Source organism: Kitasatospora azatica KCTC 9699 (genome assembly GCF_000744785.1).
GTDB classification, from domain to species: domain Bacteria; phylum Actinomycetota; class Actinomycetes; order Streptomycetales; family Streptomycetaceae; genus Kitasatospora; species Kitasatospora azatica.
Map to the genome: position 1 here is coordinate 3,484,588 of NZ_JQMO01000003.1, position 113,019 is coordinate 3,597,606.

Annotated in this window: 115 protein-coding genes, 1 tRNA gene and 1 pseudogene (2 of these 117 cut by a window edge); 101 read left to right on the plus strand and 16 right to left on the minus strand. The window is 71.0% G+C overall.

The genetic code is table 11. The annotated features are described in order from the left end of the window. From BR98_RS26115 to BR98_RS26150, 9 genes are all read left to right on the plus strand, one after another. On the plus strand, positions 1–3,226 hold the end of the coding sequence (locus BR98_RS26115; protein WP_035848089.1) for a type I polyketide synthase. The gene continues 4,100 nt to the left of window position 1, outside the view; 3,226 of the gene's 7,326 nt are visible here — the last part of the coding sequence; the start codon falls outside the window, past its left edge; the stop codon is at positions 3,224–3,226. A gap of 25 nt (positions 3,227–3,251) precedes the next feature. Beyond that, a complete protein-coding gene (locus BR98_RS26120; RefSeq protein WP_051970228.1) occupies positions 3,252–4,880 on the plus strand; it encodes a PfaD family polyunsaturated fatty acid/polyketide biosynthesis protein in 1,629 nt (542 codons plus the stop codon). Beyond that, entirely contained in the window at positions 4,877–6,640 is a 1,764-nt protein-coding gene (locus tag BR98_RS26125; RefSeq protein ID WP_232247576.1) for an acyl-CoA dehydrogenase family protein, read from the plus strand. The genes BR98_RS26120 and BR98_RS26125 overlap by 4 nt, the downstream gene beginning before the upstream one ends. Before the next feature lie 16 nt (positions 6,641–6,656). Then, positions 6,657–8,420, plus strand: coding sequence for an acyl-CoA dehydrogenase family protein (locus tag BR98_RS26130; protein ID WP_035848091.1), 1,764 nt, complete (start codon positions 6,657–6,659; stop codon positions 8,418–8,420). Between the two features lie 25 nt (positions 8,421–8,445). Continuing rightward, complete coding sequence (locus BR98_RS39675) at positions 8,446–8,604, plus strand: hypothetical protein (RefSeq protein ID WP_157537938.1); 159 nt, start codon at positions 8,446–8,448, stop codon at positions 8,602–8,604. Continuing rightward, positions 8,601–9,371 (plus strand): 4'-phosphopantetheinyl transferase family protein, encoded by a 771-nt coding sequence (locus BR98_RS26135; RefSeq protein ID WP_232247582.1) that lies wholly within the window; start codon positions 8,601–8,603, stop codon positions 9,369–9,371. Before BR98_RS39675 ends, BR98_RS26135 begins: the two co-directional genes overlap by 4 nt. 77 nt (positions 9,372–9,448) lie before the next feature. Next, a complete protein-coding gene (locus BR98_RS26140) occupies positions 9,449–10,744 on the plus strand; it encodes an NAD(P)/FAD-dependent oxidoreductase (protein ID WP_035848093.1) in 1,296 nt (431 codons plus the stop codon). Positions 10,745–10,792: 48 nt separating this feature from the next. After that, positions 10,793–11,212 carry a DUF3291 domain-containing protein gene (locus BR98_RS26145; protein ID WP_035848094.1) on the plus strand — a complete coding sequence of 140 codons (420 nt, stop codon included), beginning with the start codon at positions 10,793–10,795 and terminating at the stop codon, positions 11,210–11,212. A gap of 32 nt (positions 11,213–11,244) precedes the next feature. Continuing rightward, on the plus strand, positions 11,245–12,672 hold the full coding sequence (locus BR98_RS26150; RefSeq protein ID WP_051970229.1) for an MFS transporter: 1,428 nt from the start codon (positions 11,245–11,247) through the stop codon (positions 12,670–12,672). Between the two features lie 105 nt (positions 12,673–12,777). Here BR98_RS26150 and BR98_RS26155 read toward each other — a convergent pair whose 3' ends face one another. Continuing rightward, on the minus strand, positions 12,778–13,413 hold the full coding sequence (locus tag BR98_RS26155; protein WP_035848097.1) for a MerR family transcriptional regulator: 636 nt from the start codon (positions 13,411–13,413) through the stop codon (positions 12,778–12,780). Between the two features lie 60 nt (positions 13,414–13,473). On the opposite strand from BR98_RS26155, the gene BR98_RS26160 reads away from it, so the two are divergent. After that, on the plus strand, positions 13,474–14,514 hold the full coding sequence (locus tag BR98_RS26160) for a UDP-N-acetylmuramate dehydrogenase (protein ID WP_035848099.1): 1,041 nt from the start codon (positions 13,474–13,476) through the stop codon (positions 14,512–14,514). Here the strand turns inward: BR98_RS26160 and BR98_RS40540 are convergent. The 3 genes from BR98_RS40540 to BR98_RS26170 all read right to left on the minus strand — a co-directional run bounded on the left by BR98_RS40540 (position 14,495) and on the right by BR98_RS26170 (position 17,029). Continuing rightward, the gene (locus BR98_RS40540) at positions 14,495–14,650 is read right to left on the minus strand and encodes a hypothetical protein (protein ID WP_198042284.1); all 156 of its coding nucleotides are present in this window, start codon (positions 14,648–14,650) and stop codon (positions 14,495–14,497) included. The genes BR98_RS26160 and BR98_RS40540 overlap by 20 nt on opposite strands. A gap of 6 nt (positions 14,651–14,656) precedes the next feature. Continuing rightward, entirely contained in the window at positions 14,657–15,694 is a 1,038-nt protein-coding gene (locus BR98_RS26165; protein WP_035848102.1) for an adenosine deaminase, read from the minus strand. Between the two features lie 96 nt (positions 15,695–15,790). Then, on the minus strand, positions 15,791–17,029 hold the full coding sequence (locus tag BR98_RS26170) for a pyridoxal phosphate-dependent aminotransferase (RefSeq protein ID WP_035848104.1): 1,239 nt from the start codon (positions 17,027–17,029) through the stop codon (positions 15,791–15,793). 216 nt (positions 17,030–17,245) lie between these two features. Here BR98_RS26170 and BR98_RS26175 point away from each other — a divergent pair. The 12 genes from BR98_RS26175 (at position 17,246) to BR98_RS26230 (ending at position 32,671) form a co-directional block, all read left to right on the plus strand. Then, a tRNA-Trp gene (locus BR98_RS26175) sits at positions 17,246–17,318 on the plus strand. Positions 17,319–17,419: 101 nt separating this feature from the next. Beyond that, positions 17,420–17,803, plus strand: a complete 384-nt coding sequence (gene secE / locus BR98_RS42635) for a preprotein translocase subunit SecE (protein WP_051970230.1) — start codon at positions 17,420–17,422, stop codon at positions 17,801–17,803. Between the two features lie 184 nt (positions 17,804–17,987). Further along, complete coding sequence (gene nusG, locus BR98_RS26185; protein WP_083976995.1) at positions 17,988–18,884, plus strand: transcription termination/antitermination protein NusG; 897 nt, start codon at positions 17,988–17,990, stop codon at positions 18,882–18,884. Between the two features lie 194 nt (positions 18,885–19,078). After that, the gene (rplK, locus tag BR98_RS26190) at positions 19,079–19,513 is read left to right on the plus strand and encodes a 50S ribosomal protein L11 (RefSeq protein WP_035848107.1); all 435 of its coding nucleotides are present in this window, start codon (positions 19,079–19,081) and stop codon (positions 19,511–19,513) included. Between the two features lie 72 nt (positions 19,514–19,585). Continuing rightward, a complete protein-coding gene (rplA, locus tag BR98_RS26195; RefSeq protein WP_035848110.1) occupies positions 19,586–20,308 on the plus strand; it encodes a 50S ribosomal protein L1 in 723 nt (240 codons plus the stop codon). Between the two features lie 152 nt (positions 20,309–20,460). Further along, the gene (locus BR98_RS26200; protein WP_035848112.1) at positions 20,461–21,336 is read left to right on the plus strand and encodes a LolA-like protein; all 876 of its coding nucleotides are present in this window, start codon (positions 20,461–20,463) and stop codon (positions 21,334–21,336) included. A gap of 23 nt (positions 21,337–21,359) precedes the next feature. After that, entirely contained in the window at positions 21,360–22,298 is a 939-nt protein-coding gene (locus tag BR98_RS26205; protein ID WP_051970231.1) for a hypothetical protein, read from the plus strand. Between the two features lie 50 nt (positions 22,299–22,348). Next, a complete protein-coding gene (locus BR98_RS26210) occupies positions 22,349–23,203 on the plus strand; it encodes a hypothetical protein (protein ID WP_157537939.1) in 855 nt (284 codons plus the stop codon). 351 nt (positions 23,204–23,554) lie between these two features. Further along, positions 23,555–24,121, plus strand: a complete 567-nt coding sequence (gene rplJ, locus BR98_RS26215; protein ID WP_035848116.1) for a 50S ribosomal protein L10 — start codon at positions 23,555–23,557, stop codon at positions 24,119–24,121. Between the two features lie 91 nt (positions 24,122–24,212). Next, the gene (gene rplL, locus BR98_RS26220; RefSeq protein WP_035848118.1) at positions 24,213–24,596 is read left to right on the plus strand and encodes a 50S ribosomal protein L7/L12; all 384 of its coding nucleotides are present in this window, start codon (positions 24,213–24,215) and stop codon (positions 24,594–24,596) included. Between the two features lie 588 nt (positions 24,597–25,184). Then, positions 25,185–28,661, plus strand: coding sequence for a DNA-directed RNA polymerase subunit beta (gene rpoB, locus BR98_RS26225; protein ID WP_035848120.1), 3,477 nt, complete (start codon positions 25,185–25,187; stop codon positions 28,659–28,661). Positions 28,662–28,777: 116 nt separating this feature from the next. Further along, positions 28,778–32,671, plus strand: coding sequence for a DNA-directed RNA polymerase subunit beta' (locus tag BR98_RS26230; protein ID WP_035848122.1), 3,894 nt, complete (start codon positions 28,778–28,780; stop codon positions 32,669–32,671). A 66-nt stretch (positions 32,672–32,737) separates the two neighbouring features. On the opposite strand, the gene BR98_RS26235 is transcribed toward BR98_RS26230, so the two are convergent. Further along, a complete protein-coding gene (locus tag BR98_RS26235) occupies positions 32,738–33,265 on the minus strand; it encodes an SRPBCC family protein (RefSeq protein ID WP_051970232.1) in 528 nt (175 codons plus the stop codon). Continuing rightward, positions 33,262–33,768, minus strand: coding sequence for an RNA polymerase sigma factor (locus BR98_RS26240; protein ID WP_035848124.1), 507 nt, complete (start codon positions 33,766–33,768; stop codon positions 33,262–33,264). The genes BR98_RS26235 and BR98_RS26240 overlap by 4 nt, the downstream gene beginning before the upstream one ends. A 242-nt stretch (positions 33,769–34,010) precedes the next feature. Between BR98_RS26240 and BR98_RS26245 the strand changes: the two genes are divergently transcribed. The 6 genes from BR98_RS26245 to BR98_RS26270 all read left to right on the plus strand — a co-directional run bounded on the left by BR98_RS26245 (position 34,011) and on the right by BR98_RS26270 (position 39,789). After that, a complete protein-coding gene (locus tag BR98_RS26245; RefSeq protein WP_035848127.1) occupies positions 34,011–34,691 on the plus strand; it encodes a DUF4097 family beta strand repeat-containing protein in 681 nt (226 codons plus the stop codon). A 76-nt stretch (positions 34,692–34,767) separates the two neighbouring features. Beyond that, entirely contained in the window at positions 34,768–35,955 is a 1,188-nt protein-coding gene (locus tag BR98_RS26250) for a sensor histidine kinase (RefSeq protein ID WP_232247586.1), read from the plus strand. Positions 35,956–35,966: 11 nt separating this feature from the next. Continuing rightward, positions 35,967–36,650 carry a response regulator gene (locus tag BR98_RS26255; protein ID WP_035848129.1) on the plus strand — a complete coding sequence of 228 codons (684 nt, stop codon included), beginning with the start codon at positions 35,967–35,969 and terminating at the stop codon, positions 36,648–36,650. Between the two features lie 216 nt (positions 36,651–36,866). Then, positions 36,867–37,592 (plus strand): SIR2 family NAD-dependent protein deacylase, encoded by a 726-nt coding sequence (locus BR98_RS26260; RefSeq protein WP_035848132.1) that lies wholly within the window; start codon positions 36,867–36,869, stop codon positions 37,590–37,592. Continuing rightward, positions 37,589–38,794 carry a cytochrome P450 gene (locus tag BR98_RS26265; protein WP_035848134.1) on the plus strand — a complete coding sequence of 402 codons (1,206 nt, stop codon included), beginning with the start codon at positions 37,589–37,591 and terminating at the stop codon, positions 38,792–38,794. Before BR98_RS26260 ends, BR98_RS26265 begins: the two co-directional genes overlap by 4 nt. Beyond that, on the plus strand, positions 38,791–39,789 hold the full coding sequence (locus BR98_RS26270; RefSeq protein ID WP_035848137.1) for an ADP-ribosylglycohydrolase family protein: 999 nt from the start codon (positions 38,791–38,793) through the stop codon (positions 39,787–39,789). Before BR98_RS26265 ends, BR98_RS26270 begins: the two co-directional genes overlap by 4 nt. A gap of 8 nt (positions 39,790–39,797) precedes the next feature. Here the strand turns inward: BR98_RS26270 and BR98_RS26275 are convergent, their stop codons facing one another. Continuing rightward, complete coding sequence (locus tag BR98_RS26275) at positions 39,798–41,108, minus strand: DUF2786 domain-containing protein (RefSeq protein ID WP_232247588.1); 1,311 nt, start codon at positions 41,106–41,108, stop codon at positions 39,798–39,800. 115 nt (positions 41,109–41,223) lie between these two features. On the opposite strand from BR98_RS26275, the gene BR98_RS26280 reads away from it, so the two are divergent. The 41 genes from BR98_RS26280 (at position 41,224) to glmM (ending at position 69,540) form a co-directional block, all read left to right on the plus strand. After that, on the plus strand, positions 41,224–41,811 hold the full coding sequence (locus BR98_RS26280; RefSeq protein ID WP_232247590.1) for a DUF1707 and DUF4190 domain-containing protein: 588 nt from the start codon (positions 41,224–41,226) through the stop codon (positions 41,809–41,811). Between the two features lie 363 nt (positions 41,812–42,174). Continuing rightward, positions 42,175–42,546, plus strand: coding sequence for a 30S ribosomal protein S12 (rpsL, locus tag BR98_RS26285; RefSeq protein ID WP_014144289.1), 372 nt, complete (start codon positions 42,175–42,177; stop codon positions 42,544–42,546). A gap of 2 nt (positions 42,547–42,548) precedes the next feature. Further along, on the plus strand, positions 42,549–43,019 hold the full coding sequence (gene rpsG, locus BR98_RS26290; RefSeq protein WP_035848142.1) for a 30S ribosomal protein S7: 471 nt from the start codon (positions 42,549–42,551) through the stop codon (positions 43,017–43,019). Between the two features lie 39 nt (positions 43,020–43,058). Beyond that, complete coding sequence (gene fusA / locus BR98_RS26295; protein ID WP_035848147.1) at positions 43,059–45,164, plus strand: elongation factor G; 2,106 nt, start codon at positions 43,059–43,061, stop codon at positions 45,162–45,164. A 196-nt stretch (positions 45,165–45,360) separates the two neighbouring features. After that, positions 45,361–46,554 carry an elongation factor Tu gene (gene tuf / locus BR98_RS26300; protein WP_035848151.1) on the plus strand — a complete coding sequence of 398 codons (1,194 nt, stop codon included), beginning with the start codon at positions 45,361–45,363 and terminating at the stop codon, positions 46,552–46,554. 554 nt (positions 46,555–47,108) lie between these two features. Next, positions 47,109–47,417, plus strand: coding sequence for a 30S ribosomal protein S10 (gene rpsJ / locus BR98_RS26305; protein ID WP_012785157.1), 309 nt, complete (start codon positions 47,109–47,111; stop codon positions 47,415–47,417). Between the two features lie 14 nt (positions 47,418–47,431). Next, the gene (gene rplC, locus BR98_RS26310) at positions 47,432–48,076 is read left to right on the plus strand and encodes a 50S ribosomal protein L3 (protein ID WP_035848154.1); all 645 of its coding nucleotides are present in this window, start codon (positions 47,432–47,434) and stop codon (positions 48,074–48,076) included. 5 nt (positions 48,077–48,081) lie between these two features. Then, positions 48,082–48,759, plus strand: coding sequence for a 50S ribosomal protein L4 (gene rplD, locus BR98_RS26315; RefSeq protein WP_035848157.1), 678 nt, complete (start codon positions 48,082–48,084; stop codon positions 48,757–48,759). Further along, positions 48,759–49,079: a 50S ribosomal protein L23 gene (gene rplW / locus BR98_RS26320; RefSeq protein WP_035848160.1), complete on the plus strand. Its 321-nt coding sequence runs from the start codon at positions 48,759–48,761 to the stop codon at positions 49,077–49,079. Before rplD ends, rplW begins: the two co-directional genes overlap by 1 nt. Positions 49,080–49,122: 43 nt before the next feature. Beyond that, complete coding sequence (gene rplB / locus BR98_RS26325; protein WP_035848162.1) at positions 49,123–49,959, plus strand: 50S ribosomal protein L2; 837 nt, start codon at positions 49,123–49,125, stop codon at positions 49,957–49,959. Between the two features lie 11 nt (positions 49,960–49,970). Further along, the gene (rpsS, locus tag BR98_RS26330; protein WP_035848164.1) at positions 49,971–50,252 is read left to right on the plus strand and encodes a 30S ribosomal protein S19; all 282 of its coding nucleotides are present in this window, start codon (positions 49,971–49,973) and stop codon (positions 50,250–50,252) included. 55 nt (positions 50,253–50,307) lie between these two features. Beyond that, a complete protein-coding gene (rplV, locus tag BR98_RS26335; RefSeq protein ID WP_035848166.1) occupies positions 50,308–50,655 on the plus strand; it encodes a 50S ribosomal protein L22 in 348 nt (115 codons plus the stop codon). Next, positions 50,655–51,485: a 30S ribosomal protein S3 gene (rpsC, locus tag BR98_RS26340; protein WP_035848168.1), complete on the plus strand. Its 831-nt coding sequence runs from the start codon at positions 50,655–50,657 to the stop codon at positions 51,483–51,485. The genes rplV and rpsC overlap by 1 nt, the downstream gene beginning before the upstream one ends. A gap of 5 nt (positions 51,486–51,490) precedes the next feature. Further along, positions 51,491–51,910, plus strand: coding sequence for a 50S ribosomal protein L16 (gene rplP, locus BR98_RS26345; protein WP_035800849.1), 420 nt, complete (start codon positions 51,491–51,493; stop codon positions 51,908–51,910). Further along, on the plus strand, positions 51,910–52,134 hold the full coding sequence (rpmC, locus tag BR98_RS26350; RefSeq protein ID WP_035848170.1) for a 50S ribosomal protein L29: 225 nt from the start codon (positions 51,910–51,912) through the stop codon (positions 52,132–52,134). The genes rplP and rpmC overlap by 1 nt, the downstream gene beginning before the upstream one ends. Then, positions 52,134–52,406 carry a 30S ribosomal protein S17 gene (rpsQ, locus tag BR98_RS26355; RefSeq protein ID WP_030055826.1) on the plus strand — a complete coding sequence of 91 codons (273 nt, stop codon included), beginning with the start codon at positions 52,134–52,136 and terminating at the stop codon, positions 52,404–52,406. Before rpmC ends, rpsQ begins: the two co-directional genes overlap by 1 nt. 103 nt (positions 52,407–52,509) lie before the next feature. Next, positions 52,510–52,881, plus strand: a complete 372-nt coding sequence (gene rplN / locus BR98_RS26360) for a 50S ribosomal protein L14 (protein ID WP_035848171.1) — start codon at positions 52,510–52,512, stop codon at positions 52,879–52,881. Positions 52,882–52,896: 15 nt separating this feature from the next. After that, positions 52,897–53,208 (plus strand): 50S ribosomal protein L24, encoded by a 312-nt coding sequence (gene rplX / locus BR98_RS26365; RefSeq protein WP_035853973.1) that lies wholly within the window; start codon positions 52,897–52,899, stop codon positions 53,206–53,208. Next, positions 53,208–53,786 (plus strand): 50S ribosomal protein L5, encoded by a 579-nt coding sequence (gene rplE / locus BR98_RS26370; protein WP_035848173.1) that lies wholly within the window; start codon positions 53,208–53,210, stop codon positions 53,784–53,786. Before rplX ends, rplE begins: the two co-directional genes overlap by 1 nt. A 3-nt stretch (positions 53,787–53,789) precedes the next feature. Further along, positions 53,790–53,975 carry a type Z 30S ribosomal protein S14 gene (locus BR98_RS26375; RefSeq protein ID WP_030055830.1) on the plus strand — a complete coding sequence of 62 codons (186 nt, stop codon included), beginning with the start codon at positions 53,790–53,792 and terminating at the stop codon, positions 53,973–53,975. Between the two features lie 264 nt (positions 53,976–54,239). Further along, a complete protein-coding gene (rpsH, locus tag BR98_RS26380) occupies positions 54,240–54,647 on the plus strand; it encodes a 30S ribosomal protein S8 (RefSeq protein WP_035848175.1) in 408 nt (135 codons plus the stop codon). Positions 54,648–54,669: 22 nt separating this feature from the next. Further along, positions 54,670–55,209, plus strand: coding sequence for a 50S ribosomal protein L6 (rplF, locus tag BR98_RS26385; RefSeq protein ID WP_035848177.1), 540 nt, complete (start codon positions 54,670–54,672; stop codon positions 55,207–55,209). Positions 55,210–55,212: 3 nt separating this feature from the next. Further along, a complete protein-coding gene (gene rplR, locus BR98_RS26390; protein ID WP_035848180.1) occupies positions 55,213–55,596 on the plus strand; it encodes a 50S ribosomal protein L18 in 384 nt (127 codons plus the stop codon). A 48-nt stretch (positions 55,597–55,644) separates the two neighbouring features. Further along, complete coding sequence (gene rpsE / locus BR98_RS26395; RefSeq protein ID WP_035848182.1) at positions 55,645–56,283, plus strand: 30S ribosomal protein S5; 639 nt, start codon at positions 55,645–55,647, stop codon at positions 56,281–56,283. Next, complete coding sequence (gene rpmD / locus BR98_RS26400) at positions 56,283–56,465, plus strand: 50S ribosomal protein L30 (RefSeq protein ID WP_030300409.1); 183 nt, start codon at positions 56,283–56,285, stop codon at positions 56,463–56,465. The genes rpsE and rpmD overlap by 1 nt, the downstream gene beginning before the upstream one ends. A 2-nt stretch (positions 56,466–56,467) precedes the next feature. After that, complete coding sequence (gene rplO / locus BR98_RS26405; RefSeq protein ID WP_035848185.1) at positions 56,468–56,920, plus strand: 50S ribosomal protein L15; 453 nt, start codon at positions 56,468–56,470, stop codon at positions 56,918–56,920. 329 nt (positions 56,921–57,249) lie between these two features. Then, entirely contained in the window at positions 57,250–58,557 is a 1,308-nt protein-coding gene (gene secY, locus BR98_RS26410) for a preprotein translocase subunit SecY (protein WP_035848187.1), read from the plus strand. Then, on the plus strand, positions 58,557–59,210 hold the full coding sequence (locus BR98_RS26415) for an adenylate kinase (RefSeq protein WP_035848189.1): 654 nt from the start codon (positions 58,557–58,559) through the stop codon (positions 59,208–59,210). Before secY ends, BR98_RS26415 begins: the two co-directional genes overlap by 1 nt. Before the next feature lie 150 nt (positions 59,211–59,360). Beyond that, positions 59,361–60,200 (plus strand): type I methionyl aminopeptidase, encoded by an 840-nt coding sequence (gene map / locus BR98_RS26420; RefSeq protein ID WP_035848192.1) that lies wholly within the window; start codon positions 59,361–59,363, stop codon positions 60,198–60,200. Between the two features lie 55 nt (positions 60,201–60,255). Continuing rightward, on the plus strand, positions 60,256–60,681 hold the full coding sequence (gene mscL / locus BR98_RS26425) for a large conductance mechanosensitive channel protein MscL (RefSeq protein ID WP_035848196.1): 426 nt from the start codon (positions 60,256–60,258) through the stop codon (positions 60,679–60,681). A gap of 169 nt (positions 60,682–60,850) precedes the next feature. Next, complete coding sequence (gene infA, locus BR98_RS26430) at positions 60,851–61,072, plus strand: translation initiation factor IF-1 (RefSeq protein ID WP_003956442.1); 222 nt, start codon at positions 60,851–60,853, stop codon at positions 61,070–61,072. 38 nt (positions 61,073–61,110) lie between these two features. Next, entirely contained in the window at positions 61,111–61,224 is a 114-nt protein-coding gene (gene rpmJ, locus BR98_RS26435; RefSeq protein WP_003956441.1) for a 50S ribosomal protein L36, read from the plus strand. Positions 61,225–61,400: 176 nt separating this feature from the next. Further along, positions 61,401–61,781 carry a 30S ribosomal protein S13 gene (gene rpsM / locus BR98_RS26440; protein WP_035848199.1) on the plus strand — a complete coding sequence of 127 codons (381 nt, stop codon included), beginning with the start codon at positions 61,401–61,403 and terminating at the stop codon, positions 61,779–61,781. A 73-nt stretch (positions 61,782–61,854) separates the two neighbouring features. Then, positions 61,855–62,262 (plus strand): 30S ribosomal protein S11, encoded by a 408-nt coding sequence (gene rpsK, locus BR98_RS26445; RefSeq protein ID WP_030232513.1) that lies wholly within the window; start codon positions 61,855–61,857, stop codon positions 62,260–62,262. Positions 62,263–62,385: 123 nt separating this feature from the next. Next, complete coding sequence (locus BR98_RS26450; protein ID WP_035848201.1) at positions 62,386–63,408, plus strand: DNA-directed RNA polymerase subunit alpha; 1,023 nt, start codon at positions 62,386–62,388, stop codon at positions 63,406–63,408. 157 nt (positions 63,409–63,565) lie between these two features. After that, entirely contained in the window at positions 63,566–64,063 is a 498-nt protein-coding gene (gene rplQ, locus BR98_RS26455; RefSeq protein ID WP_035848203.1) for a 50S ribosomal protein L17, read from the plus strand. A gap of 100 nt (positions 64,064–64,163) precedes the next feature. Further along, a complete protein-coding gene (truA, locus tag BR98_RS26460; RefSeq protein ID WP_232247602.1) occupies positions 64,164–65,069 on the plus strand; it encodes a tRNA pseudouridine(38-40) synthase TruA in 906 nt (301 codons plus the stop codon). A 43-nt stretch (positions 65,070–65,112) separates the two neighbouring features. Further along, positions 65,113–66,777, plus strand: coding sequence for an ABC-F family ATP-binding cassette domain-containing protein (locus BR98_RS26465; protein WP_035848205.1), 1,665 nt, complete (start codon positions 65,113–65,115; stop codon positions 66,775–66,777). Between the two features lie 254 nt (positions 66,778–67,031). Further along, positions 67,032–67,475, plus strand: a complete 444-nt coding sequence (gene rplM, locus BR98_RS26470; RefSeq protein WP_035848207.1) for a 50S ribosomal protein L13 — start codon at positions 67,032–67,034, stop codon at positions 67,473–67,475. A gap of 62 nt (positions 67,476–67,537) precedes the next feature. Next, positions 67,538–68,029, plus strand: coding sequence for a 30S ribosomal protein S9 (gene rpsI / locus BR98_RS26475; RefSeq protein WP_035853977.1), 492 nt, complete (start codon positions 67,538–67,540; stop codon positions 68,027–68,029). A 143-nt stretch (positions 68,030–68,172) separates the two neighbouring features. Beyond that, positions 68,173–69,540 (plus strand): phosphoglucosamine mutase, encoded by a 1,368-nt coding sequence (gene glmM / locus BR98_RS26480; RefSeq protein ID WP_035848209.1) that lies wholly within the window; start codon positions 68,173–68,175, stop codon positions 69,538–69,540. 7 nt (positions 69,541–69,547) lie between these two features. On the opposite strand, the gene coaA is transcribed toward glmM, so the two are convergent. Further along, on the minus strand, positions 69,548–70,546 hold the full coding sequence (gene coaA / locus BR98_RS26485; RefSeq protein ID WP_035848211.1) for a type I pantothenate kinase: 999 nt from the start codon (positions 70,544–70,546) through the stop codon (positions 69,548–69,550). 100 nt (positions 70,547–70,646) lie between these two features. Between coaA and glmS the strand changes: the two genes are divergently transcribed. From glmS to BR98_RS26510, 5 genes are all read left to right on the plus strand, one after another. Then, on the plus strand, positions 70,647–72,503 hold the full coding sequence (gene glmS, locus BR98_RS26490; protein ID WP_083976999.1) for a glutamine--fructose-6-phosphate transaminase (isomerizing): 1,857 nt from the start codon (positions 70,647–70,649) through the stop codon (positions 72,501–72,503). Between the two features lie 36 nt (positions 72,504–72,539). Further along, complete coding sequence (locus BR98_RS26495; RefSeq protein WP_035848215.1) at positions 72,540–72,908, plus strand: holo-ACP synthase; 369 nt, start codon at positions 72,540–72,542, stop codon at positions 72,906–72,908. 144 nt (positions 72,909–73,052) lie between these two features. Beyond that, the gene (locus BR98_RS26500; RefSeq protein ID WP_035848218.1) at positions 73,053–74,516 is read left to right on the plus strand and encodes an NAD(P)H-hydrate dehydratase; all 1,464 of its coding nucleotides are present in this window, start codon (positions 73,053–73,055) and stop codon (positions 74,514–74,516) included. 5 nt (positions 74,517–74,521) lie between these two features. Then, positions 74,522–75,706, plus strand: coding sequence for an alanine racemase (gene alr / locus BR98_RS26505; protein WP_198042285.1), 1,185 nt, complete (start codon positions 74,522–74,524; stop codon positions 75,704–75,706). After that, positions 75,703–77,007, plus strand: a complete 1,305-nt coding sequence (locus BR98_RS26510; protein WP_035848221.1) for an alpha/beta fold hydrolase — start codon at positions 75,703–75,705, stop codon at positions 77,005–77,007. Before alr ends, BR98_RS26510 begins: the two co-directional genes overlap by 4 nt. A gap of 7 nt (positions 77,008–77,014) precedes the next feature. On the opposite strand, the gene BR98_RS26515 is transcribed toward BR98_RS26510, so the two are convergent. Next, positions 77,015–78,175, minus strand: coding sequence for a hypothetical protein (locus BR98_RS26515; protein WP_035848224.1), 1,161 nt, complete (start codon positions 78,173–78,175; stop codon positions 77,015–77,017). A 210-nt stretch (positions 78,176–78,385) separates the two neighbouring features. Between BR98_RS26515 and tsaE the strand changes: the two genes are divergently transcribed. After that, positions 78,386–78,904 (plus strand): tRNA (adenosine(37)-N6)-threonylcarbamoyltransferase complex ATPase subunit type 1 TsaE, encoded by a 519-nt coding sequence (gene tsaE / locus BR98_RS26520; RefSeq protein ID WP_035848227.1) that lies wholly within the window; start codon positions 78,386–78,388, stop codon positions 78,902–78,904. 106 nt (positions 78,905–79,010) lie between these two features. Then, positions 79,011–79,208, plus strand: a complete 198-nt coding sequence (locus tag BR98_RS26525) for a hypothetical protein (protein WP_035848230.1) — start codon at positions 79,011–79,013, stop codon at positions 79,206–79,208. Here BR98_RS26525 and BR98_RS26530 read toward each other — a convergent pair. After that, positions 79,154–79,720, minus strand: a complete 567-nt coding sequence (locus BR98_RS26530; protein ID WP_035853979.1) for a hypothetical protein — start codon at positions 79,718–79,720, stop codon at positions 79,154–79,156. The two genes, BR98_RS26525 and BR98_RS26530, sit on opposite strands and share 55 nt — an antisense overlap. A gap of 140 nt (positions 79,721–79,860) precedes the next feature. Here BR98_RS26530 and tsaB point away from each other — a divergent pair, with 140 nt between their 5' ends. The 5 genes from tsaB to BR98_RS26555 are packed head-to-tail and all read left to right on the plus strand — an operon-like array spanning position 79,861 to position 83,380. After that, positions 79,861–80,514, plus strand: a complete 654-nt coding sequence (tsaB, locus tag BR98_RS26535; RefSeq protein ID WP_035848232.1) for a tRNA (adenosine(37)-N6)-threonylcarbamoyltransferase complex dimerization subunit type 1 TsaB — start codon at positions 79,861–79,863, stop codon at positions 80,512–80,514. Continuing rightward, positions 80,511–81,002, plus strand: coding sequence for a ribosomal protein S18-alanine N-acetyltransferase (gene rimI, locus BR98_RS26540; protein WP_035848235.1), 492 nt, complete (start codon positions 80,511–80,513; stop codon positions 81,000–81,002). The genes tsaB and rimI overlap by 4 nt, the downstream gene beginning before the upstream one ends. A 22-nt stretch (positions 81,003–81,024) precedes the next feature. Further along, complete coding sequence (tsaD, locus tag BR98_RS26545; RefSeq protein ID WP_035848237.1) at positions 81,025–82,113, plus strand: tRNA (adenosine(37)-N6)-threonylcarbamoyltransferase complex transferase subunit TsaD; 1,089 nt, start codon at positions 81,025–81,027, stop codon at positions 82,111–82,113. 56 nt (positions 82,114–82,169) lie between these two features. After that, a complete protein-coding gene (locus BR98_RS26550) occupies positions 82,170–82,445 on the plus strand; it encodes a hypothetical protein (RefSeq protein WP_035853981.1) in 276 nt (91 codons plus the stop codon). A 23-nt stretch (positions 82,446–82,468) separates the two neighbouring features. Next, complete coding sequence (locus BR98_RS26555) at positions 82,469–83,380, plus strand: polysaccharide deacetylase family protein (protein ID WP_035848239.1); 912 nt, start codon at positions 82,469–82,471, stop codon at positions 83,378–83,380. A gap of 46 nt (positions 83,381–83,426) precedes the next feature. Here BR98_RS26555 and BR98_RS26560 read toward each other — a convergent pair whose 3' ends face one another. Next, positions 83,427–84,521, minus strand: a complete 1,095-nt coding sequence (locus BR98_RS26560; RefSeq protein WP_035848241.1) for a YncE family protein — start codon at positions 84,519–84,521, stop codon at positions 83,427–83,429. 80 nt (positions 84,522–84,601) lie between these two features. Continuing rightward, complete coding sequence (locus BR98_RS26565) at positions 84,602–85,780, minus strand: class I SAM-dependent methyltransferase (protein WP_035848243.1); 1,179 nt, start codon at positions 85,778–85,780, stop codon at positions 84,602–84,604. A 227-nt stretch (positions 85,781–86,007) separates the two neighbouring features. On the opposite strand from BR98_RS26565, the gene groES reads away from it, so the two are divergent. From groES to BR98_RS26580, 3 genes are all read left to right on the plus strand, one after another. Then, positions 86,008–86,313: a co-chaperone GroES gene (gene groES / locus BR98_RS26570; protein WP_014136232.1), complete on the plus strand. Its 306-nt coding sequence runs from the start codon at positions 86,008–86,010 to the stop codon at positions 86,311–86,313. A 120-nt stretch (positions 86,314–86,433) separates the two neighbouring features. After that, positions 86,434–88,062 (plus strand): chaperonin GroEL, encoded by a 1,629-nt coding sequence (gene groL, locus BR98_RS26575; protein WP_035848244.1) that lies wholly within the window; start codon positions 86,434–86,436, stop codon positions 88,060–88,062. Positions 88,063–88,169: 107 nt separating this feature from the next. Then, positions 88,170–89,165, plus strand: coding sequence for a LysR family transcriptional regulator (locus BR98_RS26580; RefSeq protein WP_035848246.1), 996 nt, complete (start codon positions 88,170–88,172; stop codon positions 89,163–89,165). 47 nt (positions 89,166–89,212) lie between these two features. Here the strand turns inward: BR98_RS26580 and BR98_RS26585 are convergent, their stop codons facing one another. Continuing rightward, complete coding sequence (locus BR98_RS26585; RefSeq protein ID WP_035848248.1) at positions 89,213–89,527, minus strand: WhiB family transcriptional regulator; 315 nt, start codon at positions 89,525–89,527, stop codon at positions 89,213–89,215. Between the two features lie 454 nt (positions 89,528–89,981). Between BR98_RS26585 and BR98_RS26590 the strand changes: the two genes are divergently transcribed. The 17 genes and pseudogenes from BR98_RS26590 (at position 89,982) to BR98_RS42645 (ending at position 111,046) form a co-directional block, all read left to right on the plus strand. Further along, a complete protein-coding gene (locus tag BR98_RS26590) occupies positions 89,982–90,593 on the plus strand; it encodes a response regulator transcription factor (RefSeq protein ID WP_014136228.1) in 612 nt (203 codons plus the stop codon). A 256-nt stretch (positions 90,594–90,849) separates the two neighbouring features. Then, the gene (shbA, locus tag BR98_RS26595; protein ID WP_083977001.1) at positions 90,850–91,536 is read left to right on the plus strand and encodes an RNA polymerase sigma factor ShbA; all 687 of its coding nucleotides are present in this window, start codon (positions 90,850–90,852) and stop codon (positions 91,534–91,536) included. Between the two features lie 257 nt (positions 91,537–91,793). Then, positions 91,794–93,296: an IMP dehydrogenase gene (guaB, locus tag BR98_RS26600; RefSeq protein WP_035848251.1), complete on the plus strand. Its 1,503-nt coding sequence runs from the start codon at positions 91,794–91,796 to the stop codon at positions 93,294–93,296. 98 nt (positions 93,297–93,394) lie between these two features. Further along, positions 93,395–94,510, plus strand: coding sequence for a GuaB3 family IMP dehydrogenase-related protein (locus BR98_RS26605; protein ID WP_035848252.1), 1,116 nt, complete (start codon positions 93,395–93,397; stop codon positions 94,508–94,510). A 193-nt stretch (positions 94,511–94,703) separates the two neighbouring features. Then, positions 94,704–96,659 carry a serine/threonine-protein kinase gene (locus BR98_RS26610; protein ID WP_035848254.1) on the plus strand — a complete coding sequence of 652 codons (1,956 nt, stop codon included), beginning with the start codon at positions 94,704–94,706 and terminating at the stop codon, positions 96,657–96,659. A 30-nt stretch (positions 96,660–96,689) separates the two neighbouring features. After that, positions 96,690–97,823: a protein kinase domain-containing protein gene (locus tag BR98_RS26615; protein ID WP_083977003.1), complete on the plus strand. Its 1,134-nt coding sequence runs from the start codon at positions 96,690–96,692 to the stop codon at positions 97,821–97,823. Between the two features lie 136 nt (positions 97,824–97,959). Further along, positions 97,960–99,684, plus strand: a complete 1,725-nt coding sequence (locus tag BR98_RS39680; protein WP_051970235.1) for a serine/threonine-protein kinase — start codon at positions 97,960–97,962, stop codon at positions 99,682–99,684. Between the two features lie 73 nt (positions 99,685–99,757). After that, entirely contained in the window at positions 99,758–101,377 is a 1,620-nt protein-coding gene (locus tag BR98_RS26625; RefSeq protein ID WP_035848256.1) for a succinic semialdehyde dehydrogenase, read from the plus strand. Positions 101,378–101,409: 32 nt separating this feature from the next. Beyond that, a complete protein-coding gene (locus BR98_RS26630; RefSeq protein WP_035848259.1) occupies positions 101,410–103,182 on the plus strand; it encodes a GMC oxidoreductase in 1,773 nt (590 codons plus the stop codon). Between the two features lie 129 nt (positions 103,183–103,311). After that, positions 103,312–103,794, plus strand: a complete 483-nt coding sequence (locus tag BR98_RS39685) for an LPXTG cell wall anchor domain-containing protein (protein ID WP_035848262.1) — start codon at positions 103,312–103,314, stop codon at positions 103,792–103,794. A 31-nt stretch (positions 103,795–103,825) separates the two neighbouring features. After that, positions 103,826–104,500 carry a class F sortase gene (locus tag BR98_RS26640; RefSeq protein WP_157537941.1) on the plus strand — a complete coding sequence of 225 codons (675 nt, stop codon included), beginning with the start codon at positions 103,826–103,828 and terminating at the stop codon, positions 104,498–104,500. Between the two features lie 53 nt (positions 104,501–104,553). Beyond that, positions 104,554–105,336, plus strand: a complete 783-nt coding sequence (locus BR98_RS26645; protein WP_035848264.1) for a hypothetical protein — start codon at positions 104,554–104,556, stop codon at positions 105,334–105,336. Beyond that, positions 105,333–106,040 (plus strand): two-component system response regulator CseB, encoded by a 708-nt coding sequence (gene cseB, locus BR98_RS26650; RefSeq protein WP_035848266.1) that lies wholly within the window; start codon positions 105,333–105,335, stop codon positions 106,038–106,040. Before BR98_RS26645 ends, cseB begins: the two co-directional genes overlap by 4 nt. Continuing rightward, on the plus strand, positions 106,037–107,269 hold the full coding sequence (locus tag BR98_RS26655; protein WP_035848268.1) for a sensor histidine kinase: 1,233 nt from the start codon (positions 106,037–106,039) through the stop codon (positions 107,267–107,269). Before cseB ends, BR98_RS26655 begins: the two co-directional genes overlap by 4 nt. A gap of 890 nt (positions 107,270–108,159) precedes the next feature. Continuing rightward, positions 108,160–109,746, plus strand: a complete 1,587-nt coding sequence (guaA, locus tag BR98_RS26660; protein WP_035848270.1) for a glutamine-hydrolyzing GMP synthase — start codon at positions 108,160–108,162, stop codon at positions 109,744–109,746. A 208-nt stretch (positions 109,747–109,954) separates the two neighbouring features. Beyond that, positions 109,955–110,515 (plus strand): annotated as a pseudogene (locus BR98_RS42640) (DoxX family protein); the annotation flags it as partial. Positions 110,516–110,563: 48 nt separating this feature from the next. Continuing rightward, a complete protein-coding gene (locus tag BR98_RS42645; protein WP_232247928.1) occupies positions 110,564–111,046 on the plus strand; it encodes a QcrA and Rieske domain-containing protein in 483 nt (160 codons plus the stop codon). Between the two features lie 49 nt (positions 111,047–111,095). Here the strand turns inward: BR98_RS42645 and BR98_RS26670 are convergent, their stop codons facing one another. The 3 genes from BR98_RS26670 to BR98_RS26680 form a co-directional block, all read right to left on the minus strand. Continuing rightward, on the minus strand, positions 111,096–111,311 hold the full coding sequence (locus BR98_RS26670; protein ID WP_035848272.1) for a hypothetical protein: 216 nt from the start codon (positions 111,309–111,311) through the stop codon (positions 111,096–111,098). Then, complete coding sequence (locus tag BR98_RS26675; RefSeq protein ID WP_035848273.1) at positions 111,308–112,864, minus strand: PspC domain-containing protein; 1,557 nt, start codon at positions 112,862–112,864, stop codon at positions 111,308–111,310. Before BR98_RS26675 ends, BR98_RS26670 begins: the two co-directional genes overlap by 4 nt. A gap of 135 nt (positions 112,865–112,999) precedes the next feature. After that, a protein-coding gene (locus tag BR98_RS26680) for an FG-GAP-like repeat-containing protein (RefSeq protein ID WP_198042286.1) crosses the window boundary here: on the minus strand, positions 113,000–113,019 show its end. It continues 1,531 nt past the right edge of the window; the window shows 20 of its 1,551 coding nt (coding positions 1,532–1,551); the start codon falls outside the window, past its right edge; its stop codon occupies positions 113,000–113,002.

Genomic DNA, 113,019 nt, shown 5'->3' on the forward strand with positions numbered 1-113,019 from the left:
GGACCGGCGCGGGGTCCCGACGGTGCGCGCGGTGGCCCAGTTGGCGGCCCGACTGGTCGCCCACGGCGTGCCGTTGGACCTGGCCGGGCTGCTCGGCGCGGAGCCGGTCGGCCGGGCCACGGGCAGCGCCCGCCGGGCCGCCCGGCTGCTGGTGCCCGTGGGTGGCGGCGCCTCGATCCCCGAGCGGATCGCCGCCACCGCCGGCGCGGTGCTGCGCGCCCGCCCGCCCGTCGCCGCGACGGCCGGTGTCGGCGCTGGTGCCGGAGCCGGAAGCGGCTCCGGACGCGAATCCGCCCGGGCCGCGCTGCCCGTCCTCGCGGGCGCCGGGCGCGGTCCCGCCGTCCCCACCCCTTACGCCGGCCCAGCCGTTCACCTTCCGCTGGAGGAGCACGCCCCGATGCCTGCCGACCCGACCGTCGCCGACCCGGAGGCCATCGCCTTCGACGGCGAGCCGATCTCCTTCCTGCCCTGGGCCGACGACCCCGCGCCGCTGCCGGCCCCGACGGCTGACGCAGCGCCAGTGAGCAAGCGCTCAGTCACGCCCGCTGCCTCGGGTGGCGGCTCCGCTCCCGCGCGCGGCGCCGCCGCTGCCACGCCGGCTGCGACCTCCGTGGACCCCGAGGCCTACCGTGCCCAGGACCTGGTCCGCGAGCTGCGCGAGCAGATGATGAGCACCCACTCGGTGGTCATGGAGACCCAGCGCGTCCTGCAGGAGAGCACCCTCGCCCGCACCGAGGCCCTGCTCCAGCAGCCCGCCGCCCCCACCCCCGAACCCCTCACCGGGGTGATCCTCCCGCCCGAGCCGGTCGCCGAGCCGCTCGCCCTCACCCCGCCCCCGCAGAACCCGGGCGTGATCTGGGACCAGGCCGACCTGCTGGAGTTCGCCACCGGCTCGCTGGCCAAGGTCTTCGGCCCGGCCTTCGCCGAGATCGACTCCTACGCCAAGCGGGTCCGGCTGCCCGCCCCGCCGTACCACTTCGTCACCCGGGTCACCGGGCTGCGCGCCGAGACCGGCGTCTACCAACCCTCCTTCATCCGCACCGAGTACGACGTCCCCGAGGACGCCTGGTACACCGTCGACGGCGGCGTCCCGCCGGCCGTGGCGATCGAGGCCGGCCAGTGCGACCTGCTGCTGATCAGCTACCTCGGCATCGACTTCCGCAACAAGGGCGAGCGGGTCTACCGCCTGCTGGACAGCACCCTGGTCTTCCACGGCGACCTGCCCAGGGCCGGTCAGACCCTGCGCTACGACATCTCGATCAACCGGTTCGTCACCCAGGGCAACACCACGCTCTTCTTCTTCAGCTACCTCTGCTACGCCGACGGCGAGTTGATCCTGGAGCTGAAGGACGCCTCGGCCGGCTTCTTCTCCCAGGCCGAGCTGGACACCCCGCTCGGCGTGGTGATCACCGAGAAGGAACGGGCCGCCCGGGCGGCCCTGACCAGGAGCTGGTTCAAGCCGCTGGCCGCCACCGAGAAGAACCACCTGACCACCACCGACCTGGAGTTGCTCGCCCAGGGCCGCCCCGGCGAGGTCTTCGGCCCCGAGCACGCCCAGGACCCCGGCCTCAACCCGGCGCTGCGGCTGCCGGACGCCCGGCTGCGGATGGTGGACGAGATCCGGATCGACCGCACCGGCGGCCCGCGCGGCCTCGGCGCGATCTCCGCGACCAAGCAACTCGACCCCGACGCCTGGTACTTCGAGTGCCACTTCCCGGACGACCCGGTGCTCGCCGGCTCCATGGTGGCCGAGGGCGCGGTGCAGGTGCTGCAGACCTACCTGCTGCACCAGGGCATGCACCTGGTGCTCCCCGACGCCCGGTTCCAGACCATCATCGGCCTGCAGACCGAGGTGCAGGTGCGCGGCCAGATCACCCCGGCCCACCGGGAGATCCGCTACGAGCTGGAGGTCATGGAGCTGACCATGCTGCCGCGCCCCTCGGTGGTCGCGGACGTACTGGTCTACCTCGGCGACAAGCCGGTGATCCGGATGCGCAACTTCGGCATCCAGATCCGGGAGAAGGACGGCACCCCGTACCGGCCCGAACTCGGCGGCGTCCCGGCCTTCCTGGGCCGGCGCAACCGCTCCGGCGAGCCCGCGATGATCAACGAGCTGCACCTGGCGCACGCCGCCAAGGGCGACCTGGGCACCGCGATGGGCCCCGAGTTCGACGTCTACGCGAACAGCCGCGCGCCCTACATCCCCAACGGGGACTTCCAGTTCGTCGACCGGATCATGTCGCTGAAGGGCACCCGCGGCGACCTGGCCCCCGGCTCCGAGATGGTCACCGAGTACGACTCGCCCGTCGACGCCTGGTACTACCAGCAGAACTCCCACCCGCACCTGCCCAACGCGGTGCTGATGGAGACCTCGCTGCAGGCCGCGATCCTGCTCGGCTACTACCTCGGCGCCACCCTCAAGCAGCCCGAGACGCAGTACGCGATCCGCAACCTGGACGGCAAGGCCACCGTGGTCGCGGATATCGACCTGCGCGGCAAGACCATCCGCCACCACTCCAAGCTGCTGATGACCAGCGCGGTCTCCGGCGCGGTGCTGCAGAACTTCAGCTACGAACTCTCCGCCGACGGCGAGGTGTTCTACGTCGGCGAGTCGCTGTTCGGCTACTTCAGCGACGCGGCGCTGGCCAACCAGGCCGGCCTGGACGCGGGCCAGTACGCGGCGCCCTGGCTCGAGCAGCACCCCGACGCGCCCGCGCGACGGATCGAACTGCCGGACGACGCACCACAGTTCACCGATCCGAAGGGCGGCCGACTGCACCTGCCGGGCGGCCACTACCACCTGGTCGACCACGTCGATCTGGTGCCCGACGGCGGCAAGCACGGCCAGGGCTACCTGCACGGCTACCGGGCCGTGCGCCCCGACGAGTGGTACTTCGACTGCCACTTCCACCGCGACCCGGTGATGCCCGGCTCGCTCGGCGTCGAGGCGGTGCTGCAGGCGCTGCGGCTCTACGTCCTCGAGCAGGGCCTCGCCGAGGGCCTGTCGGACCCGCACTTCGCGCTCGCCGTCGACATCCCGACGAGCTGGAAGTACCGGGGCCAGATCCTGCGCCACGACGGCGAGTTGCGCTTCGACGCGCACATCAAGGAGGTCCGCAGGGAGGCGGACCGGATCGTGGTCATCGCCGACGCCGACCTGTGGAAGCCGGGCCTGCGGATCTACGAGCTGACCGATGTCGCCATCGAAGTCCGCGCCACCGCCTGACCGCCACGAGGGGACGACTACCGCCATGACCAACCCGCCCACGCCACTGCACTGGCAGGGGGCCACGTATCCGAGCACCGATCCGGCCGGTGTCTACCAGGTACTGGCCGAGCTCGAACGCCCCTGCTTCATCGTCCGCACCCCGCACGGCATCGGCGCGGCCTCCGGCGGCCAGGTCCGACCGGGCGCCGGCGCCCCGGCCGGCAGCCTGCCGCTGCTCGCCGCCGCCGCGCCGCTGCCCCCGCACCGACTCGGCTCGGCCGCCTTCCTGAGCGCCCACGGGGTGCGCCAGCCGTACCTGGCCGGTGCGATGGCCGGCGGCATCGCCTCCGCCGAGCTGGTGATCGCGCTGGCCAGGGAGGGGTTCCTGGCCTCCTACGGCGCCGCCGGACTGCTGCCGGAGACCATCGAGAAGGCCTTGGAGCGGTTCGCCGCGCAGATCCCCGGCCTGCCGTTCGCGGTCAACCTGATCCACAGCCCGAGTGAGGAGCGCCTGGAGCGCGAGGCAGTCGAGCTCTTCCTCAAGCACCAGGTGCGCTGCGTGGAGGCCTCCGCCTTCATGGCGCTCAGCCCGCACATCGTCCGCTACCGGCTGGCCGGGCTGCGCCAGGGCGCCGACGGCCGGCCGGTGGCCGAGCACCGGGTGATCGCCAAGATCTCCCGGACCGAGACCGCCGAGCGCTTCATGCGCCCGGCCCCGGCAGCACTGGTCAGCGAGCTGTTGAGCAAGCGCTTGATCACCCCGGTCCAGGCCGAGCTGGCCAAGTACGTCCCGATGGCCGACGACATCACGGTGGAGGCCGACTCCGGCGGCCACACCGACCGACGGCCGCTGCCCGCCCTGCTGCCCAGCATCCTGCGGCTGCGAGACGCCGTGCAGCGCGAGCACCGCTACCCGGTGCCGATCCGGGTCGGCGCGGCCGGCGGCCTCGGCAGCCCGGTGGCGCTGGCGGCGGCCTTCGCGATGGGCGCGGCCTACGTGGTGACCGGCTCGGTCAACCAGTCCTGCGTCGAGTCCGGCGCCTCGAAGGCGACCAAGGCCCTGCTCGCCGAGGCCGGCATCGCCGACTGCGAGATGGCCCCGGCCGCCGACATGTTCGAGATGGGGGTGGAGCTGCAGGTCCTCAAGAAGGGCACGCTCTTCCCGATGCGGGCCAAGCGGCTCTACGAGCTGTACCAGGCGTACGAGTCGCTGGAGGCGATCCCGCAGGAGGACCGGGCCCGGCTGGAGGCGCAGCTCTTCCGGCGCCCGCTGGCCGAGGTCTGGCAGGAGTGCGTCGGCTACTTCCAGCGGCGCGACCCCGAGCAGCTGGCCCGCGCGGCCGACAACCCCAAGCGGCGGATGGCCCTGGTCTTCCGCTGGTACCTGGGGATGTCCTCGCGCTGGTCCACCACCGGAGACCCGGACCGCACCCTGGACTACCAGATCTGGTGCGGCCCGGCGATGGGCAGCTTCAACGACTGGGTGACGGCCAGCTACCTCAAGGCCCCGGGCAACCGCCGGGTGGCCGAGGTGGCCCACCACCTGATGCGCGGCGCGGCCTTCCACACCCGGCTGGCCGCCCTGCGCACCGCCGGCGTCCACATCCCCGCGGCCGCCGGCGACTACCGCCCGGTCCCGCTGGAGGCCGGCACCCTGGCAGGTGCGCTGTGACGGCCGCCGTATCCGTCAGCACCGAGGTGGAGGCGACCGCAGCGGAGGCCACGGCAGCGGAGGCCACGGCGGCGGACGTCACGGCAGCGGAGGTCACCGCGAAGGCCGCCGCGCTCGAACTGCTGCTCGGCGACCCGGAGGACGACGGCAACCCGTACGGCTTCGCGGCCGCCGCCCGGCGCGACGAGCGCGAGGAGTTCCCGACCGAGTACGCGGCGGTGCTGCGCGAGGCCGGGTTCCACCTGGACTACCTGCCGGCCGAGTGGGGCGGCGGCTTCGAGTCCTTCGACCGCAGCCTGCAACTGGTCCGCACGGCCGCCCGCCGGGACCTGAACGCGATGCCGGCCACCATGTTCGGCATCACCGCCGCCACCTGTCTGCGCCTGCACGGCTCACCCGAGCAGCAGGCCCGCGCCGCCGCCGTCCTGCGCCGCGGCGGCGCGGTGGGCTTCGCGCTCTCCGAGGCGGCGCACGGCAGCGACCTGCTGGCCAACGCCGTCCGGCTGGCGCCCGACGGCGACGGCTACCGGCTGGACGGCACCAAGTGGATGGTGGGCCTGGGCCACCGCTGCGAGGCGCTCTACCTGGTGGCCCGCACCGGGGAGCGCGGCCCGGGCGCCTTCTCGGCCGTCCTGATCGACACCGCCGACCTGGACCGCGGAGAGGAGGTCCGCACCAGCGGCATGCGCGGGATCGACTTCGCACACCTGGCGTTCGACCAACTGCCGGTGGCCCAGGGCGATCTGGTGGGCCGGCCGGGCGAGGCGCTGGAGGTCGCCGTCAAGGCCCAGCAGGTGGTCCGGGTGATGAGCACGGCCGGCAGTCTCGGCATCGCCGACACCGCGCTGCGGCTGACCCTCGGTTTCGCCGCCGAGCGCCGGATCGGCCGCACCGCACTGCTCGACACCCCGTACCAGCGCCGCGAACTGGCGCTGGCCTCGGCCGCCCTGCTGGCCGCCGACGCGGTCGCACTCGCGGCCGCGCGCGGCATCCACGTGGTCCCCGAGCAGTTCAGCGTCTGGGGCTGCGCGGCCAAGCACGTGGTCGCCGAGGCGGTGGACGACGTGCTCGACCGCTGCGCCGGTACCCTCGCCACCCGCTCGGTGCTGCGCGCCGAGGGCCCGGGCGGCGGCCTCTTCCAGAAGCTGCGCCGCGACGCCGACCTGGTGCGGGTGGTGGACACCAGTCCGCTGGCCAACCTGCGCTCGTTCAGCGGCCAACTGCCCTCCCTGGCCGGGGCGATCGGCGACCAGCAGGCGCTGCGCAGCGCTTTCGCGCTGGACGCGCCGCTGCCGCCCTACAACCCGTCCCGACTCGACCTCACCGCCCGTGGCCGCGAGCTGGTCACCGGCGAGCTTAAACTCACCGCCGAGCCGGCGGCCCGCGAGCTGACCGCCGCCGGTGCCCCGGCGGTGGCCGCCATGGTCGAGCAACTGCTCGCCGACATCGCCGGGTTGCCGACCACCCCGCAGGTCGGACTGCAACAGGTCGACCTGGCCGAGCGGTTCGCCTGGCTGCACGCCGCCGCGGCCTGCCTGCAGCTGTGGTGGGCCAACCGCCACCTGCCACTGTTCGGCGCCGAGCCCGCCGCCCCCGGCTGGCTCGGGGCCTGCCTGGGCTACCTGCTGGCCCGGGCCGACCAGGCCTCGCCCCGGCGCGCCGCCGGGGCCGCCGCCGAGGCGCTGGAGCTGGTCCTCGGCCTGCGCGCGGACCACCGGCTCTTCTCCGCCCTGCCCGTCCCGCTCGCCCGCCCCTGCTGACAGACCTGGAGAGGCCGTGCCGTACCAAGAACTCGCCAAACTTGCCGCGGAGTTGGAGGAACACCTCGGGCACCCGCACGACCCGGCGAGCCGGATGCCGTATCTGCGGATCCTCGACCACGACGAGCGCGAGGAGTACCCGTACCCCTTCGTCAACCTGCTCCAGCGCTGGGGCGTGCACGAGTACAACATCCCCGAGGCGCAGGGCGGCCGGGCCGGCGACGTGGAGACCGGCTTCCAGCTGCTGCGCCTGATCGCCCGCCGCGACCCGACCACCGCGACCGCGCTGATCATCACCAGCCTGGCCTTCATGCCGGCCTGGATCGCCGGCAGCACCGAGCAGAAGCAGTACCTCTCCGACGCCATGAAGCAGGGCAGCCGCTACGCCTGGGGCCTGTCCGAGCGGGAGCACGGCAGCGACGTGCTGGCCAACGAGATGTCCGCCGAGAAGGTCCCGGGGGGCTACCTGCTCAGCGGCGAGAAGTGGCTGATCGGCAACGCCCGGGTGGCCGACGGGCTGGTCCTGTTCGCCCGGACCAGGCCCGCCGGCGGACCGGCCGGCTACTCGGTCTTCCTGCTGGAGAAGCGCCGCACCCCGGCCGGCAGCGTGGACGAGCTGCCCAACGAACGGCTGCACGGACTACGGGCGTTGGACATGAGCGGGGTCCGGCTGGACCGCGTCTTCGTGCCCGACGCGGCGCTGATCGGCGCCGAGGGCGCCGGCCTGGAGATCGCCCTGCAGACCTCGCAGGTGGCCCGCACCCTGATCGGCTCGATCGCGCTGTCCGCGGTGGACACCGCGCTGCGGGTCACCCTCGACTTCACCGAGCAGCGGGTGATCTTCAATCAGAAGGTCAGCGACATCCCGTACTCCCGCCGCCAGTTGACCGAGAGCTTCGCCGACCTGATGGTGGCCGACGCGGTCAGCCTCGGCGCGGTGCGCAGCCTGCAGCTGGTGCCCGAGCAGACCAGCGTCTGGTCCTCGGTGGTGAAGTACTTCGTCCCCACCCTGCTGGAACGCACCATGTCCCAGCTGAACATCGTCCTCGGCGCCCGCTTCTACCTGCGCGACACCGAGCACTACGGCATCCACCAGAAGATGCTCCGCGACCTGCTGGTGGCCAACTTCGCCGACGGCAACACCGTGGTCAACCTGAAGAACCTCGCGCTGCAGCTGGACGGCCTGCTGAGCTCGGCGCGGGAGCCCGACGCCGACGCGGTCGCCGAGGCCGAGCAGCGGGTCCGGGTGCTCTACGGCCCGGACCAGCCGCTGCCGCTCTACCGCCCGTGGGACCAGGAGCTGTTCAGTCGCGGCCGGGACGACGCGCTGCTCGCGGCCCCCGCCGCGCTGGACGAGCTGCGCCGGCGGGCCACCGAGGCCGCCGAGCCGCAGCGCGGCTGGCTGGTCCAGTCGGCCGAACTGGCCGAGGAGTTGCTCGACCAGGTCGGCGCGGTGCGGGAACGCTGCCAGGCGCTCAAGGCGGACCTCGGCCGGGCCTACGGGCAGAGCGCCGAACTCTTCGACCTGGCCAAGGAGTACTGCCTGCTGCACGCCGTCGCCGCCTGCCTGCACGCCCACCTGCACGCCTCGCTCGGCGAGCCCTTCCCCAACGGCGCGCTGCTGCTGCTCCAGCTGGAACGGCTGCGCCGCCAGTGGCACCCGCACGAGGCGGTCACCGACAGCGCGGTGGTGGACGAGGTGATGGGGGTGCTGCGCCGGCTCCACCAGGAGGACCGGCTCTTCTCCTACGGGCAGTTCCAACTCGCCCGCCGCAGCTGACGATCCGTCATCAAGGAGTCCGGACATGGCGAAGCCGATCTGCCCCCGCTGTACCGCCGCCACCCCCGTGCTCGACCCCGACCTGCAACTCTGCCCCGACTGCTGCGAGCAGTTGCGCCACCAGCTGACCGGCTGGCTGATGCACCTGGTCGGCCTGGCCGTACTCGCCCGGGAGCCGCGATGACCGACAGCACGATGACCGACCGCGCGATGACCGACCGCGAGCCGACCGACAGCACGATCACCGACCGCGAACCGACCGACAGCCACCTGTGGCTGCTGCCCGAGCACGCCGTGGACGGCTTCGCCGCCCGGCACGGCGGCCGGCAACTGCTCAGCCAGGCCGAGCAGGCCCTGCTGGACCGCCGCCGCACCCCGGGCGCCCGCCGCCGGTACCTGGGCGCCCGGGTGCTCTCCCGCTACGCGCTGAGTGCCCGCTCGGGTCGTCCGCTCAGCGCCTGGCAGTTCCGCACCGGCGCGGACGGCCGCCCGGAACCGGCCGAGCCCGCCGACGGGCTGCGCTTCAACCTCTCGCACACCGACGGCCTGATCGCCTGCCTGGTCACCCACCGGGTGGCCTGCGGGGTGGACGTGGAGCCCTCGCCGGCCGGCCGGGACGCGGTGCGCTACCTGCCGCGCTTCCTGGCCGACGCCGAGCGGGCGGTGCTGGCTGCTGCCGAGCCGCCGGAGCTGGCCCGCACCCTGGCCGCGTACTGGGTGCTCAAGGAGGCCTACCTCAAGGCCCGGGGCACCGGACTGCGCCGGGACCTGGCCGAGTTCGCCTTCTCGGCGCCCGGCCGCGGCCCGATCCGACTGGACGACCCGGCCGACCCGCCCGCCGTCAACGCCGCCTGGAAGTTCGAACTCCTCTACCCCGAACCGGGGTTCGTGCTGGCCGCCGCCGTCGAGAACGGCCGTGGCGGGCGCCTGCACCGCACCGTCCTGAGCTGACCGCACCGAGTTGACCGCACCGTACCGAGCTGACCGCACCGAGCTGACCGCACCGCACTGAGCCAAGGAGCCAAGCTATGTCCACCGCCCCCAAGCCGCGGGTCGCCGTGATCGGCGCCGGCGTGGCCGGCATCTCCGCCGCGTACAAGCTGCGCGAGCACGCCGAAATCACCCTCTTCGAGCAGGACGACCGGCTCGGCGGCCACGCCAACACCATCGAGGTCGAGGACGCCGGCCGCACCCTGGGCATCGACACCGCCTTCGTCGTGATGAACCGCCCCAGCTACCCCAACTTCAGCCGCTTCCTGGACGAGTTGGGCGTCGCGACCAAGGAGCACGCCGGCGGCTTCAACTTCTTCGACCTGGACACCGGCCTGCAGTACGGCACCGACGAGATGAACCTGCCCGAGGAGGAGGTGGCGGCCCGTTACCCGGCCGAGTTCGGGACCATCTGGCGCGAGGCCCGCCGCTTCCACGCCGAGGGCCGCAAGGACTTCTTCCGCAAGCGCACCGACCTGCCGCTGGGGGAGTACCTGGACCGCGGCGGCTACAGCGAGGAGTTCCGCTACGGCTACGTGATCCTGCTCTGCACCGCGGTCTGGTCGGTTCCGGCCGAGCTGATCTGGGAGATGCCGGCCACCACCGTGATCGCCTTCTTCATGGCGCACGACGAGGGCGGCCTCGGCGGTCAGCGGGTGGACTGGCGTACCGTCAGCGGCGGTTCGATCTCCTACGTGCGGGCCGCGATCGCCGCGATCGACCCGAAGCTGCGGCTCTCCCAGCCGGTGATCGGGGTGCGCGAGGAGGCCGACGGGGTCAGCGTGGCCACCACCGCCGGGACCGAGCAGTTCGACTACGCGGTGCTCGCCACCCACGGCGACCAGGCCCGCGCGCTGCTCACCGACCCCAACGAGGTGCAGCGCCGCACGCTGGCCGCCATCCGCTACAACGCCTCCCTCGCGGTGCTCCACACCGACCCCGCCGCGATGCCCGGCGACCGTTCCCGCTGGGAGAGTTGGAACTACGGCAAGGTCGAGGTGGACGGCCGCACCCGCCCGTACGTGGCGTACTACATGAACAAGCTGCACGGCTTCGAGTCCGCCACCGACTACTTCGTCACCCTGGACTACCCGCGTGAGCTGCGCGAGGAGCTGGTGATCCGTGAACTGCGCTACGAGCACCCGGTGATCGACCTGGACCTGCGCACCCTGCAGCAGACCATCTACCAGGTCAACGAGGGCACCCGGATCAAGCTCTGCGGCTCCTACTTCCACTCCAAGCAGCTGCACCACGACCAGATCGGCTCGCACGAGGCCGCCTTCTCCTCCGGACTTGACGCAGCACAGAATCTCCTTCGCGCGATCGGCGCCTAGGTGTACTATGGATAGTGTCAGGTTCCACTATCGATTGAAGGTGGCGCCGTGCCCACGCTTCCCTGGGTCACTCCCAACCCGCCCCGACCGCAGACCACCAGCGCCCTGGTGATGGCCTCCAGGCTGGAGGTCCGCTCGTTCAGGGACGTTCCCCGGTTCTTCCTCAAGTCCCTGGTCGCCTGGCGGCAGGTGAAGACGGCCCCCGGTGCGCTCGGCGCCTCGCTGGTCGCCCAGCCGCTCAAGCGCACCTTCTGGACCCTCTCCGCCTGGGAGAGCCGCGAGGACCTCTACACCTACGCCAAGACCGAACCGCACAAGACCGTGATGACCTCGCTGCGCTCCACCATGCAGCAGTCGGTCTTCACCTTCTGGGAGGTCCCCGTCGGGGAGCTCCCGATCCGCTGGCCCGACGCCCGCGCCCGGCTCGCCGAGCAGCAGCGCGCCGACGCCGCCGGCACCGAGGCCTGAGTTACCGTCAACTCCCTTGAAGGGGAACCGCTATGCCGTCGTCCGATCGCAAGGCGCCGCTGTGGCTGGTGATCGTCGCGTGCAGCGTGCCCATGTTCATGGTGGCGCTGGACAACCTGGTCGTCTCCACCGCGCTGCACACCCTGGCCGTCGACCTGAAGGCCAACACCAGGGACCTCCAGTGGTTCGTCAACGCCTACGTGCTCAGCTTCTCCTGCCTGCTGCTGATCGGCGCGGCCCTCGGTGACCGCTTCGGGCGCCGGCGGATCTTCGTCATCGGCATCACCGTCTTCACCCTGGCCTCGATCTCCTGCGGTCTGGCGACCACCAGCGGCGAGCTGATCGCCTCCCGGGTGGTGCAGGGCTTCGGCGCGGCGGCGGTCATGCCGCTCTCGCTCACCCTGCTCTCGCAGGCGGTCCCGGAGAAGATGCGCAGCCTGGCGCTCGGACTCTGGGGTGCGGTCAGCGGGCTGGCCATCGCGCTCGGCCCGGTGGTCGGCGGCGCGGTGGTGGACGGGCTGGCCTGGCAGTGGATCTTCTGGATCAACGTCCCGGTCGGCATCCTCGCGGTGCCGCTGATCCTCAAGGTGGTCAAGGAGAGCAAGGGCGAGCGGGTCGGCCTCGACCTGGTCGGCATGCTGCTCGCCGCGGCCGGCCTGCTCGCGGTGGTCTGGGGCATCGTCAACGGCAGCACCGACGGCTGGACCGACGGCCGGATCGTCGGGGCCTTCGCCGCCGGCGCGGCGCTGCTCGCGGCCTTCGTCGCCTGGGAGCGCCGGGTCGAGCACCCGCTGCTGCCGCTCGGCTTCTACCGGATCCGCGCCTTCACGCTGACCAACATCGTCTCCGCCTCGATGTACTTCGGGGTCTTCGGCTCGATCTTCTTCCTCTCCCAGTACCTGCAGATCGCCCCGGTCCGCACCCCGCTGCAGGCCGGCCTGCTCACCCTGGCCTGGACCCTGATGCCGATGTTCATCGCCCCGGTGGCCGGCGCGATCACCGACCGGGTCGGCGGCGGGCGGCTGATGGCGCTCGGCCTCTTCCTCCAGGCCGGCGGCCTGGCCTGGATCAACCTCCAGGCCACCAGCAACACGCCGTACTCGCACCTGGTCGGCGCGATGATCCTGGCCGGCGCCGGGATGGGCTTCGCGATCGCGCCGACCGCCGCGGTGGTGCTCGGCGCGGTCGGCCCCGAGCACCGCGGCAAGGCCTCCGGTGCCAACACCACGGTCCGGGAGATCGGCGGCGCGCTCGGCATCGCGGTGCTGAGCAGCGTCTTCCTGGCCCACGGCAGTGCGGCGAGCGCGGGCGACTTCGTCCGCGGCCTGCACCCGGCCGTCTGGGTCGGGGTCGGCGTGGTGGTCTTCGGCGGGCTCTGCGCCCTGTTCATCCCGCACCGGCCGCCGGTCCGCGAGGAGACCGAGCCCGCCGACACCGAGGAGGTGCTGGCGGGGGTCTGATCACGGCCGAACGGGCCGGAACACGACCGAGTGGGCGCGGCGCCCAGGGGAAGACACTCTCCCCGGGCGCCGCGCCCATTCACACGTCCGGCTCACATGTCCGGCTCACACGTCCGGCGCCTCGAAGATCCGGTGCGAGGCGTCGGACTGCGCCAGCCGCCGCATCGCCCCGATCAGCGCATCCCCCAGCACGGTGCCCAGCACCGCCCCCTCCACTTTGCTGTCCACGCCCTCGCGCCGCCCGATCACGCCCAGCTCGGCCTTGGAGAGCTGCTCGGCGGCGGTCGCGTAGTCGTCCAACACCTCCAGCAGGTCCTCCTGCCCGAGGTCGCGGAAGGTCACCACCAGCTGGGTGAGCGCCTGGCGGGCCGGGTTCTCCGGCTTCACCGTCCAGCCGCGCCGGACCACCAGCTCGCTCACCAGCGCCTCGGCCTGCTCCCAGGACTCGGTGTCGCCGGCCGTCACGTGCGGGGTGACCGCGGCCTGCGCCACGCCCAGCACCTCGTGCAGCCCGGTGCTCGGCTCGTCGACCGCGCCCAGCACCTCGCGGGTGGCGGCCACCGAGAGCTTGCCCACCTCGGTCATCGCACGCACCAGCTTCAGCCGGTGCAGGTGCTTCTCCCCGTACTGGGCCTGGTTGTGGCTGGTCAGCTCGCCGCCCGGGAGCAGGCCCTCGCGCAGGTAGTACTTGATCGTGGGCACCGGCACCCCGGTCCGCTTGCTCAGCTCTCCGATGCGCATATGGATAGCATACGTCTCCATTTGCGATCGGACCCGCCGCCCGCCGTATACCGTGGTCGGGTGCACGTGACCGAGAACGCCCCCCTCGCCCCGCTGACCACCCTGCGCCTCGGCGGCCCCGCGCGCCGGCTGGTGACCGCGCGGACCGACGAGGAGGTGGTCGCCGCCGTCCGCGCCGCCGACGCGGCCGGCGAGCCGCTGCTGGTCCTCGGCGGCGGCAGCAACCTGGTGATCGGCGACGCCGGCTTCGACGGCACCGTCCTGCGGATCGCCACCACCGGCTTCGCCCTGGACGGCACCAGCCTGGAGCTGGCCGCCGGCGAGGTCTGGGCCGAGGCGGTCGCCCGCACCGTGGACGCGGGTCTGGCCGGCATCGAGTTCCTGGCCGGCGTCCCCGGCTCGGCCGGCGCCACCCCGGTGCAGAACGTCGGCGCCTACGGCCAGGAGGTCGCCCAGAGCATCACCGAGGTCACCGCCTACGACCGCGGCACCGGGCAGACGGTCACCCTCGCCAACGCCGACTGCGCCTTCTCCTACCGGCACAGCCGCTTCAAGGCCGAGCCCGACCGCTGGGTGGTGCTCCGGGTCCGCTTCGCGCTGACCGACGCGGCCGGTGGCTCCAGCCCGATCCGCTACCCCGAGGTGGCCAAGGCCCTGGGCACCGTCGCCGACGAGCGGGTCGACCTGCGGACGGCCTACGAAACGGTGCTCGCGCTGCGCGCCGGCAAGGGCATGGTGCTGGACGAGACCGACCACGACACCTGGTCGGCCGGCTCCTTCTTCACCAACCCGATCCTCACCCCCGAGCAGTACCAGGCCTTCCTGGCCCGGCTCGGCGAGCTGACGGCCCCCGCCTACCCCGCCCCCGACGGCCACACCAAGACCTCGGCCGCCTGGCTGATCGACAAGGCCGGCTTCGGCAAGGGCTACGGCAACGGCCCGGCCACCCTGTCCACCAAGCACACCCTGGCGCTGACCAACCGCGGCCGGGCCACCACCGCCGACCTGCTCGCCCTGGCCCGCGAGATCCGGGCCGGAGTGCACGCCGCCTTCGGCGTCGAGCTGGTCAACGAGCCGGTCTTCATCGGCGTCGAGCTCTGACCGCCCAGACCGCACCGACCACCACGATCAACAGGACCAGCAGCACGATCCACAGGGCCGTGCTGCCGCCGCTCCCGCTGGAGCCGGAGTACCAGTGATGGTGGGTCACATGATGGGTGGTGTGATGTCTGCTCATGAGGCGTCAGCTTGGCACGGCGACCAACCAGGCGTCGATATCGCCCAGCAGTTCCTTGCGGACCCCCTCCGGAGCCCGCGAGCCGCGCACCGACTGCCGGGCCAGTTCGGCCAGCTCCTGGTCCGAGAAACCGTGCACCTCCCGGGCCGAGCGGTACTGCGCCGCCAGCCGGGAGCCGAAGAGCAGCGGGTCGTCCGCGCCGAGCGCCAGCGGCACCCCGGCCTCGAAGAGGGTGCGCAGCGGCACCGCGTCGGCCTTCTCGTAGACGCCCAGTGAGACGTTGGAGGCCGGGCAGACCTCGCAGGTGATCTGGCGGTCCGCCAGCCGCTGCAGCAGCCGCGGGTCCTCCGCGGACCGCACCCCGTGCCCGATCCGGCCGGCCCCCAGGTCGTCCAGGCAGTCCCGGACCGACTCCGGCCCGGCCAGCTCACCGCCGTGCGGCGCGGCCAGCAGCCCACCCTTGCGGGCGATCTCGAAGGCCCGGTCGAAGTCCCGGGCCAGCCCGCGCCGCTCGTCGTTGGAGAGCCCGAAGCCCACCACCCCCTGGTCCGCGTACCGCACCGCGAGCCGGGCCAGTGTCCGCGCGTCCATCGGGGACTTCATCCGGTTGGCGGCCACCAGGACCCGGATCCCCACCCCGGTCGCCGCCGAGGCCTCCCGGACCGCGTCCAGGATCAGTTCCAGCGCTGGGATCAGCCCGCCCAGCCGCGGCGCGTAGGAGGTCGGGTCGACCTGGATCTCCAGCCAGCGCGAGCCGTCCGCCACCTCGTCCTCGGCGGTCTCCCGGACCAGCCGGCGGATGTCCTGCTCGTCGCGCAGCACCGAGCGCGCGGTGTCGTACAGCCGCTGGAACCGGAACCAGCCGCGCTCGTCGGTGGCGCGCAACCTGGGGGGCCGACCGGAACTCAGCGCCTCGGGCAGCTTCACCCGGTGCTTCTCGGCCAGCTCCAGCAGCGTGGCGGGGCGCATCGATCCGGTGAAGTGCAGGTGCAGATGGGCCTTCGGCAGCGCCCTGACGTCTCGCTGAAGTGGCGGGTGTTCCATCCACGAATCCTGCCGCATCCACCCCCGAAAGGGGAACCGCCCCTTTCTTATCCCTCGATAGGGTGAAAGGGGCGGTTCCGGAAAGCTGACGGGAGGTCAGTCCTGCGCCTCCGCGAGCAGCTTCTGCATCCGCGCCACGCCCTCGACCAGGTCGGCGTCGCCCAGCGCGTAGGACAGCCGCAGGTAGCCCGGGGTGCCGAAGGCCTCGCCCGGCACCACCGCGACCTCGACCTCGTCCAGGATCAGCGCGGCCAGCTCACTGGAGCTCTGCGGCCGCTTGCCGCGGATCTCCTTGCCCAGCAGCGCCTTGACCGACGGGTAGACGTAGAACGCGCCCAGCGGCTCGGGGCAGTACACGCCCTCGATCTCGTTGAGCATCCGCACGATGGTCTGGCGGCGCCGGTCGAAGGCCACCCTCATCTCGTCCACCGCCGACAGGTCGCCGCTGACGGCGGCCAGCGCGGCCCGCTGCGCCACGTTGCTGACGTTGCTGGTGGCGTGCGACTGCAGGTTGGCGGCGGCGGCCACCACGTCCTTGGGGCCGATCATCCACCCGACCCGCCAGCCGGTCATCGCGTAGGTCTTGGCCACCCCGTTGACCACGATGCACTTGTCGGCCAGCTCGGGCAGCAGCGCGGGCAGCGAGGTGAAGGTCGCGTCGCCGTAGACCAGGTGCTGGTAGATCTCGTCGGTCAGCACCCACAGGCCGTGCTCCAGCGCCCAGCGGCCGATCGCCTCGGCCTCGGCCTGGGTGTAGACCGAGCCGGTCGGGTTGGACGGCGAGACGAAGAGCACCACCTTGGTGTTCTCGGTGCGGGCCGCCTCCAGCTGCTCCACCGAGACCTTGTAGTCGGTGGTCTCGTCGGCCACCACCTCGACCGGGACACCGCCCGCGAGCTGGATCGACTCGGGGTAGGTGGTCCAGTAGGGGGCCGGCACGATGACCTCGTCGCCCGGGTCCAGGATCGCCGCGAAGGCCTCGTAGATCGCCTGCTTGCCGCCGTTGGTCACCAGCACCTGGGAGGCGTCGACCTGGTAGCCGGAGTCCCGCAGGGTCTTCGCCGCGATGGCCGCCTTGAGCTCGGGCAGGCCGCCGGCCGGGGTGTACCGGTGGTTCTTCGGGTCCCGGCAGGCCTCGACGGCCGCCTCGACGATGTAGTCCGGGGTCGGGAAGTCCGGCTCGCCGGCGCCGAAGCCGATCACGGGGCGGCCGGCCGCCTTGAGGGCCTTGGCCTTGGCGTCGACAGCGAGGGTGGCGGACTCCGCGATGCCGCCGATCCGGGCGGAGACCCGGCGGTCGGCGGGGCGGACGTTGGCGGGGGTGGAAGCGCTCATAGGTGCATGGTCGCAGAACCGGGATCCCGGGTGCGTGCTGGTTTCACCATCCGTACGGCTCAGGTCCACCAGGTGAAGAGGTTCGACCAAACGCCGCCGAACCCGTACACTCACTGATCGACGGCCTCAGCCGCACCGCGACGACCAGAAGCGTTCACCACGCAGTCGGTCGGATGCGGTAGGTTGTGTGACGTTCCAAGCGCCGCAAGGCGCTGGAGGGCACTAGCTCAATTGGTAGAGCACCGGTCTCCAAAACCGGCGGTTGGGGGTTCAAGTCCCTCGTGCCCTGCTCCTCGTTCCACGTCCAGCCCGTTCGCTCAAACAGAGCGAGCGGGCTTGATGCGGAGAGGGACCCGACCAGCATCAGCGACCGGATTCAGGTGAGGACGAGTGACGGAGACCACGGGCTCCACCGCAACGCCTGAGAGCGGCAACCCCGAGGGTGCCGAGGACGCGGCGCCGGTCGACGGTGCCGCCGAGGGCACCACGGCCGAGAGTGAGAAGAACCTCTCGCGGCGCGAGCGCAAGCGCGCCAACAAGCAGGCCGGCGACGGCGGCAAGCCGTCGGGCAAGCGCGCCAAGCGTGGCCTGTTCTCCCGCATCGGCCTCTACTACCGGCAGATCATCGCCGAGCTGCGCAAGGTCGTCTGGCCGACCCGCAGCGAGCTGATGAACTACACCAGCGTCGTGGTGGTCTTCGTGGTCGTCATGATCGGCCTGGTGGCGACCCTGGACTGGGGCTTCGCCAAGGCCAGCTTCTGGATCTTCGGCTGATCCTGCCGGACAGCCCCAGCACTACCTCACCGACCCGGGTCGGCCCCTCTGCAGCACCAACGGGGGACCGCCCGGGTCGAGCTGTCGGCACCGACCGGACAAGCCCGCTACCGTTGACTCGGTACTGTTGAGGCTTGCCCACAGCCGTACCCATCTCCACATCTCCAGGAAAGAAGCAGCCACCGTGTCTGAGTCCCCCCTGTACGACGCCGACGAGACCGTCCGCGAGGCGGATGCGGATGTCGCCGCCGAGCTGGATGCGGCTGAGGCTGCCGACCCCGAGGACGCCGAGCAGATCACCGACGGCGTGGACAGCGACGAGGACGAGGTCGAGGCGGCCGACCAGGCCGAGGCCGGCGTGCCCGCCGAGGAGGCCGCGCTGCACGAGGTGAGCGACGAGGAGTCGGCCGCCACCGAGGCACTCGAGGAGACCGAGGCCGAGGCCGAGGCCGTCGAGGAGCCTGCGGAGGAGGAGGTCGACCCGGTCGCCAAGTTCCGCGAGGAACTGCGCTTCATGCCGGGCGAGTGGTACGTGATCCACACCTACGCCGGCTACGAGAACCGGGTGAAGCAGAACCTGGAGCAGCGCGCCGTCTCGCTCAACGTCGAGGAGTACATCTTCCAGGCCGAGGTGCCGCAGGAAGAGGTCGTCCAGATCAAGAACGGCGACCGCAAGACGATCCGGCAGAACAAGCTCCCCGGCTACGTGCTGGTCCGCCTCGACCTGACCCCCGAGTCGTGGAACGTGGTCCGCAACACCCCGGGTGTCACCGGCTTCGTCGGCAACGCCTACGACCCGTACCCGCTGACCCTGGACGAGGTCGTCAAGATGCTGGCCCCCGACGTGGAGCGCGCGGCGGCCAAGGAGGCCGGCAAGCCCTCCCCGGTCAAGCCGAGCGAGATCCAGGTGCTCGACTTCGAGGTCGGCGACTCGGTCACCGTCACCGACGGTCCGTTCGCCACCCTGCAGGCGACCATCAACGAGATCAACCCGGACTCGAAGAAGGTCAAGGGCCTGGTCGAGATCTTCGGCCGCGAGACCCCGGTCGAGCTGTCGTTCGACCAGATCCAGAAGAACTAGCACAGCCGGAAGAACTGGCACAGCCGGAAGAACCGAGTTTCCCGAAGCTTTCGGGGGCGGGGCCCAGGCCTCGCCCCCGGTCTCGTTTTGGCCGGGCGGCGCATCCGCGTTAGCCTGGTCCGCTGTGTGTACTCTCGCCCGGGTGTCGCCCCGGAGTCGTACACACGTCCATCGAAGGAAGGACCCGGAGAGACATGCCTCCCAAGAAGAAGAAGGTCACGGGGCTTATCAAGCTCCAGATCAACGCCGGCGCGGCCAACCCGGCGCCGCCGGTCGGCCCCGCGCTGGGTCAGCACGGCGTCAACATCATGGAGTTCTGCAAGGCCTACAACGCCGCGACCGAGTCGCAGCGTGGCATGGTCGTGCCGGTGGAGATCACGGTCTACGAGGACCGCTCCTTCACCTTCATCACCAAGACTCCGCCGGCCGCGCGCCTCATCCTGAAGGCCGCGGGCGTGGAGAAGGGCTCCGGCGAGCCGCACAAGACCAAGGTCGCCAAGCTGACCTCGGCCCAGGTGCGCGAGATCGCCACCACCAAGCTCCCCGACCTGAACGCCAACGACCTGGACGCCGCGGAGAAGATCATCGCGGGTACCGCCCGGTCCATGGGCATCACCGTCGAGGGCTGAAGTCCTTCTTTCCCGCAGTGGTAGGGCCCAGCGCGGCCCGTACACCACGACTCCAAGAAATCAGGAGCAGCAGTGAAGCGCAGCAAGGCTCTCAAGGCCGCGGACCTCAAGGTCGACCGCGACCGCCTGTACGCCCCGCTCGAGGCCATCCGCCTCGCCCGGGAGACCTCCACCAGCAAGTTCGACGCGACCGTCGAGGTTGCCATGCGTCTGGGTGTCGACCCGCGCAAGGCCGACCAGATGGTCCGCAGCACCGTCAACCTGCCGCACGGTACCGGTAAGACCGCCCGGGTCCTGGTCTTCGCGACCGGCGACCGTGCCGCGGCTGCGGAGGCTGCGGGCGCCGACATCGTCGGCTCCGACGAGCTCATCGACGAGGTGGCCAAGGGTCGTCTGGACTTCGACGCCGTCGTCGCCACCCCGGACCTCATGGGCAAGGTCGGCCGCCTCGGCCGCGTGCTCGGCCCGCGTGGTCTGATGCCGAACCCGAAGACCGGCACCGTCACCCCGGACGTGGCGAAGGCTGTCACGGACATCAAGGGCGGCAAGATCGAGTTCCGCGTGGACAAGCACTCGAACCTGCACTTCATCATCGGTAAGGCCTCCTTCACCGACGAGCAGCTGGTCGAGAACTACGCCGCGGCGCTGGACGAGGTCCTGCGGGCCAAGCCGTCCGCCGCCAAGGGTCGCTACATCAAGAAGACCGCGATCTCCACCACGATCGGCCCCGGCATCCAGGTGGACCCGAACCGCACCCGCAACCTCCTCGTCGAGGAGGACCCGGCTGCGGTCTGACCTCACCTGGTCTGACGCACCGTCAAGGCCCGCACTCCTTCCGGGAGTGCGGGCCTTCGTCATGCCTGCGCGGAACCGAAAACGGTGGCGGAGGTGTCCCAGCTCTCGGCTAGAGTCCGCTCTGATCATCGGAACACTACGGGGGAGCACCCATGCGGATCACCCGCATCGTCACCACCATGACCGCCGCCACCCTGCTCGTCGGCGCCCTGGCCGCCTGCGGCAGCAGCGCGAGCAAGGCCTCGTCCAGCGCCGCGGGAGGTGCCGCCAGCGGGGCGGCCGGCGCGCCCGCCGCCGGGCTCGGCGGGGACCCGAAGACCGAGCTGCTCGCGGCCGCCGCGGTGATGCAGAAGGCCGGCAGCGCCAAGCTCACCGTCAGCTCTCCCGGGACCACCAGCAACGACGGCAGCGGCGTCTACGCCTGGGGCAGCAAGCCCCGACTGGACCTCGCCGAGCAGGGCACCGGCGGTACGGCGATGAAGATCCGGGTGGTGGACGACGCGGTCTACCTCGGCGTCCCGGACGCCCAGGTCGCCGCGGCCGGCGGCAAGCACTGGGTGAAGCTGCCCAGCGGCTCGGGCGCCGGCGGCGGCATGGGCGCCAGCTTCCAGGCACTGGCCCTGATGCTCGACCCGGCCGCCCAGCTGACCGTCGCGGCCCAGAACGGCACCCTCAAGAAGGTCGGCGCCGAGACCGTGGACGGCGCCCAGACCCAGCACTACCAGAGCACCATGCCGACCGAGACCCTGGTGAAGAGCGTTCCCAACCTCTCCGCCGAGCAGCGCACCGCCGTGCTGGGCGTGCTGAAGGAGGACGGCTCCACGGTCGTCTCGGACTTCTGGCTGAACAGCAAGCGCCAGCTGGTCCAGCAGAAGGAGGACGGCGCGGACGGCGCGAGCCCGAGCAGCGGCGGTGCGACCTCCACCAAGTACTCCGACTTCGGCGTCCAGGTGAACGTCGCCACCCCGGCCGCCACCGACCTGGCCGACCCGAGCGAGGCGCTCAAGCTGCTCGGCAACCTCAACTGACACGTCCGAGGGGGACCCACCGCATGAACACCACCCGCACGCTCGCCGCCGCCACCGCGGTGCTCGCACTGGCCGTCGGCGCCACCGCCTGCGGCCCCGCGGACAAGCCCAAGGCGCCCGAGGCCGCCGCCGGCTCGGCGGCCGCGGCCGCCTCGTCCGCGCCGGCGGCCGGCCGGTCCCCGGCCGCCGCCACCCCGGCCGCCTTCCTGCAGAAGGCCGGCACCAAGACCGGCGCGGCCAAGTCGGCCAGGGTGACCGAGTCCATCAAGAACGGCAGCACGGAGATCACCGGCAAGGGCAGCATCTCCTGGGCCAACGGCATCCTCGGCACCATGACCATGCAGCTGCCCTCCGCCGCCGCCCAGAAGATGGGCACCGACGGCGCGATGGACGCCGTCTACGGCAGCGACGCGATGTACATCAACATGCACATGCCCCAGGCCGCGCTGGACCAGCTGGGCGGCAAGCACTGGTTCAAGTACGCCTACGCGGACCTGTCCAAGGTGATGGGCGCGTCGGGCGACGTCATCAAGGACGGCCTGAAGAAGGCCGACCCGGTCCAGGCGGTGCAGACCGCGATCGCCTCCGGCCAGGTGACCGAGGTGGGCAAGGAGTCGGTCGACGGCGCCCCGGCCACCCACTACGCGGCGGAGGTGACGACCGCCCAGCTCGACGGGACCCAGGGCGGCGCACTGAGCGCCGACCAGCTCGCCGGCCTGCGCAAGCAGCTGGAGAGCCAGGGCATCAGCACCACGCACTACGACGTCTGGGTCAACGACCAGGACCTGCTGGTCAAGGTGCGGGACACGGCTGACACCAAGAACGGCCCGCTGGACGTCACGATCAGCTACTCCGACTACGGCGTGCAGGTCCAGCCCACCCCGCCGCCGGCCGCCGACACGGCCGACGCCGCCGAGCTGATCGCCAAGGCCAAGCAGTCCGGGCAGCCCGCCGCGAGCTGAGCCGCCGGCCCATGACACTCTGAATCGACGGACCGAACCGGGAGGCGAGCGTGGCAGGGCGGCAGCGGGTGTGGGGTGCGGCACTGGCCGCGGTCACGCTGATCGGCGCCCTGACGGCCTGCGGTGGCGGGGGCGGCGGGCCCGATCCGGTGCGGCCCTCGCCCCCGCCGGTCGCCTCCCCGTCGCCCTCGGCGGCCAAGCCGACCGACCGCTCCCCGAAGGGCGTGCTGCTCTCGGCCGGCCAGCTGCTGGAGACCGCCCGCCGGGCCAGGCTCAGCTACCGCTTCGACACCCCGGACGGCCACAGCGACGGCGCGGACGGGATGCTCTTCTGGGCGCCCCGGACGATCATGAAGCTGATCAAGACCACCCCGGGCGCCACCGACCAGCTGATCGTCATGGACACCGTCAGCTACCGGGGCGGCGACGCGGCGACCGCGGCCCGGCTCGGCGGCCGGCACTGGGAGAAGTCCGCCGAGGTGACCGGCCCGGACGGCCGCAAGGAGACCCCGTTCGCCCCGCTGGTGGACCAGCTCAACCCGCTGCAGGCGGTCACTGCTGCGGCCGGCGCCGCCGACCTGCGGCTGCTGGGCGAGGAGAGGATCGGCGAGGCGACCGTGGAGCACTACACCGCGACCCTCCCGGTGGCCGAGTACGTCGCCGCCCAGCAGGACCTGCTCACCGCCGACCGCCGTGAGCAGCTGGCGGGCGCGCTCGGCCGGGGCGGGGTGAGCACGCTCACCGTGGACCTCTGGCTGAACGACAAGGACCAGCTGGTCCAGCTGCACCGCACCGGCTCGGGCAGCGGCGGGGACCTGGACCAGCTGGTCCAGTACAGCGACTGGGGCGGCCCGCTGGCCGTCCAGGCCCCGGCCGAGAACGACACCCGTCAGGCCGGGCAGTAGCGACACGCAGGAACCAGGCCCGTCATGTCCGATTTGGTGTTCGCGCCCTCTTGACCGTACTGTGGGGGCTGCCAAAGACCGCTGGTTGTCGTGTCGTGCCCTCGGGCTCGTCCGACCGAAGGATCTGCGCTTCGTCGCAGGCAGCCCGCGCAGGAGTGTTTGGAGCTTGGACTTCCGGTTCGCGTGACTCGTCATGCGCCCGTCGAGGTCTTCTTGAAGCCCCGTGCGCCTGCGCACCGGGGCTCTTTTCGTTCCCCGTGCGAGCTTCCCTTCCGTCCCGTGGTCCCAGGCGCCGTAGGTCGACTTTCCCTGGTCGGCCGACCTCGACATCACGGAAGGAGGCGTAAGCCTATGGCCAGGCCTGACAAGGCTGCTGCCGTTGCGGAGATCGCGGACAAGTTCCGTTCCTCCAACGCGGCCGTGCTGACCGAGTACCGCGGTCTGACGGTGAAGCAGGTCAAGACCCTGCGTCGCTCGCTGGGCGCGAACGCCCAGTACTCCGTGGTGAAGAACACGCTGACCAAGATCGCGGCCAACGAGGCCGGGATCACCGAGCTCGACGACCAGTTCAACGGTCCGACGGCTGTCGCCTTCGTCACCGGTGACCCGGTGGAGTCGGCGAAGGCTCTGCGTGACTTCGCCAAGGAGAACCCCGCTCTCATCATCAAGGGCGGTGTCCTTGACGGTAAGGCACTGACCGCCGATGAGATCAAGAAGCTCGCGGACCTCGAGTCCCGCGAGGTGCTGCTCGCCAAGCTGGCGGGTGCCCTGAAGGCCAAGCCCTCCCAGGCTGCCGCGCTCTTCCAGGCCCTGCCCTCGAAGCTCGTCCGCACCGTGGACGCGCTTCGCGAGAAGAAGGCCGAGCAGGGCGGTGCCGGTACGCCGGCTCCCGCCGCCGAGGACGCTGCCGCGGAGTAATCCGCGGGGTCCAGTGCCCTCGCAGCGGGCCCGCGCCCGCCAATCCCGTACATACCGGCACCACCTGCCGATTTAGTGGAAGGACGCCATCATGGCGAAGCTGTCCCAGGACGAGCTGCTCGAGGTCTTCGCTGAGATGACCCTCATCGAGATCTCCGAGTTCGTTAAGGCGTTCGAGGAGAAGTTCGACGTCACCGCCGCCGCCCCGGTCGCCGTCGCCGGCGTTGCCGGTCCGGCCGCCGTTGCCGAGGCCGTCGAGGAGCAGGACGAGTTCGACGTCATCCTCGATGGCCCGGGCGACAAGAAGATCCAGGTCATCAAGGAGGTGCGCACCCTGACCTCCCTCGGCCTGAAGGAGGCCAAGGACCTCGTTGACACCGCCGGTGCGGTTGTCCTGGAGAAGGTCACCAAGGAGGCCGCCGAGAAGGCCAAGGCCGCCCTCGAGGGTGCCGGCGCCAAGGTCACCGTCAAGTGACGTTGAGCTTCTGAGCTCACTCTTCGGGCCGGGCCGGCCACCCCTCGCGGGGTGGCCGGCCCGGCCTGTTCGCGTTCGTGGGCTTTGTCAGTCAGCGCAGGTAAGGTGATCACCGCTGTAACGCCCCGGGCCCCGGTGGCGATAGACAGTGCGAGGTCCAGCCACCGGCCGGGCCTTGACGAACGGCATCCGGCGCGCGATTCTCGAGGCGCGCGCCGATACCGCGAGAGCGGTTGGCCGTTAGTTTGGGTGGCCCCCGGATGCATAACCGGGGCCCGCGGCGGGAAATGACTCCACGTGAGTCGCGGTGCCGGCCTCCTGGGAGGTGGGGCACCGCAGTAGTGCGCACGGTCACAGGCCGTGCGAGCGGTACGGGCAGTATGCGACGGAGGGAGCGTCCGATTCGGTCTCCGAATCAGGACTGGACAGCAGTGTGGCATTTGGCTACACTGTCCCTTTGCGCTGCCTGTTAGCTGCTCCGTGACTCGTCGCCCGGAGTGTGCGCTGCCCTGACCTGGGAATTCTCCCTCGGCAAGGCCCGGCCGGTACGCGCGTAGTGAGCTCCGAGCCCTCGGAAGGACCCCCCTCTTGGCCGCGCCGCGCAACGCCTCGAACACATCCGCCGCATCCACCGCCCCGCTCCGCGTCTCCTTCGCGAAGATCAAGGAGCCCCTCGAGGTCCCGAACCTCCTGGCCCTGCAGACCGAGAGCTTTGACTGGCTGCTCGGCAACGCGGCCTGGAAGTCCCGGGTCGAGGCGGCCCTGGAGAGTGGTCAGGACGTCCCCACCAAGTCCGGTCTGGAGGAGATCTTCGAAGAGATCTCCCCGATCGAGGACTTCAGTGGGTCGATGTCGCTGACCTTCCGCGACCACCGTTTCGAGCCGCCGAAGAACTCTATTGACGAGTGCAAGGACCGCGACTTCACGTACGCGGCTCCGCTCTTCGTCACGGCCGAGTTCACCAACAACGAGACCGGTGAGATCAAGTCTCAGACGGTCTTCATGGGCGACTTCCCGCTCATGACCCACAAGGGCACGTTCGTGATCAACGGCACCGAGCGTGTCGTCGTCTCGCAGCTGGTCCGTTCCCCGGGTGTGTACTTCGACTCCACCTTGGACAAGGTGTCCGACAAGGACATCTACTCCTGCAAGGTCATCCCCTCGCGTGGTGCCTGGCTGGAGATGGAGATCGACAAGCGCGACATGGTCGGTGTCCGCATCGACCGCAAGCGCAAGCAGTCGGTCACCGTGCTGCTCAAGGCCCTCGGCTGGACCAACGAGATGATTCTCGAGGAGTTCGGCGAGTACGAGTCGATGCGCGCCACCCTGGAGAAGGACCACACCCAGGGCCAGGACGACGCGCTGCTGGACATCTACCGCAAGCTGCGTCCGGGCGAGCCGCCGACCCGTGAGGCCGCGCAGACCCTGCTCGAGAACCTCTACTTCAACCCGAAGCGCTACGACCTCGCGAAGGTCGGCCGCTACAAGGTCAACCGCAAGCTGGGCAACGCCGAGTCGCTGGACTCCGGCGTGCTCACCGAGCCCGACATCATCGGTGCGATCAAGTACCTGGTGAAGCTGCACGCGGGCGAGACCGAGTGGCGTGACGACGAGGGCCGCGACATCGTGGTCGAGGTCGACGACATCGACCACTTCGGCAACCGTCGCCTGCGCAACGTCGGCGAGCTCATCCAGAACCAGGTCCGTACCGGCCTGGCCCGGATGGAGCGCGTCGTCCGCGAGCGGATGACCACGCAGGACGTCGAGGCGATCACGCCGCAGACCCTGATCAACATCCGGCCGGTCGTCGCCTCCATCAAGGAGTTCTTCGGCACCAGCCAGCTGTCCCAGTTCATGGACCAGACGAACCCGCTGTCGGGCCTGACCCACAAGCGTCGTCTGTCCGCGCTGGGCCCCGGTGGTCTGTCCCGTGAGCGGGCCGGCTTCGAGGTCCGTGACGTGCACCCCTCGCACTACGGCCGCATGTGTCCGATCGAGACCCCGGAAGGCCCGAACATCGGTCTGATCGGGTCGCTGGCCTCGTACGGCCGGGTCAACGCCTTCGGCTTCATCGAGACCCCGTACCGCAAGGTCGTCGAGGGCATCGTCACCGAGCAGGTGGACTACCTGACCGCTGACGAGGAGGACCGCTACGTCATCGCCCAGGCCAACGCGCCGCTGACCGATGACCTGCACTTCGCCGAGCCGCGTGTCCTGGTCCGCCGCCGTGGCGGCGAGATCGACTACATCCCGGGCACCGAGATCGACTACATGGACGTCTCGCCGCGCCAGATGGTGTCGGTCGCGACCGCCATGATCCCGTTCCTCGAGCACGACGACGCCAACCGCGCGCTCATGGGCTCGAACATGATGCGTCAGGCGGTGCCGCTGCTGAAGAGCGAGGCTCCGCTGGTCGGCACCGGCATGGAGTACCGCTGCGCCGTCGACGCCGCGGACGTCATCACCGCCGAGAAGGCCGGTGTGGTCCAGGAGGTCTCGGCCGACTACGTCACCGTCGCCAACGACGACGGCACGTACAACACCTACCGGGCCGCCAAGTTCACCCGCTCCAACCAGGGCACCGCCTTCAACCAGAAGGTGCTCGTGGACGAGGGCGCCCGGGTCGAGGCCGGCCAGGTGCTGGCCGACGGCCCGTGCACCGACGAGGGCGAGATGGCGCTGGGCAAGAACCTGCTCGTCGCCTTCATGTCCTGGGAGGGTCACAACTACGAGGACGCGATCATCCTGTCGCAGCGCCTCGTGCAGGACGACGTCCTCTCCTCGATCCACATCGAGGAGCACGAGGTCGACGCCCGTGACACCAAGCTGGGCCCCGAGGAGATCACCCGGGACATCCCGAACGTCTCCGAGGAGGTCCTCGCCGACCTCGACGAGCGCGGCATCATCCGGATCGGTGCGGACGTCGTCACCGGCGACATCCTGGTCGGCAAGGTCACGCCCAAGGGTGAGACCGAGCTGACCCCGGAGGAGCGCCTGCTCCGCGCGATCTTCGGTGAGAAGGCCCGTGAGGTCCGCGACACCTCGCTGAAGGTGCCGCACGGTGAGTCCGGCAAGGTCATCGGCGTCCGCGTCTTCGACCGCGAAGAGGGCGACGAGCTGCCCCCGGGCGTGAACCAGCTGGTCCGCGTCTACGTGGCCCAGAAGCGCAAGATCACCAACGGTGACAAGCTGGCCGGCCGTCACGGCAACAAGGGTGTCATCTCCAAGATCCTTCCGGTCGAGGACATGCCGTTCCTCGAGGACGGCACCCCGGTCGACATCATCCTCAACCCGCTGGGTGTCCCGTCCCGAATGAACCCGGGACAGGTCCTGGAGATCCACCTCGGCTGGCTCGCCCAGCAGGGTTGGGACGTCTCCGGTCTGGCCGACGAGTGGGCCCGTCGCCTGCAGGCGATCGGCGCGGACAAGGTCGAGGGCGGCACCAACCTCGCCACCCCGGTCTTCGACGGCGCCCGCGAGGACGAGATCACCGGTCTGCTGGACCACACCACCCTCACCCGTGACGGTGAGCGCCTGGTGAACTCCACCGGTAAGGCCCGGCTGTTCGACGGTCGCTCCGGCGAGCCGTTCCCGATGCCGATCTCGGTCGGCTACATGTACATCCTCAAGCTGCACCACCTGGTCGACGACAAGCTGCACGCCCGTTCGACCGGCCCGTACTCGATGATCACCCAGCAGCCGCTGGGTGGTAAGGCGCAGTTCGGTGGTCAGCGCTTCGGTGAGATGGAGGTGTGGGCCCTTGAGGCGTACGGCGCGGCCTACGCGCTGCAGGAGCTGCTCACCATCAAGTCGGACGACGTCCTGGGCCGCGTGAAGGTCTACGAGGCGATCGTCAAGGGCGAGAACATCCCCGAGCCGGGCATTCCCGAGTCCTTCAAGGTGCTCATCAAGGAAATGCAGTCGCTCTGCCTCAACGTGGAGGTGCTGTCCTCGGACGGCTCCAACATCGAGCTGCGGGACTCCGACGAGGATGTCTTCCGTGCCGCCGAGGAGCTCGGTATTGACCTGTCCCGGCGCGAGCCGAGCAGCGTCGAAGAGGTCTGACGGAGGTTAGGGCCGGCTGGTACCGCCCCAAGGCGAACAACCAGCCGGCTCGCCCCCAAGGCCCCCCTCAGACCAGATGAACGACTTTCGACTTACGAAAGAGGGCTTGACGACCAGTGCTTGACGTCAACTTCTTCGACGAGCTCCGCATCGGCCTCGCGACCGCCGACGACATCCGCCAGTGGTCGCACGGCGAGGTCAAGAAGCCGGAGACCATCAACTACCGCACGCTGAAGCCGGAAAAGGACGGCCTTTTCTGCGAGAAGATCTTCGGTCCCACCCGGGACTGGGAGTGCTACTGCGGTAAGTACAAGCGTGTCCGCTTCAAGGGCATCATCTGCGAGCGCTGCGGCGTCGAGGTCACCCGTGCCAAGGTGCGCCGCGAGCGGATGGGCCACATCGAGCTGGCCGCGCCGGTCACCCACATCTGGTACTTCAAGGGTGTCCCCAGCCGCCTCGGCTACCTGCTCGACCTGGCGCCGAAGGACCTCGAGAAGGTCATCTACTTCGCCGCCTACATGATCACCTGGGTGGACGACGAGCGTCGCCAGCGCGACCTCCCGTCCCTGGAGGCGCACGTCTCGGTCGAGCGCCAGCAGATCGAGAACCGCCGCGACGCCGACCTCGAGGCCCGTGCCAAGAAGGCCGAGACCGACCTGGCAGAGCTCGAGGCCGAGGGTGCCAAGGCCGACGTGCGCCGCAAGGTGCGCGAGGGTGCCGAGCGCGAGATGAAGCAGCTGCGCGACCGTGCGCAGCGCGAGATCGACCGTCTGGACGAGGTCTGGGCCCGGTTCAAGAACCTCAAGGTCCAGGACCTCGAGGGCGACGAGCTGCTCTACCGCGAGCTGCGCGACCGCTTCGGCACCTACTTCTCCGGCTCGATGGGCGCGGCGGCCCTCAAGGACCGCCTCGAGACCTTCGACCTGGCCGAGGAGTCCGAGCGGCTGCGCGAGATCATCCGCACCGGCAAGGGCCAGAAGAAGACCCGTGCGCTCAAGCGCCTCAAGGTCGTCTCCGCCTTCCTGCAGACCACCAACAAGCCCAACGGCATGGTGCTGGACTGCGTCCCGGTGATCCCGCCGGACCTGCGTCCGATGGTGCAGCTGGACGGTGGCCGCTTCGCGACCTCCGACCTGAACGACCTGTACCGCCGCGTGATCAACCGCAACAACCGCCTCAAGCGGCTCCTCGACCTCGGCGCGCCCGAGATCATCGTGAACAACGAGAAGCGCATGCTTCAGGAGGCCGTCGACGCCCTGTTCGACAACGGCCGTCGTGGCCGCCCGGTGACGGGCCCCGGCAACCGTCCGCTGAAGTCCCTCAGCGACATGCTGAAGGGCAAGCAGGGTCGTTTCCGTCAGAACCTGCTCGGCAAGCGCGTCGACTACTCGGCCCGTTCGGTCATCGTCGTCGGCCCGCAGCTCAAGCTGCACCAGTGCGGCCTGCCCAAGGCCATGGCGCTGGAGCTCTTCAAGCCGTTCGTGATGAAGCGCCTGGTGGACCTGAACCACGCGCAGAACATCAAGTCGGCCAAGCGCATGGTCGAGCGCGCGCGCCCGGTGGTGTGGGACGTCCTCGAAGAGGTCATCGCCGAGCACCCGGTGCTGCTGAACCGTGCACCCACCCTGCACCGCCTCGGCATCCAGGCCTTCGAGCCGCAGCTGGTCGAGGGCAAGGCCATCCAGATCCACCCGCTCGTCTGCACCGCGTTCAACGCGGACTTCGACGGTGACCAGATGGCCGTCCACCTGCCGCTCTCCGCGGAGGCGCAGGCCGAGGCCCGCATCCTGATGCTGTCCTCGAACAACATCCTGAAGCCGGCCGACGGTCGCCCCGTCACCATGCCGACCCAGGACATGGTGCTCGGTCTGTTCTTCCTCACCTCGGACCGGGACGAGGTGAAGGGCGCCGGTCGCTCCTTCTCCTCCACCGCCGAGGCGATCATGGCCTTCGACGCCCGCGAGCTGGACGTCCAGGCCCCGATCGACCTGCGCCTGCCGATCGGCACCGTGCCGCCCCGCGGCTGGACCGCGCCGGTGGACGAGGACGGTCAGTCGACCTGGTTCGAGGGCGAGTCCTTCCGCCTGAAGACCACCCTGGGCCGCGCGCTCTTCAACGAGCTGCTGCCCGAGGACTACCCGTTCGTCGACTACGAGGTGGGCAAGAAGCAGCTCTCCGCGATCGTCAACGACCTGGCCGAGCGCTACCCCAAGGTCATCGTCGCGGCGACCCTGGACAACCTGAAGGCGGCCGGCTTCCACTGGTCGACCCGCTCCGGCGTCACCGTGTCCATCTCGGACGTCGTGGTGCCGCCGAGCAAGCCGCAGATTCTCGAGGGCTACGAGGCGCAGGCCGAGAAGGTCCAGAAGAACTACGAGCGCGGTCTGATGACCAACGACGAGCGCAAGCAGGAGCTCGTCAACATCTGGACCAAGGCGACCAACGAGGTTGCCGAGGCGATGAACGCGAACTTCCCGAAGACCAACCCCATCTTCATGATGGTCGACTCGGGTGCTCGCGGAAACATGATGCAGATGCGTCAGATCGCCGGTATGCGTGGTCTGGTGTCGAACGCCAAGAACGAGACCATCCCGCGTCCCATCAAGGCCTCGTTCCGTGAGGGCCTGTCCGTGCTGGAGTACTTCATCTCCACCCACGGTGCCCGTAAGGGTCTGGCCGACACCGCGCTGCGTACCGCCGACTCGGGTTACCTGACCCGTCGTCTGGTGGACGTCTCGCAGGACGTGATCATCCGCGAGGAGGACTGCGGCACCGAGCGCGGCCTCAAGCTGGCGATCGGTTCGGTCGGCGAGGACGGCGTGCTGCGCAAGGCGGAGGACGTCGAGACCAGCGTCTACGCCCGCATGCTGGCCGAGGACATCACGATCGACGGCAAGCTGGTCGCGACCGCCAACACCGACCTCGGTGACGTGCTGATCGACGAGCTGATCCGCCACGGCATCGCCGAGGTCAAGACCCGCTCGATCCTGACCTGTGAGTCGACCGTCGGCACCTGCGCCATGTGCTACGGGCGCTCGCTGGCCACCGGCAAGCTGGTCGACATCGGTGAGGCGGTCGGCATCATCGCCGCCCAGTCCATCGGTGAGCCCGGCACCCAGCTGACCATGCGTACCTTCCACACCGGTGGTGTGGCCGGTGACGACATCACCCAGGGTCTGCCGCGTGTCGTCGAGCTCTTCGAGGCCCGTACCCCCAAGGGTGTGGCCCCGATCTCGGAGGCGCAGGGCCGGGTCCGGATCGAGGACACCGAGAAGACCCGCAAGCTCGTCGTCACGCCGGACGACGGCACCGACGAGATCGCCTACCCGGTCTCCAAGCGTGTGAAGCTGCTGGTCAGTGAGGGCCAGGCGGTCGAGGTCGGCCAGAAGCTGACCCAGGGCGCCACCAACCCGCACGACGTGCTGCGGATCATGGGCCAGCGTGCCGTCCAGGTCCACCTGGTGGCCGAGGTCCAGAAGGTCTACAACTCGCAGGGTGTGTCGATCCACGACAAGCACATCGAGATCATCATCCGGCAGATGCTCCGCCGCGTGACGATCATCGAGTCGGGCGACGCCGAGCTGCTCCCGGGCGAGCTGGTCGAGCGCGGCCGGTTCGAGACCGAGAACCGTCGAGTGGTCTCCGAGGGCGGTCACCCCGCCTCCGGCCGTCCGCAGCTGATGGGTATCACCAAGGCCTCGCTGGCCACCGAGTCCTGGCTGTCGGCCGCCTCCTTCCAGGAGACGACCCGGGTGCTCACCGACGCGGCGATCCACGCCAAGTCGGACCCGCTGCTGGGCCTCAAGGAGAACGTCATCCTCGGTAAGCTCATCCCGGCCGGTACGGGTCTGCCCCGCTACCGCAACATCCGGGTCGAGCCGACCGAGGAGGCCAAGGCCGCGATGTACTCGGCCGTCGGCTACGACGACTACGACCTGTCGCCCTTCGGCGCCGGCTCCGGCCAGGCGGTCCCGCTGGACGACTACGACTACGGCCCGTACACCGGCTGAGTCGCGCACTGAACGCCGCAGGGCGGTCACCCTTCACGGGGTGGCCGCCCTGCGGCGTTTCCGGTGCTACAGCAGCGCCTCGAACCGGTCCAGCGGTGAGCCGGTGAACGGGCGCAGCACGGGCCCCCAGTACCGGACCCCGGGCAGCCGCAGGCCGCCGAGGAAGGCGAACCGGGTGGTGCTCTCGCTCTCCGGGTACGCCGCCATGCCGCCGAGCACGAAGCGGCTCTGCATCAGGCACCAGCCGGGTTCGAGGTCGATGGTGAAGGTGGCGCGCAGCCGGGTGTGGCCGTGGATCCGGGCGGTCAGCGGGCCGCCTCGGCCCGGCCGGCCGCTGAGCCGTACGGTGCGCACGTCCGGGATCCACAGCGGCATGGTCCGTTCCAGGTCCTGGGCCAGCGCCCAGACCTGCTCGAAGGGCGCCGCCAGCACCCGCTCGCCGATCCGGGCGCCGGGGGTGCTGGCCGCGATCACCCGCAGGCGGCGGACCTGGTCGAAGTCGGCGACCGGCCAGCCGCCCCCGGTGGTCGGCGGGTGGTCCCCGGTGACCGGATCGCCGGTCGGGCGGCTGCTGTCGCGGTCCTGCTCGGTCACTGCGACCACGCCTTTCGGAAGCTGAGTCGGGCCCGGGAGAGCCGGGATTTCACGGTCCCCGGCGGCACCGCGAGGAGTTCGGCGGTGCGCCGTTCGTCGATCCCCTCCAGATCGCGCAGCAGCAGCACGGCCCGGTGCTCGGGGGAGAGCCGGGCGAGCACGTCGCGGATGTCGGCGGCCAGCTGCGGATCGCCCGGGGCGGGCACCTCGGCCAGTTCGGCGGGGCGCTGCCGGGCGGCCCGTTGTGCGTGCCGGACCGCCTCGCGCACCGCGATGGCCCGCACCCAGCCGTAGAGCGCCAGCGGGTCCTGCAGCTGGCGCAGCTTGCGGAAGACCGCGATCAGTGCCTCCTGGGTGGCGTCCGCCCCGTCCTCCAGCGCGATCGGGCCGCACAGGCGCCGGACGTACGGGGTGATCAGGTCGAGCAGTCGGCCGGCCGCCAGCTGGTCCCCGCCCTGGGCGGCGCGGACGAGCTCGGCGAGGCCGGGCGGTGGCTCGTGCATGGCGGTCTCCGTTCGAGTCGGGGCCTACGGAGGAGGGGGCGCGGCGGCGATCGGTTCCCCGGCTCCCGAAGTGTTCCCAGTCACAGCAGGAAGCTCCGACTCCCTCCTGCGGGGCCGGGATCCCTCTTGTGGGGGAGGCGGCAGAACCGCTCCGGCGGGCGATCCGCGCGGTGGCGGTCGGCGGGCAGCCTAGGGGTGTCGGCCCGGGAAGGTCCGGGCCGCCGAAACCATGGGGGACCAAGATGAACCAGCGCCGCACCGGCCTGCTCGCCAAGACCGTCATCACCGCCGCCGTCGCGTTCGGCATGTCCGGCTGCTTCCTCGACGGGGACCAGCACCTCGACGCGAGCTACCAGATCGACCAGCCGGTGCACACGCTGGTGATCAACGGGAGCACCGGTGACATCCGGGTGGTCGGCGGCGGCACCGGCGTCTCGGTGACGGAGCATCAGAACTACCGCGGGAAGGCGCCCGCCACCACGCACACCACCGCCGACGGCACCCTGACGCTGACCTACGACTGCCACGACTGCGGGGTCGACTACCAGGTCCAGGTCCCGTCCGACACCGTGGTGAAGGTGGCCGCGAACACCGGGACGGTGCGGCTGGTCGGGCTGACGGCGGCGGTCGAGGCCAGCACCGACACCGGGAACGTGGAGGGCGAGCGACTGGGCACCGGCCGGGCCCAGCTGCGGACCCGGACCGGCGACCTGTCGGTCTCCTTCGCCGGCGCCCCGGCGGCGGTCGACGCGCGCACCGGGACCGGTTCGGTCCGGCTCACCGTCCCCGGCGGCGACAGCTACGCGGTCGCCGCCACCGCGCAGACCGGCAAGGTCGAGGTGACCGTCCCGCAGCAGGAGGGCCTCGGGCGGACCATCAACGCGCACGCCGAGACCGGTGACGTCACCGTCGCCCATGGCTGAGTCCGGACCGCTCCGGCCGGCATTCGACCTGCTCAGCGCGGGCGATAGGCTCCCGACTGACACGCGGGGGGCGGATGTGGAGCGGATCGCGCGCCGGCTGGGCCGGCTGGCCGGGCTGGGGCAGCGCTGGCAGCAGCGGCTGACCGGGATCAACCCGTACCTGGCCGACAGCCTGCTGGCCGCCTTCTCGGCGGCGGTCTCGCTCTGGACCGTCTTCTGCGACGGCAAGGGCTGGGCGTGGTGGGTCTACCTGCTCGCGGCCGCCACGGCGCTGCCGATTCCGTGGCGCCGCCGGGCACCCTTCCTGGTCTTCCTGCTCACCGGCGTGGCCTCACTGGCGCTGAGCATCTGGGCGCACTCGGCCCAGCCGCAGATCGCGGTCTACGCGGTGATAACCGTCTACACCCTGGCGGACCGGGCCAAGGAGTGGCAGCGCTGGTCGATGCTGCTGGTCCTGGTGGTGGCGAACGTGCTCGGCACCCGCTCGCCCAACGGGATGCTCTTCAGCCTGCTGCTGTCGATCGGCTCCTTCGTCTTCGGCTCGCTGGTGCGCGAGCTGCGCCGGCTCGCCCGGATCGAGGCCGAGCGGGCTCGCGAGACCGGGCGCCGGGCGGCCAGCGACGCGGCCCGGGCGGTGGCCGAGGAGCGGGCCAGGATCGCCCGGGAGATGCACGACATCCTGGCGCACGCCGTCTCGCTGATGGTGATTCAGGCCGAGGCCGGCCCGCTGGTGGTGCACAGCAGCCCGGAGAAGGCGATCAAGGCCTTCGACACCATCGGCGACACCGGCCGGGACGCCATGGTGCAGCTGCGCCGGGTGCTCGGGGTGCTCAAGGAGGAGGGGGCCGGGCCGGAGCTGGCACCGCAGCCGCGACTGGCCGAACTGCCGGCGGTGGCCGAGCGGGTGCGGGCGGCCGGGGTGCGGGTGGAGCTGGCGCTGCCCGAGCCCGCTCGGGCCCTGCCGGCCGAGGTGGAGGCGGCGGCCTACCGGATCGTCCAGGAGGCGCTGACCAACATCGTCAAGCACTCCGGGGCGGACCGGGTCGCGGTGGAGGTCGCCGCGCGGGACTCGGTGCTTGCGCTCTCGGTGCTGGACAACGGGCGCGGGCTGGCGCCGACCGGTGCCACCGGGGTGTGGTCCGGCGGGCGCGGACTGGTCGGCATCCGCGAGCGGGCCGCGGCCTGCGGCGGGCGGGCCAGCGCCGGGCCCGGGCCGGCCGGACAGGGCTTTCTGGTGACGGCAGAACTGCCGCTGAGCGCGTGAACGGACGTGGGATGACGATTCGGGTAGTGGTCGCGGACGACCAGGAGCTGGTCCGGGCCGGGTTCGGGATGATCCTGGACGCGCAGCCGGACATCGAGGTGGTGGCCGAGGCCTGCAACGGCGCCGAGGCGGTCGAGGCGGTCGCCGCGCACCGGCCCGACGTGCTGCTGCTGGACGTCCGGATGCCCGTGATGGACGGCCTGGAGGCGGCCCGCCGGGTCTGCGCCGAGCACCCGGAGACCAAGGTGATCATGCTGACCACCTTCGACATCGACGACTACGTCTACGACGCGCTCTACGCCGGGGCCAGCGGCTTCCTGCTCAAGGACGTGCGCCGGGACGACCTGGCGCACGGGGTGCGGATGGTGGCCGCGGGGGAGGCGCTGCTGGCACCCTCCGTGACCAAGCGCTTGATCAGCGAGTTCGCCGCCCGCGGCCCCGCCGCCGGGCCGGCCGCAGGCGCCCGCACCCCGTCCCGCCTGCTGGAGCAGCTGACCGCCCGCGAGCAGGAGACCCTGCGGCTGCTGGCCCGTGGCCTGTCCAACGCCGAGATCGCCGGCGAACTGGTGGTCAGCGAACACACCGTCAAGACGCACGTCTCCAACGTGCTGAGCAAGCTCCAACTGCGCGACCGGGTACACGCGGTGGTCTTCGCCTACGAGGCCGGCGCGGTGGTGGCGGGCGACCCGCGCTGACAGCCGGCGCCGGCGCTCAGCGCGTCACAGAACCGCGGCCGCACCCGGTTTTAGCGCCGGCTGCACCGGTCGAAAGCCCGCTGCACCGGTCGAAAGCCCGCTGCACCGGTCGAAAGCCCGCTGCACCGGTCGAAAGCCCGCTGCACCGGCCGAAAGCCCGTTGCACCGTGCGAAAGCCAGGTGCAGCGCCGGGCCCGGGGGCTCTACGCTCGCCGCATGAGCAGCCGCACGCTTGTCGCCGTCCTCACCGGCGCCGGCATCTCCACCGACTCCGGAATCCCCGACTACCGTGGCCCCAAGGGCCTTTGGCAGCGCGACCCGTCGGTCCAGGAACTGGTGACCATCGGGCCTTACCTGGCCTCCACCGAGGTGCGGGAGCGGTCCTGGCGGATGCGGGCCGAGGTCGGTGCGCTGACGGCCGAGCCGAACGCCGGGCACCGCGCACTGGTCGAGTTGGAGCGCGCACTGCCGCTGCGGGTGCTCACCCAGAACGTGGACGGGTTGCACCAGAAGGCCGGGCTGCCGGACCGCAAGGTGCTCGAACTGCACGGCACCGCACTGCGGGTGCAGTGCATGCGGTGCCGGCGCTCCAGCGCGATGGACGAGGCACTGGACCGGGTGGCGGCCGGCGAGCCGGACCCGGCCTGCCGGGAGTGCGGCGGGATCCTCAAGCCGGCCACCGTGATGTTCGGCGAGACGCTGGACCCGGAGGTGCTGACCAGGGCCGATGCGATCGCCAAGGCCTGCGAGGTCTTCGTCGCGGTCGGCACCTCGCTCCAGGTGTACCCCGTGGCCTCGCTGCCGCAGATCGCCCTGGAGGCCGGCGCCCGGCTGATCATCGTCAACGGCGAGCCGACCCCCTTCGACGAGCAGGCGGACGAGGTGATCCGCGAGCCCATCTCCGTTGCTCTGCCGGCCCTGGTCGCTAGGCTGACCGGATGACGCTCTTCGATCCCTGGTCAGCGGACTTCATCGCACACCCGTACGAGGCGTACGCGGAGCTGCGCGCCACCTCCCCGGTGCACTTCCACGAGCCGACCGGGCAGTGGCTGGTGTCGCGGTACGAGGACGTCAGCGCGCTGCTGCGGGACCGGCGGCTGGGGCGGACCTACACCCATCGCTTCAGCCACGAGGAGTTCGGGCAGACCCCGCCCGACCCGGCGCACGAGCCGTTCCACACGCTCAACAGCAACGGCCTGCTCGACCTGGAGGCGCCGGACCACACCCGGATCCGACGCCTGGTGGCGAAGGCGTTCACACCGCGGATGGTCGAAGGGCTGCGGCCGACCGTGGCCCGGCTGGCGGACGAGTTGGTGAGCGGGCTGCTCGAGGAGGGCGGCGGCGATCTGATCGCCGCCGTCGCCGAGCCGCTGCCGGTGGCGGTGATCGCCGAGATGCTCGGCGTGCCGACCGCCGACCGGGGGCTGTTGCGCCCCTGGTCGGCCGCGATCACCGGGATGTTCGAGCTCAACCCCTCGGCCGAGGTGGCCAAGCGCGCGGTGGACGCCAGCGTCGAATTCTCCGACTACCTGCGCGCGCTGATCCGGGAACGGCGGGCCGCGCCCGGGAACGACCTGATCTCCGCACTGATCGCCGCCCAGGAGGACGGCGACGCGCTCAGCGAGCAGGAGATGGTCTCCACCTGCGTGCTGCTGCTCAACGCCGGCCACGAGGCGACCGTCAACACCACCGGCAACGGCTGGTGGGCGCTCTTCCGCAACCCCGACCAGCTGGCCCTGCTGCGCTCCGATGTCGATGCCCATCTCGCCACCGCGGTCGAGGAGTTGATGCGCTACGACACCCCGCTGCAGATGTTCGAGCGCTGGGTGCTCGAGGACATCGAGGTGGCCGGCGTGTCGATCCCGCGCGGCAGCGAACTCGCCCTGCTGTTCGGCTCGGCCAACCGGGACGGAGCTCGCTTCACCGACCCCGACCGCCTCGACGTCACCCGCGCCGACAATCCGCACATCACCTTCGGTGCCGGCATCCACTTCTGCCTCGGCGCCCCTCTGGCCCGGCTCGAACTCACCGAGTCCTACGGCGCGTTGCTGCGCCGGGCGCCCCATCTGACGCTGCTGCGCGAGCCCGACTGGCAACCGGGCTACGTGATCCGCGGCCTGACCGAACTCCTGGTGACCACATGAAGCGCGCTACCGGCGCCCTGCTCGGCCTCGCGATCGGCGACGCGATGGGCTTTCCGACCGAGTTCCAGACCGTCTCGATGATTGCCCGCAGTCACCCGGACTGGCGTCAACTCCCGCTGCCCAAGAAGGCGTTCGTCACCGATGACACCCAGATGACGCTCGCTCTGGCGCGCGGGCTGCGCACCGCACTGGAGCGCGGCCCGTTGGCTCCGCTGCGGATGGAGCGGCCGGTGCGCGAGGAGTTCGTCGAGTGGTGGCGCTCCCCGGAGAACAACCGGGCCCCCGGGCGCACCTGCATGACCGCCTGCCACCTGCTCAGCAAGCCCGACCGCCGCTGGCAGGAAGCCAGCCAGATCGGCTCCAAGGGCTGCGGCGCCAATATGCGAGTCGCCCCGCTGGGTCTGATCCGCGAATTGACGGAGCATCAAGTCGCCGGTGCTGCCCAGCTCCAGTCCGCGCTCACGCACGGACACCCCACCGCGCTGGCCGCCAGTGAACTCACCGCCTTCACCGTCCGGTGGCTCACCGAGGGCGCCCGACCCGCCGAGCTCCCCGGGCTGCTGCGCGCCCACGCCCTGGCCAACCGCACCCGCTACGACGCCGGCTGGCTCGGCGACCTGGCCGAGCTGGCCCACGACCGCTCGCGCGAGGAGTTCATCGCCCGTGGCTGGGACGAGTGCCTGGGCGTTCTGGACCGCCTCGAGGCCGCGCTCGCCGCGCCGGACCGGGAGGCGGACCCCTGCCTGGCCACCGGCGAGGGCTGGATCGCGGAGGAGGCCTTCGCCACCGCGCTGCTCTGCTTCCTGCTCTTCCCCGACGACCCGGTGCTCGCGGTCCGCCGCGCCGCCTACTCCTCGGGCGACTCCGACTCCCTGGCCTGCCTGGCCGGCGCCTTCGCCGGTGCCTACCACGGCGCCGACGCCTGGCCGGCCGAGTGGACCGCCGGGATCGAGTACCGCGAGGAGCTCCTCGCCTTCGGATCCCTCTGGGACTGAGAGCCGGTCTAGCGCCGCTTCTCCACTCGGCCGCGGCTGTGCAGCGCCGCGCGGTCGGCGGCGGCCCGGCCGGCGGCCCAGCCCTCGCCGTCGCTGACCCGGACCCGCTGCGAGGTGAGCTTGGGGAACATCCGGTCGGTCGCCGAGTCCACCGCCTCCTCGCGGGCGGCCAGCGCCGGCAGCAGCCGCTCGTCCGGCTGCAGCTGCTCCGCGGTGCCGTCCTCGCGCAGGTGGCGGCCGGCGGCGGCCTCGCGGGTGGTGCGCTCGGTCGCCTCGGTGAGCCGCTCGCGGATCCGCGCCGCGTAGGAGACCAGGAAGGACTGCCGGAAGGCCCGGGTGCGGGATGCCCCGTCCAGGTGCTGGCGGCTGCCGGCCCGCTGCATCGCCGCGGTGGCCTGCACCAGCAGCGAGGTGTACAGCAGCTCCACGGCGTCCAGGTCCGAGTCGAAGCCGATCACGGTGCAGAAGGAGAACTCCTTCGCCCAGACCACCCGGCACCGGTTCGCCGCCGCGACCGCGTCCAGCAGCATCGCCTTGGGCCCCTCGTACGGGTTCTCCACCCCGATCCGCACCGAGCCCGGCACACCGGCCGACTGCCCGGCCTGCCCGGCCGCCAGCAGCGCCTCGTCGATGCTGTGCTGGGCCATCAGCTGCTGCGCCTTCTCGGTCAGCGCCTCGGCCTCCTGCGGGAACTCGGTGGACTCCGCCTTCGCCAGCAGGGCCCGGATCCGGGACAGCATCCGCGGCTCGCCGGGCACCGGCACGGTGGCCCGGTGCTCGACCGGGCGGGCGCCCGGCGCCGGACCGACCGGGGCGATCGCCGGCAGCCGGGCCAGCAGCGGCAGCAGCTCGAGCGCGACGGTGGCCAGCGCGAAGCGGTCCAGCCGGTGCCGTTCGGCGAAGGCCGGCAGGAACCCGTCCTCGAGACCGCTCCCGTGCCCGTCGCCCGCCCACCAGATCTCGGCGGCCAGTTCGCGCAGCTGCTCGTGCCAGCGGCGGTCCAGCGCGGCGGGGGAGTGGCGGCGCGCCTCGGCGGCCACCAGGTCGACCAGCAGGGCGAGGTGCACCGGTGCCAGGTCGCGGCGGACCAGCCGGGCCAGGTCGGCCGGCCGCCAGCCGCGGGCCCAGAGCGAGTCGAGCGAGCGGTCGGCCAGCACCAGCAGCGACCGGCTCGCGGTCGGCCACCGGTCGGCGGAGGCGGCGAGCACCGAGGCCCCGTCGTCCACCGCCCGGTCGGCCCGCTTGGGCGGCGCGCCCAGCACTGTGCCGAGCGCACGTTCCCACAACTCGACCATCGGTCCGACCTCATCAGTGCTCACTCGGCAATGATGCCGGAGCCCGGAAGCGGGCATGATGAGTCCGTGCGGCCGAACCGGAACCCGTGAGCGGGTGCGGATCGTCCTAACCATCGACAGCACTAGGGGAGGAGTCCGGATGGGTGACGTGCAGCCGTGGCCCGGGAGCGGGCACCCCGGGTATCCCGCGCAGCAGGCCCAGCCGATGGCCGCCCAGGCCCAGCCGATGGCCCAGATGCGCGCCGCCCACACCGACCGCGACCGGACGGTGGATGTGCTCAAGGCCGCCTACGCCGAGGGCCGGCTCTCCGCCGAGGAGTACTCGGACCGCTTCGACGCCGCCAACCGCGCCCAGACCTACGGCCAGCTGGCCCAGCTGGTCGCCGACCTGCCGGCCGGCCCGGTCGTCACTCCGATGGCCGCACCGATGGCCGCGCCGATGGCGATGCCGGTGCCGCCCACCTTCCTGCCGCCGACCCGCCCGGCGCCCAACAACGGCCTGGCGATCTCCGCCCTGGTCTTCGGCCTGCTCTGCGTGCCCAGCGTCGGCACCCTGGCCATCCCCGCCGTGGTCACCGGCCACCTCGCCCGCCGTCAGATCCGCCAGACGAAGGAGAGCGGTGACGGGATGGCGACCTTCGGGTTGGTTCTGGGTTACCTTTCGCTGGCCGGCTGGTCGCTCCTGCTGCTGCTCGGCGCCGTCGCCTTCAGCGCTCACGGCGGCTGACCCGACCCGCGCGACCGCGGTTCGGGCCGACCGTGCGGGCGGCTGGAGATTTTCCCGATTGACGCCACGACCTGCGGTGTCTCATTTGTTTTGACCGCGCCCGATGCGCTAGGTACGCTCTGACCTTGTGCCTGGGGTGTCCCCGGGTCCTTGTGCGTGCAAGCACACCGGCAGCCGCAGTGGCGTGGTTCAACCCGCTCTGCCCGCGCCGTCGCTGTGCATCAGCCCATGGGATTCCGCGAGATTCCTCCCCTGACGGGGCCCAACACACCCGACCGCGTGGGTCGGTGTGAGCTGGGAAAACGCGTGGGAACACCGCAGGTTAGTTTCACCCAGCCTTGGCACACAGAAAACGGAGAAACGGTGCCTACGATCCAGCAGCTGGTCCGGAAGGGCCGGCAGGACAAGGTCGAGAAGAACAAGACGCCCGCGCTGAAGGGCTCGCCCCAGCGCCGCGGCGTCTGCACGCGTGTGTACACGACCACCCCGAAGAAGCCGAACTCGGCGCTTCGTAAGGTCGCCCGTGTGCGCCTCACCAGCGGGATCGAGGTCACCGCTTACATCCCCGGCGAGGGCCACAACCTGCAGGAGCACTCCATCGTGCTCGTGCGCGGCGGTCGTGTGAAGGACCTTCCTGGTGTCCGCTACAAGATCATCCGCGGCTCCCTTGACACCCAGGGTGTCAAGAACCGCAAGCAGGCCCGCAGCCGCTACGGCGCCAAGAAGGAGAAGTAAGAATGCCTCGTAAGGGCCCCGCCCCGAAGCGCCCGGTCATCATCGACCCGGTTTACGGCTCCCCGCTGGTGACCTCGCTGGTCAACAAGATCCTGCTGCACGGCAAGCGCTCCACCGCCGAGCGCATCGTCTACGGCGCCCTCGAGGGCGTCCGTGAGAAGACCGGCTCGGACCCCGTCGTGACGCTGAAGCGCGCGCTGGAGAACGTCAAGCCGGCCCTCGAGGTCAAGTCCCGCCGTGTCGGTGGCGCGACCTACCAGGTTCCGGTCGAGGTCCGTCCGGGCCGCGCCAGCACCCTGGCGCTGCGCTGGATGGTCGGCTACTCCCGCGCCCGTCGCGAGAAGACCATGACCGAGCGTCTGATGAACGAGATCCTCGACGCCAGCAACGGCCTGGGCGCTTCCGTGAAGCGTCGCGAGGACACCCACAAGATGGCCGAGTCCAACAAGGCCTTCGCGCACTACCGCTGGTAGTCCGAACCCCGTCACTAGACAGAGAGAGAACGAGCCACCATGGCTGCAACCTCCCTTGACCTCGCCAAGGTCCGCAACATCGGGATCATGGCGCACATCGACGCGGGCAAGACCACCACCACCGAGCGGATCCTGTTCTACACCGGTGTCTCGTACAAGATCGGTGAGGTCCACGATGGCGCTGCCACCATGGACTGGATGGAGCAGGAGCAGGAGCGCGGCATCACGATCACGTCGGCCGCGACGACCTGTCACTGGACGCTTGACGGCGTTGACAACACCATCAACATCATCGACACCCCGGGCCACGTCGACTTCACCGTCGAGGTGGAGCGTTCGCTGCGCGTGCTCGACGGTGGCGTGACGGTGTTCGACGGCGTTGCCGGTGTCGAGCCCCAGTCCGAGACCGTGTGGCGGCAGGCTGACCGCTACGGCGTCCCGCGCATCTGCTTCGTCAACAAGCTGGACCGCACGGGCGCGAACTTCTTCTTCTGCGTGCAGACCATCAAGGATCGCCTCAACGCGACCGCGCTGGTCATGCAGCTCCCGATCGGTGCCGAGTCCGACTTCGTCGGCGTCGTGGACCTGGTCAAGATGAAGGCCCTGGTCTGGTCGCCCGAGGCGACCAAGGGCGAGATGTACGACGAGGTCGACATCCCGGCCGACCTGGCGGACCAGGCCGCTCAGTACCGCGAGGAACTGCTCGACATCGTGTCGAACACCAGCGACGAGGTGATGGAGCTCGCCCTCGAGGGCGAGGACATCCCCGAGGAGCTGCTGGTCGCCGCGATCCGCAAGGGCACGCTGAACTCGGACTTCACCCCGATCTTCTGCGGCTCCGCGTTCAAGAACAAGGGCGTTCAGCCCCTGCTCGACGCGGTCGTGAAGTACCTGCCGTCGCCGCTCGACATCGAGGGTATCGAGGGTACGAAGCCGGGCAACGACGAGGAGAAGATCGTCCGTCGGGCCTCCGACGACGAGCCGCTCGCCGCGCTCGCCTTCAAGATCATGTCCGACCCGCACCTCGGCAAGCTCACCTTCGTCCGGGTTTACTCGGGCCGCCTGGAGTCCGGCTCTTCGGTGCTGAACTCCGTCAAGGGCAAGAAGGAGCGCATCGGCAAGATCTACCGCATGCACGCGAACAAGCGTGAGGAGATCGACTCGGTGGGCGCCGGCGACATCATCGCCGTGATGGGTCTCAAGCAGACCACCACCGGTGAGACGCTGAGCGACGAGAAGAACCCGGTCATCCTGGAGTCCATGGACTTCCCGGCCCCGGTCATCCGCGTCGCCATCGAGCCCAAGTCCAAGGGCGACCAGGAGAAGCTGGGTGTCGCCATCCAGCGTCTCGCGGAGGAGGACCCCTCCTTCCAGGTCAACACGGACGAGGAGACCGGCCAGACCATCATCGCGGGTATGGGCGAGCTGCACCTCGAGGTGCTGGTCGACCGTATGCGCCGTGAGTTCAAGGTCGAGGCCAACGTCGGCAAGCCGCAGGTGGCGTACCGTGAGACGATCCGCAAGGCCGTCGAGCGGATCGACTACACGCACAAGAAGCAGACCGGTGGTTCCGGCCAGTTCGCGAAGATCCAGATCGCGATCGAGCCGCTCGAGTCCGGCGAGGGCTACGAGTTCGTGAACAAGGTCACCGGTGGCCGCGTGCCGAAGGAGTACATCCCTTCGGTCGACGCCGGTTGCCAGGAGGCCATGGAGTTCGGTGTGCTCGCCGGCTACCCGCTCCAGGGTGTCCGCGTGACGCTGCTCGACGGTGCCTCGCACGACGTCGACTCCTCCGAGCTCGCGTTCAAGATCGCCGGCTCGATGGCCTTCAAGGAAGGCGCCCGCAAGGCCGGTCCGGCCCTGCTGGAGCCGATGATGGCCGTCGAGGTCACCACGCCCGAGGACTACATGGGCGAGGTCATCGGCGACATCAACTCTCGCCGTGGCCAGATCCGGTCCATGGACGAGCGTCACGGTGCCCGCGTGGTCAACGCGCTGGTGCCGCTCTCCGAGATGTTCGGCTACGTCGGTGACCTGCGCAGCAAGACCTCTGGTCGCGCGAGCTACTCGATGCAGTTCGACTCGTACGCCGAGGTTCCGCGGAACGTGGCGGACGACATCATCGCCAAGGCCAAGGGCGAGTAAGGTCCGGACAATCCGGATCTACCGCAAGCCTTAGGCTTTATGGAGGCAAACCCGGCGGGGTCGTACCCCGACCCCGCCGGTACCTCCGCCCCCATCCGCGGGACGGCATGGGGTGCTACCAGCACCCCGTACCCAAACCCGATCAAAGACCAACTGACGTCGTACGGCGTACAGAACTGTCCTCAGGAGGACTGCAGTGGCGAAGGCGAAGTTCGAGCGGACGAAGCCCCACGTCAACATCGGCACCATCGGTCACATCGACCACGGTAAGACGACCCTTACCGCGGCCATCACCAAGGTGCTGCACGACGCGTACCCGGACATCAACCCCTTCACGCCGTTCGACCAGATCGACAAGGCGCCGGAGGAGCGGCAGCGCGGTATCACCATCTCGATCGCGCACGTCGAGTACCAGACCGAGGCGCGTCACTACGCCCACGTCGACTGCCCGGGTCACGCGGACTACATCAAGAACATGATCACCGGTGCGGCCCAGATGGACGGTGCGATCCTCGTCGTCGCCGCCACCGACGGCCCGATGCCGCAGACCAAGGAGCACGTCCTCCTGGCCCGCCAGGTCGGCGTCCCCTACATCGTTGTCGCCCTGAACAAGGCCGACATGGTGGACGACGAGGAGATCCTGGAGCTCGTCGAGCTCGAGGTCCGCGAGCTGCTCTCCGAGTACGAGTTCCCGGGCGACGACCTGCCGGTCGTGCGCGTCTCGGCGCTCAAGGCGCTCGAGGGCGACAAGGAGTGGGGCGAGAAGCTCCTCGGCCTCATGCACGCGGTCGACGAGGCCATCCCGACCCCGGAGCGCGCTGTCGACCAGCCGTTCCTGATGCCGATCGAGGACGTCTTCACGATCACCGGTCGTGGCACCGTCGTCACCGGTCGTATCGAGCGTGGCATCCTCAAGGTCAACGAGACTGTCGACATCATCGGCATCAAGGAGACCAAGACCACCACCACGGTCACCGGCATCGAGATGTTCCGCAAGCTGCTCGACGAGGGCCAGGCGGGCGAGAACGTCGGTCTGCTCCTCCGTGGCATCAAGCGCGAGGACGTCGAGCGCGGCCAGGTCATCATCAAGCCGGGTTCGGTCACGCCGCACACCGACTTCAAGGCCCAGGCCTACATCCTGTCGAAGGACGAGGGTGGCCGTCACACCCCCTTCTTCAACAACTACCGCCCGCAGTTCTACTTCCGTACCACGGACGTGACCGGCGTCGTGACCCTCCCCGAGGGCACCGAGATGGTCATGCCGGGCGACAACACCGCCATGACCGTCGCGCTGATCCAGCCGATCGCCATGGAGCAGGGCCTGAAGTTCGCCATCCGTGAGGGTGGCCGCACCGTCGGCGCCGGCCAGGTCACCGAGATCATCAAGTAATTGATGATCTGACCTGCCTGCTCCACAGGCTTGGAGGGGCCTCGGAACCCGTTCGCGAGAACGGGTTCCGGGGCCCCTTTGCCGTGCCGCGCAAGGAGTGTGACGAGGAATCAGCGCGCCTACCCTGGGCTGATTGGCGTCAAACGCCTCTGATATGGCAAGATAGCCAAGTTGCTCGGTTGAGTTGCCGATGCTGCGCGCCTCCCGCCGGGAGGACCGGAAGCGAGTCCCAAGTACTCGTCGTTCCCGTGATGGCCGTTCATATCTCCACGGACTGTATGTGGGGGTAGTGGTGTGTAAGCGACACCGCGGCAGCTGCGGGGCGGACGTACGGGAATCTTCCGGGAAGCGTGGGCGGGGCCTCGACCCGGCGTCCATGGGTGCAATGCCGACCCGGTTCCCCCTGAAGAGGGTTCGTCCCTTTTCTTAAGCCCAGGCGCGACACGCCCGAGCGCGTGGACCGGCGGGAATCATCCAGGGCGCCACCGGACCAAGCCACCCGGCGGAATCCGGCCGCAGAAGCAGCAGACGACACAAAGGACTACTGAGTAGCCATGGCGGGACAGAAGATCCGCATCCGGCTCAAGGCCTACGACCACGAGGTGATTGACTCCTCGGCGAAGAAGATCGTCGAGACCGTCATTCGCACTGGTGCGCAGGTCGCGGGCCCGGTGCCGCTGCCCACTGAGAAGAACGTTTACTGCGTCATCCGCTCGCCGCACAAGTACAAGGACTCGCGCGAGCACTTCGAGATGCGCACTCACAAGCGTCTGATCGACATCCTCGACCCGACCCCGAAGACCGTTGACTCGCTGATGCGCCTCGACCTTCCGGCCGGCGTCGACATCGAGATCAAGCTCTGAGAGGCGCGACGAAGATGGCAAAGCAGATTAAGGGCATCCTGGGCGAGAAGCTCGGCATGACCCAGGTCTGGGACGAGAACAACCGGATCGTTCCGGTGACCGTCGTCAAGGCCGGGCCCAATGTCGTGACCCAGATCCACACCGCTGACAGCACCGGCTACGACGCCGTGCAGATCGGCTTCGGCGAGATCGACCCCCGCAAGGTGAACAAGCCCCTCGCGGGCCACTTCGCCAAGGCCGGTGTCACCCCGCGCCGCCACCTGGTCGAGCTGCGTACCTCGGACGCGTCCGAGTACACGCTGGGCCAGGAGATCACCGCTGAGCTGTTCGAGGCGGGTGTCAAGGTCGACGTGACCGGCACCTCCAAGGGCAAGGGCTTCGCCGGTGTCATGAAGCGTCACAACTTCAAGGGCCTCGGCGCCGGTCACGGCGTGCAGCGCAAGCACCGTTCGCCCGGCTCGATCGGTGGCTGCGCCACCCCGGGTCGTGTGTTCAAGGGCCTGAAGATGGCCGGCCGGATGGGCCACGAGCGCGTGACCACCCAGAACCTGACCGTGCACGCGGTTGACGCGGAGAAGGGTCTGCTCCTGATCAAGGGTGCGATCCCGGGCCCGAACGGCGGCCTCGTCCTCGTCCGCACCGCGGCGAAGGGGCTGTGAAGGATATGAGCACCATTGACATCCTGTCGCCCTCCGGCGACAAGGCCGGCAGCCTCGAGCTGCCGGGCGAGATCTTCGACGCCAAGGTCAGCGTTCCGCTGATGCACCAGGTCGTTGTGGCGCAGCTCGCTGCGGCCCGTCAGGGCACCCACAAGGTCAAGACCCGCGGCGAGGTCCGAGGCGGCGGCCGCAAGCCGTACCGCCAGAAGGGCACCGGCCGGGCTCGTCAGGGCTCGACCCGTGCGCCGCAGTTCGCCGGCGGTGGCGTCGTGCACGGTCCCGTGCCGCGCGACTACTCGCAGCGGACCCCGAAGAAGATGATCGCCGCCGCCCTGCGCAGCGCGCTCACCGACCGGGCCCGCCACGAGCGGATTCACGTCATCACCGGCGTGACCGCGACCGAGACGCCGTCGACCAAGGCCGCCAAGGGCCTGTTCGGCAAGATCACCGAGCGCAAGAACATCCTCCTCGTCGTCGAGCGTGCCGACGAGCTGGGTCTGAAGAGCGCCCGCAACCTGCCGAACGTGCACATCCTGGACGCCGGTCAGCTGAACACCTACGACGTGCTCGTCTCCGACGATGTGGTCTTCACCCAGGCTGCTTTCGAGCGCTTCGTGGCGGGTCCCGCCGCGTCCGCCAAGGCTGTGGCTGCTGAGGGCGAGCTCGAAGGGAGCGCCGCCTGATGGCTGCAGACATCACGAGCAAGACGTTCACGGACCCCCGTGACGTCCTGGTGAAGCCGGTCATCTCCGAGAAGAGCTACGCGCTCCTCGACGAGAACAAGTACACGTTCGTCGTGTCGCCCGGTGCCAACAAGACCCAGATCAAGCAGGCCGTCGAGGCGGTCTTCTCGGTCAAGGTCGAGTCCGTCAACACGCTCAACCGTCAGGGCAAGCGCAAGCGCTCCAAGACGGGCTTTGGCAAGCGCAAGGACACCAAGCGCGCCATCGTGACGCTGGCTGAGGGCAACCGCATCGACATCTTCGGTGGTCCGGTCTCCTAACGGGGATCGTGATCGTCGATAAGGACGAGGACGAGAGAGCCAAATGGGCATCCGCAAGTACAAGCCGACTACGCCGGGCCGTCGCGGCTCCAGCGTGGCCGACTTCGTAGAGATCACGCGGTCCACGCCGGAGAAGTCGCTGGTTCGCCCCCTGCACAGCAAGGGCGGCCGTAACAACGCCGGTCGTATCACCGCTCGCCACCAGGGTGGCGGACACAAGCGCGCCTACCGCGTGATCGACTTCCGTCGTCACGACAAGGACGGCGTGCCGGCCAAGGTCGCGCACATCGAGTACGACCCCAACCGCACTGCGCGCATCGCGCTCCTGCACTACGCGGACGGCGAGAAGCGCTACATCATCGCGCCGCGCGGCGTCGCGCAGGGTGACCGGATCGAGAACGGCCCGACGGCCGACATCAAGCCGGGCAACAACCTGCCGCTGCGCAACATCCCGGTCGGTACCACCATTCACGCGGTGGAGCTGCGTCCCGGTGGCGGTGCCAAGATGGCCCGCTCCGCCGGTTCCGGCATTCAGCTGCTCGCCCGTGAGGGTCGCATGGCGCACCTGCGCATGCCCTCCGGTGAGATCCGCCTGGTCGACGTGCGCTGCCGCGCCACCGTCGGCGAGGTCGGCAACGCCGAGCAGTCGAACATCAACTGGGGCAAGGCCGGCCGTATGCGCTGGAAGGGCGTCCGCCCGACCGTGCGTGGTGTGGCCATGAACCCGATCGACCACCCGCACGGTGGTGGTGAGGGTAAGACCTCTGGTGGTCGCCACCCGGTTTCGCCGTGGGGCCAGAAGGAGGGTCGCACCCGTAAGCCCGGCAAGGCTTCGGACGCCCTCATCGTGCGCCGCCGCAAGACCAACAAGAAGCGCTAGGAGCAGGTCAGATGCCGCGCAGTCTCAAGAAGGGCCCCTTCATCGACGGCCACCTCATCAAGAAGGTGGACGCGCAGAACGAGGCGGGTACCCAGAACGTCATCAAGACCTGGTCCCGTCGCTCCGTGATCAGCCCGAGCATGCTCGGTCACACGATCGCGGTTCACGATGGTCGCAAGCACGTCCCGGTGTTCGTCACCGAGTCGATGGTCGGCCACAAGCTCGGCGAGTTCGCGCCGACGCGCACCTTCCGCGGCCACGTCAAGGACGACCGCAAGTCGAAGCGTCGCTAGTCGCCGGCAGAACTGCCAAACGACTCAAATGACTTACACCAGCAAGGGGACAACCATGGAAGCCAGGGCCCAGGCGCGGTACATCCGCGTCACGCCCATGAAGGCCCGCCGCGTGGTGGACCTCATCCGTGGCCTGAACGCCACGGAGGCCCAGGCGATCCTGCGGTTCGCTCCGCAGGCCGCCACCGTGCCGGTCGGCAAGGTGCTCGACAGCGCCATCGCCAACGCCGTGCACAACTACAACCACAACAACGTGGACGACCTCGTCATCAGCGAGGCGTACGTTGACGAGGGTCCGACCCTGAAGCGGTTCCGTCCGCGTGCCCAGGGCCGTGCCTACCGGATCCGCAAGCGGACCAGCCACATCACCGTGGTCGTCAGCAGCAAGGAAGGGACCCGGTAATGGGCCAGAAGGTTAACCCGCACGGGTTCCGCCTCGGCATCAGCACGGACTTCAAGTCCCGCTGGTACGCCGACAAGCTGTACAAGGACTACGTCAAGGAAGACGTTGCCATTCGTCGCATGATGACGAAGGGCATGGAGCGCGCCGGCATCTCGAAGGTTGAGATCGAGCGCACCCGCGACCGCGTCCGCGTCGACATCCACACCGCTCGCCCCGGCATCGTCATCGGTCGCCGTGGCACCGAGGCCGACCGCATCCGCGGCGACCTCGAGAAGCTGACCGGCAAGCAGGTCCAGCTGAACATCCTCGAGGTCAAGAACCCCGAGCTGGACGCCCAGCTCGTGGCTCAGGGCGTCGCGGAGCAGCTGTCCTCCCGCGTGTCGTTCCGCCGTGCCATGCGCAAGTCGATGCAGGGCACCATGAAGTCCGGCGCCAAGGGCATCAAGGTCCAGTGCTCCGGTCGTCTCGGCGGCGCCGAGATGAGCCGTTCGGAGTTCTACCGCGAGGGCCGTGTGCCGCTGCACACCCTTCGTGCGAACGTCGACTACGGCTTCTTCGAGGCCAAGACGACCTTCGGCCGCATCGGCGTGAAGGTCTGGATCTACAAGGGCGACGTCAAGAACATCGCCGAGGTCCGCGCTGAGAACGCTGCTGCCCGCTCGGGCAACCGTCCGGCCCGCAACGACGCCCGCCCCGCGCGTGGCGGCGAGCGCGGTGGCCGTGGCGGCGAGCGCGGTGGCGCCCGTGGTGGCCGTCGTCCCGCTGCCGAGGCCTCCGCGGCCCCGGTGACGGAGACCCCGGCTGCCGAGAGCACCGGAACGGAGGCCTGACCGTCATGCTGATCCCCCGTCGGGTCAAGCACCGCAAGCAGCACCACCCGAAGCGCCGCGGCGCTTCGAAGGGTGGCACCGAGCTCGCGTTCGGCGAGTACGGCATCCAGGCCGTCACCCCGGCCTACGTGACGAACCGGCAGATCGAGTCCGCTCGTATCGCCATCACCCGTCACATCAAGCGTGGCGGCAAGGTCTGGATCAACATCTACCCGGACCGTCCCCTCACCAAGAAGCCGGCCGAGACCCGCATGGGTTCCGGTAAGGGTTCGCCGGAGTGGTGGATCGCCAACGTTCACCCGGGACGGATCATGTTTGAACTGTCCTACCCCAACGAGAAGGTTGCTCGTGAGGCGCTCACCCGCGCTGCTCACAAGCTCCCGATGAAGTGCCGGATTGTCCGGCGCGAGGCAGGTGAGAGCTGATGTCGGCCGGCACCAAGGCTGCTGAGCTGCGCGAGCTGGACAACGAGGGTCTCGTTGCCAAGCTTCGTGAGGCCAAGGAGGAGCTGTTCAACCTCCGCTTCCAGGCGGCGACCGGACAGCTCGACAACCACGGACGGCTCCGGCTGGTCCGTAAGGACATCGCGCGGATCTACACCCTGATGCGCGAGCGCGAGCTGGGCATCGAGACGGTGGAGAACGCCTGATGACTGAGAACACCAACGAGACGCGCGGTTTCCGCAAGACCCGTGAGGGTCTCGTCGTCAGCGACAAGATGGACAAGACCGTCGTCGTCGCCGTCGAGGACCGCGTCAAGCACGCTCTGTACGGCAAGGTCATCCGCCGTACGAACAAGCTGAAGGCGCACGACGAGGCCAACGCCTGCGGCATCGGCGACCGGGTGCTCCTCGCGGAGACCCGTCCGCTGTCCGCGACGAAGCGCTGGCGCGTCGTCGAGATCCTCGAGAAGGCCAAGTAACGAAGCCGATGAGGTACGGCCGTATGTGCACCAGGTCCCGCGAGGGCCGCTGGTGTGAGCAGCGGCCGGCCCGTCGACTCTCGTTGACGATCAGGAGAAAGCTGTGATCCAGCAGGAGTCGCGACTGCGCGTCGCCGACAACACGGGCGCGAAGGAAATCCTTTGCATCCGCGTTCTCGGTGGCTCCGGTCGCCGCTACGCCGGTATCGGGGACGTCATCGTCGCCACCGTCAAGGACGCGATCCCCGGTGGCACCGTCAAGAAGGGCGACGTCGTCAAGTGCGTCATCGTCCGTACCGTGAAGTCGCGCCGTCGTCCCGACGGTTCGTACATCCGGTTCGACGAGAACGCCGCCGTCGTGCTCAAGAACACCGACGGTGACCCCCGTGGCACCCGCATCTTCGGCCCGGTGGGCCGCGAGCTGCGTGACAAGAAGTTCATGAAGATCATCTCGCTGGCGCCGGAGGTGCTCTAACCCATGGCGAACAGCATGAAGATCAAGAAGGGTGACCTGGTTCAGGTCATCACCGGCAAGGACCGCGGCAAGCAGGGCAAGGTCATTCAGGCCATGCCCGCCGAGAACAAGGTCCTCGTCGAGGGTGTGAACCGGGTCAAGAAGCACACCAAGCCCGGCCAGGGCACCGCCGGTGGCATCATCACCGTCGAGGCTCCGGTGCACGTCTCCAACGTGCAGCTGGTCGTGGAGAAGGACGGCAAGAAGGTCGTCACTCGCGTTGGTTACCGCTTCGATGACGAGGGCAACAAGATCCGCGTTGCCAAGCGAACCGGTGAGGACATCTGATGTCTGAGACGACCATCGAGAACGTTGAGAAGGTGGCCCCCCGCCTCAAGGCGCGTTACAACGCCGAGATCAAGGGCCAGCTGCAGGAGGAGTTCTCGTACGAGAACGTCATGCTGATCCCCGGCCTGGTCAAGGTCGTGGTCAACATGGGTGTCGGCGAGGCTGCCCGTGACAGCAAGCTGATCGAGGGCGCGATCAAGGACCTGACCGCGATCACCGGTCAGAAGCCTGCCGTGACCAAGGCTCGTAAGTCCATCGCGCAGTTCAAGCTGCGCGAGGGCCAGCCGATCGGCACCCACGTCACCCTCCGTGGTGACCGCATGTGGGAGTTCCTGGACCGTCTGGTGTCGCTGGCTCTGCCGCGTATCCGTGACTTCCGCGGTCTCTCCCCCAAGCAGTTCGACGGCCGTGGCAACTACACCTTCGGTCTGACCGAGCAGGTTATGTTCCACGAGATCGACCAGGACAAGGTCGACCGTCAGCGCGGTATGGACATCACCGTCGTGACCACCGCTCAGACCGACGACGAGGGCCGGGCGCTGCTGCGCGCTCTGGGCTTCCCGTTCAAGGAGGCGTAGGCAATGGCGAAGAAGTCCCTCATCGCGAAGTCCGAGCGTAAGCCGAAGTTCGGCGTCCGGGCTTACACCCGGTGCCAGCGCTGCGGCCGTCCGCACTCGGTGTACCGCAAGTTCGGCCTGTGCCGTGTGTGCCTCCGTGAGATGGCGCACCGCGGCGAGCTGCCGGGCGTGACCAAGAGCTCCTGGTAACCAGTAGCCCTCGGCGCACAACTGCGAGGCAAGCGGTGCCCGACCCCCTCACTTTTGGGTCTCTGTACGGATTCCCGTAAGGTAGTGGGGTCGGGCCCCCGCCGCGGCAGCTCCGTAGCTGTTCGCGGCCCTTCTTTGGAGGGGCTCGCACCCAGTCTTACTAACGCCGCAGGTCCCCTGCGTCTGTGCCCCTGCCGCACTTCTCGGAGTGCGGTGGGGGGACCTGGCGCGGAGAAACCACGGCGAGAGAGGCCTGAGGCCATCATGACCATGACCGACCCCATCGCAGACATGCTCACGCGTCTGCGTAACGCGAACTCGGCGTACCACGACACCGTGGCGATGCCGGCTAGCAAGATCAAGTCGCACGTCGCGGAGATCCTGCAGCAGGAGGGTTACATCTCCAGCTGGAAGGTCGAGGAGCCGGCCGAGGGCGAGGTCGGCAAGAAGCTGACCATCGAGCTCAAGTTCGGTCCCAACCGCGAGCGCTCGATCGCTGGTATCAAGCGCATCAGCAAGCCGGGCCTGCGGGTCTACGCAAAGTCCACCAACCTGCCGAAGGTCCTCGGCGGCCTGGGCGTGGCGATCATCTCCACGTCCTCGGGTCTCCTCACGGACAAGCAGGCCGCCAAGAAGGGCGTAGGCGGAGAAGTTCTCGCCTACGTCTGGTAATTCGGGAAACGGAGGTACAGCAATGTCGCGCATTGGACGGCTGCCCATCCCGGTTCCCGCCGGCGTGGACGTCACCATCGATGGCCAGGCGGTCTCGGTGAAGGGCCCGAAGGGCTCCCTCACCCACGTCGTCGCCGAGCCGATCGAGATCGGCAAGGACGAGAACGGCACTCTGGTTGTCACTCGCCCGAACGACGAGCGTCTGTCGAAGAGCCTGCACGGGCTTTCCCGCACGCTGGTGGCGAACATGATCACCGGCGTGACCGCGGGCTACCGCAAGTCGCTGGAGATCAGCGGTGTTGGTTACCGAGTCGCAGCGAAGGGCTCCGCGATGGAGTTCCAGCTCGGCTACAGCCACCCGATCCTGATCGAGGCCCCGGAGGGCATCTCCTTCGTGGTCGAGTCGCCCACCAAGTTCCACGTGGACGGTATCGACAAGCAGCTGGTCGGTGAGGTTTCGGCCAAGATCCGCAAGCTGCGCAAGCCCGACCCGTACAAGGCCAAGGGCGTCAAGTACGCGGGCGAGGTCATCCGCCGCAAGGTCGGAAAGAGTGGTAAGTAAGCCATGACCGTCTCTGTCAAGATCGGCAAGGGCAACGCCTACAAGGCCGCCGCCCGCAAGCGCCGCGCGATCCGTGTTCGCAAGCGCGTCGTCGGCACCGAGGTGCGTCCGCGCCTCGTTGTGACGCGCTCGAACCGCCACATGGTCGCCCAGGTCATCGACGACGCCAAGGGTCACACCCTGGCGTCGGCGTCCACCCTCGACGTGTCCATCAAGGGCGCCGAGGGCGACAAGACCGAGCTGGCCAAGAAGGTCGGAAGCCTGGTCGCCGAGCGCGCCAAGGCTGCCGGCATCGAGTCGGTCGTCTTCGACCGCGCGGGCAACCGGTACGCCGGCCGCATCGCCGCCCTGGCGGACGCGGCCCGCGAGGCCGGGCTCGACTTCTAAGCCGCTCGTCGACTCAGTCGACGGACGTAATCGAGAGAGGTAATTCCAATGGCTGGACCCCAGCGCCGCGGTAGCGGCGCCGGCGGCGGCACCGGTGGCGAGCGGCGCGACCGTAAGCGTGACGACCGGGGCAACGCCCCCGCCGTCGAGAAGACTGCTTACGTCGAGCGCGTTGTCGCGATCAACCGTGTCGCCAAGGTTGTCAAGGGTGGTCGTCGTTTCAGCTTCACCGCGCTGGTCGTGGTGGGCGACGGTGACGGCACCGTGGGTGTCGGTTACGGGAAGGCGAAGGAGGTTCCGGCCGCCATCGCCAAGGGTGTTGAGGAGGCCAAGAAGAACTTCTTCAAGGTTCCCCGTATCCAGGGCACCATCCCGCACCCGATCCAGGGCGAGAAGGCTGCCGGCGTCGTGCTGCTGAAGCCGGCTTCCCCCGGTACCGGTGTTATCGCCGGTGGCCCGGTGCGTGCCGTCCTGGAGTGCGCCGGCGTTCACGACATCCTGTCGAAGTCGCTCGGCTCGGACAACGCGATCAACATCGTGCACGCCACCGTGGCTGCTCTGAAGGGCCTCGTGCGCCCCGAGGAGATCGCGGCCCGTCGTGGCCTGCCGCTGGAGGACGTGGCTCCGGCTGCCCTGCTGCGCGCTCGCGCCGCCGGCACCGCCGCTGCGGTTGGGGCTGGTGTCTGATGGCTCGCCTGAAGATCACCCAGACCAAGTCCTACATCGGCAGCAAGCAGAACCACCGCGAGACGCTGCGCTCGCTGGGTCTGAAGCGCATGCACGATGTGGTCGTCAAGGAGGACCGTCCCGAGATCCGCGGGATGGCCCAGACCGTGCGTCACCTCGTCACGGTCGAGGAGGTGGACTGATCATGTCTGACAACCCGATCAAGATCCACAACCTGCGTCCCGCCCCGGGTGCCAAGACCGCCAAGACCCGTGTCGGTCGTGGTGAGGCGTCCAAGGGTAAGACCGCCGGTCGTGGCACCAAGGGCACCAAGGCCCGTTACCAGGTTCCGCAGCGCTTCGAGGGTGGCCAGATGCCCCTCCACATGCGCCTGCCGAAGCTGAAGGGCTTCAAGAACCCCTTCAAGATCACCTTCCAGGTGGTCAACCTCGACAAGCTGGCCGAGCTCTACCCGCAGGGTGGCGAGGTCACGGTCGAGGGTCTCGTCGAGAAGGGCGCGGTTCGCAAGAACTCGCTCGTCAAGGTGCTCGGCACCGGCGAGATCTCCGTCGCGCTGCAGGTCTCGGTGGACGCCGTCTCCGGCTCCGCGGCCGAGAAGATCACTGCTGCCGGCGGCACCGTCACCGAGCTCATCTGACCCGTTTCCCGGGCCACCAGAGCTGGTTGACACACCGTCAGAGACAGAGCCCCGTCCCTCGTTCGAGGGGCGGGGCTCTGTCTTTCGCGTGCTCATCACCACGGCTTTCGCGTGCAAGCCCGGCCAAAACCGGGCATCTGGGCCGAGCTGCGGCAACCCCGCGGTCTGCGCGCTTCTGCCAAGTGGCCACACACTGTTAGAGTCCGTGGAGTTCCCTTGTAGGTTGCAGCAGTCGCCTGCCGCAAACCCCTGGGAACACGACCGACATAGACCCTGTCCATCAGGACCGACCCTCCCGCCGACGACGCGCGGGAGGCGCAGGAGGCACCGTGCTCAGTGCGTTCGCGCGGGCGTTCAAGACGCCCGACCTGCGCAAGAAGCTGCTGTTCACGCTGGGCATCATGGTGCTGTTCCGGATGGGCGCGCACGTTCCCGTACCCGGCGTGAACTTCAAGGCCGTTCACGAGTGCGTGAACGGCAGCAAGAGCGGCCTGTTCGGGCTCGTCAACCTGTTCAGCGGCGGCGCGCTGCTGCAGCTGACGATCTTCGCGCTCGGCATCATGCCGTACATCACCGCCAGCATCATCCTTCAGCTGCTGACCGTCGTGATCCCGCGACTCGAGGCGCTGAAGAAGGAGGGCCAGGCCGGTACCGCGAAGATCACGCAGTACACCCGGTACCTGACCATCGCGCTCGCGGTGCTGCAGGGCACCGGTATCGTCGCCACCGCCTCGAACGGCGCGCTCTTCTCCACCTGCCCGGTGGGCAACCAGGTGGTGCCGGACACCTCGGTGTTCCGGATCGCGGTCATGGTGATCACCATGACCGCCGGCACCACCGTGATCATGTGGCTGGGTGAGCTGATCACCGACCGCGGCATCGGCAACGGCATGTCGATCCTGATCTTCACCTCGATCGCCTCCGGTTTCCCCGGCAACCTCTGGTCGATCAAGAAGGCCGGCACGCTGGCCGGCGGCTGGGTGGACTTCTTCGCGGTGATCGCGGTCGGCATCGTCGTGGTGGTGCTGGTCATCTTCGTCGAGCAGGGACAGCGCCGGATCCCGGTGCAGTACGCCAAGCGCATGATCGGGCGCCGCGCCTTCGGCGGTACCTCGACCTACATCCCGCTGAAGGTCAACCAGGCCGGTGTGATCCCGGTCATCTTCGCCTCCTCGCTGCTGTACATCCCGGCGCTGGTGGCGCAGTTGACCAACAGCAAGGCCGGCTGGGCGGTCTGGGTGCAGCAGAACTTCACCAAGGGCGACCACCCGATCTACATGGTCACGTACTTCGTGCTGATCGTGTTCTTCGCCTTCTTCTACGTCGCGATCTCCTTCAACCCCGAAGAAGTTGCCGACAATATGAAGAAGTATGGTGGCTTCATCCCGGGCATCCGGGCCGGCCGACCGACGGCCGAGTACCTGAACTACGTGCTCACCCGCATCACGTGGCCGGGTTCGCTCTACCTGGGCCTCATCGCGTTGATCCCGATGATCGGCCTGGTCGCCCTCAACGCGAGCACAACCATCCCGTTCGGCGGCACCAGCATCCTCATCATCGTCGGCGTCGGACTCGAAACTGTGAAGCAGATCGAGAGCCAGCTCCAGCAGCGTAATTACGAAGGGTTCCTCCGCTGATGCGTATCGTCCTCGTCGGACCTCCCGGGGCCGGGAAGGGTACTCAGGCGCATGTGCTCGCCAAGACCCTGTCCATTCCCCACATCTCGACCGGTGACCTGTTCCGGGCCAACATCAGCCAGAGCACCCCGCTGGGGCTCGAGGCGAAGGGCTACATGGACCAGGGCCTCCTGGTACCGGACGAGGTGACCATCGGGATGGCCAAGGACCGTCTCCTGCAGTCGGACACCGCCCAGGGCTTCCTGCTGGACGGCTTCCCGCGCAACCTGGAGCAGGCCAAGGCCCTGGACGAGTTCCTCGCCGAGCAGGGCATCGCCCTGGACGGGGTGCTCGACCTGGAGGTTCCCGAGGACGAGGTGGTCAAGCGGATCGCCGGCCGTCGGCTCTGCCGCAACGACGGCGCCCACGTCTTCCACGTGGTCTACAACCCGCCGGCCGTCGAGGGCGTCTGCGACGAGTGCGGTGGCGAGCTGTACCAGCGCTCGGACGACACCGAGGAGTCGGTGCGGGTCCGGCTGGAGGAGTACCACAGCAAGACCGAGCCGATCATCGACTACTACGTCCAGCAGGGCCTGGTCACCACCATCCCCGCGCTCGGCAAGGTGGACGAGGTCACCCAGCGCGCGATCGACGCGCTGGAGCGCGACAAGTAGGACCGAGCGGACCCACCGCGTGCCCACGGCCGCGGCACCCCTTTGCGGGGTGTCGCGGCCGTTGGGCGTCGTACGGTGGGGGAGTGGAACGGCCGTCGGGCGGAGTCCGGGCGGGGTACAGCGAAGAAACTGACGAAAGGCACTGGCCAGATGGTGGAGATCAAGACCCCCGAGCAGATCGCCAAGATGCGAGCCGCCGGGCTGGTCGTCGCCGAGGCGCTCAAGGCCTGCCGCGAGGCGGTGGCCCCCGGGGTGAGCACCCAGGAGCTCAACGACATCGCGGACAAGGTGATCACCGAGCACGGCGCCACCTCGAACTTCCGCGCCCACCACGGCGGCCTCTGGTTCCCCGGGGTGATCTGCGCCTCGGTCAACAACGAGGTGGTGCACGGCATCCCCGGTGAGCGGGTGCTGCAGGAGGGCGACGTGATCTCCATCGACTGCGGCGCGATCCTGGACGGCTGGCACGGCGACGCGGCGATCACGGTCGCCGTCGGCGAGGTCGCTCCCGAGGTGGCGATGCTCAGCAAGGTGACCGAGGGCTCGATGTGGGCCGGCATCGCGCAGATGAAGAAGAACAACCGCCTGGTCGACGTCTCCAAGGCGATCGAGGGCTTCATCCGCCGTCAGCCGCTGCCCCCCAAGGGCAAGTGGGGCATCACCGAGGGCTACGGCGGCCACGGCATCGGCACCGCGATGCACATGGAGCCGCACGTGCTGAACTACGTGGAGCGCGGCCGCGGCAAGGGCCCCAAGCTGGTGCCGGGCACGGTGCTGGCGATCGAGCCGATGGTCTCGCTGGGCACCCCGCACACCAGCGTGCTCGAGGACGACTGGACCGTGGTCACCAACGACGGCACCTGGGCCTCGCACTGGGAGCACTCGGTGGCCGTCACCGAGCAGGGCCCGCTGGTGCTGACCGCCTTCGACGGTGGAAAGGCGCAGCTCGCGGCACTTGGTGTGACCGCGGCTCCCGACCCGTTGGGCTGAGCCGGTATCGTCTCTGCTTCGAGCAGCTGGCGAAATCGGACAATAGGGGTAACAAGTGCTCAAGGGCTTCCGCGACTTCCTGATGCGCGGCAACGTCGTCGACATGGGCGTCGGCATCGTGATCGGGTCGGCGTTCACGGCGGTGGTCACCGGGTTCGTGAAGGCCTTCCTGACCCCGCTGGTGGGTGTGGTGGTCGGCGCGACCGGCGACTTCAGCACCTACACCTTCAAGCTGGTCGGCGTCACCTTCCCGTACGGCGAGTTCCTGAACGTGCTGATCGCGTTCATCATGACCGCCGCGGTGCTCTACTTCTGCGTGGTGCTGCCGGTCACCAAGGCCACCGCCCGGTACCTGCCGAAGAAGCCCAAGGTCGCCAAGCGCCCGTGCCCCGAGTGCCTGACCGAGATCCCGGAGGCGGCCAGCCGCTGCTCGGCCTGCACCGCGGCGGTCCAGCCGATGACCATCGGCGCGCAGCGCTGAGGCGGTCGGCCGTTTTGGTCGCTGAGCGGACGGTAGCGTAGGATGGACCGTCGGCTCACTCGTAGCGTGCTTCAGCACGCCCTCTTCCCGCTGAGGGTCGGGGTGAACCCAGGTTCGCACGAGCGTGCCGCATACGGTAGCCGGTCCCGGAAGGTGGATCTCGCAGTTCATGGCAAAGAAGCAAGGCGCCATTGAGATCGAGGGCACCGTGATCGAGTCTCTCCCGAACGCCATGTTCAAGGTTGAGCTGCAGAACGGTCACAAGGTCCTCGCGCACATCAGCGGCAAGATGCGGATGCACTACATCCGTATCCTCCCGGATGACCGCGTGGTCGTGGAGCTCAGCCCCTACGACCTCACGCGCGGACGCATCGTCTACCGCTACAAGTAACAACGTCAGATCGATCGAGAGCCCGGAGGCCAAGACTCATGAAGGTCAAGCCGAGCGTCAAGAAGATCTGCGACAAGTGCAAGGTGATCCGCCGTCACGGCCGGGTCATGGTGATCTGCGACAACCTGCGCCACAAGCAGCGCCAGGGCTGATCGTCCCGCATTTCTCGTAGTACTTCGCGCGACGCGCACAATGTCATACGCGGGCTGCCCGATCCGCCCCCCCTGTGGGACGGACTGCCACCCCCGGTCAGAGGCCGGGGCTCGCTCGCCGAGAGGCGATCGAGTAGGCAGCACGTAAGACCTCTGAAGAAAAACAGGAGCCATGAATGGCACGCCTCGCCGGCGTTGATCTCCCCCGCGAGAAGCGGATCGAGATCGCCCTCACGTACGTCTACGGCATCGGCCGTACCCGCGCCCAGCAGACGCTGGCCGAGACGGGCGTGAACCCCGACATCCGCGTTCGCGACATCTCCGAGGACGACCTCGTCGCGCTGCAGCGTTACATCGACACGAACTTCCGTGTCGAGGGTGACCTGCGCCGTGAGGTGGCCGCCGACATCCGCCGCAAGGTCGAGATCGGCTGCTACGAGGGTCTGCGTCACCGCCGTGGCCTGCCCGTCCGCGGTCAGCGCACCCACACCAACGCGCGTACCCGCAAGGGCCCGCGTCGCGCGATTGCCGGCAAGAAGAAGCCGGGCAAGAAGTAGTCCGCCCGTTAACCGGACATCCCTCCGGCCCGCGGGTTAGCGGACCGATCACCTCAGTAGGAGAAACAGACTTATGCCCCCCAAGGGTCGTCAGGCTGCCGGCGCGAAGAAGATCCGCCGCAAGGAAAAGAAGAACGTCGCTCACGGGCACGCCCACATCAAGAGCACGTTCAACAACACCATCGTTTCGATCACCGACCCCGCGGGCAACGTGATCTCCTGGGCCTCCGCCGGCCACGTCGGCTTCAAGGGCTCGCGCAAGTCGACCCCGTTCGCCGCGCAGATGGCCGCCGAGGCCGCCGCGCGTCGTGCGCAGGAGCACGGCATGCGCAAGGTCGACGTCTTCGTGAAGGGTCCGGGCTCCGGCCGCGAGACCGCGATCCGCTCGCTCCAGGCCACCGGCCTGGAGGTGGGTTCGATCCAGGACGTCACCCCCACCCCGCACAACGGCTGCCGCCCGCCGAAGCGTCGCCGCGTCTGACGCGTCGCCTTCGGGTGCGACTGTTTTAAACCGCGTACGGGGTCCTGTTCGACGGGACCCCGTACGCTGGTCTTGTTCGGCATCAAATAGTGGGTGCCGAAGACAACTGGAGGATCTGAAAACATGCTGATCGCTCAGCGTCCCTCGCTGACCGAAGAGGTTGTCGACGAGTACCGCTCGCGGTTCGTCATCGAGCCGCTGGAGCCGGGCTTCGGCTACACCCTCGGCAACTCGCTTCGCCGCACGCTCCTCTCCTCGATCCCCGGCGCTGCTGTCACCAGCATCCGGATCGACGGTGTCCTGCACGAGTTCACCACCGTGCCGGGCGTCAAGGAGGACGTCACCGACCTCATCCTCAACATCAAGCAGCTGGTCGTCTCCTCGGAGCACGACGAGCCGGTCGTGATGTACCTGCGCAAGCAGGGCCCGGGTGTGGTCACCGCCGCCGACATCGCGCCCCCGGCCGGTGTCGAGGTGCACAACCCCGAGCTGGTCCTCGCCACGCTCAACGGCAAGGGCAAGCTGGAGATGGAGCTGACCGTCGAGCGCGGTCGCGGCTACGTCTCCGCCGTGCAGAACAAGGCTTCCGGCCAGGAGATCGGCCGGATCCCGGTCGACTCGATCTACAGCCCCGTGCTGAAGGTCACCTACAAGGTCGAGGCCACCCGTGTCGAGCAGCGGACCGACTTCGACAAGCTGATCGTCGACGTCGAGACCAAGCCCGCCATGCGCCCGCGTGACGCCATGGCCTCGGCCGGTAAGACCCTGGTGGAGCTGTTCGGTCTCGCCCGCGAGCTGAACATCGACGCCGAGGGCATCGACATGGGCCCGTCCCCGACGGACGCCGCCCTGGCCGCCGATCTGGCGCTGCCGATCGAGGAGCTCGAGCTCACCGTTCGGTCGTACAACTGCCTCAAGCGCGAGGGCATCCACACCGTGGGTGAGCTCGTCGCCCGCTCGGAGGCGGACCTGCTCGACATTCGCAACTTCGGTGCGAAGTCGATCGACGAGGTCAAGGCGAAGCTGGCCGGCATGGGCCTGGCCCTCAAGGACAGCCCGCCCGGATTCGACCCGACCGCGGCCGCCGACGCCTTCGGCGCCGACGACCTGGACGACGCGGGTTACGCCGAGACCGAGCAGTACTGAGTTTGGACGGGGGCGGCCCTCGGGTCGCCCCTGTTCGATGCACACAGGGCTCTGCGGGGGACAACCCCCAGACCCCCACTAAGCCGTCCGGGCAACCGTGCCCGTACGCCCGTTCCGGTACCTGATACGGCCGGATTCGGAGATTGAAGGAGCTACCATGCCCCGTCCCGCGAAGGGTGCCCGCCTCGGCGGTGGCCCGCACCACGAGCCGCTGCTGCTCGCCGGCCTCTGCCGGGAGCTCTTCCAGTACGGCCGCATCACCACGACCGAGGCCAAGGCCCGTCGGATGCGCCCGCTGGCGGAGAAGCTGATCACCAAGGCCAAGGCCGGTGACATCCACAACCGTCGCATCGTCCGCAAGACGATCACCGACGTCTCCGTGCTGCACACCCTCTTCACCGAGATCGCGCCGCGCTACGAGAACCGTCCCGGTGGCTACACCCGCATCACCAAGATCGGTCCCCGTCGTGGCGACAACGCCCCGATGGCCGTGATCGAGCTGGTCGAGGCGCTGACCGTCGCGCAGACCGCCGTCGGCGAGGCCGAGGGTGCCACCAAGCGTGCCGCCAAGGAGGCCGCTGAGGCCCCCGCCGCTGCCGAGGCTCCGGCCGACGCCGCGCCGGCCGCCGAGGCGACCGAGGGCGACAACGCCTGACACCGCAAGGTGTGAGTCCGGGCCCGCTTCCCCACTCCGGTGGGGGAGCGGGCCCGTTCGTTACCGACTGGGCCCCTTCGTTACTGAGTGGGAGTGAGCAGTGCTCAAGGATTGCGAGCAGCCGGAGCAGCCGCTGCGTCAGGACGGCCCGGCCGAGGGGTTCGTCCGGATCCGGCTCGATCTCGCCTACCACGGCGCCGAGTTCTCCGGCTGGGCCCGCCAGCGCGGCCGGCGCACCGTGCAGGAGGAGATCGAGAGCGCGCTGCAGATCGTCACCCGCAGCTCCGCGCTCTACCCGCTGACCGTGGCAGGGCGCACCGACGCCGGGGTGCACGCGCGCGGCCAGGTGGCGCACGTCGACCTGCCGGTGGAGCTCTGGGCCGAGCACGGCGAGAAGCTGCTGCGCCGGCTCGCCGGGCGGCTGCCGGCCGATGTCCGGATCTACCGGGTCGGCGAGGCGCCGGCCGGCTTCGACGCCCGGTTCGCCGCGATCTGGCGCCGCTACGCCTACCGGGTGGCCGACCACCCCGGCGGCGTGGACCCGCTGCTGCGCGGCCATGTGCTCTGGCACGACCGCCCGTTGGACATCGACCGGATGAACGAGGCGGCCAAGCTGCTGCTCGGCGAGCACGACTTCGCCGCGTACTGCAAGAAGCGCGAGGGCGCGACCACCATCCGCACCCTGCTGGAACTGCACTGGGACCGGGTGCCGATGGACCCGTACGCGGCCCAGGAGGGCTCGCTGGCGGTCGCCACGGTCCGGGCCGACGCCTTCTGCCACAACATGGTCCGGGCCCTGGTCGGCGCGATGCTGCTGGTCGGCGACGGGCACCGACCGGTGGAGTTCCCCGGCGAGGTGCTGGCCGGCGGGGTGCGCAACAGCGCGGTCAACGTGATCCGGCCGTACGGACTGACCCTGGAGGAGGTCGGCTACCCGGCCGACGACCAGCTCGCCGAGCGGGGCCGGCTGGCCCGCCGGATGCGCACGCTGCCCGGCCAGAGCTAATCCATTTGGTGGCGACCCCCGGGCGTGGGCACAATTTCGGCCTATGGGACACGTCGAGATTTCACACCTTGAGTACTACCTGCCGGACGGACGGGTGTTGTTCGACGACGCGTCCTTCCGGGTCGGCGAGGGCTCCGCGGTCGCCCTGGTGGGTGCCAACGGAGCCGGCAAGACCACGCTGCTGCGCATGATCGCGGGCGACACCCAGCCGCACGGCGGGACGGTGACGGTCAGCGGCGGGCTCGGCGTGATGCGCCAGTTCGTCGGCACCACCGGCCGCGAGGACCAGCGCGAGACGCCGGGCGCGCTGCCCGCCGACGCCTCGGTCCGGGACCTGCTGGTCTCGGTCGCCCCCGCCCGGATCGCGCAGGCCGCCAAGGCGGTGGACGCGGCCGAGCTGGCGATGATGGCGCAGGACGACGAGAAGTCGCAGATGGCCTATGCCCAGGCGCTCTCCGACTGGGCCGATGCCGGCGGCTACGACTACGAGACCGACTGGGACGTCTGCACCATGGCGGCGCTCGGGATGCCCTTCGAGCGCGCCCAGTTCCGTGGCCTGAACACGCTCTCCGGCGGCGAGCAGAAGCGCCTGGTCCTGGAGGCGCTGCTGCGCGGCCCCGAGGAGGTGATCCTGCTCGACGAGCCGGACAACTACCTGGACGTCCCCGGCAAGCGCTGGCTGGAGGAGGCGATCAAGGCCACCTCCAAGACCGTCCTGTTCATCTCGCACGACCGCGAGCTGCTCTCCCGCTGCGCGGACAAGATCATCAGCATCGAGTCGGGCTTCGGCGGGGGCGGCAGCTCCGTCTGGGTGCACGGTGGCGGTTTCGACTCCTTCCACGAGGCCCGCAAGGAGCGCTTCGCCCGCTTCGAGGAACTCGGCCGGCGCTGGGACGAGGAGCACGCCAAGCTCAAGAAGCTGGTGGTCAACCTGCGGCAGGCGGCCTCGGTCAGCCACGCCCTGGCCACCCGCTACGCCGCCGCGCAGACCCGGCTGAAGAAGTTCGAGGAGGCCGGCCGGCCGGAGGAGCCGCCGCGCGAGCAGAACATCACGATGCGGCTCAAGGGCGGCCGGACCGGGGTGCGGGCGCTGACCATCGAGCAGTTGGAGCTCACCGGTCTGATGAAGCCCTTCGACCTGGAGGTCTTCTACGGCCAGCGGGTCGCGGTGCTCGGCTCCAACGGCTCCGGCAAGTCGCACTTCCTGCGGCTGCTCGCGGGCGACGAGTCGGTCAAGCACAGCGGCGGGTTCAGGCTCGGCGCCCGGGTGGTGCCCGGCCACTTCCGGCAGACCCACGCCCACCCGGAGCTGCTCGGACGGACCGTCCGCTCGATCATCGAGGAGGAGCACGCGCTCAGCCGCGGCGCCGCGATGGGCGCGCTGCGCCGGTACGAGCTGGACAAGCAGGAGGAGCAGCGGTTCGAGTCGCTGTCCGGCGGCCAGCAGGCCCGGCTGATGATCCTCAAGCTGGAGCTGGACGGGGTCACCGCGCTGCTGCTGGACGAGCCGACGGACAACCTCGACCTGGAGAGCGCGGAGGCGCTGCAGGAGGGGCTGGAGGCCTTCGAGGGCACGGTGCTCTGCGTGACCCACGACCGCTGGTTCGCGAAGAGCTTCGACCGCTTCCTGGTCTTCGGCAGCGACGGCCGGGTCTACGAGTCGCCGGAGCCGGTGTGGGACGAGACGCGCGTGCAGCGGGAACGGTGACGCCGGGGTGGGCCGGGAACGGTGACGCCGGAGTGGGCCGGGCGGGGGGATTTGGTCTGGCTGTGGGGAGCCGGTAGTCTGGGCCCTTGTTGTGCGTATTGGCTCGCTCCATCTCACGTGAGAGGTCGGTACGCCGGAGATACCAGGCCGATGACCAGCGGCTCCCCTTGAATTGCGTCCAAGCGGGACCAGGCTGATCCCTCGTCCAGGTGCTCCTGTCAGGACTCACTCACTGAAAAGCGAAGGCTACGACCGTGCGTACGTACAGCCCCAAGCCCGGCGACGTCCAGCGTCAGTGGCACGTCATCGACGCGACCGACGTCGTGCTCGGCCGCCTGGCCTCCCAGGCCGCCAACCTCCTCCGGGGCAAGCACAAGGCGATCTACGCGCCGCACGTTGACACTGGTGACTTCGTCATCATCATCAACGCCGACAAGGTGCACCTGTCCGGTAACAAGAAGACCCAGAAGCTGGCCTACCGCCACTCGGGCTTCCCGGGTGGTCTGCGCTCGGTGCGCTACGACGACCTCCTGGACAAGAACCCGGAGAAGGCCGTCGAGAAGGCCATCAAGGGCATGATCCCCAAGAACAGCCTGGGCCGTCAGATGCTCTCCAAGCTGAAGGTCTACTCGGGCGACCAGCACCCGCACGCTGCGCAGCAGCCGGTGCCGTTCGAGATCACCCAGGTCGCGCAGTAATTCCGGCCACCCAAGCCCTTAACTAAGAAAAGCTGAGGAACATCGTGGCCGAGAACGCTGCCATCGAGACCACCCTTGAGGTCGACTTCGACGAGGACGTGACCGAGTACACGTCCGAGGAGGAGACCTACACCTCCGAGTCGCTGGCCGGCCGCTTCGCCGAGGCCATCCCCGGCGCCGGCCTTGGCCGTCGCAAGGAGGCGATCGCCCGCGTGCGCATCGTCCCGGGCACCGGCAAGTGGAAGATCAACGGTCGCACCCTGGAGAACTACTTCCCCAACAAGGTGCACCAGCAGACCGTGAACGAGCCCTTCAAGCTCCTTGAGCTGGACGGCCGTTACGACGTCATCGCCCGCATCGCGGGTGGCGGCGTGTCCGGTCAGGCCTACGCGCTGCGCCTCGGCGTGGCCCGTGCGCTGAACGAGGCCGACGTGGACAACAACCGCGGCGCCCTCAAGAAGGCCGGCTTCCTGACCCGTGACGCCCGCGCCGTCGAGCGCAAGAAGGCCGGTCTCAAGAAGGCCCGCAAGGCCCCGCAGTACAGCAAGCGCTAGTCACGCCCCGGGGTGCGTACCGCCCTTGGTGCGCACCCCGCAGGTGGGACCCACGCCCCGGAGCACTTCATGTGCCCCGGGGCGTTGTGCTCCCTGTGCCGGTCAGGCGGCCAGGGACTCCTTACGCAACGAAGGACGGGACTGTGGCACGACTCTTCGGTACGGACGGCGTACGCGGTGTGGCCAACGAGGGCCTGACCGCCGAACTCGCGCTCGGCCTGTCGATGGCCGCCGCGCACGTGCTGGGCGACGCGGGCGGCTTCGGCGGTCGGCGCCCGGTGGCGGTGGTCGGACGCGACCCGCGCGCCAGCGGTGAGTTCCTCGAGGCCGCCGTGATCGCGGGCCTGGCAGGGTCCGGGGTGGACGTACTGCGGGTCGGCGTGCTGCCCACCCCCGCCGTCGCCTATCTGACCGGCGCGCTCGGCGCCGACTTCGGCGTGATGCTCTCGGCCAGCCACAACGCGATGCCGGACAACGGCATCAAGTTCCTGGCCCGCGGCGGCCACAAGCTGGACGACGCGATCGAGGACGCGATCGAGGCCGACTACCGCGGCCACAGCACGGGCGTGCTGAACCGCCCGCGGCCCACCGGCGGCGGCGTCGGCCGGGTGCACGAGTACACCGAGGGCTTCGACAAGTACGTCGCCCACCTGGTCGCCGTGCTGCCCAACCGGCTGGACGGCGTCAAGGTGGTCATCGACGGCGCCCACGGCGCGGCCGCCCGGGTGGCGCCCGAGGCCTTCGCCCGGGCCGGCGCCGAGGTGGTCTTCACCCTGGGCGCCGAGCCGACCGGCCTGAACATCAACGACGGTGTCGGCTCCACCCACCTGGACGGGCTCAAGCAGGCGATGCGCGAGCACAAGGCGGACCTGGGCATCGCGCTGGACGGCGACGCCGACCGCTGCCTGGCCGCCGACGCCGAGGGCAACGAGGTGGACGGCGACCAGATCATCGCGGTCCTGGCGCTGGCCATGCGCGAGGCCGGCACGCTGCGCCGCAACACCGCGGTCGGCACCGTGATGGCCAACCTGGGCTTCAAGCTGGCGATGCAGCGCGAGGGGATCGGCCTGGTCGAGACCGCGGTGGGGGACCGCTACGTGCTCGAGGCGATGAAGGAGCACGGCTACGCGCTGGGCGGCGAGCAGTCCGGCCACGTGATCCTGCTGGACCACGCGACCACCGGCGACGGCACCCTGACCGGCCTGATGCTCGGCGCCCGGCTGGCCGCCACCAAGCAGCCGCTGGCCGAGCTGGCCGCCGTGATGACCCGGCTGCCGCAGCTGCTGATCAACGTCAAGGACGTGGACAAGAGCCGGGTGAACGAGAGCGCCGAGCTGGCCGCCGCGGTCAAGGAGGCCGAGCAGGAGCTGGGCAGCAGCGGCCGGGTGCTGCTGCGCCCGTCCGGGACCGAGCCGCTGGTGCGGGTGATGGTCGAGGCGGCCGACCAGGCGCAGGCCAAGGCGGTGGCCGAGCGGCTCGCGGGCGTGGTCCGCGAGCAGCTGGCCTCCTGACGACCCGTTACAGCTTGCGAAGAAGGGCGCGACGGACCTTGTGGTCGGCGCCCTTCTGCAGGATCAGGGTGGCCCGGCCGCGGGTCGGCAGCACGTTCTCCAGCAGGTTGGGCTTGTTGATGGTGCGCCAGACCTGGCGGCCGTACTCCATCGCCTCCTCCTCCGGCACCTCGGTGAACCGGCGGAAGTAGGAGCTGGGGTCCAGGAAGGCGGTGTCCCGCAGCTTCTTGAAGCGGGACAGGTACCAGTTCTCGATGTCGTCGGTGCGCGCGTCGACGTAGATCGAGAAGTCGAAGTAGTCGGCCACCGCGAGCCGGGTGCGGCCGTCGGTGCCGGGCAGGGCCGGCTGCAGCACGTTCAGGCCCTCGACGATCAGGATGTCGGGGCGCTCCACGGTCAGCCGCTGGTCCGGCACGATGTCGTACACCAGGTGCGAGTAGACCGGGGCGCTGACCTGCTGCTTGCCGGCCTTCACGTCAGCCACGAAGCGCATCAGGGCGCGCCGGTCGTAGGACTCGGGGAAGCCCTTACGGGCCATCAGACCGCGTCGGCGCAGCTCGGCGTTGGGCAGCAGGAAGCCGTCGGTGGTGACCAGTTCGACCCGCGGGTGCTCCGGCCAGCGGGCCAGCAGCGCCTGCAGCAGGCGGGCGGTGGTGGACTTGCCGACCGCCACCGAGCCGGCCACCCCGATGATGAACGGGGTGCGGGTGCGCTCGGTGTCGGGGGTGTCCAGGAAGGTGCCGACCGCGCCGCGCAGCTCGTGGGTGGCGTGGATGTAGAGGTTCAGCAGCCGGGACAGGGGCAGGTAGACGTCGCGCACCTCGTCCAGGTCGAGCGCCGTGCCCAGACCGCGCAGCCGCTCGACTTCCTCGGCGCTCAGCGGCAGCGGGGTCCGCTCGCGCAGGGCGCTCCACTCGGCCCGGCTGAGGTCGACGTACGGGGACGGCGACGGGCTGGGCGTTGAGGGGGCGCCCTGGGTACAGAGTTCGGTCAGCACGTCGTCCATTGTGAGCCGTCCCGGGCCGCCCGGGCCCTGTGGCGTCGGTCACCCGTTGTTGTCCCGCACGCAAGCTGCGTGAGAGCCACCAGCCCTTATGCTCACACATATGTGCGGAATTGTTGGATATGTGGGCTCTCAGAGCGCACTTGACGTAGTCATCGCGGGCCTTCAGCGCCTTGAGTACCGAGGGTACGACTCGGCAGGCGTGGCCATTCAGTCGGCGGACCCCTCAGGGCAGTGGGGCCTCGCCACCGACAAGCGGGCCGGAAAGCTCGTGAACCTGGAGAAGTCGCTCGCCGAGACCCCTCTTCCCGGCGGCACCACCGGCATCGGTCACACCCGTTGGGCCACCCACGGCGGACCGACCGACGCCAACGCCCACCCCCATCTGGACGACCACCGCAAGGTCGCGGTGGTCCACAACGGCATCATCGAGAACTTCGCCCAGCTCCGCGCCGAGCTGGCCGACCGCGGCCACACGCTGCGCTCGGAGACCGACACCGAGGTGGTCGCGCACCTGCTCGCCGAGGCCTTCGCGGGCGACCTGGCCGAGGCCATGCGCACCGTCTGCCGGCAGTTGGACGGCGCCTTCACCCTGGTCGCGGTGCACGCCGACGCGCCCGGCGTGGTGGTCGGCGCGCGGCGCAACTCGCCGCTGGTGGTCGGGCGCGGCGAGGGCGAGAACTTCCTCGCCTCGGACGTGGCCGCCTTCATCGCGCACACCCGTGAGGCGATCGAGCTGGGCCAGGACCAGGTGGTCGAACTGCGGGCCGACGCGGTCACCGTGACGGACTTCCACGGCGCCACCGCCGAGGTCCGCGAGTACCACGTGGACTGGGACGCCTCGGCCGCCGAGAAGGGCGGCTACGACTACTTCATGCTCAAGGAGATCGCCGAGCAGCCGAAGGCGGTCGCCGACACCCTGCTCGGCCGGATCGGCACCGACGGGCGGCTCACCCTGGACGAGGTGCGGATCCCCGACTCGGTGCTGCGCGAGGTCGACAAGGTGGTCATCGTCGCCTGCGGCACCGCCTTCCACGCCGGGATGATCGCCAAGTACGCGATCGAGCACTGGACCCGGATCCCGTGCGAGGTCGAGGTCGCCTCGGAGTTCCGCTACCGGGACCCGATCCTGGACGACCGCACGCTGGTGATCGCGATCTCGCAGTCCGGCGAGACCATGGACACCCTGATGGCGCTGCGGCACGCCCGCGAGCAGGGGGCCAAGGTGCTGGCGATCTGCAACACCAACGGCTCCACCATCCCGCGCGAGTCGGACGCGGTGCTCTACACCCACGCCGGTCCCGAGGTGGCGGTGGCCTCCACCAAGGCCTTCCTCACCCAGCTGGTCGCCTGCTACCTGGTCGCGCTCTACCTCGGCCAGGTGCGCGGCACCAAGTGGGGCGACGAGATCTGGGCCGTGATCAAGGAGCTCTCCGACGCGCCGAAGCAGGTCGAGCAGGTGCTGCGGACCATGGAGCCGGTGCGCGAGCTGGCCCGGTCGCTGGCGGACGCCCGCTCGGTGCTCTTCCTCGGCCGGCACGTCGGGTTCCCGGTGGCGCTGGAGGGTGCGCTCAAGCTCAAGGAGCTGGCGTACATGCACGCCGAGGGCTTCGCGGCGGGCGAGCTGAAGCACGGTCCGATCGCGCTGATCGAAGAGGGGCTGCCGGTGGTGGTGGTCGTCCCGTCGCCGCGCGGGCGGTCGATCCTGCACGACAAGATCGTCTCCAACATCCAGGAGATCCGGGCGCGCGGTGCGCGCACCATCGTGATCGCCGAGGAGGGGGACGAGGCGGTGGTGCCGTACGCCGACCACCTGATCCGGATCCCGGTCACGCCGACGCTGCTGCAGCCGCTGGTCTCCACGGTGCCGCTGCAGGTCTTCGCCTGCGAGCTGGCCACCGCCAAGGGACACGAGGTGGACCAGCCGCGCAACCTGGCGAAGTCCGTGACGGTGGAGTAGGGACGGGACGGATACGGGGGCGGGTACGGTGACCGGGTGATCATTGGAGTGGGCATCGACGTCGCCGCCATCGACCGCTTCGCCGCCTCGGTGGAGCGGACACCGGCGATGCTGGAGCGGCTCTTCACCCCGGCCGAGCTGCTGCTGCCCTCGGGGCAGCAGCGCTCGGCCGCGTCCCTGGCGGCCCGGTTCGCCGCCAAGGAGGCGCTGGCCAAGGCCCTGGGCGCGCCGATCGGGCTGGAGTGGCACGACGCGGAGGTCCGCAGCGAGCCGTCGGGCCGGCCGACCTTGCACGTACGCGGCACGGTGGCGGCCCGGGCGGCGGAACTGGGTGTGCGCAGCTGGCACCTGTCGCTCAGTCACGACGCGGGCGTGGCCTCCGCGGTGGTCATCGCGGAGGGCTGACCGCACCTGGCCCCCTTCCGCCGCTGCGCGGTGCCCGCCCCTGGGGGGCTTTTGGGTTCTTCTTCCGCTGTGTGGTGCCCGCTCCGGGAGGGCTTTTGGCCTTTCCTCGGCTGCGTGGTGCCCGCACCCGGGTAGCGTCAAGGCATGCGCTATGCCCACACCGTGGAACAGGTCCGCGCCGCCGAAGCCGAGCTGGCCGGACAGCCCCTGATGGACCGTGCGGTGGCCGGCCTCGCCGCCACCTGCGCCCGACTGCTGAGCGGCCGTCGCGGCCGGGTCTACGGCAGCCGGGTGCTGGTGCTGGCCGGCAGCGGCGACAACGGCGGCGACGCGCTCTTCACCGGCGCCGCGCTGGCCCGCCGGGGCGCCGCCGTGACGGCGGTCCTGCTGACGCCCGACCGGGCGCACCCCGCCGCGCTGGCGGCCCTGCGGGCGATGGGCAGTCAGGTGACCACGGATCAGAACGTCGGACTGGCCGACTTCCGGCGCGCGGACCTGATCCTGGACGGGATCGTCGGCATCGGCGGCCAGGGCGGACTGCGGCCCGCCGCCGAGCCGTACGCCCGGGCCGAACGCACCGGCCTGCTGGTCGCGGTGGACCTGCCCAGCGGGGTGGACGCGGACACCGGCGAGGTGGCCGGGGCCGCGCTGCGCGCGGATGTCACGGTGACCTTCGGCACGTACAAGCCCGGGCTGCTGATCGACCCGGGCGCCGGATACGCGGGGGCGGTCCAGCTGGTGCCGATCGGCCTGCGGCCGCCGGCGGCGCCGGTCGAGGCGCTGCAGCACGCCGACCTCAGGGCCCTGCTGCCGCGCCCGGGCGCGGAGAGCGACAAGTACCGGCGCGGTGTGCTCGGGCTGCTGGCCGGCTCCGAGCGGTACCCGGGCGCCGCGCTGCTCGCGGTGGCGGGCGCGCTGCACGGCGGCGCGGGCGCGGTGCGCTACCAGGGACGGCCCGCCGAGGAGGTGGTGCGCCGCCACCCCGAGGTGCTGCTCACCCCGGGGCGGGTGCAGGCCTGGGTGGTCGGGCCCGGCAGCGGCGACGACACACCCGAGGCGCTCTCCGACGCACTGGCGAGCGAGCAGCCGGTGCTGGTCGACGCGGACGCGTTGACCGAACTGGCCCGGCGCGGGCCGGCCCAACTGGCCGGACGCACCGCGCCCACCCTGCTCACCCCGCACACCGGCGAGGCGGCCCGGCTGCTCGGCGGCGAGGTGACCGCCGACCAGGTGGCGGCCGCCCGGCTGCGGTACGCCCGCGAGCTGGCCCGCCGGTACGGCGCGGTGGTGCTGCTGAAGGGTTCCAGCACGGTGGTCGCCCGCCCGGACGGCGCCGCCCGGGTGAACCCCACCGGCACCTCCTGGCTGGCCACGGCGGGCAGCGGCGACGTGCTCGCAGGGCTCACCGGAGCGCTGCTGGCGGCCGGCCTGCCCGTCTTCGACGCCGCCTCGGCCGGCGCGTACCTGCACGGACTGGCGGGCCGCCTGGCCGCCGCCGGGGCGCCGATCACCGCGAGTCAGGTGGCCGCCGCGCTGCCCCTGGCCTGGCGGGAGATCGCCGGGGCAGCGGGGGGTGACGAGCGCGGCGGGGCCGGTCTGGGAGACTGAGCGTGATGACAACTGCGAAGACGACCGGGACCGCCATGCTCGCCGAGGGACTCCGCGCCGAGGCGACCATCGACCTGGCCGCGCTCCGCGCCAACCTCGCGTCGCTGCGCGAGCGCGCGCCGGGCGCCGCCCTGATGGCCGTGGTGAAGGCCGACGCCTACGGGCACGGCGCGCTGCCCTGCGCCCTGGAGGCACTGGCCGCCGGCGTGGGCTGGCTCGGCACCGCCACCCCCGAGGAGGCGCTCGCGCTGCGGGCCGCCGGGATCGCGCCCGAGCAGGCCCGGATCCTGTGCTGGCTGTGGACCCCGGGCGGCCCCTGGGCCCAGGCGCTGCGGGCCGCCGTCGACATCTCGATCAGCGGCCAGTGGGCGCTGGACGAGCTGCTCGCCGCCGTCCGCGCCACCGGCATCCCGGCCCGGGTGCACCTCAAGGCCGACACCGGCCTGGGCCGCAACGGCTGCCAGCCGCGCGACTGGCCCGACCTGGTGGACGCCGCGCTGCGCGCCCAGGCCGCCGGGCAGCTCACCGTGGTCGGCCTCTGGTCGCACTTCGCCGCCGCCGACGAACCCGGCCACCCGTCGATCCAGGCCCAGCAGGACGCCTTCGCCACCGCCCTGGCCTACGCCGAGCGGGCCGGGGTGCGCCCCGAGGTGCGGCACCTGGCCAACTCGCCGGCCACCCTGCTGCTCCCGCAGGCCCACTACGACCTGGTCCGCACCGGGCTGGCGATGTACGGGCTGTCGCCGGTGCCCGAGGTCGGCGCGCCCGCCGACTTCGGACTGCGCCCGGTGATGTCGCTCAGTGCCCGCCTCGCCATGGTCAAGCACGTCCCCGGCGGACACGGCGTCAGCTACGGCCACCACTACGTCACCCCCGGCGAGACCACCCTCGGCCTGGTCCCGGTCGGGTACGCCGACGGCATCCCGCGACACGCCAGCGGCACCGGCCCGGTGCAGATCGCCGGCAAGTGGCGCACCGTCGCCGGCCGGGTCGCGATGGACCAGTTCGTGGTGGACCTGGGCGGCGACACGCCACCGGTCGGCGAGGAGGTGCTGCTCTTCGGCAGCGGCGAGCGCGGCGAGCCGACCGCCGAGGACTGGGGCCGGGCCTGCGGCACCATCTCGTACGAGATCGTCACCCGGATCGGCGGCCGGGTCCCGCGCCGCTACGTGGGCGGGAGCCACAGGTGACCGAGGGCGTGGGCGGCGGAGCCCGTCGGGCCTCACTGATCGGCCTGTCGGTCGGCGTGGTCGCCGCCGGGGCCGCCGCCGGAGTGGCGATCGAGCGCCTCACCCTGGGCCGGGCCCGCCGCCGGGCCCGCGAGGAACTGGACGCCGCCGCCCCGTTCGGTTCCCTGCGCGGACGCCCGCGCACGGTGCCGGCCCAGGACGGGACCGCGCTGTACGTCGAGGTGGACGGTCCGCTGCCCGGCACCCCGGCCGCGGCCGAAGGCCCGCGGCACGGCTGGTTCACCCGCCGCCCGGGCGGCCCGGGCCCGGTGGACCGCAGCGCGGTGCCGCCGCTGCTGGCCGGGCGCAGCGCCCGCGAGCCGCTCGCCTTCACCCCCGTGCCCGCCGAGCAGCCGCCGCTGACCGTGGTCTTCTGCCACGGCTACTGCCTCAACCAGGACAGCTTCCACTTCCAGCGCGCCGCACTGCGCGGCGGACTGCGGCTGGTCTTCTGGGACCAGCGCAGCCACGGCCGCTCCGAGCGCTCCCGCTCCTACCTGGCCGGCAAGCCCGCCAGCATCGACGAACTGGGCGGCGACCTCAAGGCCGTGCTGGACGAGGTGGTGCCCACCGGACCGATCGTGCTGGTCGGGCACTCGATGGGCGGCATGACCGTGATGGCGCTGGCCGAACAGCACCCCGAGCTGTTCCGCGAGCGCGTGGTCGGGGTCGCGCTGCTCGGCACCACGGCGGGCGACTGGGATTCGATCAACCTCGGCCTGCCGCCGGTCGGCATGAAGCTCTGGCGCCGGGTCGGGCCCGGCGTGCTCAAACTGCTGGGCAGCCAGGTCGGCCTGGTGGAGGCCACCCGGCGGATCGGCACCGACGTCAGCGCCGTCTTCTACCGCAGGTTCTCCTTCGGCAACGGCGGCCGGGACGTCGACCCGGCGGTCGCCCGGTTCGCGGAGCAGCTGCTCGACGCCACCCCGATAGACGTGGTCGCCGAGTTCTACCCCGTCTTCAGCGCGCACGAGAAGACCGCCGCGCTGGCCGCCCTGACCGACCTGCCGGTCCTGGTGCTGGCCGGCACCGAGGACCTGCTCACCCCCGCCGCCCACAGCGAGGCGATCGCCCGCGCCCTGCCCCACGCCGAACTCGCGCTGCTCCCCGCCACCGGCCACCTGTTGATGCTGGAACGCCCCGACGAGGTCAACCACCGGCTCGCCGCGCTGCTCGCCCGCACCGGCCTCCCCCTCCCGGACCCGGTCCGCGACCTCGCGGAACGCGAACGCCCCGGGGAGAACCCGGTCCCCGGGGCGTGACACCGGATCAGGCGTGGTCGCCCTTACGGCGGCGGAGCACCAGCAGGGTGGCGGTGCCGACGGTGAGCACAGCGGCGCCGGTCAGCGCGATCGGCAGGCTGTCGCTGCCGCCACCGGTGGAGGCGAGAGCGGGCCGGGCGGACTTGCCGGCGTGGGCCGCGTTGGTGGCGGCCTTGGCCGCGGCCAGCGTCGTGGTGCTGGGCGCGTTGACCGTGGCCACCTGGGCGGGCTGCGGGTTGGTCACCGCGGCGGGCACGGCGGTCGGCGCCGGCGAGGGCACGTTGCTGGCCCCGGTCGGCGCGGCGGTGGCGGTGGTCGATGCCAGCTCGAGGAAGCCGAAGTTGACGCCGTAGGTCCGGCCGGTCGGGTTGTTGTCGGCGTTCAGCAGCACCCCGTGCGAGAACACGGTGACCGCGAACCAGCCGCTCTTCGGGGCGGCCGCGGTGGCCGACAGGCGCACCGGCAGCTGCACCGACTGCCCGGCCTCCAGGAAGAGCAGGTGCTCGTACTTGGCGGGGATCACGTCGTAGTAGCCGTTGTCGCCCGGCGAGCCGGCGATGACCGCGTCGGTCTGCCAGTTCCCGTTCTCGTCCTGGATCTCCAGCTTCTGCATGGCCGCCGGCAGCGCGCCGCCCAGCTGGCCTATGACGAGCTGCGGCTGGACCAGCGCGCTCTGCGGGCCCGGGTTGGTGACCGTGACGGTGAACTCGACGGGCTTGCCGCCCGGCACGAGCGGACCGCCCGCGATGGTGTGCGCGCCGCCGGGCAGGTCGCTCGGCTCGACCGAGAGGGTCGGCTGCGGCCACTGCTCCTTGGGCGCGTCCGGGATCGGGGCCGCGGTCGGGTTGCCGGTCGGGGTGGAGCTCTTCGAGGCGCCCGGGGACGGCACGGGCGAGGAGGAGCCGCCGGTCGGGGACGGCACCGGGGAGAACGATCCACCGGTCGGCGAGGCCGCCGGGGAGGTGAAGGTGACGCCGCCACCGGTGGGGGACGGCACCGGGGAGAACGACCCGCCGGGGGTCGGCGAGGGCATCGGGGAGTTCACGGCGGTGCCGGTCGGCGAGGGGACCGGGGTCGCCGTGGCGGCGAAGGCGGTCGAGCCGGCGACGGCGGTGAGCAGGACGGCGCTGCCGAGCACGGTGGTGGCTGCGGCCAGGCGCATCTTCATCTGGGTCCTCTGAAGGGTTGTCAGCTGATAATTCGCAAGATCCTCACGGACCCTAGCGGGCGCCCGTCCCCGCTCCGCAACGGGGTTTCCCGGTCCGGGGTGGACAGAACGTGCACTATCGGTCGTGCAGGGACGAAACCACTGGCTCTCGCCGGGTGTGCGCGGTATGGCACCGTTGACCCAGACCGACCGACAGACGCAGGGGAGCCCATGGGCACGCACACCACACTCACCGTCGGCTCGCCGGAGCTGATGTCCGGGCTCGGGCGGCGGCTGGCCGCGCTGCTGCGGGCCGGGGACCTCGTGCTGCTCTCGGGGGAGCTGGGGGCCGGGAAGACCACGCTGACCCGGGGGCTGGGCGCGGGGCTCGGGGTGCGGGGGGCGGTGACCTCGCCGACCTTCGTGATCGCCCGGGTGCACCCGTCGCTGGTCGGCGGCCCGGCGCTGGTGCATGTGGACGCCTACCGGCTCGGCGGCGGGTTGGACGAGATGGAGGACCTCGACCTGGACGTCTCGCTGCCGGAGTCGGTGGTGGTGGTCGAGTGGGGCGAGGGCAAGGTCGAGGGGTTGTCGGAGAACCGCCTGGAGGTGCGGATCGAGCGGGCGCTCGGTGGCGCGGCCGAGGAGGATCCGGACCAGGAGGACGCGGACGCGGATCCGCGGCGGGTCACCGTGACCGGTCTGGGCCCGCGCTGGGACGGCGCGGACCTGGCGGTCCTGGAGGGCTGACCGCGCCCGACGTTTCCCGACGCGGTGTCGGCAACGTGTTGCGGGTGCGGCGGCCGACGTGATGGGATGGAGCCTGCAGTTAGGTATGCCTAACTAGGGAGTCGCCATGACGAAAAGCACCCCCGTCATCCAGGGCCCTGCCGAGCAGGTGCCGATGAGCCGGCTGCTGGCCTCGACCGCCGCCGCAGCGGCACTCTGCACTCCACCGAAGCGCGAAGAACGGCCGAAGCGCGAGGAGCGCCACGCCGATCAGGCCACCACCAGCACCCGGGTGCCCTTCGCGGCGAAGTCCCAGAGCGTCTGAGCGTCCTGCCGGGTGGAGCGGATGCCGCCCGTCCTGGGCTTCGGGGCGGCCGCCGGCGTCGCGCCGTCCACCGCCGCGCTGAAGCCGAAGACGGTGCCGGTCTGCTGGCTGAACAGGACCACGTGCTCGACCGGTCGCCCGTCCGAGCCGTTGGAGTTCGCCGTCCGGTTGTAGACGGTGTAGCTGCCCGGCGCCGGGTTGACCGAGCCGGGTTCCACCGTGAAGGCCGCCTCGACCTCTGGGTTCTTCTTCGGGTCGACCAGCCAGACCTGCTTGGCGCCGATCGAGTAGACCACCCGGCGGGTGGTCCCGGTGGCGGCCGTCGCGGGCAGCGGGGCGAGCGAGGGCACGGCGGCGCTGGGGGACGGCGAGGGCGAGGCGCTCGCACTGGCGGTCGGCGCGGGTTGCGCGGCCGCGGCGGTGGAGGCGCTGCCCTCGGCCTGGACGGCGAGCAGGGCGACCACCGCGAGCGCGCCCAGGGTCAGTCCGGCGACCGTGACTCCAGGACCCATCTTCGCCACCGCGCGCTCCGTCCTCGGTAGGGGTTGTCGGCCCCATCGTGCCAGGTTCCGAAGCGGGCTTCGGGACGTCGCGAACCTGTGTTCCGTAAGGGGACAAATGGTCGACCCCGAAGACCCTCTAACCTGGACCCGTGCTGCTGCTCGCGTTCGACACCGCTACCCCTGCCGTCACCGCCGCCGTCCATGACGGGTCGGCCGTCCTGGCCCAGACCTACCAGGTCGATGCCCGGCGCCACGGCGAACTGCTGCTGCCCGCGATCGGCCGGGTGCTGGCCGAGGCGGGAGTCGACAAGCGGGAGCTGACGGCGCTCGCGGTGGGCGTCGGCCCGGGCCCGTACACCGGGCTGCGGGTCGGCCTGGTCACCGCCGCCGCGCTCGGCCACGCGCTCGGCCTGCCGGTGCACGGCGTCTGCACGCTGGACGCGATCGCCCACCAGGCCCGGGCCGAGGGGCTGACCGGCCCGTTCACGGCGGCCACCGACGCGCGCCGCAAGGAGGTCTACTGGGCCGACTACGACGCCGAAGGCCGTCGAACCGCCGGCCCGTCCGTGGACCGGCCCGGTGAGCTGACGGTCCGTCCGGTCTCGGTCGGCGCCGGCGCGCTGCTCTACCCCGAGGCCTTCCCCGGCGCGCACGGGCCCGAGCACCTGTCGGCGGGCGCGCTGGCCGACTTCGCGGTGACCGAGCTGGCCGCCGGCCGCGAGCTGTTGCCGAACGCCCCGCTCTACCTGCGCCGACCGGACGCCCAGGTGCCGGCTGGCTACAAGGCGGTGCTGCCCGCGTGACCAGCACTGCCGTGAGCCGCACGGTGCTGCGCCCGATGCGCTGGTGGGACATCGAACCGGTGATGGAGCTGGAGCTGAAGCTCTTCCCCGAGGACGCCTGGTCCCGGGGCATGTACTGGTCGGAGCTGGCCGAGGCGCACCCCGACGGCACCCGCCACTACACCGTGGCCACCGCCGAGGACGGCTCGATCGTCGGCTACGCCGGACTGATGGCCGTCGGCCAGGAGAGCGACGTGCAGACCATCGCCGTCGACGAGGGCCACCAGGGCCAGGGGCTCGGCGCGCTGCTGCTCACCGACCTGGTGACGGAGTCCGTCCGGCGCGGCTGCGAGGAGCTGCTGCTGGAGGTGCGGATCGACAACATCCGCGCCCAGCGGCTCTACGAGCGGTTCGGCTTCGCCCCGGTCGGCATCCGGCGCGGCTACTACCAGCCGGCCAACGTCGACGCGCTGGTGATGCGCCTCGACCACCCGACGAAGACCACCTGAAGCAATGACACCGAGGAAGACCATGGCTGACGAACCGCTCGTCCTGGGCATCGAGACCTCCTGCGACGAGACCGGCGTCGGCATCGTGCGCGGCACCACGTTGCTCGCCGACGCGGTGGCCTCCAGCGTCAACGACCACGCCCGGTTCGGCGGAGTGGTCCCCGAGATCGCCAGCCGGGCCCACCTGGAGGCGATGGTCCCGACCGTCCAGCGCGCGCTGGACACCGCCGGGATCAAGGCGAGCGACCTGGACGGCATCGCGGTCACCGCCGGCCCCGGCCTGGCCGGCGCGCTGCTGGTCGGGGTGAGCGCGGCCAAGGCCTACGCCTGGGCGCTGGACAAGCCGCTGTACGGGGTCAACCACCTCGCCTCGCACATCTGCGTGGACCAGCTGGAGCACGGGCGGCTGCCCGAGCCCACGATGGCCCTGCTGGTCTCCGGCGGCCACTCCTCGCTGCTGCTCACCGCCGACATCACCACCGACGTCCGCCCGCTCGGCGCCACCATCGACGACGCGGCCGGCGAGGCCTTCGACAAGGTGGCCCGGGTGCTCGGCCTCGGTTTCCCGGGTGGCCCGGTGGTGGACCGGATGGCCCGTACGGGTGACCGCAAGGCGATCCACTTCCCGCGCGGCCTGAGCGGCCCCAAGGACCCCGAGTACGACTTCTCCTTCTCCGGCCTGAAGACCGCGGTGGCCCGCTGGGTGGAGGCCAAGCGGCGGGCCGGCGAGGACGTGCCGGTGGCGGACGTCGCGGCCTCCTTTCAGGAGGCGGTCACCGATGTGCTGACCCGCAAGGCGATCAAGGCCTGCAAGGACAACGACGTCGACCACCTGATGATCGGCGGCGGGGTGGCGGCCAACTCCCGGCTGCGCGCGATGGCCGAGCAGCGCTGCGAGCGGGCCGGTATCCGGCTGCGGGTGCCGCGCCCGGGCCTGTGCACGGACAACGGCGCGATGGTGGCGGCGCTCGGCGCGGAGATGGTCTGGCGCGACCGGGCGCCCTCGGCCCTCGACCTCTCGGCCGACTCCTCGCTGCCGGTCACCGAGGTCTCCGTGCCGCACAACGACGTGCACGGCGAGGCCTACCGGGCGCTGGACGGGCAGGCGTGACCCAGGCCCGCACGACACAGGCCCGCACGACGCAGGCCCGGATGACGCAGGCCCGGATGACGCAGGCTCAGATGTGGGAGGCGAAGGCCGCCGACGGCCGGGGTGCCGAACTGCTCGACTGGGCCCGTGAGCACGCCCTCCCGGCGCTCGACGGCGCCGAACGGCTCGAGCTGTTCAGCGCGCCCGGTGAGCGGGTGCTGCTGATCAGCTGGTGGCCGGACGGGACCACCCCGGCCGCGCCGCCCGAGCCGCCGGCCGCCCTGCTGGCGCGCCCGGTGCACCGCTGGGCCTTCCGCAGCGAGTATGTAGTCTCAGCAGGGTCCGAGAGCTGATCGACACTGGGGAGCACGGCGGCGTGAAGACGAACACCAGGAGCCGGGCCCTCGCCTGCTCGGCGGGCGCCTTCGCGCTGCTCGCGGCGGTCAGCGGCTGCTCCAGCAGCGGGGCCGCCAGTTCCCCCGGTGCACCCCCGCAGAGCAGCGCGCCGACGGCAGCCGGGGCCGACGCCCCGTCAGCGGACGCCTCGTCTGCTCCGTCGGCCTCCGCGCCCGCGGCCGCCGGCCAGGCCTCGGCGGCGGCCTGGGCCAAGTGGAACCTCAAGGCGCTGCCGCCGGCCCCGGCGGCCCCGGCCGACAAGCCGGTCAAGCTCACCAAGACCGGTACCGTCCCGGTGATCGACCACATCCAGACCGCCGACAAGGTCGTCTTCGTCACCATCGACGACGGTGCCGAGAAGGACCCCAAGTTCGTCCAGATGCTGACCGACCTCAAGGTCCCGATCACGATGTTCCTGACCAAGGACATCGTCAAGAACGACTACGGCTACTTCAAGCCGCTGCAGGCGCTGGGCAACTCGATCCAGAACCACACCGTGACCCACCCGGTGATGAGCAAGCTGACGCCGGACAAGCAGAAGAGCGAGGTCTGCGACGACCAGGCGGCGCTCACCCAGCAGTACGGCACCGCCCCGTACCTCTTCCGGCCGCCGTTCGGCGACGGCGCGCACACCCCGTCGCTCAACAACGCGGTGCAGCAGTGCGGTCCGCGCGCGATCGTGCTGTGGAAGGAGAGCATGCAGATCCACGACATGCAGTACCAGGGCGCCAAGACGCTGCAGCCCGGCGACATCATCCTGGCCCACTTCCGCGGTCCGAGTGAGCTCAAGGGCGAGACCATGACCGAGATGTTCGGCGAGCTGCTCAGCCGGATCCAGGAGCAGGGCTACGCGGTGGCCCGGCTGGACGACTACATCCAGGCTGCCGGCTGACCACCGGCGGCCTGGATGCGGTGACGGAACGTCGGACGGCGGAACGTCAGACGCTGACGATCTGCAGGTCGGCGGCGTTGCCGATGGTCCCGGTCACGTAGAGCGTGTGGCCGTCGGGGCCGACGGCCAGACCGCTCAGGTCGTCCTCGTCCAGCCAGTCGACCGTCTCGGCCGGGACGGCCGCGCCGGTGGCGGCGTTGAAGGAGAGCACCGACGGTCCGTTGGTGAGGTCCTCCTTGACCAGGTACAGCCGGCTGCCGTCCGGGCTCACCTGCGGGTAGCGCAGGTCGGAGCCGCTGGGCGCCAGGGTGAGGCTCGCGGTGACGGTGTCGGTGGCGGTGTCGATCCGGGCCGCCGCGCCCGTGCCGGTGCCGTTCACGGCGTACAGCCGGGTGCCGTCCGGGGTGAGCGCCAGGTAGTAGTCGTAGCCGGTGGCGGTGCCCGGGACGGTGCCGACCACGGTCGGTACGGCGCTCGCGGTGTTCAGGTGCACCACACCGGCGACGGTGCCCACGTAGACGTCGCGGCCACCGGGGCGGACCACCAGCGCGCCGAGTTCGCCGGCGGCCACCGGCACCTCGGTGGTGAACGCCCGCTGCCCGGTGGCGAACTCCAGCACCCGGCCCTGCCCGGACTGGCGGTAGGTCTGCGGGCCGTTCTGGGCGACGTAGACGGTGGACCCGTCCGGGCTGATCGCAAGTCCCGCGGTCAGTCCCGGGGTCCAGCCGGTGGGACGCGACTGGTCCGGCAGCGCGACCGTGGCGAGCACGGTCCGGCCGACGGTGTCGACCACGCTGAGCGTGAGGCCGTTCAGCACGTACACCCGGGTGCCGTCCGGGCTGATCGCCAGGTAGGGCGTCCACTGGGTGCTGCCCAGGGCGATCTTCGCGGTGACCGTGCCGCTCCGGGTGTCGACCACCTTCAGCCGGGTCTGGCCGTCCGTGTCGCTCACCGCGACATAGGACTTGGTGCCGTCCGGGCTGACCACCGGCGCGGCCCACTTCCAGCCCACCGCGACGGTGGCCTCAGTGCCGGACACCGGAGCCGCGGCGGCCTCGGCGACCCCGCTCGCCAGGCCCAGCAGGGCGCCGGCGGTGACCGCCGCGGTGGTCCACCGGACCGCCTTCGCAAGAGACTTCATCTGTCTGTTCCCTCCCCATGGGTACCACCGCTCGGCGCGGTGCCTGGGCAGGCTAGTACACGAAGTTGACGCTCCGAGGGCTAATCGGTGATCGGCTGACCCAACATCATCAGCGGTCCGTTGTCGGTCCGGCTGAGGATCACCGTCACGGTGTTCGGCCCGGACGGCTTCAGCAGTCGGCGCAGCTCCTCGGGGGTGATGGCCATGCCGCGCTTCTTGATCACCACGGTGCCGGCGCCGCGTTCCCGCACCAGTGCCTTGAGCTTCTTGACGTTGTACGGCAGTACCTCGTCGATCTCGTAGGCGTGCGCGAACGGAGTGGACACCAGCCGGTCCGAGGTCAGGTAGGCGATCTTCGGGTCGATCAGGGTGCCACCGACCTGCTCGGCGACCTCGGCCACCAGGTGGGCGCGGATCACCGCGCCGTCCGGCTCGTAGAGGTAGCGCCGGACCGGGCCGGCCGGCGGGTCGGGCAGCCGGCCGCCGGTGAGGGTGTGCCCGCCGGGGAGCAGGGTGGCGCGGTGCGGTTGCTCGGCGGGTGCGCGGGTGCCGAACCAGAGCACCGCCTCCTTCACCTCGCCGTGGTCGCAGACCCACTCCGCCTCGGCGTCCGCCGGGACCGCCTCGTGCGGGATGCCGGGAGCCACCTTGAGTGCGCCGAACGGGCGACTGCGGCCGGCCTCGATCGCCCAGGAGAGCGGCGGCGAGTACGCGGCGGGGTCGAACACCCGGCCCCGGTCGGTGCGGCGCGCGGGGTCGGTGAATACCGCGTCGAAGCCGTCGACCTCGGTCTGCGTCACGTCCGCGCAGCGCACCTCGATCAGCTCGGCCAGACCCAGCGCGGCGGCGTTGGCCCGGGCCACCGCGCAGGTCAGCGGGTCCCGGTCGACGGCGAGCACCGAGATCCCGGCTCGGGCCAGCGCGATCGCGTCACCGCCGATCCCGCCGCACAGGTCGGCCAGCCGGCCCACACCAAGCTGAGCGAACCGCCGGGCCCGCCACTCGGCCACGCTGCGCCGGGTGGACTGCTCGACCCCGTTGGGCGTGAAGTACATGGACTGCGCGTCCGCGCCGAACTTGGCCTGGGCCCGCTGCCGCAGCCGCTCCTGTCCGATCGCCGCCGAGACCAGTTCCGCCGGGTGCTCCCGCCGCAGCCTGGTCGCCACCGCCAGCTCGTCCCCGGGCGCGAACCCGCGCAGCTCGGCCAGCAGCGCCTGGCCCTCCTCGGTCAGCAGTTCCTGAAAGGTCTCGGTCTCCACCCGATCATTGTCCCGGTCCCCGGCCTGCCCCGGATCGCGAAGTGGACGGGCGCGCCGTTGGCACTCTGGTTGACTGAGTGCTAACCGCGGCCTATGGTCGTTCCTGGCACTCACCCCTGGGGGAGTGCTAACGCGACGGAACCGGTCTGACCCCCGCGACGGCAGGCCAGTCACGTCGCCCACCTACCTGTTAGACAACCCCGTAATCTCCGAAGGGGAGCTCGGACGTGACCACCAGCAGCAAGGTTGCCATCAAGCCGCTTGAGGACCGCATCGTGGTCCAGCCGCTCGACGCCGAGACCACCACGGCCTCCGGCCTGGTTATCCCGGACACCGCCAAGGAGAAGCCCCAGGAGGGCGTCGTCCTGGCCGTCGGCCCGGGCCGCTTCGAGGATGGCCAGCGCCTGCCGCTCGACGTCGCCGTCGGCGACATCGTCCTGTACTCCAAGTACGGCGGCACCGAGGTCAAGTACCAGGGCGAGGAGTACCTGGTCCTCTCGGCGCGCGACGTTCTCGCCATCATCGAGAAGTAAGCGTCTCGGCGGACTGACGGTCCGCCAACCCTGCCCGCCCCGGATCCGTGTCAGCAGTGACAGGGGCCCGGGGCGCGGTTGTTGGCTCACGCAATACCGATATCCCAAGGAAACGGAATCATGGCGAAGATCCTGCAGTTCGACGAGGACGCCCGCCGCTCGCTGGAGCGCGGTGTCAACAAGCTGGCCGACACCGTCAAGGTGACCATTGGTCCCAAGGGCCGCAACGTCGTCATCGACAAGAAGTTCGGCGCCCCGACCATCACCAACGACGGTGTCACCATCGCCCGCGAGGTCGAGCTGGACGACCCGTACGAGAACCTCGGCGCCCAGCTGGTCAAGGAGGTGGCCACCAAGACCAACGACGTCGCGGGTGACGGCACCACCACCGCCACCGTGCTGGCCCAGGCCCTGGTCAACGAGGGTCTGCGCAACGTCGCCGCCGGCGCCGCCCCGGCCGCCCTGAAGAAGGGCATCGACAAGGCCGTCGCCGCCGTCACCGAGCACCTGCTGGCCGTGGCCCGCGAGATCGAGGGCAAGGACGACGTCGCCGCCGTCGCCTCCCTCTCCGCGCAGGACCCGCAGGTCGGCGAGCTGATCGCCGAGGCGATCGACAAGGTCGGCAAGGACGGTGTGATCACCGTCGAGGAGTCCAACACCTTCGGCGTGGAGCTGGACTTCACCGAGGGCATGCAGTTCGACAAGGGCTACCTGTCGCCGTACTTCGTCACCGACCAGGAGCGCCAGGAGGCGGTCCTGGAGGACCCGTACATCCTGATCAACCAGGGCAAGATCTCCTCGATCCAGGAGCTGCTCCCGCTGCTGGAGAAGATCCTGCAGGCCGGCGCCTCCAAGCCGCTGCTGATCATCGCCGAGGACGTGGACGGCGAGGCGCTCTCCACCCTCGTGGTGAACAAGATCCGCGGCACCTTCAACGCGGTGGCCGTCAAGGCCCCCGGCTTCGGTGACCGCCGCAAGGCGATCCTCGGCGACTTGGCCACCCTGACCGGTGCCACCGTCATCTCCGAGGAGGTCGGCCTCAAGCTCGACCAGGCCGGCCTGGACGTGCTGGGCAGCGCCCGCCGCATCACCATCACCAAGGACGACACCACGGTCGTCGACGGCGCCGGCGAGGCCGAGGCCGTCGCGGGTCGCGTCGCCCAGATCAAGGCCGAGATCGCCAACACCGACTCGGACTGGGACCGCGAGAAGCTGCAGGAGCGCCTGGCCAAGCTGGCCGGCGGGGTCTGCGTGATCAAGGTCGGCGCCGCCACCGAGGTGGAGCTCAAGGAGCGCAAGCACCGTCTGGAGGACGCCATCTCGGCGACCCGCGCGGCCGTCGAGGAGGGCATCGTCGCCGGCGGCGGCGCCTCCCTGGTGCACGCGCAGAAGGTGCTGGACGGCGGCCTGGGCCTGTCGGGCGACGAGGCGACCGGTGTCGCGGTCGTCCGCAAGGCGCTCGCCGAGCCGCTGCGCTGGATCGCCCAGAACGCCGGCCTCGAGGGCTACGTGATCACCCACAAGGTCGCCGAGCTGGAGGCCGGCCACGGCTTCAACGCGGCCACCGGCGAGTACGGCGACCTGCTGAAGGCCGGCGTCATCGACCCGGTCAAGGTCACCCGCTCCGCGCTGGAGAACGCGGCCTCGATCGCCTCCCTGCTGCTCACCACCGAGACCCTCGTGGTGGAGAAGAAGGAGGAGGAGTCGGACGCCGGCCACTCCCACGGCGGCCACGGCCACTCGCACTGACGCCCCCCGACGGTCGTAGGCGCTACGACCGTCGGTAGCCGGCAGTCCCGACGGCCCGGTGTCCCCGCTCAGGCGGGGGCGCCGGGCCGTCGGTCTACCCTGGGCGCATGATCGAGGCACGGCATCTGAGGGTTCTGCGCGCCGTCGCGCGCACGGGGTCGTACTCCGCGGCGGCCCGGGAGCTCGGATGCACCCAACCGGCGGTCAGCCAGCAGATGAAGGCGCTGGAAAAGGCGATCGAGCTGCCGCTGGTGGTCCGTTCGGGGCGTGACATGCAGCTGAGCGAGGCCGGCGAGGTGCTGCTCAAGCACGCCTCGGGCATCCTCGCGGGACTGAGCGCCGCCGAGCAGGAGGTGGCCGCGATCGCCGGCCTGCGGGCCGGACGGGTCCGGCTGGTCTCGTTCCCGACCGCGAGTTCCACTCTTGTGCCGCCCGCCGTCGCCCGGCTGCGGGGCGCCCATCCGGGGGTCCGCGTGTCGCTGGTGGAGGCTGAGCCGCCGGAGTCGCTGGCGATGCTGCGCGGCGGCGAGTGCGAGATCGCGCTGGCCTTCCGCTACCCGGACGGCAATGCCGCACCGGCCCCCGCCCACGGTTCCTCACGGGCCGACCGGGCCCGGGCGGTGCTCGCCGCGGCCGAGGCGGCGGCCGCCGCCGACTGGTCCGATCTGGTGGTGCGTCCGCTCCTTGACGACCCGTTGGTCGGCCTGTTGCCGCCCGGGCACCCGTTGGCCGACCGGGACGAGCAGCACCCGGTGGCGCTCGCCGAGCTGGCCGGGGAGCAGTGGATCGCGGGCTGCCCGCAGTGCCGCGGGCACCTGGTGGAGCTGTGCGCGGGCGCCGGCTTCGAGCCGCGGATCGACTTCGCCACCGACGACTACCCGGCGGTGGTCGGCCTGGTGGCGGCCGGGCTCGGGGTGGCGGTGCTGCCGGGCCTGGCGCTGGGCGCGGTGCGCCGCGACGCGGTGGCGGCCGTCCCGGTGCACGCCGGCAACGGCGGCCCGGCGCGGCGCGAGGTGGTCGCGCTCACCCTGCCGGACCTGGCCGAGGTGCCGGCCGTCGCGCTGATGCTGGACCGGCTCGCCGAGGCGGCGGCCGGCCGCTGACACCCCGCCGACCGTGGGCCGGGCGGGGGTGCAGGAACGTTTCAGCGCTACTGACGCACGGTCAGTGGCACTTCGACCAGCCGGTTGCGGGCGCGCCCCTGCAGTTCCTCGCGTTCGTCCTCGGTGAGGCCGCCCCAGACGCCGTACGGCTCGCGGACCGCCAGCGCGTGGGCCGCGCACTCGGTCCGTACCGGGCATCGCATGCAGACCTCCTTGGCGCTCTGCTCGCGGGAGCTGCGTGCGGCGCCGCGTTCGCCCTCGGGATGGAAGAAGAGCGAACTGTCCACGCCGCGGCAGGCGGCGGAGAGCTGCCAGTCCCACAGATCCGCGTTGGGACCGGGGAGTCGGGAGAAATCGGCCATGGCTCATTCCCTTCGATGAGGTCCGTACGGCGAGGCTTCGAGGCGCCGGGAAGGACACCTGGAAATATGACTTACGGCGACCTACGGGACAAGTCACCCACAGACTCACACAACAGTCAATGATCGTACAAAAGCTATAAAAACGGACGAAGTGGGCAAGAAGGAAGCCAGCCGGACCGTGGCAATCGGGTGGCCCGGTGTGTCGTCCGACCACGGCGCACCGGCGCCCCGGCCGTACTCCGGCGCGCGTGCGGTGCGCCCATCGCGCGGGTTGAGCACAAAAGAGCGGTGTTCGCCCCGCGATGCGGCTGATCTGTAATGGGTCGGCCACGTACAGTGGTGGAGATGGCCCTGAAGGCCGTAACTCATTCGAGTGACGGTCGTTGGAAGTGCGGAGAGAGTTCGTACCAGCCAGGAGGCTCAACGTGACGCGGATCAGCTGCGGAGGACGGTCATGACTTCCGTTCTCGTTTGCGACGATTCACCGCTTGCCCGGGAGGCGCTGCGCCGTGCCGTGGCGACCGTGCCGGGCGTCGACCGGGTGACCACGGCGACGAACGGTGAGGAGGTCCTCCGCCGCTGGGTGGCCGACCGCTCCGACCTCGTCCTGATGGATGTCCGGATGCCCGGGCTCGGCGGCGTCGAGACGGTTCGGCGGCTGCTGTCCGCCGATCCGGGCGCCCGGATCATCATGCTCACCGTCGCCGAGGACCTCGACGGTGTCGCCCTCGCGGTGGCCGCCGGCGCCCGCGGCTACCTGCACAAGGACGCCTCGCGGGCCGAACTGCGGGCCACCGTGACCCAGGCGCTGGCCGACCCGACCTGGCGACTGGCGCCGCGCCGGCTGCGCAGTCCGGACATGGGCGCCGCGCCGACCCTGACGGCCCGTGAGATCCAGGTGCTGGAGGGGATGAGCCACGGTCGGAGCAATGCGGAGATCGGCCGCGAGCTCTTCCTCTCCGAGGACACCGTGAAGACCCACGCGCGCCGGTTGTTCAAGAAGCTCGGCGCCTCCGACCGGGCCCACGCGGTGGCCCTCGGCTTCCGCTGGGGCCTGGTCCGCTGAGTGCTCGGCCCGCTGAGTGCTCGGCCCGCGCCCCCGACCCCGCCGGACGGGGAAAGGGGCGCGCCGGCCCCGCTTCGGGCAAACAGTCTCGGGCGCGGCATAGGCCCTTCGGTGCCGGAGGCTGCACCATGGAGGGGTGGAGCGCGATGGCGGCGGCAGCGGGAGCGGGGGTGGGTCGGTGGCGACGGATAACGTTCCGGTGCACAACTCCGGACGCGGTGCGACGTTTCCTGTCGCGACCAGGCACCATGGACCGATGCGTGACGACGAGGCCGGCGACAGCGGCGTGAGCCAACCGCCCGTTAGTGAGCCCCCGCCGTCCGAGGAGCGAGCCCCGAGTACGGGCCGCGGCCGCCGGGCGGCGGCGAGTGGTACCTCCCCGCTGGTCGCCGAGCTGGTGAGCGGCGCGGTTCGCGGCGAGGGCCCGGCCACTGACGCACTGTTGGCCTACGTCCATCCGCTGGTGCTGCGCTACTGCCGCGGCCGGCTGGTCCGGCTGCCCGGCGGCGCCCGGCACCATGTGGACGACGTGGCCCAGGAGGTCTGCGTCGCGGTGCTCTGCGCGCTGCCCCGCTACCGGGACGAGGGGCGCCCGTTCGAGGCCTTCGTCTACTCGATCGCCGCGCACAAGATCGCCGACCTGCAGCGGGCCGCGATGCGCGGCCCCGGCTCCACCGTGATCCCGCCGGACGACCTGCCCGAGGTGCCGGACGAAGCGCTCGGCCCGGAGGAGCGGGCGCTGCTGAGCAGCGACGCCGCGTGGATGCGCGAGCTGCTGTCCAACCTGCCGGCCCGTCAGCGCGAGCTGGTGCTGCTGCGGATCGCGGCCGGTCTGTCGGCCGAGGAGACCGGCGAGATGCTCGGCATGTCACCGGGCGCCGTCCGGGTGGCCCAGCACCGGGCGCTCAGCCGACTGCGGGCGCTCGCGGAGGAGTCCGCCTAGCCCCTGCGCGGGAGCCCCGCAGGGGCTCTTATGTGGGGTCGCTCACCCTGTCAAGGCGGCGCGACGTCGGAACTCCCGAAGCCAGTACGATGGGGTATCGGCGCCTGGACAGGTCGCCAAAGATGTACCGGGGCGAGCCGCGTTACCTCGTACGTTCGTCCAAAGACCTGGCCTGTGCTGCCGGTGAGCGCGCCCCTCGACCCTCACGTGGGCGCGATGGATCGACACGGCCGGCCACGGGAAGGTAGCCCCCCACCATGTCTCTTAACGCCGCAGGCGTACCCGAGAAGTTCGCGATGCTCGGACTCACGTACGACGACGTTCTGCTGCTGCCGGGGGAATCCCACGTGCTGCCGAACCAGGTGGACACCTCCTCCCGGGTCTCGCGCAACGTCCGGGTGAACATCCCGCTGCTCTCCGCCGCGATGGACAAGGTCACCGAGTCCCGGATGGCGATCGCGATGGCCCGTCAGGGCGGCGTGGGCGTGCTGCACCGCAACCTGTCGATCGAGGACCAGGCCAACCAGGTCGACCTGGTGAAGCGCTCCGAGTCCGGCATGGTGACCGACCCGATCACGGTCGGCCCCGAGACCACGCTGGCCGAGGCCGACGCGCTCTGCGCCAAGTTCCGGATCAGCGGCGTCCCGATCGCCGACCCGGACGGCAAGCTGCTCGGCATCGTCACCAACCGCGACATGGCCTTCGAGACCAACCGCGACATCAAGGTCCGCGAGATCATGACCCCGATGCCGCTGATCACCGGCAAGGTCGGCATCTCCGGTGAGGACGCGATCGGGCTGCTGCGCCGGCACAAGATCGAGAAGCTCCCGCTGGTCGACGACGAGGGCCGGATCAAGGGCCTGATCACGGTCAAGGACTTCGTCAAGGCCGAGAAGTACCCGAACGCCGCCAAGGACGCCGAGGGCCGGCTGCTGGTCGGCGCCGCCGTGGGCGCCAGCGCCGAGGCCTTCGACCGGGCCCAGGCCCTGGTCGAGGCGGGCGTCGACTTCCTGGTGGTGGACACCTCGCACGGCCACAGCCACAACGCGCTGGACTGGATCGCCAAGATCAAGTCGGCCGTCGCGGTCGACGTGGTCGGCGGCAACGTGGCGACCCGGGACGGCGCCCAGGCGCTGATCGACGCGGGCGTGGACGGCGTGAAGGTCGGCGTCGGCCCGGGCTCGATCTGCACCACCCGGGTGGTGGCCGGCATCGGCGTCCCGCAGGTCACCGCGATCTACGAGGCCGCGCTGGCCTGCCGGGCAGCCGGCGTGCCGGTGATCGGCGACGGCGGGCTGCAGTACTCCGGCGACATCGGCAAGGCGCTCGCCGCCGGTGCCGACACGGTGATGCTGGGCTCGCTGCTGGCCGGCTGCGAGGAGTCGCCGGGCGAGCTGCTCTTCATCAACGGCAAGCAGTTCAAGTCCTACCGCGGCATGGGCTCGCTCGGCGCGATGCAGTCGCGCGGCCAGGCGAAGTCCTTCTCCAAGGACCGCTACTTCCAGGGCGAGGTCAGCTCCGACGAGAAGCTGATCGCCGAGGGCATCGAGGGCCAGGTCCCGTACCGCGGTCCGCTCTCCGCCGTGCTCTACCAGCTGGTCGGCGGCCTCCGCCAGACCATGGGCTACGTGGGCGCCGCCACCGTCGCGGAGATGGAGAGCAAGGGCCGGTTCGTCCGGATCACCTCGGCGGGCCTCAAGGAGAGCCACCCGCACGACATCCAGATGACCGTCGAGGCTCCGAACTACACCAGCCGCTGAGCTGACGCGAAGGCCCGCCACCCACCCGGTGGCGGGCCTTCGCGTGTCCGTCCGGGATACTGGGGGGCGAAGTTGAGCAGCAAGCAGAGAGGCTCGAAGTGACTGAGATCGAGATCGGGCGAGGCAAGCGCGGCCGCCGGGCGTACTCCTTCGACGACATCGCCGTCGTCCCCAGCCGCCGTACCCGGGACCCGAAGGAGGTCTCGATCGCCTGGCAGATCGACGCCTACCGCTTCGAGCTGCCGTTCCTGGCGGCCCCGATGGACAGCGTGGTCTCGCCCGCGCAGGCCATCGCGATCGGCAAGCTGGGCGGCCTCGGGGTGCTCAACCTCGAGGGCCTGTGGACCCGGTACGAGGACCCGCAGCCGCTGCTCGACGAGATCGCCGCGATCAGCGACGAGGCTGCCGCCACCCGCCGGCTGCAGGAGATCTACGCCGCGCCGATCCAGGCCGAGCTGATCAAGCAGCGGATCAAGGAGGTGCGCGAGTCCGGTGTGGTGACCGCCGCCGCGCTCTCCCCGCAGCGCACCGCCGAGTTCTCCAAGGCGGTCGTGGACGCCGGCGTCGACGTCTTCGTGATCCGCGGCACCACGGTCTCCGCCGAGCACGTCTCCGGCGCCGCCGAGCCGCTCAACCTGAAGCAGTTCATCTACGAGCTCGACGTCCCGGTGATCGTCGGCGGCTGCGCCACCTACACCGCCGCGCTGCACCTGATGCGCACCGGTGCGGCCGGCGTGCTGGTCGGCTTCGGCGGCGGCGCCGCCCACACCACCCGCAACGTGCTGGGCATCCAGGTCCCGATGGCCACCGCCGTCGCGGACGTGGCCGCCGCCCGCCGCGACTACATGGACGAGTCCGGCGGCCGCTACGTGCACGTGATCGCGGACGGCGGGGTCGGCTACAGCGGCGACATCGCCAAGGCGGTGGCCTGCGGCGCGGACGCGGTGATGATCGGTGCCGCGCTGGCCCGGGCCACCGACGCGCCCGGCAAGGGCTTCCACTGGGGCATGGAGGCGGTGCACGAGGAGCTGCCGCGCGGCAAGCGGGTCGACCTCGGGACCGTCGGCAGCACCGCCGAGATCCTGGCCGGTCCCTCGCACACCCCCGACGGCACGATGAACCTGTTCGGCGCGCTGCGCCGGGCGATGGCCACCACCGGATACTCCGAGCTCAAGGAGTTCCAGCGGGTCGAGGTGACGGTCAGCCACCGCTGACCTGGGGCACTGTCGAGGCGGCCGTCCGATCCGGGCGGCCGCCTCGACGCTATTTCCGGGGTCGAGTGAACAGCGGGTCGGGGGACAGGGGATGATGGAGGCTTGACCGGTGGCGGTCCCGGCGCGGCCTTGCCCGCCGCGACCAGACGGTCCGTCACCTGACCCGGCAGCAGCACATGGGGGAACGCCCGTAATGACCCAGCCGCAGGGCACCTCCGGACGCGTCCTGGCCGACCGCTACCGGCTCGACTCGATTCTCGGCAGCGGCGGTATGGGCACCGTCTGGCGGGCCGAGGACGAGATGCTCGGCCGGATCGTCGCGGTCAAGGAACTGCGGATGCACGGCGGTGTGGACGAGGACGAGAAGCACCGGCTGATCGTCCGCACGCTGCGCGAGGCCAAGGCCACCGCCCGGATCCGGCACACCGCCGCCGTCACCGTCTTCGACGTGGTCGAGGAGGACGACCGGCCGTGGATCGTGATGGAGCTGGTGGACGGGCGCTCGCTGGCCGAGGTGGTCAAGGAGGACGGTCCGGTGACCCCGGTGCGGGCCGCCGAGATCGGCCTGGAGCTGCTCGGGGTGCTCGGCGCCGCGCACAGCCAGGGGATCCTGCACCGTGACGTCAAGCCGTCCAACGTGCTGATCGGCGAGGACGGCCGGGTGGTGCTGACCGACTTCGGCATCGCCAGCGTGGAGGGCGACACCTCGGTCACCTCCACCGGAATGCTGGTCGGCGCGCCCTCGTACATATCTCCGGAGCGGGCGCGCGGGCACAAGCCCGGGCCGCCGGCCGACCTGTGGTCGCTGGGCGGCACGCTGTACGCCGCGCTGGAGGGCAAGCCGCCGTACGACCGTGGCTCGGCGCTGGCCACGCTGACCGCCGTGATGACCGAGGAGCTGCCGGACCCGGCCAACGCCGGGCCGCTGCTGCCGGTGATCCAGGGGCTGCTGGAGAAGGACCCGGAGAAGCGGCTGGATGCCTCGGCGACCCGGTCGATGCTCCGGCGGGTGGTGGCGGAGTCCACCGCCCGGGCCGAGTCGACGACGCAGGCGAAGGTGCCGGTGACGGACGAGCCCGCCACGGCCGTCGCGCCGGCCGCCGGGCCGGTCGCCGGGCCGGTCGCCGCGAAGGCCGAGCGAAAGGGACTCGGGAAGGGCGGGGCCAGGCCGAGCGTGCCGGGCCTGAGCACGGTCCGGGTCGGCAGCGGCCGCACCCGGCCGGCTACCGCCGCCACCCCCGCCTCGGCCGCGTCCGCGTCCGCGTCCGCGTCGCCCGCCCCCGCCGCCGGGGCGGCGGCCGCCGAGCAGACCGCGTGGAGCAGCAGCCCGACCCTGGGCGCCGCCGCCCGCTGGCCGCGCCGACGGCTGCTGCTGGTCGCCCTGCTGCTGGCGCTGGTGCTGGTGGGCGGTGGCGTCTGGCTGGCCGTGGAGGACAGCGGCAAGGGCACACCGAACGGGGCGGCCTCGACGGCGTCCTCGGCCGGCACCGCGGGCGGGGTGGCCGGGGCTCCGGTGAGCGCGGCGCCCAGCTCGGCGGCCCCCTCCAGCGCCCCGACCGGCAGCGCGGCGCCCAGCACCGCGGCGCCCACCACGACGGCGCCGACCAGCCCGGCGGCAGCGCCGCCGCCGGCCGGCTCGCCCGCCGCCGCGCCGAGTTCGCCCGCCGCGAGTGCGAGCGCGGCCGGGCCCCAGGTCCCGGCCGGCTACCAGCTCTACACCGACCCCTCCGGTTTCAAGATCGTGCTCCCGCAGTGGCTGACCGACCAGGGCGTCGGCTACCGGGCCACGACGCGGAAGTTCGGCGGCCACGGCCTCTCGCTGCTGGTGGACTGGCAGTCGCCGGCCAACAGCAGCGCGCTGGCCGACTGGCAGGCCTCGGATGCCTCCGGCGCGACGACGTTCAGCGGCTACCAGCGGATCCAGGTGGCCCCGGTGACCTATGGTCAGTGGACCAACGCGGCCGACTGGGAGTGGACGTTCAGCGGCTCCTCCGGCACCCGGATGCACTCGCTCAACCGTGGCTTCGTGGTCGACAACGGCAAGTACGGCTACGCGCTGCTGTGGACCTCGAGCGACGCCGACTGGTCTTCGCAGGACTTCACCGGGGCCCGGAAGAACGGCTTCGACAGCTTCCAGCCCGCGCCGTAGCGGCGGCGGGCGAGAAGGAGGGGAACGGCCATGCGAGCTGGCCCTGGCCAGACCGTGGCCGGCAGGTACCAGGTGGTCGACCGGGTGGCGCCGGCCGACCCCAGCAGGCTGCGCCGGCTCGCCGTCGACGGCCGGACCGGCACCCGGGTGCTGCTGGAGGCGGTGGAGCTGCCCGAGCTGCTGGTCCCCGAGCTCAATGGCAGCGCCGACTTCGAGGGCAGCCGCTGGCTGGACCCGGCGGGCCTGATCGCCGAGGTGCAGGCGGTCCTCGCGGACAGCCTCGACCATCCGCGGCTGCGGCAGTCCTACGCGGTGGTCGCGGACGAGGGCCTGCTCTGGGTCGCGGTCGAGCAGCCGGTCGCCGTCGGGCTGCCCGAGCTGCTCGCCGACGGGCCGCTGGAGCCGTACCGGGTGGCCGAGTTGGCCGCCGACCTGGTCGGCGCGCTGGGTGCGGTGCACCGGGCCGGGCGGGCGCACGGCAACCTGGTGGTCGAGCAGGTGCTGGTCTGCGAGGACGGCGCGGCGCTGCTCGGCGGGCTGGCGATCGGCGCGGCCGAGGAGGCGCTGGCCAAGGAGCTGGGCGGCGCGGACGGCCGGCGCTGGGGGCAGGCGCGGGCCGGGCTGGTCGGGGCCACGGCCGAGCGCTGGGCGCCGGAGCAGCTGAACGGGCAGGTCGCGGCTGGTCCGGCCGCCGACTTCTGGGCGCTCGGGGTGCTGCTGTACCGGGTGCTGACGGGGCGTGGGCCCTTCCCCGAGCAGACCCCGACCGCGCTCTTCGCCGCGATCCGGTCCGGCGAACGGGCCGACAGCGGGGCCTGCGGGCCGCTGCGTCCGCTGGTGGACCGGCTGCTGGCCGCCGAGCCGGCCGACCGCCCGTCCGTCGAGGAGGCCCGGGGCTGGCTGTCCGAGTTGCTGGCCGCCGCGCCGGAGCCGTACCGGGTCGAGCCGGAGCCCGAGGTGCTGCCCGTGCTGCGCCCGCCCGGCGTGCTGGTGCGCCGCCCGCGCCGGCGGGCTCGCGGAGCCGACTCGCCGGTGGTCACGGACCACCGCCGGCACGCCCGGTCGGCCGGTCGGTCCTCGCCGCTGCTGCCGGTGTTGCTGGTCGGCGGGGTGCTGGCCGCGATGGTACTGGCGCTGACCGCCGTGGTGCTGTTGGCGGGCTGAGCCGCCCGCACGTCACAGCCCGGTCACGTGGCCGGGGCGTGCTCGGTGACGGGAGGTCGGACGCCTAGGCTGGGGCCGGAACATTGTCCGAACGGTGATCAGTTGCATGGTGCACCGAAGAGGGGGAGCGGTCGCCATGGGCGGACAGGAAGAGGCGGACGCCGCCGACCGGGCGAAGGCGCCCGAGCGCAGAATGCTGGCCGGTCGCTACGAGTTGGGGGAGCGGCTCGGCCGGGGCGGGATGGGGACGGTCTGGCGGGCCCAGGACTTGATGCTGGACCGCGAGGTGGCGGTCAAGGAGCTGACCGTCGACCACCTGCCCGAGGAGGATCTGGCGATCCTGCAGTCCCGGATGAAGCAGGAGGCGCGGGCCGCCGCCCGGATCAAGCACGCCGGGGTGATCACCATCCACGACGTGCTGGAGCAGGACGGCCGGCCGTGGATCGTGATGGAGCTGATCGACGGCCGCTCGCTGGCGGACGTGATCTCCCAGGACGGGCCGCTGCCGCCCCGGGCCGCCGCCGAGGTCGGGGCCCAGGTGCTGGCCGCGCTGCACAAGGGACACCAGCTCGGGGTGCTGCACCGGGACGTCAAGCCGGCCAACGTGCTGCTGGAGCGCGGCACCGGGCGGGCCGTGCTGCTGGACTTCGGGATCGCCAAGTTCGAGGGTTCCTCGGAGCTGACCCGTCCGGGCGACCTGGTCGGTTCGCCCGACTACCTGGCCCCCGAGCGGGCCCAGGGCGAGCGGCCAGGACCCGCCTCCGACCTGTGGGGGCTCGGCGCCACGCTCTACGCGGCCGTCGAGGGCCAGTCCCCGTTCCGCCGGGACAACCCGATCAGCACGCTGGCCGCGGTGGTGGACGAGCCGCTGCCGGAGCCGGCCAACGCGGGCGCGCTGGGCCCGGTGCTGGCGGCGCTGCTGACCAAGGAGTCCGCGCAACGGCCGAGCGCGGACGAGGCGCTGCGGATGCTACGCGCGGTGACCGACGGGCACACGGTCGGGATCGGCACGTCGCAGCCGCAGCGGACACCGACCCAGGTGGTGCCGGTGGTGGACCGACGGCCCGAGCCGGTCGACCAGGGCACCCCGCACCAGCCGGTGCCGGAGCGGCAGCCGACCGTGCCGACCACCCCGAACGCACCGGTGCAGCCGCTGCCGGCCGTGCCCCTCGCCCCGGTCCCGCCGCGTCGCCGGCTGGGCCTGCGGCTGGCGCTGATCGGCCTGGCCACCGCGCTGCTCGCGGGCGGTGCGGCCTTCGCGGTGCAGCGCTACCAGTCCGGCGGCACCCCGGTGGCGGACCCCACGCGCAGTGCCTCGCCCGAGACCACGACGCCGAGCCCGTCGGCGAGCCTGCCGGTCACCGAGGACGCGCCCGGCCCGGCGCCGACCGGGTACCGCTGGCAGGCCGACGACGAGGGCTTCCGCTTCCCGCTGCCCACCGACGGCGGCAGCTGGCAGCGCCGGGTCTACAACGGCAACAACATCTACTACACCCCGGACGGCCAGCGGCACCTGATCCAGTTCGCGGTCACCACGGGTGCGCTGGGCTCGCCGCTGGACCACCTGAAGGCGCTGGAGGCCGACAACCGCGGCAACAAGGACTACAAGCAGCTGAGCCTCGGCCCGACCCTGGTCAACGGCCACGAGGCGGCCAAGTGGGTGTGGACCTTCACCTGCACCGACAAGTGCCCCAATCCGGGCCCGCGCAAGGTCTTCGAGGAGGAGTTCAAGGACGCGGACGGCACCAGCTACGCGATCCTGGTCTCCGGGCCGCTCGCCGACGCCACCCAGGCGGAGCAACGGTTCATCCTGATCCTCAACAACTTCACGGTCACCAGGCGGGCCACGCCCTCCCACTGACCTATCGGTAACCGATCTTTTTGTGGTTACCGACGGGTACCGTACTGGCCGCCGAGCGCCTAGGCTGCGCCCCATGACGGACATATCGGCAGTCAGCCGCGGCACCGGCCGCAATCCCGTGGCCCCGGGCGCCGGCCGTACGGTCGCCTCGGCGGTCCCCCAGTCCCTGATCGCGCGGCTGGTCCGCGGGGTCACCGCCACCGGCGCGGCCGAGCCGGCCACCACCCTCGCCCCGCTCACCGGCGAGCCGCTGGCCGAGCTGCCGCAGTCCACTCCGGACGACGTCGCCACCGCCTTCGAGCTGGCCCGCCGGGCCCAGCCGGCCTGGGCGGCACTGCCGGTCAAGCGGCGGGCCGCGGTGCTGCTGCGCTTCCACGACCTGCTGCTGAAGCGGCAGGACGAGGTGCTCGACCTGATCCAGGCCGAGACCGGCAAGTCCCGGCTGCACGCCTTCGAGGAGGTGCTGGGCGCCGCGCTGGCGGCCCGCCACTACGGTCGCGCCGCCGCCGGCTACCTCAAGGACCGTCGGCGCGGCGGTGCGATCCCGGTGCTCACCCACACCCTGGAGGGCCGCCGGCCCAAGGGCGTGATCGGCCAGATCTCCCCGTGGAACTACCCGCTGGAGCTCTCGGTCAGCGACGCGCTGCCGGCCTTCGCCGCGGGCAACGCGGTGGTCAACAAGCCGGACACGCAGACCGCGTTGACCGCGCTGTGGGCCCGCGAGCTGCTGGTCGAGGCCGGGCTGCCGGCCGACCTGTGGCAGATCGTGATCGGCGACGGGCCGGTGGTCGGCCCGGCCGTGGTGGAGCACGCGGACTACGTCTCGTTCACCGGCTCCACCCGCACCGGCCGCGACGTGGCCCAGCGCGCGGCGGCCCGGCTGGTCGGCGCCTCGCTCGAACTCGGCGGCAAGAACGTGCTCCTGGTGCTCGCCGACGCCGACCTGGACAAGGCCGCCGAGGGCGCCGTGCGGGCCTGCTTCTCCTCCGCCGGACAGCTGTGCATCTCGATCGAGCGGCTCTTCGTGCACCGCTCGGTGGCCGACGCGTTCCTGGCCAAGTTCGCCGCGCGGACCGGCGCGCTGCGCCTGGGCGGCGGCCTGGCCTACGGCGCCGAGATGGGATCGCTGGTCTCCGACCGGCAGTTGGAGACCGTCACCCGGCATGTCGAGGAGGCGGTCAAGGCCGGGGCCACGGTGCTGGCCGGCGGCCAGGCCCGCCCGGAGATCGGCCCGCTCTTCTACGAGCCGACCATCCTGGACGGGGTCACCCCCGAGATGGCCGTCTGCACCGAGGAGACCTTCGGCCCGGTGGTCTCGATCTACCGCTTCGACACCGAGGAGGAGGCCGTCACGGCGGCCAACTCGACGCCGTACGGCCTGAACTCCAGCGTCTGGACGAAGGACCTGCGGCGCGGCCGGGCGGTCGCGGCACGGCTGCACACCGGCACCGTCAACGTCAACGAGGCCTACGCGGCCGCCTACGGCTCGGTCGCCTCGCCGATGGGCGGGATGGGCGACTCGGGCCTGGGCCGGCGGCACGGCGCCGAGGGCATCCTGCGGTTCACCGAGGCGCAGACCATCGCCACCCAGCGGGTGCTGCCGATCGCGCCCTCCTTCGGCCTGGACGACGAGAAGTTCGCCGCCCTGTTCACCAAGAGCCTGCGGGCCCTGAAGGCACTGGGCTTCAAGTGAGTGAGGGCCGAGGGACTGTGGAGACGGACGAGATGGACTTCGACTACGACGTGATCGTGGTCGGCTCCGGCTTCGGCGGTTCGGTGGCCGCGCTGCGGCTGACCGAGAAGGGCTACCGGGTCGCGGTGCTGGAGGCCGGCCGCCGGTTCACCCGGGAGGAACTGCCGAAGACCTCCTGGGACGTGAAGAACTACCTGTGGGCGCCGGGCCTCGGGCTCTACGGCATCCAGCGGATCCACCTGCTGGCGAACGTGCTGGTGCTGGGCGGCGCCGGGGTGGGCGGCGGTTCGCTCAACTACGCCAACACCCTGTACGTGCCCCCGAAGGCCTTCTTCGAGGACCGCCAGTGGCAGCACATCACCGACTGGGAGGAGGAGTTGGCCCCCTTCTACGACCAGGCGCAGCGGATGCTCGGGGTGCGGACCAACCCCACCATGACCCCCTCGGACATCCACCTGAAGGCGGCCGCCGAGCGGATGGGCGTCGGCGACACCTTCCACTTCGCGCCGGTCGGCGTCTTCTTCGGCGACGGGCGCGATGCTGACGGATCGTCAAAGACCGCTCCCGGTACGGAGGTCGACGACCCGTACTTCGGCGGTGCGGGCCCGCGCCGGAAGGCCTGCGTGGAGTGCGGCGAGTGCATGACGGGGTGCCGGCACGGCGCCAAGAACATGCTCACCGAGAACTACCTCTTCCTGGCCGAGGCCAACGGCGCCGAGATCCACCCGCTCACCACGGTGGCCCGGATCCGCGAGCAGGACGGCGCCAACGGAAGCTCGGGCTTCGCCGTCGACGTGCAGCGCACCAACGCCCGTGGCGCGGCCGCGAAGAAGGCCGGCGCCCGGACCCTGACCGCGGCGAAGGTGGTGGTCGCGGCCGGCACCTACGGCACCCAGACCCTGCTGCACCGGATGCGCGACCAGGGTCGGCTGCCCGGGATCCCGGCCACCCTGGGCGAGCTCACCCGCACCAACTCCGAGGCCCTGGTGGGCGCGCAGACCACCCCGCGGCGCTACGGCGGCCCGGTGGACTTCACCAAGGGGGTGGCGATCACCTCCTCGATCCACCCCGACGCCAACACCCACATCGAGCCGGTCCGGTACGGCAAGGGCTCGAACGCGATGGGCTTCCTGTCGATCCTCCAGGTGCCCGGCGGCGGTCGCGGCCCGCGCTGGCTGCGGGCGGGCGCGACGGCGGTCAAGCACCCGACCGTCTTCGCCCGCTCGCTGAGCAACTACCGGTGGTCGGAGCGCACCATCATCGGCCTGGTGATGCAGTCGCTGGACAACTCGATCACCGTCTCGCTCAAGCAGAAGGGCCTGGGCAAGGGGTCGTTGACCTCCCGGCAGGGCCACGGCGAGCCGAACCCGACCTGGATCCCGGCGGCCGAGGAGGGCGCCAAGGCGCTGGCCGCCGAGATCGGCGGCTTCGCGGGCTCCACCGTCGGCGAGGTCTTCGACATCCCGATGACGGCGCACTTCATCGGCGGCTGCCCGATCGGTGACAGCCCCGAGCACGGCGTGGTCGACCCGTACCACCGGCTCTACGGCCACCCCGGGATCAGCGTGGTGGACGGCTCGACCATCTCCGCCAACCTCGGCGTGAACCCCTCGCTGACCATCACGGCGCAGGCCGAGCGGGCGATGTCGATGTGGCCCAACAAGGGCGAGGCGGACCTGCGGCCGGCCCAGGGCGAGGCCTACCGCCGGGTGGCGGCGGTGGCGCCCCGGCAGCCGGCGGTACCGGCCGGCGCCTTCGCGCAGCTGCTGCTGCCGGTGCCGGAAGTGCCGCGCAAGGACGGGTAGTCGGGACTGTTACAGAGCCGGCCGGTGGCTGTTACACGGCTGCCGGTCGGCCGAGGGACGGGCTTCCTAGCGTGGGCGCAGCCGGCTCGGGCCAACCGGGTCCGAGCCCCCCGCTCCGGAGGACTTCCCATGTCACGTCCCCAGACCGCGCGGTTCGCGCTGGTCGGTTTCGCTGTCGCCGCGGTGCTCGCCGGTACTGGCGGCGCCGCCTACGCGGACGGCGCTTCGCCGTCCGCCTCCGCCACGCCGAGCGCGGCCGCTTCCGGCATGCCGAGCGTTGCGGTCTCCGCCACCCCGAGCGCTGCGGCCTCCGCGCCGGCGGCCGTCGACAAGCCGACGCCCTCGGCCAGCGGTCAGCCCGTCGTCCCGCCGTGCTTGATCAAGCCCCAGCCGTCCGCGCCGGCCAAGGACCTCTCGCCGGCGCCCTGCCCCAGGCCCTCGGGTGTGCCGACCGCCCAGGTCAAGACGGTTCCCAAGGGCGGTGCGCAGACCGGTGAGGGCGCTACCGGCCACTCCGCCACCAGCTGGGCGGCCGGCTCCGGCCTGGCCGTGCTGGGCCTGGCCGGCGTCGGCTACGCCGTCCGCCGTCGCCGTGCCGGCGCCCAGGGCTGACCGGTCCCGTCGCCGCCGGCGCCCCAGGTGGGTGCCGGCGGCGGCGGGCGGGGTGCTGGCGCTGGTGCTGGCGGGGGTGGTGCTGCGGCCGGTGCCGGCGCCCGCACCGGTGCGGATCGACTCGGTGGCGGCGGCACCCGGCAGCCCGGTGGCCCCGACCGGGTCAGCCGGAGCCACGCCACCTGGGACCACGGCACCTGGGGCTGTGTCACCTGGCAGCACGTCAGCCGGCAGTCCGTCACCCCGGCCCACGTCCACCGCGCCGCCGGCGCGGCTGCTGATCCCGGCGATCGGGGTGGACGCCCCGGTGCTGGCCGGTGGGCTCAACGCCGACGGGACGGTGCAGGTGCCGCCGCTCGAGCACCCCGAGGAGGTCGACTGGTACCGCGACGGACCCGCGCCCGGCCAGGTCGGTCCGGCCGTGCTGCTCGGGCACCTCGACACCCGTAACGGACCCGCGGTCTTCCAACGGCTGTGGCGGCTCAAGGCCGGGGACCGGATCGAGATCCGCCGCACCGACGGCAGCAGCGTCGCCTTTCGGGTGCGCGAGCTGCGGCAGCAGCCGAAGGACGCCTTCCCCACCGAGGCCGTGTACGGGGACACCGCGGACCCGCAGTTGCGGCTGATCACCTGCGGGGGAGTGCTGGGCAGCAACGGGCACTACTCCGACAACATCATCGTCTTCGCGGATCTGAGTGCAGAATGATCCGCTGACCCAACCTCATCGAAAGCCGGACCGCATCGAAAGGACGTGCGCGCGTGAGTTCCCGGCTCGTTCGTACGGCCGCCGTCGCCCTGGGCGCGGTGGCGCTGGCCGGCTGCGCCGGTGCGGGCGGGCTGCACGACCTCGGCCCGACCCGCACCATCACCGCGCGGCCGAGCCCGTCGCCGCTCTGGCCGGCCGCCGAGGCCGTCAAGTCGCCGTCCCCCGCGGCGACTCCGACCCCCTCGCCGAGTCCGTTGCCCGAACTGACCGTTCCCGGCGACGACCTGCGGGCCGTGGACACCAACCGGGTCCTCGGCCTGGACCCGGGTCTGCGTCCCGACGAGCGCAGCGCGCTGCTCGGCTGCACCGGCTGCCAGGTGCTGGAGCCGAAGTACCGCGACCTCACCGGGGACGGTCGACCCGAGCTGATCGTCGCCGTGCTCACCGAGGACCAGCGCGCCTACCTGCACGTCTACCAGTCGCGCGAGCAGCGGGTGCTGCCGGTGCTCAGCCTGCCGGTGCTGCCCGGCTTCACCGCCGAGACCTCGGGCCAGGACCTGTTGGTGGAGGAGCCGACCAGCTCGGCCACCAAGACCACCAGCACCTACCACTGGAACGGCGCCAAGCAGGCTTTCGACCGCGACATCGTGGCGACCTGCCCGTCCACCGACGCCGAGGCCTGCCTGCCGCCGGGCGCAGCGACCTCCTCGCTGCGCCCGGACAAGAAGCCCTCGGCGGTCCCCTCCGCCGCCTACCCCTTCCCCGGGCCCTGGGTGCTGCCGACCCCGACGCCCAGGCCCGTACCGAAGCCGAGCAGCCCCGGAGGCAGCCGATGACCGCCACCCCGCGCGTGCTGCTGGTCGAGGACGACGAGGTGATCCGCGAGGCGACCCGGATGGCGCTGGAGCGCTACGGCTTCCCGGTGGACACCGCCGCCGACGGTCTGGAGGGCCTCGAGCTGTTCCGCGCGCGCCGCCCGGACCTGCTGCTGCTGGACGTGATGCTGCCGCTGCTGGACGGCGTCGGGCTCTGCCGCCGGATCCGCGAGGAGAGCCAGCTGCCGATCCTGATGATGTCCGCCCGCACCGACCCGATCGACGTGGTCTCCGGCCTGGAAGCGGGCGCGGACGACTACGTCACCAAGCCCTTCGAGACGGCCGTGCTGGTCGCCCGGATCCGCACCGTGCTGCGCCGCACCGGCCTGCAGGCACCCGCGGCGGCGCCCGAACCGCCGCGCACCGTACGGGAGATCGACGGCCTCCAGGTGGACACCGACGCGCTGGACGTGCGGGTGGACGGCCGCCCGGTGCCGCTCACCCCGACCGAGCTGCGCCTGCTGCTGGAGTTCACCGCCGCGCCCGGCATCCTGTTGGAGCGTCAGACACTGCTGGAACGGGTCTGGGACTACGCCTGGGGCGCCGACACCCGCGTGGTGGACGTCCATGTGCAGCGGCTGCGGGCGAAGATCGGCGCGGACCGGATCGAGACCGTGCGCGGCTTCGGCTACCGGCTGCGGCGACTGCGCGGCGGTGGCACGTGAACCTGCGCCGGCAGATCGCCGTCACCGTCGCGGTGGTCTCCTTCCTGGTCGCGCTCACCGTCGGCCTGCTGGTCCACCGGGCCTCGGTGGCCCAGCACACCGCACAGTCCCGCGCGGCCGCCGAGGCCGCGTTGGACGCCGTGCTGGACTACTACGACCGCACCGGAGCGCTGCCCTCGGCCTGGCACGCGCAGATCGACGCCCCGGGGCTGCCGGCCCCGCTGAGCCGGCTCGCCGCCCAGGGCCGGCACGGCTCGATGCTCGGCGACGGACCGGCACCCGGGCACGGATCACCGCTCGGGCACGGATCACCGGGCAGCGCGATGTGGGCGGCGGGCCGCGCCGACGGCAAGGTCTTCTCGGTCTGGATCGACTACGCCCCCGACGCCCGGGCGATCGCCGCACTGGACCGCACCATCATGGTCTCGGCGGCGCTCTCGGTGGTCGTCACCGCGCTGGCCGGTGTGCTGGTCGCCCACCGGATCAGCCGCCGGCTGCGCACCGCCGCCCGGATCGCCCGCACCATCGCCCAGGGCGACCTGGAGGCCCGGATCGGCCCGCTCGGCCGCCCGCGTGACGAGGTCGCGGAGCTGGCCGCCGCGCTGGACTCGATGTCGACGGTGCTGAGCAGCAAGCTGGCCAACGAGCAGCGGTTCACCGCCGACGTCGCGCACGAGCTGCGCACCCCGCTCACCGGGCTGCTCACCGCGGCCGAGCTGCTGCCGCCGGGACGGCCGACCGAACTGGTGCAGGACCGGGTCCGGGTGCTGCGCGGGCTCACCGAGGACCTGTTGGAGGTCTCCCGGCTGGACGCCGGCGCCGAGACCCCCGAACTGGCCCGGGTCACCCTCGGTCCGCTGCTCAAGCGGATGCTCGACCCCGCGGTGGAGCTGCGGGTCCGGGCCGACGCCGAGGTGACCACCGACCCCCGCCGGCTCGACCGGGTGCTCGGCAACCTGGTCGCCAACGCTCGGCGGCACGGCGCCGCACCCGTGGTGGTGACGGTGGACGGCCCGGCGATCAGCGTCCGCGACCACGGCCCCGGCTATCCGGCCGAGGTGCTGGCGGACGGGCCGCAGCGGTTCCGCACCGGCGCCCGGGCCCGCGGGCAGGGGCACGGACTCGGCCTGACGATCGCCCAGGGGCACGCGGCGGCGCTCGGCGTCCGGCTGCGGCTGGGCAACCATCCGGACGGCGGGGCGCTGGCCGAACTGGTCTTCCCCGGCTGAACGGTCTTCCTCGACCGAACGGTGGTCCCCGGCCGAACGGTCGTCCCAGGTCGAGAGCGCAGGCAAAGGGCCCCGCGGGGGGACGGGGCCCTTTGTCGCTCAGCACACGGCGTCAGGGCTGCGCCGGTGCTGGGTGGCGGCGCCGGGGGAGGAGCGCCGCCACTATTCGGTTGGCTTCGGGGTGTGCGCCGGGCGGATGCCGGAGAGGTGGTCCGGGCCGCCGATCGGGCGCCTCGTCCTCACGGAGCGTGAGGTGATACCCACTGTGACCGCCGATGGGCGGGAGCAGCGGAGCGGATGGTCCACCGGCCGGACACGGCCACCGGCAAACCGCCTCCCTGCATCGTGGTGGACAGAGGCCGTGCTCTGCAACCGATTCGGCGGACTTCGACACAGTCCATTTTCTGCCACCCCCATTCCTGACACGGTGTCAGCATGCTGCCGGGTACCTGTCAGCCGCAGTACTGGTTGGTAACCGACGGTAGTCACACCGGTGAGCGCCGGGCGGCGCGGCGGTGGCCCGGGCGTCCCCGGAGCCTGCCGCCGCACCTCCTGGCGCAGTCGTGAGCCGGCCGCTGTCCCCTGCCGCCGGTCCACCGCACCCGCGCACGGTCCCACGGCGCGCCCGTCCGACCGCCGGCCGGCTGTGGGGCGCCACATGTGCGGGTGGACTGGACTTTCCACGCGTGGTCCTGCCGTGCCGTACGGGCGCGGGCCCGGGCGCCGGTGCGGTCGCACCTGGCGGGTGCGGCGCGGTCGTACGGTCACCAGCTCAACGAGGCCGCCCCCGGCCCGGACACGCACCGCGCGGCAAAGGGTGGCAAAGGGGTGAACAGGCGGCCCGGTAGAATCGAAGCCGACACCCCCACATCGCTGCCGGAAGGCCGTCTGTGTCCTCTGCTACCCCCGACCAGTCCGTGCCGCCGGTCGACACCGTCCTGGTGGTCGACTTCGGCGCCCAGTACGCCCAGCTCATCGCCCGCCGGGTGCGTGAGGCACGGGTCTACAGCGAGATCGTGCCGAGCTCCATGCCGGTCGCCGAGATGCTCGCCAAGAACCCGAAGGCGATCATCCTCTCCGGCGGCCCGTCCTCGGTCTACGAGGAGGGCGCGCCGCGGCTCGACCGCGCGATCTTCGAGGCCGGGGTCCCGGTCTTCGGCATGTGCTACGGCTTCCAGCTGATGGCGATCACGCTCGGCGGGACCGTCGACAACAGCGGTGCCCGTGAGTACGGCCGCACCCCGCTGCACGTCAGCAAGTCCGGCTCCACCCTCTTCGAGGGCACCCCGGCCGAGCAGTCGGTCTGGATGTCGCACGGCGACGCCTGCTCCGCCGCCCCCGAGGGCTTCACCGTGACCGCCTCCACCGACGTGGTCCCGGTCGCCGCCTTCGAGAACGACGAGGCCAAGCTCTACGGCGTCCAGTACCACCCCGAGGTGCTGCACTCCACGCACGGTCAGCAGATCCTCGAGCACTTCCTCTACCGCGGCGCGGGCATCGCCCCGACCTGGACCACCCACAACGTGGTGGACGAGCAGATCGCGCTGATCAAGGAGCAGGTCGGCGACAAGCGCGCGATCTGCGGCCTGTCCGGCGGCGTGGACTCCGCGGTGGCGGCGGCCCTGGTGGCCAAGGCCATCGGCGACCAGCTGACCTGCGTGTACGTGGACCACGGTCTGATGCGCAAGGGCGAGACCGAGCAGGTCGAGAAGGACTTCGTGGCCGCCACCGGCGTCAAGCTCAAGGTGGTGGACGCCGAGGAGCGCTTCCTGACCGCGCTCAAGGGCGTCAGCGACCCGGAGGAGAAGCGCAAGATCATCGGCCGGGAGTTCATCCGGGTCTTCGAGCAGGCGCAGGCCGAGATCATCGCGGACGAGGGTCCGGCGGTGGAGTTCCTGGTCCAGGGCACCCTCTACCCGGACGTGGTGGAGTCCGGCGGCGGCACCGGCACCGCCAACATCAAGTCCCACCACAACGTCGGCGGCCTGCCCGAGGACCTCGAGTTCCAGCTGGTCGAGCCGCTGCGCAAGCTGTTCAAGGACGAGGTCCGGATGGTCGGCCAGGAGCTCGGCCTGCCGGAGGAGATCGTCCAGCGCCAGCCGTTCCCCGGCCCCGGCCTGGGCATCCGGATCGTCGGCGAGGTCACCAAGGAGCGCCTGGACCTGCTGCGCGAGGCCGACGCCATCGCCCGCGAGGAGCTGACCCTGGCCGGCCTGGACCGCGAGATCTGGCAGTGCCCGGTGGTGCTGCTGGCCGACGTCCGCAGCGTCGGCGTGCAGGGCGACGGTCGCACCTACGGCCACCCGATCGTGCTGCGCCCGGTCTCCTCCGAGGACGCGATGACCGCCGACTGGTCGCGCCTGCCCTACGAGGTGCTGGCCAAGATCTCCACCCGGATCACCAACGAGGTGCGCGACGTCAACCGCGTGGTGCTGGACGTCACCAGCAAGCCGCCGGGCACCATCGAGTGGGAGTAGAAACTCCCGCGCGCTGATGTGAACGGCCGCACCGCCATCCACGTACCTGTGGATGGCGGTGCGGCCGTTAGGGCCTGTCCGGCCAGGTCGCGGGTGCGGTCGGATCTGACGCTCGCGTGATCGGGATACCGTCGAAAACGAGCGGGACCGGGCAGAATGCGGATCGGACCAATCGGGAACTGACGGGCCGTACGGGAAGGGTGACGAGATGATGGAGGGCACCAGGGACTCGGTCGGCGCCGAGGACCCGGGAGCGAACCGACCGGCCCCAGCCGCACCGGCGGCCTCGGGGCCGGCCGGCCGCGCCGGCGAGCTGCGGGCCCTCGGTCGGCGCTACGCGCTGCTGCCGTTGCGCCTGTTCCTCGGCATCACCTTCGCCTACGCGGGCCTGGACAAGCTCGCCGACAGCCACTACCTGTCGGGCAAGGGCGACCCGCAGTCCTTCTACGCGCAGACCCTGGCCGCCAAGCCGCACAGCCCGATCGGCTGGCTGCTGGAACCGGCTCTGCACGCGCCCACCTTCTTCGCCCTGCTGATCGCCTTCGGCGAGCTGGCGGTCGGGCTCGGCACCCTGGTCGGCCTCTGGGGGCGGATCGCCGCACTCGGCGGCGGTGCGCTCAGCCTGACCCTCTTCCTCACCATCAGCTGGAACGTCTCGCCCTACTACCTGGGCAACGACCTGCCCTACCTGATGGCCTGGACCGCGCTGCTGCTGGCCGGGACGCCGTACCTGTCGGTCGACGGCTTCCTGGCCCGGCGCGCCGAACGCGACCGGGCCCGCGGGCTGAGCGAGGACGCGGTGCGCCGCCGCACCTTCATGGACGGCGGGATCGCGGCGGTCGCGCTCGGCGGGGCCGGGCTGCTGGCCGGCTCGCTGACCGCCACCTTCGTGCGCAAGAAGCCGAAGCCGGTGGCGGCGGCGCCCACCCCGGCCCCGCCGAGCGGCACCGGCGGCACCGGCGGTACGGGCAGCGGCGGCGGCACGGGCTCGAAGGTCTCGGTCGCCGTCGCCGACGTCCCGGTCGGTGGCTCGGCCACCGTCAAGGACCCGGCCAGCGGCGACGCGATCTACATCCTCCAGCCCAAGTCCGGCCAGTACTGCGGCCTCTCCTCGATCTGCACGCACGCCGGCTGCACCGTCGACCCGCCGAAGAACGGGCAGCTCAACTGCCCGTGCCACGGCTCCAAGTTCGACGCCGCCACCGGCGCGGTGATCACCGGCCCCGCGATCAAGCCGCTGCCCAAGTACACCGTCACCAAGGACGGCGACCGCCTGGACCTCGGGCCGCTGAGCTCCTAGGGCCGGACAGGCCCTGGCAGCGGCCCCGGGACGGGCCGCTGCGAACCGGCTACTTGCGCTCCGGGTCGTCCGACCGCCCGCGGCGGGACATCGCCGCCACCGCGCCGGCCAGGCCCGCGGTGCCCAGCACGATGAAGGTGACCGGGATCACGATCCGCCCGTTCACCGAGAAGTTGTTGAGCGAGGCGACCAGGTAGATCACGGCGAGCACGGTGAACAACCCGCCGGCCATGAACGAGAAGAGGTCGAACCGGTGCCGCTTCATCCCTGTACCACCTGAATGTCGCCGAGACCGACCTCGATGGTGAGGTCGATGGTTCCCTTGTTGCTCGCCCCGCCCACCGGGTCGAGATGGACCTTGCGGTGCGAGCCCACACCGCTGTTCTCGTTCCCGTTGGGCAGGCTCACATTGCCGACCAGGGTGCGCAGGTCGAGGTCGGCCGCGACGTTCGGTGGCAGCATCACGTGCACATCGCCGGTGCCCAGCTTGACCGTTGTGCCGACGGTGGAGCCGGCCGGGTCGACCGCCCGCAGGTCGAGGTTGAGGTCGCCGACGCCGAGCACGTACTCGTGCTGCACCGCGGCCGCGCCGGCCGGGGCGAAGGTGCGGTCGCCGATCGCGTTGTTGTGCACCTGGGCGGAGCTGCCGAGACCCGCCAGGGCCAGCGTCAGGACCAGCGCGGGAAGCGCCAGCACCCGGGCCCGGCCGACCTTGGCGCCGAGCAGGATGGTCAGGCCGAGCACCAGCAGGCCGGTGGCCAACACGGTGGAGAGCAGCACGGTGGTCGACTGGCCGTGCACATTGGCCGACCAGACCGCCCAGGAGGCGCCGGCCGCGGCCAGCAGTCCGAGCGGGGCCAGCGCGGAGCGCGACCGGCGCTCGCGGCGGGCCGGAGCCGGGGCGGGGCGGGCCGGGTCGGGGCGGGTCGGTGGGGTGTCCTTGCGCAGCGGGTCGCCCTCGGGCAGGTCGGCGCGCTGCCACCAGGCCTGGGCGGGGGTGCCCGGCGGCGGGGTGGCGCCGTACGGGTTGCGCTCGGGGTGGCGCGGGTCCCAGAGGTAGCCGGTGCGGCTCGGCGGCGTGTCGGCCGGGGCGTCCTTGCTCAGGTCGACCCCGGCCCGCATCTCGGTCTTGTGGCCGTGCCACTGCTCCCTGCGGTCGTCCCACTCGGCCTTGCGGGCGGACCACTCCTCGTGCATCCCGGCCTTGCGGGCGGTCCACTCGGCGTGGAAGTCCTGCCGCCAGGTCTTCCAGTCCGCCAGCGGCGAGGCCGCGCCCAGACCAGCCGCGCCCGGACCGGCCCCGGCCGTGCCCGCGGTCGGTCGGTCGTAGGGACCGCCCGGGCGCGGCGCGGTGCCCATGCCCCGGGCCCGGCGGCGCCGCTCCGGGTCGTGCCGGACCGCGAAGAAGACCAGCGCGCCGAGCAGCAGCAGCGGGGAGATCGAGTCACCGCTGTCCATCCAGGAGAAGAAGACCCCGGTGCCGATCACGGTGAGCAGTACCGCGCCGATCGACTGTCCGTCGACCCGCCCGGTCAGCACCCGCTGCAGCTCGGTCCGCCCGTGCTTGCCGTCGGGGTGCTCGGTCGGCACGATCAGCCAGGCCAGCCCGTACAGGAACAGCCCGAGCCCGCCGGTCAGGCAGAGCACCGCGGTCACCACCCGGAAGACCACCGGGTCGATGTCCAGGTGCCGTCCGAGCCCGCCGCACACCCCGGCCACCACGCGATGGTCCTCGCTGCGGGTGAGCGGCGGGCGGGCGTCCGCCGGTTGCTCCTGGACGCCCGGATCAGTGGGCACCGTGCTCTGCTCCTCGGTCATGTCCCTATCCTGCGGGCTGCCGAGGCCGAGCGGGACCGGGATCGGCCCGGTGCGGACCCTGATCTCTCCCTGAGAGGGGCTCAGGGTGGAAGGGATCAGGGTGCACCAGCCGGTCCCGCTGCGCAGCCGACGTCGCTACTGCTCCGAGACGGTGC

Coding starts and splice junctions, on each gene's coding strand:
- BR98_RS26120 (WP_051970228.1), top strand. CDS start 3,252: ATGACCAACCCGCCCACGCCACTGCACTGGCAGGGGGCCACGTATCCG.
- BR98_RS39675 (WP_157537938.1), top strand. CDS start 8,446: ATGGCGAAGCCGATCTGCCCCCGCTGTACCGCCGCCACCCCCGTGCTC.
- BR98_RS26135 (WP_232247582.1), top strand. CDS start 8,601: ATGACCGACAGCACGATGACCGACCGCGCGATGACCGACCGCGAGCCG.
- BR98_RS26140 (WP_035848093.1), top strand. CDS start 9,449: ATGTCCACCGCCCCCAAGCCGCGGGTCGCCGTGATCGGCGCCGGCGTG.
- BR98_RS26150 (WP_051970229.1), top strand. CDS start 11,245: ATGCCGTCGTCCGATCGCAAGGCGCCGCTGTGGCTGGTGATCGTCGCG.
- BR98_RS26155 (WP_035848097.1), bottom strand. CDS start 13,413: ATGCGCATCGGAGAGCTGAGCAAGCGGACCGGGGTGCCGGTGCCCACG.
- BR98_RS40540 (WP_198042284.1), bottom strand. CDS start 14,650: ATGAGCAGACATCACACCACCCATCATGTGACCCACCATCACTGGTAC.
- BR98_RS26165 (WP_035848102.1), bottom strand. CDS start 15,694: ATGGAACACCCGCCACTTCAGCGAGACGTCAGGGCGCTGCCGAAGGCC.
- BR98_RS26170 (WP_035848104.1), bottom strand. CDS start 17,029: ATGAGCGCTTCCACCCCCGCCAACGTCCGCCCCGCCGACCGCCGGGTC.
- rplK (WP_035848107.1), top strand. CDS start 19,079: ATGCCTCCCAAGAAGAAGAAGGTCACGGGGCTTATCAAGCTCCAGATC.
- BR98_RS26200 (WP_035848112.1), top strand. CDS start 20,461: ATGCGGATCACCCGCATCGTCACCACCATGACCGCCGCCACCCTGCTC.
- BR98_RS26205 (WP_051970231.1), top strand. CDS start 21,360: ATGAACACCACCCGCACGCTCGCCGCCGCCACCGCGGTGCTCGCACTG.
- rplJ (WP_035848116.1), top strand. CDS start 23,555: ATGGCCAGGCCTGACAAGGCTGCTGCCGTTGCGGAGATCGCGGACAAG.
- rplL (WP_035848118.1), top strand. CDS start 24,213: ATGGCGAAGCTGTCCCAGGACGAGCTGCTCGAGGTCTTCGCTGAGATG.
- BR98_RS26240 (WP_035848124.1), bottom strand. CDS start 33,768: ATGCACGAGCCACCGCCCGGCCTCGCCGAGCTCGTCCGCGCCGCCCAG.
- BR98_RS26245 (WP_035848127.1), top strand. CDS start 34,011: ATGAACCAGCGCCGCACCGGCCTGCTCGCCAAGACCGTCATCACCGCC.
- BR98_RS26255 (WP_035848129.1), top strand. CDS start 35,967: ATGACGATTCGGGTAGTGGTCGCGGACGACCAGGAGCTGGTCCGGGCC.
- BR98_RS26260 (WP_035848132.1), top strand. CDS start 36,867: ATGAGCAGCCGCACGCTTGTCGCCGTCCTCACCGGCGCCGGCATCTCC.
- BR98_RS26265 (WP_035848134.1), top strand. CDS start 37,589: ATGACGCTCTTCGATCCCTGGTCAGCGGACTTCATCGCACACCCGTAC.
- BR98_RS26270 (WP_035848137.1), top strand. CDS start 38,791: ATGAAGCGCGCTACCGGCGCCCTGCTCGGCCTCGCGATCGGCGACGCG.
- BR98_RS26280 (WP_232247590.1), top strand. CDS start 41,224: ATGGGTGACGTGCAGCCGTGGCCCGGGAGCGGGCACCCCGGGTATCCC.
- rpsG (WP_035848142.1), top strand. CDS start 42,549: ATGCCTCGTAAGGGCCCCGCCCCGAAGCGCCCGGTCATCATCGACCCG.
- fusA (WP_035848147.1), top strand. CDS start 43,059: ATGGCTGCAACCTCCCTTGACCTCGCCAAGGTCCGCAACATCGGGATC.
- rpsJ (WP_012785157.1), top strand. CDS start 47,109: ATGGCGGGACAGAAGATCCGCATCCGGCTCAAGGCCTACGACCACGAG.
- rplC (WP_035848154.1), top strand. CDS start 47,432: ATGGCAAAGCAGATTAAGGGCATCCTGGGCGAGAAGCTCGGCATGACC.
- rplD (WP_035848157.1), top strand. CDS start 48,082: ATGAGCACCATTGACATCCTGTCGCCCTCCGGCGACAAGGCCGGCAGC.
- rplW (WP_035848160.1), top strand. CDS start 48,759: ATGGCTGCAGACATCACGAGCAAGACGTTCACGGACCCCCGTGACGTC.
- rplB (WP_035848162.1), top strand. CDS start 49,123: ATGGGCATCCGCAAGTACAAGCCGACTACGCCGGGCCGTCGCGGCTCC.
- rpsS (WP_035848164.1), top strand. CDS start 49,971: ATGCCGCGCAGTCTCAAGAAGGGCCCCTTCATCGACGGCCACCTCATC.
- rplV (WP_035848166.1), top strand. CDS start 50,308: ATGGAAGCCAGGGCCCAGGCGCGGTACATCCGCGTCACGCCCATGAAG.
- rpsC (WP_035848168.1), top strand. CDS start 50,655: ATGGGCCAGAAGGTTAACCCGCACGGGTTCCGCCTCGGCATCAGCACG.
- rplP (WP_035800849.1), top strand. CDS start 51,491: ATGCTGATCCCCCGTCGGGTCAAGCACCGCAAGCAGCACCACCCGAAG.
- rpmC (WP_035848170.1), top strand. CDS start 51,910: ATGTCGGCCGGCACCAAGGCTGCTGAGCTGCGCGAGCTGGACAACGAG.
- rpsQ (WP_030055826.1), top strand. CDS start 52,134: ATGACTGAGAACACCAACGAGACGCGCGGTTTCCGCAAGACCCGTGAG.
- rplX (WP_035853973.1), top strand. CDS start 52,897: ATGAAGATCAAGAAGGGTGACCTGGTTCAGGTCATCACCGGCAAGGAC.
- rplE (WP_035848173.1), top strand. CDS start 53,208: ATGTCTGAGACGACCATCGAGAACGTTGAGAAGGTGGCCCCCCGCCTC.
- BR98_RS26375 (WP_030055830.1), top strand. CDS start 53,790: ATGGCGAAGAAGTCCCTCATCGCGAAGTCCGAGCGTAAGCCGAAGTTC.
- rpsH (WP_035848175.1), top strand. CDS start 54,240: ATGACCATGACCGACCCCATCGCAGACATGCTCACGCGTCTGCGTAAC.
- rplF (WP_035848177.1), top strand. CDS start 54,670: ATGTCGCGCATTGGACGGCTGCCCATCCCGGTTCCCGCCGGCGTGGAC.
- rplR (WP_035848180.1), top strand. CDS start 55,213: ATGACCGTCTCTGTCAAGATCGGCAAGGGCAACGCCTACAAGGCCGCC.
- rpsE (WP_035848182.1), top strand. CDS start 55,645: ATGGCTGGACCCCAGCGCCGCGGTAGCGGCGCCGGCGGCGGCACCGGT.
- rpmD (WP_030300409.1), top strand. CDS start 56,283: ATGGCTCGCCTGAAGATCACCCAGACCAAGTCCTACATCGGCAGCAAG.
- rplO (WP_035848185.1), top strand. CDS start 56,468: ATGTCTGACAACCCGATCAAGATCCACAACCTGCGTCCCGCCCCGGGT.
- BR98_RS26415 (WP_035848189.1), top strand. CDS start 58,557: ATGCGTATCGTCCTCGTCGGACCTCCCGGGGCCGGGAAGGGTACTCAG.
- map (WP_035848192.1), top strand. CDS start 59,361: ATGGTGGAGATCAAGACCCCCGAGCAGATCGCCAAGATGCGAGCCGCC.
- infA (WP_003956442.1), top strand. CDS start 60,851: ATGGCAAAGAAGCAAGGCGCCATTGAGATCGAGGGCACCGTGATCGAG.
- rpmJ (WP_003956441.1), top strand. CDS start 61,111: ATGAAGGTCAAGCCGAGCGTCAAGAAGATCTGCGACAAGTGCAAGGTG.
- rpsM (WP_035848199.1), top strand. CDS start 61,401: ATGGCACGCCTCGCCGGCGTTGATCTCCCCCGCGAGAAGCGGATCGAG.
- rpsK (WP_030232513.1), top strand. CDS start 61,855: ATGCCCCCCAAGGGTCGTCAGGCTGCCGGCGCGAAGAAGATCCGCCGC.
- BR98_RS26450 (WP_035848201.1), top strand. CDS start 62,386: ATGCTGATCGCTCAGCGTCCCTCGCTGACCGAAGAGGTTGTCGACGAG.
- rplQ (WP_035848203.1), top strand. CDS start 63,566: ATGCCCCGTCCCGCGAAGGGTGCCCGCCTCGGCGGTGGCCCGCACCAC.
- BR98_RS26465 (WP_035848205.1), top strand. CDS start 65,113: ATGGGACACGTCGAGATTTCACACCTTGAGTACTACCTGCCGGACGGA.
- coaA (WP_035848211.1), bottom strand. CDS start 70,546: ATGGACGACGTGCTGACCGAACTCTGTACCCAGGGCGCCCCCTCAACG.
- glmS (WP_083976999.1), top strand. CDS start 70,647: ATGTGCGGAATTGTTGGATATGTGGGCTCTCAGAGCGCACTTGACGTA.
- BR98_RS26500 (WP_035848218.1), top strand. CDS start 73,053: ATGCGCTATGCCCACACCGTGGAACAGGTCCGCGCCGCCGAAGCCGAG.
- alr (WP_198042285.1), top strand. CDS start 74,522: ATGACAACTGCGAAGACGACCGGGACCGCCATGCTCGCCGAGGGACTC.
- BR98_RS26515 (WP_035848224.1), bottom strand. CDS start 78,175: ATGAAGATGCGCCTGGCCGCAGCCACCACCGTGCTCGGCAGCGCCGTC.
- tsaE (WP_035848227.1), top strand. CDS start 78,386: ATGGGCACGCACACCACACTCACCGTCGGCTCGCCGGAGCTGATGTCC.
- BR98_RS26525 (WP_035848230.1), top strand. CDS start 79,011: ATGACGAAAAGCACCCCCGTCATCCAGGGCCCTGCCGAGCAGGTGCCG.
- BR98_RS26530 (WP_035853979.1), bottom strand. CDS start 79,720: ATGGGTCCTGGAGTCACGGTCGCCGGACTGACCCTGGGCGCGCTCGCG.
- tsaD (WP_035848237.1), top strand. CDS start 81,025: ATGGCTGACGAACCGCTCGTCCTGGGCATCGAGACCTCCTGCGACGAG.
- BR98_RS26550 (WP_035853981.1), top strand. CDS start 82,170: ATGACGCAGGCTCAGATGTGGGAGGCGAAGGCCGCCGACGGCCGGGGT.
- BR98_RS26560 (WP_035848241.1), bottom strand. CDS start 84,521: ATGAAGTCTCTTGCGAAGGCGGTCCGGTGGACCACCGCGGCGGTCACC.
- groL (WP_035848244.1), top strand. CDS start 86,434: ATGGCGAAGATCCTGCAGTTCGACGAGGACGCCCGCCGCTCGCTGGAG.
- BR98_RS26580 (WP_035848246.1), top strand. CDS start 88,170: ATGATCGAGGCACGGCATCTGAGGGTTCTGCGCGCCGTCGCGCGCACG.
- BR98_RS26585 (WP_035848248.1), bottom strand. CDS start 89,527: ATGGCCGATTTCTCCCGACTCCCCGGTCCCAACGCGGATCTGTGGGAC.
- BR98_RS26590 (WP_014136228.1), top strand. CDS start 89,982: ATGACTTCCGTTCTCGTTTGCGACGATTCACCGCTTGCCCGGGAGGCG.
- shbA (WP_083977001.1), top strand. CDS start 90,850: ATGCGTGACGACGAGGCCGGCGACAGCGGCGTGAGCCAACCGCCCGTT.
- guaB (WP_035848251.1), top strand. CDS start 91,794: ATGTCTCTTAACGCCGCAGGCGTACCCGAGAAGTTCGCGATGCTCGGA.
- BR98_RS26610 (WP_035848254.1), top strand. CDS start 94,704: ATGACCCAGCCGCAGGGCACCTCCGGACGCGTCCTGGCCGACCGCTAC.
- BR98_RS26615 (WP_083977003.1), top strand. CDS start 96,690: ATGCGAGCTGGCCCTGGCCAGACCGTGGCCGGCAGGTACCAGGTGGTC.
- BR98_RS39680 (WP_051970235.1), top strand. CDS start 97,960: ATGGGCGGACAGGAAGAGGCGGACGCCGCCGACCGGGCGAAGGCGCCC.
- BR98_RS26625 (WP_035848256.1), top strand. CDS start 99,758: ATGACGGACATATCGGCAGTCAGCCGCGGCACCGGCCGCAATCCCGTG.
- BR98_RS26630 (WP_035848259.1), top strand. CDS start 101,410: ATGGACTTCGACTACGACGTGATCGTGGTCGGCTCCGGCTTCGGCGGT.
- BR98_RS39685 (WP_035848262.1), top strand. CDS start 103,312: ATGTCACGTCCCCAGACCGCGCGGTTCGCGCTGGTCGGTTTCGCTGTC.
- cseB (WP_035848266.1), top strand. CDS start 105,333: ATGACCGCCACCCCGCGCGTGCTGCTGGTCGAGGACGACGAGGTGATC.
- BR98_RS42645 (WP_232247928.1), top strand. CDS start 110,564: ATGGACGGCGGGATCGCGGCGGTCGCGCTCGGCGGGGCCGGGCTGCTG.
- BR98_RS26670 (WP_035848272.1), bottom strand. CDS start 111,311: ATGAAGCGGCACCGGTTCGACCTCTTCTCGTTCATGGCCGGCGGGTTG.
- BR98_RS26675 (WP_035848273.1), bottom strand. CDS start 112,864: ATGACCGAGGAGCAGAGCACGGTGCCCACTGATCCGGGCGTCCAGGAG.